The 115,343-nt window shown below is 68.0% G+C and carries 99 protein-coding genes (2 of these 99 running past the window's edge); 61 read left to right on the top strand and 38 right to left on the bottom strand.

The genetic code is table 11. The annotated features are described in order from the left end of the window. The 4 genes from FB473_RS12150 to FB473_RS17690 all read right to left on the bottom strand — a co-directional run. A protein-coding gene (locus FB473_RS12150; protein ID WP_167168051.1) for a class C sortase crosses the window boundary here: on the bottom strand, window positions 1-760 show its 5' portion. The gene continues 152 nt to the left of window position 1, outside the view; 760 of the gene's 912 nt are visible here — the first part of the coding sequence; it begins with the start codon at window positions 758-760; its stop codon lies off the left edge, out of view. Window positions 761-841: 81 nt separating this feature from the next. Continuing rightward, window positions 842-2,347, bottom strand: a complete 1,506-nt coding sequence (locus FB473_RS12145; RefSeq protein WP_167168048.1) for a SpaH/EbpB family LPXTG-anchored major pilin — start codon at window positions 2,345-2,347, stop codon at window positions 842-844. Between the two features lie 56 nt (window positions 2,348-2,403). Further along, on the bottom strand, window positions 2,404-5,484 hold the full coding sequence (locus FB473_RS12140) for a vWA domain-containing protein (protein WP_167168045.1): 3,081 nt from the start codon (window positions 5,482-5,484) through the stop codon (window positions 2,404-2,406). 780 nt (window positions 5,485-6,264) lie between these two features. Further along, the gene (locus tag FB473_RS17690) at window positions 6,265-6,441 is read right to left on the bottom strand and encodes a hypothetical protein (protein ID WP_208390547.1); all 177 of its coding nucleotides are present in this window, start codon (window positions 6,439-6,441) and stop codon (window positions 6,265-6,267) included. A 106-nt stretch (window positions 6,442-6,547) separates the two neighbouring features. Here FB473_RS17690 and FB473_RS17685 point away from each other — a divergent pair, with 106 nt between their 5' ends. Then, window positions 6,548-6,742 carry a hypothetical protein gene (locus tag FB473_RS17685; RefSeq protein ID WP_208390546.1) on the top strand — a complete coding sequence of 65 codons (195 nt, stop codon included), beginning with the start codon at window positions 6,548-6,550 and terminating at the stop codon, window positions 6,740-6,742. A gap of 394 nt (window positions 6,743-7,136) precedes the next feature. Here the strand turns inward: FB473_RS17685 and FB473_RS12130 are convergent, their stop codons facing one another. Then, a complete protein-coding gene (locus FB473_RS12130; RefSeq protein ID WP_167168040.1) occupies window positions 7,137-8,057 on the bottom strand; it encodes a LysR substrate-binding domain-containing protein in 921 nt (306 codons plus the stop codon). Between the two features lie 177 nt (window positions 8,058-8,234). Here FB473_RS12130 and FB473_RS12125 point away from each other — a divergent pair, with 177 nt between their 5' ends. From FB473_RS12125 to FB473_RS12075, 11 genes are all read left to right on the top strand, one after another. Then, on the top strand, window positions 8,235-9,017 hold the full coding sequence (locus tag FB473_RS12125) for a LamB/YcsF family protein (protein WP_341770114.1): 783 nt from the start codon (window positions 8,235-8,237) through the stop codon (window positions 9,015-9,017). Window positions 9,018-9,022: 5 nt separating this feature from the next. Continuing rightward, window positions 9,023-9,736, top strand: coding sequence for a 5-oxoprolinase subunit B family protein (locus FB473_RS12120; protein ID WP_167168034.1), 714 nt, complete (start codon window positions 9,023-9,025; stop codon window positions 9,734-9,736). Continuing rightward, entirely contained in the window at window positions 9,733-10,812 is a 1,080-nt protein-coding gene (locus FB473_RS12115; RefSeq protein ID WP_167168031.1) for a 5-oxoprolinase subunit C family protein, read from the top strand. Before FB473_RS12120 ends, FB473_RS12115 begins: the two co-directional genes overlap by 4 nt. Continuing rightward, the gene (locus tag FB473_RS12110; protein ID WP_167168028.1) at window positions 10,809-11,486 is read left to right on the top strand and encodes a 4-carboxy-4-hydroxy-2-oxoadipate aldolase/oxaloacetate decarboxylase; all 678 of its coding nucleotides are present in this window, start codon (window positions 10,809-10,811) and stop codon (window positions 11,484-11,486) included. Before FB473_RS12115 ends, FB473_RS12110 begins: the two co-directional genes overlap by 4 nt. Window positions 11,487-11,535: 49 nt before the next feature. Beyond that, window positions 11,536-12,690 (top strand): M24 family metallopeptidase, encoded by a 1,155-nt coding sequence (locus FB473_RS12105; RefSeq protein WP_167168025.1) that lies wholly within the window; start codon window positions 11,536-11,538, stop codon window positions 12,688-12,690. 34 nt (window positions 12,691-12,724) lie between these two features. Beyond that, window positions 12,725-13,519: an aldo/keto reductase gene (locus tag FB473_RS12100; protein ID WP_167168022.1), complete on the top strand. Its 795-nt coding sequence runs from the start codon at window positions 12,725-12,727 to the stop codon at window positions 13,517-13,519. Between the two features lie 128 nt (window positions 13,520-13,647). Next, entirely contained in the window at window positions 13,648-14,856 is a 1,209-nt protein-coding gene (locus FB473_RS12095) for an aspartate transaminase (protein ID WP_167168019.1), read from the top strand. A gap of 64 nt (window positions 14,857-14,920) precedes the next feature. Then, window positions 14,921-15,688 carry an SDR family NAD(P)-dependent oxidoreductase gene (locus tag FB473_RS12090; RefSeq protein WP_167168016.1) on the top strand — a complete coding sequence of 256 codons (768 nt, stop codon included), beginning with the start codon at window positions 14,921-14,923 and terminating at the stop codon, window positions 15,686-15,688. Further along, the gene (locus FB473_RS12085; protein WP_208390545.1) at window positions 15,681-16,445 is read left to right on the top strand and encodes an SDR family oxidoreductase; all 765 of its coding nucleotides are present in this window, start codon (window positions 15,681-15,683) and stop codon (window positions 16,443-16,445) included. The genes FB473_RS12090 and FB473_RS12085 overlap by 8 nt, the downstream gene beginning before the upstream one ends. 58 nt (window positions 16,446-16,503) lie before the next feature. Then, window positions 16,504-18,003, top strand: a complete 1,500-nt coding sequence (locus tag FB473_RS12080; RefSeq protein ID WP_243863563.1) for an aspartate ammonia-lyase — start codon at window positions 16,504-16,506, stop codon at window positions 18,001-18,003. Window positions 18,004-18,188: 185 nt separating this feature from the next. Beyond that, complete coding sequence (locus tag FB473_RS12075; RefSeq protein ID WP_167168013.1) at window positions 18,189-19,535, top strand: MFS transporter; 1,347 nt, start codon at window positions 18,189-18,191, stop codon at window positions 19,533-19,535. A gap of 30 nt (window positions 19,536-19,565) precedes the next feature. Here FB473_RS12075 and FB473_RS12070 read toward each other — a convergent pair whose 3' ends face one another. Both FB473_RS12070 and FB473_RS12065 read right to left on the bottom strand, forming a co-directional pair. Then, complete coding sequence (locus FB473_RS12070) at window positions 19,566-21,281, bottom strand: ABC transporter ATP-binding protein (protein ID WP_167168010.1); 1,716 nt, start codon at window positions 21,279-21,281, stop codon at window positions 19,566-19,568. After that, entirely contained in the window at window positions 21,278-23,035 is a 1,758-nt protein-coding gene (locus FB473_RS12065) for an ATP-binding cassette domain-containing protein (RefSeq protein ID WP_167168007.1), read from the bottom strand. Before FB473_RS12065 ends, FB473_RS12070 begins: the two co-directional genes overlap by 4 nt. 102 nt (window positions 23,036-23,137) lie before the next feature. Between FB473_RS12065 and FB473_RS12060 the strand changes: the two genes are divergently transcribed. Together FB473_RS12060 and FB473_RS12055 are read left to right on the top strand one after the other, a co-directional pair. Further along, window positions 23,138-23,947, top strand: coding sequence for a Cof-type HAD-IIB family hydrolase (locus FB473_RS12060; protein WP_167168004.1), 810 nt, complete (start codon window positions 23,138-23,140; stop codon window positions 23,945-23,947). 249 nt (window positions 23,948-24,196) lie between these two features. After that, window positions 24,197-24,754, top strand: a complete 558-nt coding sequence (locus tag FB473_RS12055; protein WP_167168001.1) for a hypothetical protein — start codon at window positions 24,197-24,199, stop codon at window positions 24,752-24,754. A 211-nt stretch (window positions 24,755-24,965) separates the two neighbouring features. Here FB473_RS12055 and msrA read toward each other — a convergent pair whose 3' ends face one another. From msrA to FB473_RS12030, 5 genes are all read right to left on the bottom strand, one after another. Continuing rightward, window positions 24,966-25,601 carry a peptide-methionine (S)-S-oxide reductase MsrA gene (msrA, locus tag FB473_RS12050; RefSeq protein ID WP_167167998.1) on the bottom strand — a complete coding sequence of 212 codons (636 nt, stop codon included), beginning with the start codon at window positions 25,599-25,601 and terminating at the stop codon, window positions 24,966-24,968. A gap of 167 nt (window positions 25,602-25,768) precedes the next feature. Next, window positions 25,769-26,683 carry a patatin-like phospholipase family protein gene (locus FB473_RS12045; protein WP_167167995.1) on the bottom strand — a complete coding sequence of 305 codons (915 nt, stop codon included), beginning with the start codon at window positions 26,681-26,683 and terminating at the stop codon, window positions 25,769-25,771. Window positions 26,684-26,729: 46 nt separating this feature from the next. Next, window positions 26,730-27,167: a hypothetical protein gene (locus FB473_RS12040; RefSeq protein WP_167167992.1), complete on the bottom strand. Its 438-nt coding sequence runs from the start codon at window positions 27,165-27,167 to the stop codon at window positions 26,730-26,732. Between the two features lie 3 nt (window positions 27,168-27,170). Then, the gene (locus tag FB473_RS12035; protein WP_167167990.1) at window positions 27,171-28,232 is read right to left on the bottom strand and encodes a hypothetical protein; all 1,062 of its coding nucleotides are present in this window, start codon (window positions 28,230-28,232) and stop codon (window positions 27,171-27,173) included. An 11-nt stretch (window positions 28,233-28,243) separates the two neighbouring features. Further along, on the bottom strand, window positions 28,244-28,591 hold the full coding sequence (locus tag FB473_RS12030; RefSeq protein WP_167167986.1) for a hypothetical protein: 348 nt from the start codon (window positions 28,589-28,591) through the stop codon (window positions 28,244-28,246). A gap of 138 nt (window positions 28,592-28,729) precedes the next feature. Between FB473_RS12030 and FB473_RS12025 the strand changes: the two genes are divergently transcribed. Further along, window positions 28,730-29,266 (top strand): hypothetical protein, encoded by a 537-nt coding sequence (locus tag FB473_RS12025; protein ID WP_167167984.1) that lies wholly within the window; start codon window positions 28,730-28,732, stop codon window positions 29,264-29,266. A 102-nt stretch (window positions 29,267-29,368) separates the two neighbouring features. Here FB473_RS12025 and FB473_RS12020 read toward each other — a convergent pair whose 3' ends face one another. Together FB473_RS12020 and FB473_RS12015 are read right to left on the bottom strand one after the other, a co-directional pair. Further along, entirely contained in the window at window positions 29,369-30,052 is a 684-nt protein-coding gene (locus FB473_RS12020) for a uracil-DNA glycosylase (RefSeq protein WP_167167981.1), read from the bottom strand. Next, window positions 30,049-31,239 carry an MFS transporter gene (locus FB473_RS12015; RefSeq protein WP_341770112.1) on the bottom strand — a complete coding sequence of 397 codons (1,191 nt, stop codon included), beginning with the start codon at window positions 31,237-31,239 and terminating at the stop codon, window positions 30,049-30,051. Before FB473_RS12015 ends, FB473_RS12020 begins: the two co-directional genes overlap by 4 nt. Before the next feature lie 132 nt (window positions 31,240-31,371). Here FB473_RS12015 and FB473_RS12010 point away from each other — a divergent pair, with 132 nt between their 5' ends. Both FB473_RS12010 and FB473_RS12005 read left to right on the top strand, forming a co-directional pair. After that, entirely contained in the window at window positions 31,372-32,556 is a 1,185-nt protein-coding gene (locus FB473_RS12010) for an AI-2E family transporter (protein WP_243863562.1), read from the top strand. A gap of 62 nt (window positions 32,557-32,618) precedes the next feature. Next, window positions 32,619-33,785 (top strand): hypothetical protein, encoded by a 1,167-nt coding sequence (locus FB473_RS12005; protein ID WP_208390544.1) that lies wholly within the window; start codon window positions 32,619-32,621, stop codon window positions 33,783-33,785. 55 nt (window positions 33,786-33,840) lie between these two features. Here FB473_RS12005 and greA read toward each other — a convergent pair whose 3' ends face one another. Then, complete coding sequence (greA, locus tag FB473_RS12000) at window positions 33,841-34,344, bottom strand: transcription elongation factor GreA (protein WP_167167975.1); 504 nt, start codon at window positions 34,342-34,344, stop codon at window positions 33,841-33,843. Window positions 34,345-34,412: 68 nt separating this feature from the next. Between greA and mca the strand changes: the two genes are divergently transcribed. After that, window positions 34,413-35,348 (top strand): mycothiol conjugate amidase Mca, encoded by a 936-nt coding sequence (gene mca, locus FB473_RS11995; protein WP_243863560.1) that lies wholly within the window; start codon window positions 34,413-34,415, stop codon window positions 35,346-35,348. Between the two features lie 6 nt (window positions 35,349-35,354). Here the strand turns inward: mca and FB473_RS11990 are convergent, their stop codons facing one another. Together FB473_RS11990 and FB473_RS11985 are read right to left on the bottom strand one after the other, a co-directional pair. Then, a complete protein-coding gene (locus FB473_RS11990; protein ID WP_243863558.1) occupies window positions 35,355-36,005 on the bottom strand; it encodes a cysteine hydrolase family protein in 651 nt (216 codons plus the stop codon). Between the two features lie 47 nt (window positions 36,006-36,052). Then, the gene (locus FB473_RS11985; RefSeq protein ID WP_167167966.1) at window positions 36,053-36,484 is read right to left on the bottom strand and encodes a GNAT family N-acetyltransferase; all 432 of its coding nucleotides are present in this window, start codon (window positions 36,482-36,484) and stop codon (window positions 36,053-36,055) included. On the opposite strand from FB473_RS11985, the gene FB473_RS11980 reads away from it, so the two are divergent. After that, window positions 36,483-38,372: a SulP family inorganic anion transporter gene (locus FB473_RS11980; protein ID WP_167167963.1), complete on the top strand. Its 1,890-nt coding sequence runs from the start codon at window positions 36,483-36,485 to the stop codon at window positions 38,370-38,372. The genes FB473_RS11985 and FB473_RS11980 overlap by 2 nt on opposite strands. A 116-nt stretch (window positions 38,373-38,488) precedes the next feature. After that, window positions 38,489-40,561, top strand: a complete 2,073-nt coding sequence (locus FB473_RS11975) for a thioredoxin domain-containing protein (RefSeq protein ID WP_167167960.1) — start codon at window positions 38,489-38,491, stop codon at window positions 40,559-40,561. Between the two features lie 172 nt (window positions 40,562-40,733). Here FB473_RS11975 and FB473_RS11970 read toward each other — a convergent pair whose 3' ends face one another. Continuing rightward, window positions 40,734-41,558, bottom strand: a complete 825-nt coding sequence (locus tag FB473_RS11970) for an isoprenyl transferase (protein ID WP_167167957.1) — start codon at window positions 41,556-41,558, stop codon at window positions 40,734-40,736. 126 nt (window positions 41,559-41,684) lie between these two features. Here FB473_RS11970 and trhA point away from each other — a divergent pair, with 126 nt between their 5' ends. Further along, window positions 41,685-42,395 carry a PAQR family membrane homeostasis protein TrhA gene (trhA, locus tag FB473_RS11965; RefSeq protein WP_167167954.1) on the top strand — a complete coding sequence of 237 codons (711 nt, stop codon included), beginning with the start codon at window positions 41,685-41,687 and terminating at the stop codon, window positions 42,393-42,395. Between the two features lie 321 nt (window positions 42,396-42,716). Next, window positions 42,717-44,063, top strand: coding sequence for an RNA 5'-3' helicase PhoH2 (locus tag FB473_RS11960; RefSeq protein ID WP_167169574.1), 1,347 nt, complete (start codon window positions 42,717-42,719; stop codon window positions 44,061-44,063). 47 nt (window positions 44,064-44,110) lie between these two features. Here FB473_RS11960 and FB473_RS11955 read toward each other — a convergent pair whose 3' ends face one another. The 4 genes from FB473_RS11955 to FB473_RS11940 all read right to left on the bottom strand — a co-directional run bounded on the left by FB473_RS11955 (window position 44,111) and on the right by FB473_RS11940 (window position 48,184). Then, entirely contained in the window at window positions 44,111-44,326 is a 216-nt protein-coding gene (locus tag FB473_RS11955) for an exodeoxyribonuclease VII small subunit (protein ID WP_167167952.1), read from the bottom strand. Continuing rightward, on the bottom strand, window positions 44,323-45,555 hold the full coding sequence (gene xseA / locus FB473_RS11950) for an exodeoxyribonuclease VII large subunit (protein WP_167167949.1): 1,233 nt from the start codon (window positions 45,553-45,555) through the stop codon (window positions 44,323-44,325). The genes FB473_RS11955 and xseA overlap by 4 nt, the downstream gene beginning before the upstream one ends. Further along, window positions 45,555-46,499 carry a 4-hydroxy-3-methylbut-2-enyl diphosphate reductase gene (locus FB473_RS11945; RefSeq protein WP_376837258.1) on the bottom strand — a complete coding sequence of 315 codons (945 nt, stop codon included), beginning with the start codon at window positions 46,497-46,499 and terminating at the stop codon, window positions 45,555-45,557. Before FB473_RS11945 ends, xseA begins: the two co-directional genes overlap by 1 nt. A gap of 92 nt (window positions 46,500-46,591) precedes the next feature. Beyond that, window positions 46,592-48,184, bottom strand: a complete 1,593-nt coding sequence (locus FB473_RS11940; protein WP_243863556.1) for a DNA recombination protein RmuC — start codon at window positions 48,182-48,184, stop codon at window positions 46,592-46,594. 115 nt (window positions 48,185-48,299) lie between these two features. Here FB473_RS11940 and FB473_RS11935 point away from each other — a divergent pair, with 115 nt between their 5' ends. Then, window positions 48,300-49,562 carry a M18 family aminopeptidase gene (locus FB473_RS11935; protein WP_167167945.1) on the top strand — a complete coding sequence of 421 codons (1,263 nt, stop codon included), beginning with the start codon at window positions 48,300-48,302 and terminating at the stop codon, window positions 49,560-49,562. On the opposite strand, the gene FB473_RS11930 is transcribed toward FB473_RS11935, so the two are convergent. From FB473_RS11930 to FB473_RS11910, 5 genes are all read right to left on the bottom strand, one after another. Continuing rightward, window positions 49,525-50,610 (bottom strand): ATP-binding cassette domain-containing protein, encoded by a 1,086-nt coding sequence (locus FB473_RS11930; RefSeq protein WP_167167943.1) that lies wholly within the window; start codon window positions 50,608-50,610, stop codon window positions 49,525-49,527. The genes FB473_RS11935 and FB473_RS11930 overlap by 38 nt on opposite strands. Further along, window positions 50,607-51,296, bottom strand: a complete 690-nt coding sequence (locus FB473_RS11925) for a GTP-binding protein (RefSeq protein WP_167167940.1) — start codon at window positions 51,294-51,296, stop codon at window positions 50,607-50,609. Before FB473_RS11925 ends, FB473_RS11930 begins: the two co-directional genes overlap by 4 nt. A gap of 7 nt (window positions 51,297-51,303) precedes the next feature. Beyond that, window positions 51,304-52,332, bottom strand: a complete 1,029-nt coding sequence (locus tag FB473_RS11920) for an ABC transporter substrate-binding protein (protein WP_167167935.1) — start codon at window positions 52,330-52,332, stop codon at window positions 51,304-51,306. A 115-nt stretch (window positions 52,333-52,447) separates the two neighbouring features. Then, window positions 52,448-53,491 (bottom strand): asparaginase, encoded by a 1,044-nt coding sequence (locus FB473_RS11915; RefSeq protein WP_167167932.1) that lies wholly within the window; start codon window positions 53,489-53,491, stop codon window positions 52,448-52,450. A gap of 17 nt (window positions 53,492-53,508) precedes the next feature. After that, window positions 53,509-54,060 carry a DUF4190 domain-containing protein gene (locus tag FB473_RS11910; RefSeq protein WP_167167929.1) on the bottom strand — a complete coding sequence of 184 codons (552 nt, stop codon included), beginning with the start codon at window positions 54,058-54,060 and terminating at the stop codon, window positions 53,509-53,511. Window positions 54,061-54,218: 158 nt separating this feature from the next. Between FB473_RS11910 and ychF the strand changes: the two genes are divergently transcribed. The 12 genes from ychF to FB473_RS11850 all read left to right on the top strand — a co-directional run bounded on the left by ychF (window position 54,219) and on the right by FB473_RS11850 (window position 64,716). Then, complete coding sequence (ychF, locus tag FB473_RS11905; RefSeq protein ID WP_167167927.1) at window positions 54,219-55,292, top strand: redox-regulated ATPase YchF; 1,074 nt, start codon at window positions 54,219-54,221, stop codon at window positions 55,290-55,292. A 76-nt stretch (window positions 55,293-55,368) separates the two neighbouring features. Beyond that, window positions 55,369-55,560: a hypothetical protein gene (locus tag FB473_RS11900; protein WP_208390543.1), complete on the top strand. Its 192-nt coding sequence runs from the start codon at window positions 55,369-55,371 to the stop codon at window positions 55,558-55,560. 215 nt (window positions 55,561-55,775) lie between these two features. Then, the gene (locus FB473_RS11895; protein ID WP_167167924.1) at window positions 55,776-56,027 is read left to right on the top strand and encodes a type II toxin-antitoxin system Phd/YefM family antitoxin; all 252 of its coding nucleotides are present in this window, start codon (window positions 55,776-55,778) and stop codon (window positions 56,025-56,027) included. After that, window positions 56,028-56,282, top strand: coding sequence for a Txe/YoeB family addiction module toxin (locus FB473_RS11890; RefSeq protein ID WP_167167920.1), 255 nt, complete (start codon window positions 56,028-56,030; stop codon window positions 56,280-56,282). Window positions 56,283-56,571: 289 nt separating this feature from the next. Then, window positions 56,572-57,390, top strand: a complete 819-nt coding sequence (locus FB473_RS11885; RefSeq protein ID WP_167167917.1) for an ornithine carbamoyltransferase — start codon at window positions 56,572-56,574, stop codon at window positions 57,388-57,390. Between the two features lie 133 nt (window positions 57,391-57,523). Continuing rightward, on the top strand, window positions 57,524-57,940 hold the full coding sequence (locus FB473_RS11880; RefSeq protein ID WP_341770111.1) for an ASCH domain-containing protein: 417 nt from the start codon (window positions 57,524-57,526) through the stop codon (window positions 57,938-57,940). A gap of 37 nt (window positions 57,941-57,977) precedes the next feature. Next, window positions 57,978-59,186, top strand: coding sequence for a cation:proton antiporter (locus FB473_RS11875; RefSeq protein ID WP_167167914.1), 1,209 nt, complete (start codon window positions 57,978-57,980; stop codon window positions 59,184-59,186). A gap of 34 nt (window positions 59,187-59,220) precedes the next feature. Beyond that, window positions 59,221-59,448 carry a hypothetical protein gene (locus FB473_RS11870; protein WP_167167911.1) on the top strand — a complete coding sequence of 76 codons (228 nt, stop codon included), beginning with the start codon at window positions 59,221-59,223 and terminating at the stop codon, window positions 59,446-59,448. Further along, entirely contained in the window at window positions 59,445-59,909 is a 465-nt protein-coding gene (locus tag FB473_RS11865) for a cytidine deaminase (protein ID WP_167167909.1), read from the top strand. Before FB473_RS11870 ends, FB473_RS11865 begins: the two co-directional genes overlap by 4 nt. A gap of 328 nt (window positions 59,910-60,237) precedes the next feature. Beyond that, a complete protein-coding gene (locus tag FB473_RS11860) occupies window positions 60,238-61,431 on the top strand; it encodes an MFS transporter (RefSeq protein WP_167167906.1) in 1,194 nt (397 codons plus the stop codon). A gap of 201 nt (window positions 61,432-61,632) precedes the next feature. Further along, window positions 61,633-64,224 carry an excinuclease ABC subunit UvrA gene (locus tag FB473_RS11855; protein WP_167167903.1) on the top strand — a complete coding sequence of 864 codons (2,592 nt, stop codon included), beginning with the start codon at window positions 61,633-61,635 and terminating at the stop codon, window positions 64,222-64,224. Window positions 64,225-64,317: 93 nt separating this feature from the next. Then, a complete protein-coding gene (locus FB473_RS11850) occupies window positions 64,318-64,716 on the top strand; it encodes a nuclear transport factor 2 family protein (protein WP_167167900.1) in 399 nt (132 codons plus the stop codon). On the opposite strand, the gene FB473_RS11845 is transcribed toward FB473_RS11850, so the two are convergent. Then, window positions 64,701-65,870, bottom strand: coding sequence for a mandelate racemase/muconate lactonizing enzyme family protein (locus tag FB473_RS11845; RefSeq protein WP_167167897.1), 1,170 nt, complete (start codon window positions 65,868-65,870; stop codon window positions 64,701-64,703). The genes FB473_RS11850 and FB473_RS11845 overlap by 16 nt on opposite strands. 370 nt (window positions 65,871-66,240) lie before the next feature. On the opposite strand from FB473_RS11845, the gene FB473_RS11840 reads away from it, so the two are divergent. Next, entirely contained in the window at window positions 66,241-67,581 is a 1,341-nt protein-coding gene (locus FB473_RS11840; protein WP_167167894.1) for a GntP family permease, read from the top strand. Here the strand turns inward: FB473_RS11840 and FB473_RS11835 are convergent. From FB473_RS11835 to FB473_RS11825, 3 genes are all read right to left on the bottom strand, one after another. Next, window positions 67,534-68,394, bottom strand: a complete 861-nt coding sequence (locus FB473_RS11835; RefSeq protein WP_167167891.1) for an FCD domain-containing protein — start codon at window positions 68,392-68,394, stop codon at window positions 67,534-67,536. The genes FB473_RS11840 and FB473_RS11835 overlap by 48 nt on opposite strands. Window positions 68,395-68,627: 233 nt before the next feature. Next, a complete protein-coding gene (locus FB473_RS11830; protein ID WP_167167888.1) occupies window positions 68,628-69,779 on the bottom strand; it encodes a YeiH family protein in 1,152 nt (383 codons plus the stop codon). Further along, window positions 69,776-69,949 (bottom strand): hypothetical protein, encoded by a 174-nt coding sequence (locus FB473_RS11825; protein WP_167163666.1) that lies wholly within the window; start codon window positions 69,947-69,949, stop codon window positions 69,776-69,778. The genes FB473_RS11830 and FB473_RS11825 overlap by 4 nt, the downstream gene beginning before the upstream one ends. A gap of 547 nt (window positions 69,950-70,496) precedes the next feature. On the opposite strand from FB473_RS11825, the gene FB473_RS11820 reads away from it, so the two are divergent. Further along, window positions 70,497-72,173 (top strand): nitrite/sulfite reductase, encoded by a 1,677-nt coding sequence (locus FB473_RS11820; protein ID WP_167167885.1) that lies wholly within the window; start codon window positions 70,497-70,499, stop codon window positions 72,171-72,173. Here the strand turns inward: FB473_RS11820 and FB473_RS11815 are convergent. Beyond that, the gene (locus tag FB473_RS11815; RefSeq protein ID WP_167167882.1) at window positions 72,170-72,358 is read right to left on the bottom strand and encodes a tetratricopeptide repeat protein; all 189 of its coding nucleotides are present in this window, start codon (window positions 72,356-72,358) and stop codon (window positions 72,170-72,172) included. The genes FB473_RS11820 and FB473_RS11815 overlap by 4 nt on opposite strands. Before the next feature lie 276 nt (window positions 72,359-72,634). Between FB473_RS11815 and FB473_RS11810 the strand changes: the two genes are divergently transcribed. Together FB473_RS11810 and FB473_RS11805 are read left to right on the top strand one after the other, a co-directional pair. After that, entirely contained in the window at window positions 72,635-73,489 is an 855-nt protein-coding gene (locus tag FB473_RS11810) for an alpha/beta hydrolase (protein ID WP_167167879.1), read from the top strand. Window positions 73,490-73,524: 35 nt separating this feature from the next. Further along, on the top strand, window positions 73,525-74,196 hold the full coding sequence (locus tag FB473_RS11805) for a hypothetical protein (protein ID WP_208390542.1): 672 nt from the start codon (window positions 73,525-73,527) through the stop codon (window positions 74,194-74,196). 14 nt (window positions 74,197-74,210) lie between these two features. Here FB473_RS11805 and FB473_RS11800 read toward each other — a convergent pair whose 3' ends face one another. Continuing rightward, entirely contained in the window at window positions 74,211-75,287 is a 1,077-nt protein-coding gene (locus tag FB473_RS11800; RefSeq protein WP_341770110.1) for a mannonate dehydratase, read from the bottom strand. A 121-nt stretch (window positions 75,288-75,408) separates the two neighbouring features. Further along, entirely contained in the window at window positions 75,409-76,488 is a 1,080-nt protein-coding gene (locus FB473_RS11795) for a TRAP transporter substrate-binding protein (protein ID WP_243863554.1), read from the bottom strand. A 196-nt stretch (window positions 76,489-76,684) separates the two neighbouring features. Here FB473_RS11795 and FB473_RS11790 point away from each other — a divergent pair, with 196 nt between their 5' ends. The 12 genes from FB473_RS11790 to FB473_RS11735 all read left to right on the top strand — a co-directional run bounded on the left by FB473_RS11790 (window position 76,685) and on the right by FB473_RS11735 (window position 92,053). Beyond that, a complete protein-coding gene (locus tag FB473_RS11790; RefSeq protein WP_167167874.1) occupies window positions 76,685-77,416 on the top strand; it encodes a GntR family transcriptional regulator in 732 nt (243 codons plus the stop codon). 118 nt (window positions 77,417-77,534) lie between these two features. Further along, complete coding sequence (locus tag FB473_RS11785) at window positions 77,535-78,257, top strand: LytTR family transcriptional regulator DNA-binding domain-containing protein (protein ID WP_208390541.1); 723 nt, start codon at window positions 77,535-77,537, stop codon at window positions 78,255-78,257. Window positions 78,258-78,297: 40 nt separating this feature from the next. Beyond that, entirely contained in the window at window positions 78,298-79,665 is a 1,368-nt protein-coding gene (locus FB473_RS18495) for a GHKL domain-containing protein (RefSeq protein WP_167167868.1), read from the top strand. Window positions 79,666-80,077: 412 nt separating this feature from the next. Further along, window positions 80,078-82,888, top strand: a complete 2,811-nt coding sequence (locus FB473_RS11775) for a glycoside hydrolase family 3 protein (RefSeq protein WP_167167865.1) — start codon at window positions 80,078-80,080, stop codon at window positions 82,886-82,888. Window positions 82,889-82,974: 86 nt separating this feature from the next. Further along, window positions 82,975-85,395 (top strand): glycoside hydrolase family 3 C-terminal domain-containing protein, encoded by a 2,421-nt coding sequence (locus FB473_RS11770; RefSeq protein ID WP_167167863.1) that lies wholly within the window; start codon window positions 82,975-82,977, stop codon window positions 85,393-85,395. Between the two features lie 24 nt (window positions 85,396-85,419). After that, window positions 85,420-86,055: a hypothetical protein gene (locus FB473_RS11765; RefSeq protein WP_167167860.1), complete on the top strand. Its 636-nt coding sequence runs from the start codon at window positions 85,420-85,422 to the stop codon at window positions 86,053-86,055. 17 nt (window positions 86,056-86,072) lie between these two features. Further along, entirely contained in the window at window positions 86,073-87,104 is a 1,032-nt protein-coding gene (locus FB473_RS11760) for a glycosyltransferase family 2 protein (RefSeq protein WP_208390540.1), read from the top strand. 97 nt (window positions 87,105-87,201) lie between these two features. Then, window positions 87,202-89,040, top strand: a complete 1,839-nt coding sequence (locus FB473_RS11755) for a glycoside hydrolase family 2 TIM barrel-domain containing protein (RefSeq protein WP_167167857.1) — start codon at window positions 87,202-87,204, stop codon at window positions 89,038-89,040. 31 nt (window positions 89,041-89,071) lie between these two features. After that, entirely contained in the window at window positions 89,072-89,695 is a 624-nt protein-coding gene (locus FB473_RS11750) for a TetR family transcriptional regulator (protein WP_167167854.1), read from the top strand. Next, window positions 89,692-90,564, top strand: coding sequence for a patatin-like phospholipase family protein (locus FB473_RS11745; protein WP_167167851.1), 873 nt, complete (start codon window positions 89,692-89,694; stop codon window positions 90,562-90,564). The genes FB473_RS11750 and FB473_RS11745 overlap by 4 nt, the downstream gene beginning before the upstream one ends. 16 nt (window positions 90,565-90,580) lie before the next feature. Beyond that, window positions 90,581-91,354, top strand: a complete 774-nt coding sequence (locus FB473_RS11740) for a putative ABC transporter permease (RefSeq protein WP_167167848.1) — start codon at window positions 90,581-90,583, stop codon at window positions 91,352-91,354. A 111-nt stretch (window positions 91,355-91,465) separates the two neighbouring features. Continuing rightward, window positions 91,466-92,053, top strand: a complete 588-nt coding sequence (locus tag FB473_RS11735) for a MarC family protein (protein ID WP_341770109.1) — start codon at window positions 91,466-91,468, stop codon at window positions 92,051-92,053. A 161-nt stretch (window positions 92,054-92,214) separates the two neighbouring features. On the opposite strand, the gene FB473_RS11730 is transcribed toward FB473_RS11735, so the two are convergent. Next, a complete protein-coding gene (locus tag FB473_RS11730) occupies window positions 92,215-93,123 on the bottom strand; it encodes a patatin-like phospholipase family protein (RefSeq protein WP_208390771.1) in 909 nt (302 codons plus the stop codon). Between the two features lie 150 nt (window positions 93,124-93,273). On the opposite strand from FB473_RS11730, the gene FB473_RS11725 reads away from it, so the two are divergent. From FB473_RS11725 to FB473_RS11690, 8 genes are all read left to right on the top strand, one after another. Beyond that, on the top strand, window positions 93,274-94,176 hold the full coding sequence (locus FB473_RS11725) for an NAD(P)-dependent oxidoreductase (RefSeq protein ID WP_341770108.1): 903 nt from the start codon (window positions 93,274-93,276) through the stop codon (window positions 94,174-94,176). A 169-nt stretch (window positions 94,177-94,345) separates the two neighbouring features. After that, window positions 94,346-96,250: a methylmalonyl-CoA mutase small subunit gene (gene mutA / locus FB473_RS11720; RefSeq protein WP_167167842.1), complete on the top strand. Its 1,905-nt coding sequence runs from the start codon at window positions 94,346-94,348 to the stop codon at window positions 96,248-96,250. 14 nt (window positions 96,251-96,264) lie between these two features. After that, entirely contained in the window at window positions 96,265-98,457 is a 2,193-nt protein-coding gene (gene scpA / locus FB473_RS11715; protein WP_167169547.1) for a methylmalonyl-CoA mutase, read from the top strand. After that, entirely contained in the window at window positions 98,450-99,469 is a 1,020-nt protein-coding gene (gene meaB, locus FB473_RS11710; protein WP_167167839.1) for a methylmalonyl Co-A mutase-associated GTPase MeaB, read from the top strand. Before scpA ends, meaB begins: the two co-directional genes overlap by 8 nt. 4 nt (window positions 99,470-99,473) lie before the next feature. Continuing rightward, entirely contained in the window at window positions 99,474-100,841 is a 1,368-nt protein-coding gene (gene guaD, locus FB473_RS11705; protein WP_167167836.1) for a guanine deaminase, read from the top strand. Between the two features lie 214 nt (window positions 100,842-101,055). Beyond that, on the top strand, window positions 101,056-102,771 hold the full coding sequence (locus tag FB473_RS11700; protein ID WP_208390539.1) for a dihydroxy-acid dehydratase: 1,716 nt from the start codon (window positions 101,056-101,058) through the stop codon (window positions 102,769-102,771). A 160-nt stretch (window positions 102,772-102,931) separates the two neighbouring features. Next, window positions 102,932-108,025 carry a 2-oxoacid:acceptor oxidoreductase family protein gene (locus FB473_RS11695; protein WP_208390538.1) on the top strand — a complete coding sequence of 1,698 codons (5,094 nt, stop codon included), beginning with the start codon at window positions 102,932-102,934 and terminating at the stop codon, window positions 108,023-108,025. Between the two features lie 10 nt (window positions 108,026-108,035). Then, window positions 108,036-110,864 carry a sulfide/dihydroorotate dehydrogenase-like FAD/NAD-binding protein gene (locus FB473_RS11690; protein WP_167167826.1) on the top strand — a complete coding sequence of 943 codons (2,829 nt, stop codon included), beginning with the start codon at window positions 108,036-108,038 and terminating at the stop codon, window positions 110,862-110,864. A 392-nt stretch (window positions 110,865-111,256) separates the two neighbouring features. Here FB473_RS11690 and FB473_RS11685 read toward each other — a convergent pair whose 3' ends face one another. Together FB473_RS11685 and FB473_RS11680 are read right to left on the bottom strand one after the other, a co-directional pair. After that, window positions 111,257-111,481: a type II toxin-antitoxin system antitoxin gene (locus FB473_RS11685; RefSeq protein WP_167167823.1), complete on the bottom strand. Its 225-nt coding sequence runs from the start codon at window positions 111,479-111,481 to the stop codon at window positions 111,257-111,259. Window positions 111,482-111,486: 5 nt separating this feature from the next. Then, entirely contained in the window at window positions 111,487-112,464 is a 978-nt protein-coding gene (locus FB473_RS11680) for an SPFH domain-containing protein (RefSeq protein WP_167167820.1), read from the bottom strand. A gap of 166 nt (window positions 112,465-112,630) precedes the next feature. Here FB473_RS11680 and FB473_RS11675 point away from each other — a divergent pair, with 166 nt between their 5' ends. Continuing rightward, window positions 112,631-113,608 (top strand): diacylglycerol kinase family protein, encoded by a 978-nt coding sequence (locus tag FB473_RS11675; RefSeq protein WP_167167817.1) that lies wholly within the window; start codon window positions 112,631-112,633, stop codon window positions 113,606-113,608. Continuing rightward, window positions 113,605-114,825 (top strand): phosphatase domain-containing protein, encoded by a 1,221-nt coding sequence (locus tag FB473_RS18290; RefSeq protein WP_167167814.1) that lies wholly within the window; start codon window positions 113,605-113,607, stop codon window positions 114,823-114,825. Before FB473_RS11675 ends, FB473_RS18290 begins: the two co-directional genes overlap by 4 nt. Before the next feature lie 3 nt (window positions 114,826-114,828). Here FB473_RS18290 and FB473_RS11665 read toward each other — a convergent pair whose 3' ends face one another. Further along, a protein-coding gene (locus FB473_RS11665) for an amidohydrolase (protein ID WP_208390537.1) crosses the window boundary here: on the bottom strand, window positions 114,829-115,343 show its end. 709 nt of this gene lie beyond the right edge of the window; only the last 515 of its 1,224 coding nucleotides appear in the window; its start codon lies off the right edge, out of view; it ends in the stop codon at window positions 114,829-114,831.

Below are 115,343 nucleotides of genomic sequence, written 5' to 3'. Positions count from 1 at the left end.
CGGTCACCAGGATGCGGTGGCTGTTGACGCCGAGAGGGGTGCAGGTGACCAGGGTGACGAGGTCTTTGCCCGCGACCGGGTACAGGGTCGTGGTGTCCTCCGGCTCGACCACCCTCGTCTCGGTGACGCGGTAGGTCAGCACCTCACCGAAGACCTCGATGGTGAACTCGTCGCCCACCTCGACCTGGTTGAGATGGGTGAACAGTGTGGACGAGGCCAGCCCCCGGTGGCCGGTCAGTACGGCGTGCGTGTTCTCACCGCCGACCGGCAGGGCGGTGCCTTCGAGGTGCCCGACGCCCTTCTCGAGGGTGGCGTCGCTGGTGCCGTGGTAGATGGGCAGATCGACGTCGATCGACGGGATCTTGATGCGGGCCATCTGACCCGTGGAATCGGCTTTGAGGAGTTCGCTGTAGTCGTAGGTGCTGCCGGAGGCGCCGTCGCTGGTGGGGATGCGTTCTCCCGCGCCGACCAGCGCCTGACCGCCGAGGAGGCTCGCGTTGTAATCGCGCGCCGCCTGGAGTGCGGCCAGCCGGGACGCGGGACCGATCTGCTGCACCTCGCTGCTGTAGGAGTCGATCTGCTGCGACTGCTGGTACTGGGACATCCAGGCGGCAGCGGTGGGGTAGAGGAGCACGAGTGTGCCGATCAGCCCGACGAGAGCGATCAGGACGGCCGATCGGCGGGGACGGCGCCGCGTTCGCCTGTCCGGGGAACCCGCGCCATGTGCGGGCGCGTTGTCGCGGACCTGGGTTGCAGACATCGGACTCCTCACAAAAAGATGTGGCGGGGAGACGGATCGTCCCCCCGCCACATCGGGGTTGGTGATGTGGATCGGAGCGGATCAGGCGGCCGTGGCAGCCTTGCGCCGTGAGACCAGAGCCGCGCCACCGGCGACCACCAGGAGGGCGACGCCCACCCAGGTGAAGGTCAGGGTGCCGTTGCCACCGGTGAGGGGCAGCTGCCACACGGGCACCTGCTCGTTCTCGACCTCGACGTAGTTGAGCGGCTCAGCGCTGTCGGTGCTCGTGAGACCGGGGTAGATGGTCACCGGGATCGGGTCGGTGATCAGCTGGTAGCCGGTCGGGGCCACGGTCTCGACCAGGTAGTAGGTGCCGGGCTTGAGCACCGGGATGGTGACCAGGCCGTTGTCGTCGGTGGTGCCCTCCCACTCGGCACCGTCGACGGTCACAGGCTGCGTCTTGGCCTCGTCGCGGTAGAGCTTGAAGGTCGCGCCCTCAAGACCCTTCTTCTCGTCATCGTTGGTGGCGTACTTGAAGACGGTCAGCTGGCCGAAAGCGGTCTCGGTGTCGGCCTCGTTGCTGCTGTCGTTGACGAACAGGACGGCCGTGTTGGGGATCTCACCGGTTTCGCCGAGCGAGGTCACCTGGGTGTTGAAGGTGAGGGTGACCTTGCCGCCCTGGACGGCCTCGAGCTTGGTGAGTCCAGCGGCCGTGAAGGTCAACTCAACGGGATCAGTGCCGTCGGTGGACGTCAGGGTGTAGTCGGTGCCGGAGATGAAGCCGGTGACCTCGGTGCCGCCCGCGTTCGTGATGGTGACGGTGGCGCCGGAGGCGATGTACGACAGACGCGAGTCGAGGTCGTCCGAGATCGCGAACTGGGTCAGGCCCTCTTCGGTCAGGTACGGGATGTTGGCATCGATGGTCCACTGAACCACGTCACCGACCTGGTAGTTCGGGGAGGTGGTGCTGGACAGGTCCTCGGCCGTCTTCGTGATACCGGTCACGGCATTCTTGGGGTAGACGTGCACGTCGTAGTTCCACGTGTTGTCCGGGGACGCGAAGGGAAGCGACACGAGGAACGGAGCTGCCTTGGTGACGATGCTCGCCGGGCCGTCGCCCTCGACCACGATGTAGACGCCGAAGTTGAGTGTGTCGAAGGTGATGGTTCCGGTCGAATCGGTTGTGTCGGTCGCCTCTTCGGTCAAGGTGAATGCGAGCGTGCCCACCGTCACGGTTGCCGGAGTGGCGGTCAGATCGACCACCGGTGTAGCGCCTGCCTCGATCGCGTCGTTGAGGTCGTTGACGATGTCCCAATCATCCGGGTCAGTGAGGTCAATGCCGTCCAACTGATAGAGGGTGAAGTCGACGCCCTCGATGGGGTCGGACGAGACAGTCTGCTCGGCACCGGAGGCTGGATCACCCACCTCGGACGGTTGTTCGTACTTGTGCACGATGATGCTCGACTGCCCGTCCTGTGCAGAGTCGATATCGACTGGCTCGATGGCCGATGCGGGGCTTGTCAGCGCGAAGAGGCTGAACATGGCCAGGGCCGTTGCCCCCAAGGCGCCAGTGATCCACCGGCTCAGCCCCCGACTGGTTGTGGACATCTTTTCCCTTTCTGATTGGTGCTGCTGAGGTTGAAGGTCGTTGTGGTTTGTGGTGTTCATTTCGCCGCCGCCTGTTCACGACGCCTGCGCCAGGCAGCCGCCCCCGCGGTGAGGATCAGGAGACCGGTTCCCGTGATGACGAACAGGTCCTGGGCCGTGCCGCCGGTGAGCGGCAGGACGATCGAGGGTGCGGGCACGTTGACGATGCGGTACACGGAGTGGGCGTTGTCGTCGTTGGGCACCTGGATCGCGCTCGGGTCGACGTCGGTCCACAGGCTGTCGTCGGTGTGATCGACCACACCATCGGACGGGATCTCACCCGTGTACTGCTGCACCTTGACCTGCCCGTAGGCGAGGTTGCCGGAGAGCGACTCCTCGGTGATCGAGTAGTCGTGCAGCGGGCGGACGTAGAAGGTGTTGTCGTCGGTGATCGTCTCGTCGCCGGTGACCGTGGTCGCGGACAGCCCGTCCACGCCGCTGGCCGGGGTAGCGGTGAGGTTCCAGTCGCTGGCCTCGCTGCTGCCGCCGTCGACGTACTTGAGTATCGTCATCTGTCCGGTCAGGTTGTAGGCGATGCACGCGACGTGGGTGCCCTGGGCGATCACGGCGCCTCCGTTGAGGCCGTCGTTCCACTCGTCAACACGGTTCAGGTCGTCGTCCACGTGGGTGCAGTCCCAAGATCCAGTGGATAGCGGACGCGTGGCCTGCTGGGTGTCCGGGTCACCACGGAACTGCTGGTAGTACTCGGCCGGCCCGTTCTGCTCGGCGAACTGATAAGTGCCGGGGTCGATCTCGTCGGTCACGCCCCACTGGTCGTTGGGCAGGGTGTCCGCGGGCGTCACGCCGTCGAACCCGCTGACCGCGGTTCCTTCGCTCGGGACCGTTGGCACCGTGTAGGCGGTGAAACTCCACTCGTCGGGTTCGGCGTCGCCGCCGATCACCTGCTTGATAAGGGTGAGTTTGGTGACACAGGTGACCACGTTGGTGACGACGTACTCGTTCTCGCCTGCCTGCAGGGTCGGCGAGTACGGCAGGCTCTCGGTCACGGTTTCGCCATTGGCCTCGGTGACCTGCTGTGAGTCGAGCGTGCAGCCCACCAGGATCGGGTCGATCGTGGTGGTCTCGTCGATCGACGGCTGGTCGCCCTCGGTGTAGCCGGTCCGGGTGGTCGCCCATGGTTGGGTCGTCGAAGTCGCGGTTCCTGGGCCACTGAGGGTGAGACCAGCCAGTAGTCCTTCGGGCTGGTCACCGTTGGCATAGTTCGTCCCGTTGACCACCCATTGTTTGTCAACGGCGACCGAGGCGCTCACCTCGTGCTCCCGGTTGTACACGGTGCAGGAGATGTTCGATCCTCCGTCGACCCCGGACAGGGTGAACCCGGCCTCACCGTTGTTCGTGACGGTTACGGGATCACCGGTGGTCAGGTTGGTGCAGACGGCGTTCTTGCCTCCCTGGGTCACCAACGTGTATCTCCCGGCCTGATCAGTGGTCGGTTGCTCGGTGATCGTCAGGTCGGTGGTCTCGGTTCCTGTGGGGAAGGTGAGGGGGAAGTTGACCGCGCCGGTTCCCGTGCTCGTGGTGCCGGAGGCCGGCAAGGTCACATCGGTGTTGGAAGAACTCGTGCCGAAGGTCCATCCACCCGCGGGTGTGGCGCCGGTGATGTCTTCGGGTGACTCGTCGGAGGTGGACGGCACGACCTGCTTGACCACGGTGACAGTGCCCGCGCAGCTCTCGGAGATCATTTGCTGCAGCACCTCGGCCGCCTGGCCGTAGTCATCGGTCTGGAAGTAGTCGCTACCTTCGGTCGGGCCAGAAATGGATGCCAGGTTGAGGCCGGACGCGGTGGAGTCGACACCTTCGCCGACGCCCAGGGCGATGACGCGGGTCCCGTCCTCCTTGATCGAGTTGGCGGAGAAGATGCCGTTCTCCAGCTCACGGAAGCGGGTGTAGCTGCCGTAGCCTTCGACCGGCGGCGCGGCGTAGAAGGTCGGGTTGCCGTCGGTGATCACGATGGCAACGTCGTAGTCGTTGCCGCTGGTGCTGGCCGCCCACAGCCCGCGGTCCCAGTTGGTGCCACCGCTGGCGGTGAAGGTCGCATCACCGGAGGAATTGCTGTACCACGACTTGACCGTGTTCGCCCCGGACCCAGTCGACACGCTCTGCTGATTGGTGTGGTTCGCGACGATGACCGGGCCGGTGTCGTTGTTGGAGCCGACCCAGGTGCGGGCCGGTGAGCTGGTGCTGAACGTGTAGAGCGACACGCTGGAGTCGGTCCCGGTCAGCGAATCCACCAGAGTGTTGGCCGCGCCGGCCAGATCATCCTCGTACCCGGCGATCGATCCGGACAGGTCGAGGACCAGGGCGACGTCGAGGCCACACTGCTGGATGACGGGATTGTCGCGGACGAACTGGAACACACCGCCCGAGGCGTTGCCGGTCTGGCCGGTGGAGATCATGAAGTCGGCACCCTGGCCACTGGAGGTGTAGGTGTTGTTGGCGCGCAACTGATTGCCTGATCCGACGCGGAAGCCGTACGTGCTGGTGGAGACATCGCTGCCGGTGCCGAGCTGACCTGCGACGTATTGGCTGTAGCCGCTGGGTGCCGCGTATGCCTTCACATAGAGAGCGCGGTCACGGTTGGTCCCGCCCTGGTTCGTGTTCGGGATGACGAAGTTGCAGTCGCCATCCGCGTCCGAGGTGCAGATGGCCCAGTCGCCTACGACGGGCGTCGACGAGTTCAAGCTGTCGTACAGCGCAAGCTGCGCGCCTGCCAGCGGTTCGATGGTGGTCGTGCCGGAGCGGTAGGAACCGACCTTGACGCTCACCACGGCGTGCGTGGCGTCGGCCGAGGCGGTCGGGATCGACATGGGCGCAATCCCGATGTCTGCCGCAGCAGTCTGATCGGTCGTCGACTTCTCGGTCGTCGGGTCATCGCTGGTCGACTTCTCGGTCGTCGAACTCTGGGTCTCGGTCGGCGTACCGGTGGTCTCCGGTGCGGCCTGTGTGTCGGTCGGCTCCGTCGTCGGCGACTCCTCCTGCGAGGAGGTGCTCGAGCTCGACGATGTCCCGGTGGTGTCCGAAGGCGTGGGGTCGGGAGTCGCGCTGGCCCCGCCAGCACCACCCACGGACAGAGCCATCGAAGCCACCAGGATTGAGATGCCCCATCGCAATGAAAGGCGACGTTGCGGCTCGCGGGCGCGTACGGGTGGTCGCTCGACCATTGCTTTCCCCCTATAGCAAGAGTCGAGTACCGAATTGGTGTTGCGTACACGGTAAACAACATGGTTGAGCACGCAACGTTCCGAACGATAGCGCATGATGCAACCGGAGCACAATGGCTTTTTTCGAGAAATGAGAATCGCCACTAATGTCCTGTTGACTAGGTATTTCTCAGTTTAAACCGGTGAATCCGGGCAAATAAATTTGCCTCACTTGGGTTGAGCCGAAAGCGAACGTAGCGGCCTGCTCTCAGCGGCTGCCTCAACTAAGAATGCCCGTAAATCGAGGTTTTGACTCAGGTTTATATGCCCGCGAGAGGGTCGACATGCCTCACTACGGTCGCCCGCTAAACCTATGAAAATGCCTCATCTGTAACGTACGCGAAATGCGCTGTAGTGAATCACGGAGATGTGTCCGTCAAACGTGGACTGTGCCTCACTAAACATGGTCCGCGAGTTCGTTCACGTGCTGTACCGTCGGGCAATCCAGGGCGCAACAGGCCTTATTGCGACCAAGAAAGCCCGGGTATTCCGGGCGCAACCCAAGCAAGTCGGGGCTATCCGCCCACCCGCCGCAACCGCGAAATCCAGCGATCCATTGGCCGGGCGCCAAGCGCACGCCCGAGGACCCGTTCCTGCCCGCGAAAACCCGTGCGGCGCGCTTCGTCGGTCACGCGCCGATTGCTCGGGGCAGACCTGTCAGCTGGCTCGGAGCTCACGCTCGCGGATACCCCCGACGCCGAGGCGTCTGTGGGGCCCGCCTTGTGAGGGGGCGAGTCTCGTAGTCGCCTTCGCGCGGGACGCTGCCTTGGCGCGCGTCGGCGCCAGGTAGCGATCGATCGTCGCGGGGCTCATGGCGAGGAGTTCCTCTCGCACTTCAGGGGAGTATCCTCCCTTGCCAAAGGCAAGTCTTCCCTTGCCCTCCAGCGATGCGAGCTGCGAGTCCATCGACGCGGCCAGAGCTTTACCGCATGATCCTCCGGTGGACGCCCAGACTCGCTGGAGCGATTTGAGCGCCTCGTTCGAGTATTTTCGGGAACGCCGCCGCTTTCTCGGAGTGGCCGGGCGCGGCAACATCGCCTCGCGCAACCTCCGTCGTGCGTTGTCCCTCGACCAGCCTGTGGCTTCGACGATCTCGTCGAGCAGCCTGGATTTATCCTTCTTCGTTGCCGTCTGATACGCCTTGGCGTACGCCTCCGCGATCTCGGCCCGAGCAGCAGTCGTCCCCCGAGCAGCCATCGGGCACTCTCCCCCCAAAAATTATCCGAGTGTCACAGCTACACGCATGCGTGCGAAATATTACACAACAGATACGCAATTAGCCATACCCCTAACGTACTTCCCCGATTCTTTGTTCCCGAGTGGTTCCTGAGCGCCCGATCAGCGCCCGAGCGGAGACGAGATATGCGGCCCGGATGCGAGAATGGGGGAGCGGTGCCAAAACACTGTGGCGGTGCTGACGGTCACGACAAGACCCGCACATTGGCTCGCAGCGTCGGCGAGGGTTCCGGGCTTGCGGGATCCGAGCGGTTCTGTCCGGGATGGGAGTGGGGGAGCCTTCCGGGTCCTGGTCAGGAGCCGAGGCACGACGCCGGTCTGGGCACCGTGAACTCGCGGAGGACCTCCACGACCGCCTCGGCCGCGGCCGACAGGGGCTGCTGGTCGGGTGTCGCCAGCGCGAAGGCGGCGACCAGGTGCGGATCCACGATCCTCCGCAACACGAACGGGTCGCCGGGGAAGAGCGCCTCGGCCGCGGGCTTGGGCAGGATGGTCACTCCGAGACCGAGGGCGACCGCATCGGCCAGGAGCCGGGTGCTCTCGATCTCGATGACGACCTCCAGTTCCCCGTCGGCCTGATGGACGGCCTGCTCGACCAGCTTGCGCAGGGTGTGCGTCCGGCTCGGGAGCAGGAACTGCAGGCCGCCGAGGGCCGCGACGGGCACATCGCCCTTCTCGTCCAGCGGGATCTCGAACCAATCGGGCGCCACGAGATAGAGCTCGTCCACGGAGACCCGTTCGAACCGCACTCCCCGCACGGGTCCGGGGTCGTAGATGAGCGCCGCGTCGATCTGCCCCATCCGGAGCGCCTGGCTGTGGATCACCGTGAGCGTCTCCACCAATCGCATGACGATCCGCGGATACCGCGACCTGATGGCCTGCAGCAGTGGGACGGTCATCGTGGAGGCCAGGCTGTAGGACGCCAGACCGATCGCTACAGTGCCCGACGGGCTGTCGTCGTCACTGCGGATCTCGCGCTGGACGGACTCCTCGAGCCTCAGGATCTCCTGCGCGTACCGGTAGAGTGAGCGTCCCGCGTTCGTCGGGGTGATTCCCTTGTGGCTGCGCACCAGCAACTGCTGGCCGAGTTCGGCCTCCAACGCCGAGACGTGCTGACTCAATGCGGGCTGGGCCAGGTACAGCATCTCGGCCGCGCGCGTGATCGTCCCGCAGTCGACGATCGTGACGAAATACCGCAATCGCCGAGTGTCCATGGCTCCACGCTATGCGCGAACCGAGGTGGTGGAGGACCGCCATCCATAAGCGGTGTGCGTGTCCCCATGCGAAAGGTGTATTGGACGGGCCCGGATCCGGATCGTAACTTGACTAGGGACATGGGTATCCGTCGGCCGCCGGCGGACGGGCGGGGTCACGGAAGAGGGAGACGAGTCGTGGGCGCAAGGATCGCGTTGATAGCCGATCTCGGGGAGAGCTTCGGCGCATATTCGATGGGCGACGACGAGGAGCTGCTGAAGATCGTCACCGGCGCGAACATCGCGTGCGGCTTCCATGCCGGAGACCCCCGGGTGATGGACCGTACCGTGCGGGCGTGCGTCGAGCGTGGCGTCGGGATCGGGGCGCACCCCAGCTTCCCCGACCTCATCGGCTTCGGACGCCGGGCGATGGACCTCGCAGCCGAAGAGGTTCGCACCGACATCCTCTACCAGATCGGTGCGCTGTCGGCGTTCGCCACCGCCCACGGCACGCGGGTCACCCACCTGACTCCGCACGGCAAGCTCGGCAATCTGGTGATCACGCGGCCCGACTACGCGCAGGCCATGGTCGAGGCGGCCCAGGCGTTCGATCCGTCGCTGGTGATCGTCACGCAGGACGGCGAGGTCGTCCGCGCCGCGCAGGAACGCGACGCACGGATCGCCATGGTCGGGGTCATCGACCGCAACTACGAGGACGACGGCACGCTCACTCCCCGGGGCACTCCTGAGGCCGTCCTGCACGATCCCGAGGTGATCCTCGCGCGCACACTCCGCATGGTCGTGGACGGGACCGTCGTGAGCAGGACCGGCGCGGTGTTGCCCGTCCGGACCGATGCCATCCTGTTACACGGCGATGGTGACGGGGCGCTCGAGCTGGCTCGGCGAGTGCGGACGGAACTGCTCGCAGCCGGTGTGGAACTGGCGCCCCTGGGCGAGCTGATCGCCGGGCGGGCTGCCTGAGCCCGATGCGAGTTCAACTCTTCGCCTGTGGGGACGCGGCGGTGCGTCTGGTCGTCGCCGACGCACGCGCGGAGGACGCCTGGGCCCTGGTGCACCGGGTCGCCGAGCGCATCAACGACGCTCCCCCGAACGGGATGTACGGCGCGGTTCCCACCTACGACTCCCTGCTGCTCGAATTCGACGCGATCGTCTGGTCCTTCGACTCGGTGGCGCCCCTGCTGAACCTCATGGCGCAGGAGGTGATGAACGGGGACGATCGCGGGCATCGCAGCCCGCGCCGCTTCACCCTGCCCGTCGTCTACGGCGGCAGGTTCGGGCCGGACCTCGGATTCGTCGCCGACTACCTGGGGCTGACGGAGACCGAGGTCATCGACCTGCACACCGGGTCGGAGTACGTCGTGCGTTGCCTGGGAGGCCCTGCCGCGTCCTGCATGATCGACGGACCCGGGTTCTCGCGTCCCATTCCCCGGCTCCCGGATCCCCGGCTGGAGGTGCCGCCCAACGCGGTCTCGGTCGCGGGGGTGCAGGGGGTGATCGGGCCGGTCCGTTCCCCGAGCGGTTGGCGGCTCATCGGCCAGTCGCCGGTGGAGATCATGGACAGGTCGGCGTCCGCGCTCGTGCCCTATCGTCCTGGCGACCTCATCCGGTTCGAGTCAATCGACGAGGCCCGGTGGGACTCCTACGCGGGAACCCACCTTCACGAACTGGCCGCGGTATGAGGGTGCACGACGCGGGATATGCCGTCGTCACCGACCTGGGCAGGTTCGCCGGCCCGGCCACCGGTCTGTCGGTCAACGGGGCTCTCGACCAGCACGCTGCCCGGACCGCGAATCACCTGGTCGGCAACCCGGCGGGCGCGCCACTCATCGAGTTGACCATCAGCACCCTGACGATCCAGCTGGACCGCGACGCGCTGATCGCGGTATCCGGTGCGCCGGCATCGGTCGAGGTGGACGGCGTGGCCGCCGGCATGCACACCCCCGTGGTGGTCGCGCGCGGCGGCACGGTGCGCATCACGGTGGGGGATCGCGGGCTGCGCAGCTACATCGCGATCCGGGGTTCCCTCGACGTCCCCCTGCTGTTGGGCAGCTGCGCTCCCGACACGATGATCGGCTTCGGGCTGCGGCTCACGCCAGGCACCGAGGTCCGCGAACTCGTCTCCACCCCGATGCCGGGAAACCCGTTCTTCGGCGTCCCGTTCTTCCCACCCGGTGACCGCCCGCGTCCGCTGGACGACGAGCCGTCCGTCCCCGTCACCGACGGGCCGGACGCCCACGAGTTCGGTGACAGTGCGCGCGAGCTGTTCGCGCAACCCTACGAGGTCAGTCCCCGCAGCAACCATGTGGGGCTGCGGTTGTCCGGCCCCACGCCACAGCGCATGTCGGCGGACGAGGTGCTGTCCCGCGGCGTCCCGGTGGGCGCCATCGAGGTGCCGTCACGCTCGGAACTGCTGGTTCTGCACCGCGGTCGCGGCGTGACCGCCGGCTACCCGGTGCTCGGGGTTGTCACCACGGTGGGGCTGGACGTGATGGCGCAGGTGCGTCCCGGGCAGCGGGTGCGGTTCCGCCGGATCACGTCGCGGGAGGCGTCCTTCCTGCGGCTGGAGCAGCACGTCGCCGAGGAGCGCTTCCGGCGCCGCTGCGCCGAGTTCCTGCGGCTCAACGGGGTGCCCGAACTCGATGCGCCCCCGCCACCCGCGTCCCCCACGCCCGGTCGCCCCGCCGAGGGCGTTGCCCGTTCACGTTCGTTGTCACCCACACGTCCGGCACCCATTCACGAAGGAGTCCTGTCATGATCCACGTCCGCACCAAGTTCACCCGTCCCGATCCCGGCATCGTCGCCCGGCTCGGGGAGTTCTCCTCGGCGACGATCCATGAGGCCCAGGGACGCAAGGGTGCGCTGTCGTACCGCATCAAGCCCATCGACCCGTCCATGAGCTTCTGCGGCCCGGCCGTGACCGTTCGCGCGCACCCCGGTGACAACATCATGGTGCAGGTCGCCATCGCCTATGCGCAGCCCGGGGACGTCGTCATCGCGGCCGCCGGCGAACTCGCGCAGGCCGGCTCCTTCGGCGACGTGATGGCCACCGCCTCGCAGTCCAAGGGGCTCGCCGCGTTCGTCACCGACTCCGGCATCCGCGACAGCGCCGACATCCGCGCTCTCGGTTTCCCCGTCTTCTCGGGTTCGATCTGCATCGAGGGCACCGTCAAGGAGACCCTCGGGCCGGTGAACTACCCGCTGGTGGTCGGTGGCCAGCTGGTCAACCCCGGCGACATCCTCAAGGGGGACGCGGACGGCATCGTCGTCGTCCGCCCCGACGAGGCCGAAGAGGTCATCCGCCTGTGCCAGGAGCGCGAGGACCACGAGTTGTACATTCGCGCCGAGCATCGCAAGCAGGAGCGCAGCATCCTCGAGATCCACGGCCTGACCGAGAAGCTCGCGGCCAAGGGCCTGCTCGTTGAGAGCTGACCGGCCGACCAGCACCATCACTTCAGCAGCCCGACAGGAGAGCATCCCGGTGACGAACACACAGGCACCACGCGCCCGGCAGGAGCGATTTGCCTCGGCGATGGAGGCACGGGAATACGACTTCTGCGTCGTATCGGCGCCGGCCGCCGTCGCCTACCTGACAGATGTCGACCCCCGCGGGTTCAGCGACCATGGCACGACCGTGCTCGTCGATCGGGACGCGAACACTGTCCTGGTCACGTCCGACGCCGACGGGGCCGCCGTGGCTGCTTCGGGGTATCAGGGCCGCGTCACCCACTGGTCACATGGGCCGTCGGCCCTCGCCGATCGTGAGGCCGTGATGCGCGGGCTGGCCGTCGGCCTCCCGTACGGCCAGGAGGCCCGGGGCGCGTTCGACTGGCGGTCGCGCGCGGTGTGGGAGCCGTTCGTGTCGCGGGCCCATCCCGGTTGGGTCATCGGCGAGGCCGAGCAGGTGCTCGCCGACGCGTCTCGCGTGAAGGACGAGGACGAACTGCGTCGCCTGCGGCAGGCCGCGAACCTCGCCGACATCGGCTACACCGCGGTCGTCGACCGGATGACTCCCGACCTGCGAGTGCACGAGATCGTCCGCAACGTCGACCGGTCGCTGCGTGCCGCCGGAGGCGGGGGATACTGGAGCCCCCTGGAGGAGCCGGCCGGGGTCACCGGTTGGAGCCACTACCCACACGGGTCGATCGTGACCCTGTTCGACCGCCTCCCGGAGACCGGGGTGCTGGACGTTGCGCAGCTGTTGCCGTTCGGCATTCACCCCCTCAGCGAGAACTACGCGGGTGCGATCGCCGCGACCATCGCGCTCAGCGAGCCCGGGCCAGCTCTGCGATCGCAGGCGAGTCAGCTGACCGACGCGATGCAGGCAGCGATCGCACGGATCGGGCCGGGCGTCACGACGGGGGAGGTGCACGCCGCGTTCGCCTCGGTCCTGGCCGATCATGGGACGACACCGGCGGAGGACGTGATCGGCTACGGTCTCGGGACCGGCCTGACGTACCCGCTCATCGCGGCGGGCACGTCCGACGTCCTCGAACCCGGGATGGTGTTCACGGTCCGTGCCTCCTCGGACGTCCCCGGCGTACCCGGGATCGTCTACCAGACCAGCCTCGTCGTGACGGGGACGGGGCATGAACTCCTGAACATCGTCCCCCTGCGTCTGATCCACCTGTACTAGCCCGGGGCGGGCACGCCTTTCGAGAGAGGGAGCCATGAGCTCACACACCATCACCACTCCCGCTGTCTGCCTGACCGCGGGCGCGACGATGCCGCTGATCGGGTTCGGCACGCATCCGCTGCGCGGCGAGGAGGCGACCAGGGCGATCCTGGAGGCGCTCGACGTCGGCTACCGCAGCGTGGACACCGCGACCCGGTACCGCAACCAGGACGCCGTGGGCCGCGCGTTGCAGGCCACCGACATCCCGCGTGACCAGATCTTCGTGACCACCAAGCTGCCGCCGGACGCCGTGGGTTACGAGCGCGAGACCCTTGAGAAGAGCCTCACCGATCTCGGCACCGACTACGTCGATCTCTGGCTGATGCACTGGCCGCCCGGTGGCAGTGCGGGTGTGTCGGCCTGGGAACAGATGGTCGGGGCACGCGAGGCGGGGCTCGTCCGGGCGATCGGGGTCAGCAACTACCGGGTCGCGCTCCTGGACGAACTGCACAGGGCGACCGGCGTCTATCCGGAAGTGGCGCAGCTGCAGTGGAGCCCGGTTCATTTCAGCCAGCGCTATCTGACGGCCTGCACCGGACGCGGCATCGTGGTCGGTGCGCACAGCCCCCTCCGCAGCGCCCGCCTGAGCGATCCGATCCTGGCACGCGTGGCCGCCGCACACCAGGCAAGCCCGACGCAGGTCATCGTTCGATGGGACGTGCAGCACGGCGTCGCCGTCGTCCCGAAGTCCAGTCACCGTGACCGCATGGTCGCCAACCTCGATGTCGGCTGGTTCCAACTCAGCGACGACGAGATGACCGCCATCGACGGTCTCACCGAGCTCGAGTAGCCGGCGTCCGGCCATCCCTATGACGGCATACGAATCACCGATGGCCGAAACGAGGCGGGGCCGCGCGGCACGCGAATAGCGTTGCAGTCGTCCTGCCAGCGAATCCAGCGAACACAGAAGGGCTTCCATTGTCCACTTCCCAGATCGCAGCCCGCGTCCAGCGCATCAAGGAATCCCCCAGCACCGCGGCTGCCGAGCGCGTCCGGCAGCTGCGGTCGCAGGGCAGGCACATCCTGTCGCTGACCGTCGGCGAGCCGGACTTCGACACTCCCGAGCACATCAAGCAGGCCGCCATCCGGGCCGCCGCGGACGGCGAGACGAAGTACACCTCCGTCAACGGCACCCCTGCGCTCCGCACAGCGATCCTCGACCGGGTGGAGCGGCACACCGGCGTCGCCTACGACGTGAATCAACTGACGGTCGGCGTCGGCGGCAAGCAGGTCATCTTCATGGCCCTCATGGCCACCCTCGACACCGGCGACGAGGTCGTCATCCCCGCCCCCTACTGGGTCTCCTACCCCGACATGGTCCTCGCCAACGACGGCACGCCGGTGATCGTGGACACCCGTGAGGACGACGGGTTCAAGCTCACCCCAGCCTCGCTGCGCGCGGCCCTGACCCCACGCACCCGCTGGATCATCCTGAACACCCCCAGCAATCCCACCGGTGCCGTCTACACCGCCGACGAGTTGCGCGCGCTGGCCGCGGTGCTGGACGACTTCCCGCGAGTCATGGTGCTGACCGACGAGATCTACGACGAGATCTACTACGGCGACGGGAAGGTGATCTCGCTCGTCGAGGCGGCGCCGGGCCTGCGCGAGCGCGTCTTCCTCGTCAACGGAGTGTCCAAGACCTACGCGATGACCGGATGGCGGATCGGGTACGGCCTGGGGCCGTCGTTCCTGGTCAAGGCGATCAACACGCTGATCTCGCAGATCACCTCGTGCCCGGCCTCCATCAGCCAGGCCGCCGCGGCCGCGGCGCTGAGCGGTGACCAGAGCTTCGTCCCGAAGACCGTCGCGGTCTACAAGGAGCGACGCGACCTCGTCGTGGCCGGTATCAACGCCGTACCGGGGCTCAGCGCTGTGAAGCCCGACGGGGCGTTCTACGCCTACGTCAACTGCTCGGGCCTGATCGGCAGGACCACCCCGAAGGGGGTGCGACTGGACGACGACGAGGCCGTCGCGCTGTTCCTCCTCGACGAGGCCGGTGTGGCCGTGGTGCACGGTGCCGCCTACGGGCTGTCGCCGTACTTCCGCATCTCGTTCGCGACCGACAAGGCGACCATCAGCCAGGCACTCGCGGCGATCGACGCCGCGGTGCGCACCCTCGTCTGACGCGTGGTCGGCAGCAGCGTCACCGATTCGATGGGCAATCCGCAATGATCCGAGGAAGGGACTCATGACTCAACACAACGCCGTGCAGACGGCCGTGATAACCGGTGCCGGTTCCACCAGAGGCATAGGCCGGACGCTGGCCACCCGGCTCGCGCGGGCCGGGTGGAACCTCGCCCTTCTCGACCTGGACGAGGGAGTGGTCGCCGAACTGGCGGCCTCGCTGGCCGCCGACCACGGTATTCAGGCGTTGGGGGTGGGGGTCGACATATCGGACGAGCAGAGCGTCGATTCCGCGGTCTCGCGCGTCGAGGCAGGGCTGCCCGCGGTGACCGCCCTGGTGAACATCGCCGGTGTGAGCTCGCCGGTGCCGTTCCTCGACCTCGACCTCGCCACGTGGGAGCGCGTGCTGCGCATCAACGCGACCGGGACGTTCCTGATGACCCGGCGTGTCATGCCCGGCCTGGTCGACCGTGGGTACGGACGAGTGGTCGGGCTCAGTTCCACCGCCGCGCAGAACGGCGGCGGCACCTACAGCAAGTCGTGCTACGCGGCGTCCAAGGGTGCCGTGGAGAGCTTCTGCCGTGCCATCGCGCTCGAGACGGCCCCCTACGGGGTGACCGTGAACGTGGTGTCGCCGGCCACGATCGACACCGACATCATGGGCGGACGCATCACCGACGATCGCAAGCCGGCCTTCCTGGCGCAGCTGCCGGTGGGCCGCCTCGGAACCACGAACGAGGTCGCGGCACTCATCGAGTTCCTCATCGGCGAGGACGCCGGCTACATCACCGGCGCCACCTACAACATCAACGGGGGCATCCGCATTGGCTGACATCGACGGCGGCCGTGTCGAACGGCCGGGCCTGGAGGTCGACCTCACCGGCCGCACGGCGGTGGTCACAGGCGCCCGGGCGGGTATCGGCAGGGCCATCGCCGATGCGTTCGTGGCGAGCGGGGCGACAGTGATCTCGGTGCAGCGCACCGAGCCCGACGGGCTGGGGGACAGGTTCCGGTTCGTTCCCGCAGACCTCACCGACTCCGATGCCGTCGCCGGGGTCGTCGAGCAGATCCTCGGGGAGCATCGCGTCGACATCCTGGTGAACAACGCAGGGGTCAACATCCGCCACCCCTTCCAGCAGTTCCCGCTGGACGAGTGGGACCAGGTGCTGCGGGTCAACCTCCGGGCCGTCGCGCAGCTGACCCAGGCCCTGGGACGGCCCATGCTCGCCCGCGGGTCGGGGACGGTGATCAACATCGCCTCGATGCTCTCCTTCACCGGCGGGTTCACCGCTGCGGCCTACGCGGCGTCCAAGGGCGCGGTCGGGCAGTTCACGAAATCGCTGGCCAACGAGTGGGCGTCCCAGGGAGTGAACGTGAACGCGATCGCGCCCGGATTCATCGACACGGAGCTCAACGCTCCCCTGAGGGCCGACGAGGTGCGGAACCGGCAGATCCTCGAACGTATCCCGGCGGGCCGGTGGGGCGATCCGGCCGACATCGCCGGGGCGGCACTGTTCCTCGCGTCCGGCGCTGCCCGCTACGTCCACGGGGTGATCCTTCCCGTGGACGGCGGCTACCTCGCCCGGTGACGGCGAGTCCGTCCCCTCTTGAGTCCGGTTCCATCCAACCCTGAATCAACTACGGAGGATGTCGCAGATGCATGCCGTCGTCACACACGGACCCGGAGAGGACACGGCCCCCGAGGGGGTGAACTCGTCCACGGTGGGGAACAGCGACACCGCGCGGAACGCTCCGGACGCGTCCACGCCGGAGGATGTGTTGGCGAGCATTCCGGCGTCCGCGTACTGGGGGCCGCAGACCGAGCGCGCGCGGCACAACTTCACCGTGACCGGGATCAGCGTCGCGTCCCACCCGGGGCTCGTCACCGCGCTCGCACAGGTCAAACAGGCCGCGGCCCGGGCGAACGCCTCCCTCGGGCTCATCGCCGGATGGAAGGCCGATGCGGTCGAGCGCGCCTGCCAGGAGATCATCGACGGGGGCCTGCGCGATCAGTTCCCCGTCGACGTGCTCCAGGGGGGTGCGGGCACGTCCACCAACATGAACGCGAACGAGGTCATCGCCAGCCGCGCGCTGGAGCTGGCCGGGCGCCACGGTGAGGGGGCCCGTATCCATCCGATCGACGACGTCAACCGCTCGCAGAGCACCAACGATGTGTATCCCACCGCGGTCAAGCTGGCGGTCGCGGCGCGTCTCGTGTCGGCCGTCGCTGAGCTCCGTGCGCTCAGCGACGCGTTCGACCGGAAGGGCGACCAGTTCGACTCGATCCCGAAGATGGGGCGCACGCAGCTGCAGGACGCCGTCCCCATGACGCTCGGGCAGGAGTTCCACGGGTTCGCCTCGACGCTCGCGGCCGATGCCGAGCGTCTCGACGAGGCGCTGCCCCTGCTCTACGAGGTGAATCTCGGGGGCACGGCCATCGGTACCGGCATCACCACGGATCCTCGCTACCGGCAGCGTGTGCTGACCGAACTCGCGCGCATCACCGGGCGCCCGATTCGTGGCGCGGACGACCTCGTCGCGGCGACGAGCGACCCCGGGGCCTTCCTGACCTGCTCGGCGGCGCTCAAACGGGCCGCCGTGAAGCTGTCCAAGATCAGCAACGACCTGCGGTTGCTCGCCTCTGGTCCCCAGGCCGGATTGCACGAGATCGACCTGCCCGCCAGGCAGGCCGGCTCCAGCATCATGCCCGGCAAGGTGAACCCGGTGATACCGGAGGCAGTGAACCAGATCGCCTTCACGATCGTCGGGGCCGACCTGACGGTGACGCTGGCCGCGGAGGCCGGCCAGCTGCAACTGAACGCCTTCGAGCCGGTCATCGCTCATTCGCTGCTGAGTGCGCTGGGCATCTTCGAACACGGGTGCCGCATGCTGCGCCTCGAATGCGTGGACGGCATCACGGCCAACACCGCGAGACTCACCCGGATGGTGTCGGACAACGTCGGGGCCGTCACCGCGCTCACGCCGCACATCGGTTACGGCGCGGCGGCGCGGATCGCCAGGACCGCACTCGCCAGCGGGCGTTCCCTGGCCGAACTCGTGGTGGCGGAGGGCCTCATGACGTTCGACGAGGTGTCGCGTGCCCTGTCGCAGGGCCAGGGCGCCACGCGGGCGTCGGCCGACGCATAACCGGTTGTTCTGTCCCCATACCGATCGGCTATGGGATATTCGGTTGCCGACGGGCACTGACGGCCAAGAATGTGGTGCAGCGGTGCCGCGCAGGGCCGATTTCTCTCACGCCGGACGTGCGCGGGCACCCATGACATGGTCCACGCATCTCTGGTGTACTTCGGCAATGATGACGAAGGAGAACGATGAGCAACAACCCTGTGACCGGCGTCGGTGACGTGAATGCCGATCCCATGATCGACAGCAGTCCGGAAGAACCGACACCGTTCGACAACAAGGCGATTCCCGCGGGACTGGCGGGCATTTTCGTCGAGTTGTACGAGAACGTCGTGTACGGGTTCCTGGCGGGAACCCTCGCGCTCGTCTTCTTCCCGGAAAGCAGCCCGTCCACCGGATTGTTGCTGACGTTCATCGCGTTCGGGATCCCGTTCTTCATGCGTCCGCTCGGTGCCGCGGTCGGAGGCCAGTTGGGAGACAGGATCGGACGGCGCACGGTGCTCATCCTGCTCATCACGCTGATGAGCGCGGCGACCGGCCTGATCGGGCTCCTGCCGCCCGCCACCTCGATCGGGCCGGCGGCGGCCGTCCTGTTGGTGCTCCTTCGTTTCGTGCAGGGGTTTTCGATGGGCGCGGAAACCGGCATCGGAAACTCCTATCTCGCCGAACACGCGCCCGCCGGGAAACGCGGCCGAGTGGTGAGCTACGCCAATTCCTCGACATTCGTGGCGATGCTCTTCGGGATCAGCCTGGCCGCCGCGCTCACCGCGGGCCTCGATACCGAGTCGATGGTCAGGTGGGGATGGCGTATTCCCTTCCTGCTCGCCTTTCCCATGGGAATAGCCGCCCTGTGGATCAGGCTCAGCGCCGGGGAATCCCCGGAGTTCACGAAGGTCAAGTCCTCCGGTCTGGTCTCCCGAAATCCGCTGGCCGAGGCATTCAGGAGCCGTCAGGCCCGCATCGGGATGTTCCTCACCATCGTGCTGCCGTTGTTCAACAGTTCCGGCTATTTCGTCCTGTTCACCTACATGCCGAGCTTCATGACCTCCTACCTCGACTTCAGCCAGGTGCAGGGCCTGGTCGTCACCGGTGCGGCCCTGCTCGTGAGCTGTTTCACGGCGCTGCTGGCCGGGCGTCTGTCCGACCGCGTGGGACGCAAACCCATGCTCGCGGGCTCGGCGGGATTGATGGTGGTCTTCGGGTTCCCCGGTTACTGGCTGCTCACACGGGGATCGATCGGCCTTGCCCTCGTCGGGACCATCGTCATGGCCGTCATCTTCACCGGGACGAACGGGGTGCTGCAGACCACGCTCCTCGAACTGTTCCCCACCCACATCCGCACCGTGGCCTACGGCTTCGGCTACAACATCGGCACGGCGATCTTCGGCGGTGCGGCGCCGGCGGTCATCACCGCCCTGATCGGCGCCACCGGGAGCATCTGGGTGCCTGCCGTCTACCTCGTCGTCACATCCGCCGGTGCGGCGATCGCGGCCCTGACCATCAAGGAGACCGCGTTCGACCCGCTGCCGGCATAGAAACCGGGCCCGACGGTGCCCTTCGCCCGGCTACTCCAGGCGGGTGAAGGGCCCTTCGGCCGCCCGCAGGTCGCCCGCACGTCCTGATTGCGCCAGACGGCCCGCGTCGAGCACGACCACGGGTGCTTCGTCCCCGATCAGGTCGGCCCTGTGCGTGATCTCCACGATCGTCAGCCCACCGGCCCGGGCGGCGAGCCGCGTCCGGACGAGCACGGCGGTGTCCGCGTCCAGCTGGCTGAGGGCTTCGTCGAGGATCAGGACACCGGGATCGGCGACGAGCGCCCTGGCCAGTGCGAGGCGTTGGAGCTGCCCGCCGGAGACCCCGAGCCCGCGTTCGGTGACAGGGGTCTCCAGGCCCTTCGGCAGGCTCGCCACCCAGTCGTCCAGGCCCACGGTCTCCAGTGCGGCATGGAGCCGGGCCTTGTCGGCATCCGGGTCGGCCAGGCGGAGATTGTCCGCCAGGGTGCCGCTCAGCAGGGTCGGACGCTGCGACACCAGTGCCACCCGGGAGCGCAACGCGTCGAGCGCAACGGTGCGGATATCGGTCCCGCCGACCCGGACGACACCCGAGCCCGGGTCCCAGCCGCGCAGCACGAGCCCCGCGAGCGTGGACTTCCCGCTGCCGGAGACGCCGACGACGTAGGTCCAGGCATGCTCGGCGATCTCCAGCGACACGTCGGCCAGCGCCGGCTCGCCGGAGTCCGGGTAGCTGAACGTCACATCGGACAGTGAGATCGCGGAGCCGGTGCCCAGGGGAACGGGGTCGGGTGGGTCGCCGACCACGGGCGCGGCGTCGACGATCTGCCGGACGCGAGCCGTGGCCGCGAACGCCGCGTCGAGGCCGGAGACGAAGTCGTCCACACCCCGGGCCGGGCCCCACAGGGCGACCCCCACCGCCAGCGCGGTGACGGTGTGCGAGACGGGCAGGCCGGAGGCGGCCGCCACCGCGAGCACCGCCACCAGCGAGACACCCTGCAGGACGACCGAGACGCCCCTGCGTGCTCCCTCGCCCACCCCGGCCCGCGAGCGCGTGTCCCGCAACGTCCGATCGAGCTGGTCGATCTCGGCCAGGCGGCGCGAGGACGCGTCGAAGGCGAGCACCTCACGGATGCCCTGGACGTCGTCGCCGAGGTGAGCCGCGATTTGTCCGCGGCGGGCGGCGACCCTGCGGGCGGCGCGCCAGGTCGCATGCCCCGCGGCGAACGGCGCGACGAGCACCCCGAGGATGAACGGTGCGAGGACGAGGGCGAGCCGGGCGTCGACACCCACGCCCAGCCAGACCAGGGCGACGGCGGGCACGACGACAGCCGCCACGGCGGGGGGAAGCGTGTGCGCGAAGAAGACCTCGATCCGATCGATGTCGCGGGTGCCGCGTTCGGTGAGCTCTGCACCCGCACGCCCCTGAGTCGCGGCCGGGGCCTGGGGGACGAGCCGGTCGACGAAGAGCTCCCGCAGGCGCTGGAGCGCGGTGAAGGCGACCCAGTGGCCGGCGTAGTGCTCCAGGTAGCGCAACAGGGCCTTGACGAGGGAAATGCCCGCGAGGCCGGCGACCAGCGGGAGGATCGGCACCGTCTGCCCCGTGGCCGCCCGGGTCAGGGCATCGGCCGCGACGACGAACAGCGCCACGCCGAGCAACTGGCCCAGCACCCGCGCGATCACCGAGCCCCACAGCGGCGGAAGGAGGTTGCGCGTGTGGCCGACCAGCCAGCGGGTCAGGGCGATTCTTCCGGATGCGCGGGAACTCATCGGTTGTCCTCCCCGGTGAGGTTGATGACCCGGTCGGCGGCGAGGATCGCGCCGGGCCGGTGGGCGATGACGAGCACCGTCCGCCCGGCCGCGAGCCTGTCGAGCGCGTCGACGATCGCGGTCTCGGACGTGAGGTCGACCTGGGAGGTCGGCTCGTCGAGGATCAGGACGGGTGCGTCGCGGAGCGCCGCCCGTGCGATCGCGAGGCGCTGGGCCTGCCCGCCCGACAGCAGCGCGCCGTGCTCACCGACCGGGGAGTCCAGCCGCCGGGGCATGGCCTCGACCTCCTGCCGGAGGCCCGCGAGGTCGAGCGCCCGCCACATCGCGGATTCGTCGGCGCCGGGCGCGGCGACGCGGAGGTTGTCGGCGATCGTGCCCACGAACAGGAACGTGCGCTGCTCGACCACGGCAAGGCGGGCACGGACGGCGGCCGGGTCGGATCGCACGGTGTCGAGGCCGTCGACGACGACATGCCCCGCGGTGGGAAGCAGATGGGCCTGGAACAGCGCGCTCACCGTGGACTTCCCGACCCCGCTCGGCCCGGCCAGGGCGACGCGCTCGCCGCGTCCCACCCGGAACGAGACGTTACGCAGCACGGGTGGCCCGCCCGGCCAGGAGGCGTCCACCCCGTCGAGGACGAGAGCGTCGCCGGCGTCCCCCGATGGTGCGGCGGAGGACGATTCGCCCGAGGCGGGCTCGCCGGTGGCCGTCAGGTGGGTGCTGATCTGCCGCTGGGCGGCACGCCCGCCGATGCCGATGTAGAAGAACTGGCCCACGACGTCGACCGGGCCGATGACGAGCACCGTCATCAGCAGGATTGCGACGGCGCCGCCGAGGCTGAGGCGGCCGTCGGCGACGCGTGCGGTGGCCAGGCCGGCCGCGGCGACGACGATCGAGAGCGAGAAGGCGGCGTCCACGACGAAGATGAGCAGTTGGTTGCCGGCGAGCAGGCGCATGAGGCTGCGCCGGTGCTCCTCGCCCCGCCTGGCGAGGTCGGCCGCCGTGCGGCCCGCCGCCCGGGCGTACACGAGCGTGTCGAGCGCCTGGATCGCTTCGAGGAAGCCGGCGGTCAGACGCGCCTGCGACCTGCGGTATGCGGCTCCGATCGGTCGGACGAGGCGTTGGAACCCGCCGATGGCCAAGGGCACCAGGAGAATCAGCAGGGCGAGCCGGCCTGCGATTCCCGGGGAGACCGTGAGCGCCATGATGGCCAGGACGAGCAGAGGTGTGGTCAGAGCGCCGATGATCGGGCCCAGGAATCCGGCACGATAGTGAGCGGCGCGCTCGACCGCGTGTGTCCCCAGCGAGAGCAGTTCCCCGGAGCGTCCCGTGGTGCGCGTGACCCCGTTGTGGAACACCCGCGCGACCACGAGCCGGCGCAGGTGACGTTCTGTGTCCGAGGCCGCCCACTGCGACAGCCAGGCGCCCGCGCCCGCGCAGACCGCGGCGAACCAGACGAGCCCGATCATTCCTGCGATCCGGCCGGTTCGTAGCGGTTCGTTCGCGGCGATGAGGTCGATGGCCTCCCCGGCGAGGACGAAGACGAGGGCGACCGCGACGGCCTCGGCCCACGCGAGCCCCATCGACAGCCACAGCACCCATCGCGGGGTCGCGTCCCGCACGCCGCGCGCGAGCGGCGCCTTGGGGGCGGGTCCGTGGTGGGGTGTTTCGCCGGGAGCCGACGAGCGCGAGGCCGGGCCATGGCGTCCGGGCTCATGCGGCGGACGTGTCACGATCGGATCGGCTTCGGCCACCTCGTAGATGATACCGGTTCTCGGTCAGGTTCTGGATGACATCCAGCGGTGGGGCACACTTGAGGGGGCCTGTGCCCACCCGCCCTCCCGACGAAGGACACCATGGACTACGCGCTGGTCGCCACCGACTTCGACGGCACTCTGCTCCCCATCGGTCACGACGAGATCCTTCCCCGCACGCGTGAGGCGATTCGCCGCGTGCGGCGTCAGGGGGTCCGGTTCGTGATCGTCTCGGGCAGGGCCACGACGGGGCTCCTGAACATCACCCGGAAGTTCGACATCGACACCGACGGCCTCTATCTCATCGGCTTCAACGGCGCCTCCGCGGTGCAGGCATGGGACGGCACGACGCTCTTCTCCCACCGCCTCGACCTCGCTCTGGCCAGGCAGGTCATCGCACGGGCGCTCGCCTTCGACGTCGTCGTGATGGTGCCCGAGGGCGCGGAGGTGTTCACGAACCGCCCCGACAGCTACGCGGTCGCCTTCGAGACGGGCGCGAACGGCACCACCTCGGTCGAACTCGCCGACCCGAGCATCATCGGCTTCGCTCCGTGCAAGGTGCTCCTCGGCGGCGACCACGCCGAACTGGTGCGGTTGGAGGCGGATCTGGTCTCCCGGTTCGGTGAGCAGACCGAGATACTGTTCTCGGCCGACTTCCTGCTGGAGGTCAACGCGCGTGGTGTCACCAAGGGCGAGGCACTGGCCGGCCTGTGCGAGGCACTGGGCATACCTGTCGAGCGATCCATCGCCTTCGGTGACAACCACAACGACATTCCGATGCTCAAGGCGGCCGGGCTGGGCGTCGCCATGGCCAACGGGGTGCCGGAGGCTCTCGCGGCGGCCGACCGTGTGACGCTCGCCGACACCGAGGACGGCGTCGCGGTCGTCCTCGACGAGCTGATCCCGGGCTGATCGAGGCCGTGGTGATCAACGTGGAAAGTTGTGGTGCGTACTCGAACCACAACTTTCCACGTTGATCCCGGCTGACCCAGGTGACGCCTTCGGCAGGCATATGCGGTGCTCGGCCGAGCACCTTGAAGGGCGGGCGAACGGGCGCTCCCGGTCGTCGGTCGCGCCTGTGCGAGGCAGTGCCCCGGTATCGGCCCGACGGTGTGAATCGTCTGGTCAACGCGCCAAGCGGGCGACTGTTAGCGTGTACGCATGTCGACCATGCTCGATCACCTCACGCCCAGTCTGCCAGCGGGTCTGCTCGTCCCCGAGCCACTGGAGCGGGCCTGGGAGTGGATGGAGGACCAGGGGTGGGGCCGTACGGACGAGAACGGCTATTTCCTCACCCCGTACGAGCCCGACAGCCAATTGGGCGTCGTCTTCGCGTCCGACGCCTCGTTGGACGGATGGTTCAACGACGACTCGCCCGCCCCTGAGCGCCTCGTGCCGCTGGGTGAGATCGCGCCGGACGGGAGCCTGGCCTGCCTGTGGCTGGACGAGGGCGACCGCGAGCGATTCGTGGGCCTGACATCGGAGGGTGATGCGTTCCTGATAGCCGACACCGGTGTCGACTTCCTGCGGGCGATCGCGATCGGCTACGTCGAACTCGTGCCGATGTTCCTGGACGAGCCCCCGGACGACGAGGAGGCCATCGCGGCCCTGGAGCCATTTCGTGAGTGGGTGGCCGACGAGTTCGACGCCGATGTGCCCACCCAGTGGAGCCTCGTCCCGGACGACGAGTTCACGGCCTGGGTCGAGCGTCAGGGCTGACCAGGGGCTTCGACAAGCTCAGCCGCCGTACACTCCCTGAGCTTGTCGAAGGGACAAGGCATAACTCGGCCGTTGTGCGGTCCCTGAGCTCGTCGAAGGGACGAGGGAGTCAACTCAACTGTCGTATGCTCCCTGAGCTTGTCGAAGGGACAAGGGACTCAACTCAACTGTCGTACGCTCCCTGAGCTTGTCGAAGGGACGAGGATCCAGCTCAACCGCACTTCACGCCGGTGGCGTGAACGGGGCAGTAGCCGTTCGGGTTGGCGTCCAGGTACTGCTGGTGATAGTCCTCGGCCCAGTACCAGTCGCCGGCATTGTCGACAGCGGTCGTGATCGTGCCGTAGCCGGCGTCCCCCAGCTTCTTCTGGAACGCGTCGCGGGCGCTGATCGCCTGTCCGCGCTGCTCGGGCGAGGTCGCGAAGATCGCGGAGCGGTACTGCGTCCCGACGTCATTGCCCTGGCGGAAACCCTGCGTCGGGTCGTGGTTCTCGAAGAACACGGTCAGCAGGTCGCCGTACGACACGCGCGCGGGATCGAACACGACGCGGACGGTCTCTGCGTGACCGGTGAACCCGGAGCACACCTCTTCATAGGTGGGGTTCGGGGTGTATCCGCCCATGTAGCCGACCCCGGTCGACACGACGCCGGGAACCTGCCAGAACAGTTTCTCGGCACCCCAGAAGCAGCCGAGAGCGAAGTACGCCACGTCGGTGCCGGGATGCTCGGCGTCGAGGGGCTCGCCGAAGATGCGGTGGACGAACGGCATGCGCAGCACGGGGGCGGTGCGTCCGGGCAGCGCATGCGCGGCATCCACCTGGATCGGGGTGGGACGAGCAAAGTTGTACATGTTTCAATCGTATGCGCGGGGTGAAGCACGCCAGGTGGAAGAAGTTCCGGAGCCCCAGGAAAACGCTGATCAATGCGAGCAACGCTGGCCGAGCCTGTCGAAGCCCGTTTCCGGACGACAGTTCCACGACCCTTCGACAGGCTCAGGGATCATTGATCAGCGTTTCCCTAGAGCCCCACGCGGTCGAACTCCGCGGCGGCGAGTTCGCGCCCGGTCTCGATGATGCGCTCCGCGTCGCCGAAATCGAAGGTCGACGCCAGGCTGACCGGCACCTCGATGTGCACGTCCGGCGGGTTGACCGCGATGCGGGACGCCTGGATGCGTGCCTGCATGACGTTGAGCGACATGACGACCATGTCCCCGATGTCGAGATCGGGGGGCAGCGGGTCGAACGGGTCGTCCTGCTCGGGGCCGGCATGGCTCAACGCGGGAATGGTGGGCAGCGCCCCGGCGATGCGCTCCGAGAGGCGGGTCAGCGGGTTGGTGGTGTCGTGCTTGTCGGACGACACCTCGATCGCCCCTGCGGCGCCCAGGCCGGGATCGGGGCCGAACAGCGAGACCGCGACGGTGACGTCGGCGTCGAGACGCAGCGAGGTCTCCATCGGCAGGGGGTTGACGAGCCCGCCGTCAGTGAGGAGGCGCCCCTGCAACATGACGGGGGTGAACACCGACGGGATCGAGATGGACGCCCGGATCGCCGCGAGCAGCGGGCCCTCGTGGAACCAGACCTCCCGCCGGGAGAGCAGGTCGGTGGCGACGGCGGTGTAGGGGACCGGCAGGTCCTCGATGCGGACGTCGCCGATGATGCGACGCAACGCGTTCATCACCCGGTCGGGTTTGATGAGCCCTGCCTGATTCAGCGAGGGGCGGAACATCATCCACACGTCGGTGCGCGACAGATGCAGTGCGGCGTCGGCGAGCTCGTCCAGCTTTCCGGCGGCCAGCGCGCCGCCGACCAGCGCGCCGATGGATGCCCCGGCCACCGCGACGATCTCGTGTCCCCTGGCCTCGAGCTCACGGATCGCGCCGACATGAGCGTAGCCGCGGGCGCCGCCGGAACCCAGCACGAGGGAGATGCGCATGGCCCCCAGCCTACGGGGAGGCACGCCGTGTGGGCGCCCGAAAGCGTCAGCGGTCGTGCCCCCAGTTGTTCGCACGGTCGGCGGCGAGCACCTCGCGGGCGCGCTGCTGCAACTCGAGGACGTCGGGCAGCAGCGCACGGGCCTCCTCGGCATCGGGTACAGGGATGCCGATCTCGGCGAGCTTCTCGCGCCACTGCTCGCGTACCTCTTCCGGCGTCCCCGCCGGCGGCCCGGCCTCGGCGATCGCCTCGTCGAGCCGCCGCTCGGCGTCCGGGCCGTCCATCTTCATGGACGCGAGGAAGGCGGGATCGTGCAGCAGGGTGCGCAGGGGCCGCTTGCCGTCGGCTGCCTCACGGAGGCGTTGTGCGAAGGCCGGGTCGTCGGTCTCGGCGGCCCGGGCGAGGATCTGGTCGCGCAACCGGCGGCGGAAATCGGTGCCGCCCATGAGCTTGGCGGCCAGCGGATTCATCTGGGGCAGTGACATGGTTCAGCCTTCCGGTATCGCGACCCATTCGATCTGGGTGGTCGCGGCGCCCACGAGGGCCCCGATGCCGACCACCCCGTACACCGCGGTCATCATGTAGCCCCACGCCGCCGACAGGGTCTCGACCGCGGCGATGATCGCGCTGGCCGCCGCAGGCACTGCTGTGGCACCCCCTGAGAACACTGCCGCGATCGCCTCGAGCACGCTCGTCCCGCCCATCAGCGTGGCGACGAGGGCGTCGATCGCCGCGTCGATGAGGCTGTAGATGGCTTGGAAGAACCCGTAGGACGACCAGGCGACGTCGTTGTAGAGCCGGAACAGGTCGTCCATCGGGCCTTCGGCGGCGGCGATGGCCTGGGTGGCCTGGGCGAAGTAGGATCCGGCGGCGGTGGCATCGGTGCTGTCGTACCAGCCGCCGAACATGATCTGCATGCGGACGCCGAGTTCGCCGGCCATGTCGTCGAACCAGTCGCCCAGTTCCTGCCATGCTCCGGCGGCCAGCCCGATGGCTTCGAAGTCTCCGCCCAGCCACTTCCACAGCATCTGCCAGGGATCGTCCCCTGCGACTGCCTGCCAGATCCAGCCGAATATCTTGCGTAGCCAAGAACCTATCGACAGGTAATCGGGCCAGCTCAGGACATCGAAGATCCAGTGCCCGATGTTGGTTTCGGGGGTGGCGAGGCCGGACGAGGGGAGGGGCCCGGCGGTGAGGCCGCCGTCGGGTGGCGGCCCGAGCGGAGGGATGTCGGGTGCGTTGTCGAGGGCCTCCCACAGCTTCTCGACCTCGTCGAGGTTGGCCTGCTCGGTCGACGAGTACGCGAGCATCGTCTCGTCGATACGGTCGGCCGAGTTCCCCAGGAGCTTGTGGATCGCGTCGAGCAGACCATCGAGCTTCGCCATCGCATCTTCGTGCCCGCCGAGGAAGTGGCGGTAGATCAGGCCGCCGTCGCTCGCGGACACCTTCGACAGGTGGGTCGTCGCGAACGCGCTGGCCTGCGAGACGTCCCCACGCAGGGCGAGCAGATCTGATGCGCCAGTGGCCAGGTAGGGCGCGCTGTAGTACATGTGCCGGAAGCCTAGGGCCGGCGGGTGTCACCCCTGGATGCAACCGTGGTGACGAGGGTCGCCACGTTCATGATGGCGGCTCCCGCGAACACCCACGGCGCCCAACCGGCCGAGGCAAGGTAGCCGACGACGCCGGTCACGGAGGCCAGCCCGCCGAGGCAACCGGCGATGCGGGACGGCCAGCGGCCGGCGAGCGACGTCACCGCGCCGGCGACCGGGAACATCGCCAGGAACGTGACGAGGTTCGAGCGGTCGACCGCCGAAGCGGGCGTGCGGACGATCAGTGCGGCCCACGCGGCCGACGCCATGGCCAGTGCCGCGACCGTGGCCCGAAAACGCCGGAGGTAGTCGTCCCGCATGCCCGCACTCTAGGGCGTGTCTGGTGGACACTGCCCGCACCGGTGGCCGTCGGCTACCGGGGGTCGTATGGGCAGGCGGTGTCGCCGGGTCCGGGCTGTGTCCCGCGGCATGGGCCAACAGCCCATTAGGCTGCCCGCGTGAGCCAGTCGAGGATCGTCATCGAGCTTTCGAAGTGGACGCAAGGTTCTTCTGCGCCCACTCGTCGCAGCGTGCGTCGCAATGCCGTCGCGAACTGCTGGCTCGGCGGTGTGCTGATCGTCGCGGCGCTGGCAGGCACAACGGTCCGCGTGCTTCTGGGCCCGACGTGGGAACTGCTGGGGATGGCGTTTCTCGCGGGTGCGGGCGCCGTGGCGGTCTGGAACGGTGTGCGTCACCTGCGCGGCCTGCGGGATCTTCCTCCAGGCTCGGTGGACGATCCGGTGCCGTTCGCGGCGCCTCACGCATTCGCGATCGAGGGGAACGAGGTCGTGTTCCCGTCGGCTTTCGGGCGTGCTGAGGAGCGCTGGCCCCTGGCTCGCGTGAGCGTGTCCGTGGTGCGTCGTTTCGGGCATGACTGGTTGCGGCTGTCGTGCCCCGGGTTCCGGACGCGGAAGTTCCCGGCACGCAGTTTCGACGTACCGCTCGCGATGATCGAGGGGATCATCGCGAAGGAGACGTCGTTTCGGGGCTCATGAGGATCGTTGTGACAGGGCCGTAGGAACAGTGTGGAAGATTGTGATGCGTAGTCGAACCACAATCTTCCACGCTCATCGCAACGGGCCGCATTCGGTACGGGATCAGCCGAGATTCCAGTCGATCGGGGCTGCCCCCTGCTGGGCGAGCGCCTCGTTCGCGCGGCTGAAAGGCCGCGATCCGAAGAAGCCCGCACTCGCCGACAGCGGCGAGGGATGCGGTGAAGCGATCACCGGGACACCCGCCGACTGGAGCAGGGGAGTCAGACCCTGCGCGTCGCGTCCCCACAGGATCGCGACGAGCGGGCCGCCGCGCGCGGCGAGTGCCTCGATGGCCGCCTGAGTGACGGGCTCCCAGCCCTTGCCCCGGTGCGACGCGGGCTTGCCGGGCTGGACGGTGAGACACCTGTTGAGCAGCAGGACGCCCTGCTCGAACCATCCGCTGAGGTCACCGTGCTCCGCCGGGGCGATGCCGAGGTCGGACTGGAGCTCGCGGTAGATGTTGATCAGGCTCTTCGGCAGGGGCCGGACGCCCCGGTCAACGGCGAAGCTCAGCCCGATCGGATGCCCCGGAGTCGGGTATGGATCCTGTCCCACCACGAGCACCCGGACATCGGACAAGGGGCGGGTGAAGGCGCGTAATACCTTGTCACCAGCCGGAAGGTAGGCCCGACCGGCTTGCAGCTCCGTGCGCAGGAACTCTCCCATGCGATGGATCTGGTCCTCCTGCGGCGCCAGTGCCGCGGCCCAGTCGGGTGCCATGAGTTCGTTGATCGGACGGGGAGTCATGCCTGCACGCTATCGCCTCGTCTACTCGACGGGAGCGCGGCCGCCCACAGCCCGACGCCCGCCATCAGGATCGCCCCCACAGCGAAGGCAACCGGCAGCGGGAAATGATCCGCCAGGAAACCGGCGGCGAGCGGGCCGATGATCGAGCCGACGTCGGACGACATCTGGAACACCGCGACCGGGGTGCCGCCCGCTCCGCCCGTCACGTCGCCCACCAGGGCGGTCGGTGCGGTCGACATCGCGGCGGACCCCAGGCCGAAGACGCACAGGGCGACGATCAGCCAGGCGATCGTGGGGGCGAACGGGATCGCGGCCGTCGACACGGCGCACGCCGTGAGCCCGCCGACGAGCACCTGCTTGCGTCCCCAGGTGTCGACGACGCGTCCCACCGGGGCCAGTGCCAGCCCCTGGACGACGGCCGCCACCGCGAAAGCGACACCTGTCCACGAGGTCGGGCGATCGAGCACCTCGACCACCAGCAGCGGGACGAGTGTCGAGCGGGCTCCCTGGGCCTGCCAGCCGGACGCGAAGTTCGCCAGGCACGCCGCCTGATAGCGCGGCTCGCGGACGACGGCTCGCAGCGCCGGGCCCGTCTCGCTGCCCGGAGCCTCGGCCGTTGCCGCGGCCCGCGTGCGCAACAGCAGCAGGCCCGCGGCTCCGGCCAGCACGAGGGTGCCTGCGTAGAAGAAGAAAGGCGCCCTGATCGAGATCGCGGCCAGCGCGCCGCCTACGGCGGGCCCGGCCATGCCGCCCAGCAGAAAGCCTCCCGAGTAGAGGGCCGACGCCCGGCCGCGCAGCGATGCGTCCGCGGACGCGAGGAGCAGCGTCATGGCGGCGACGCTGAACATCGCCGATCCGATGCCTCCCAGCCCGCGCAGGACGAGCAGTTGCGCGTACGTCCGGGCCAGCCCGGCCCCGGCGGTGCTCGCGGCGACGATCCCGATTCCGACGCCGAGCGCCACGCGTTCACCGATCGCGCGGTTGAGGCGTCCGCACCACGGGCTCATGATCAGCCGCGACAGCGCGAACGCACTGATGACCGCGCCGACCGCCAGTTGGCTCACGCCGAAACCGCGGGCGAACACGGGCAGTACTGGCACCATGACCCCGAACCCGACGGCCACGAGGAACGCGACGAGGGAGAGCACCCACACGTCGCGGGGGAGCCCGGTAGGCAGGCGAGTCACGGGCCTCAGGCTAGCCGACCGGTGAAAACCGGAACGCCGGACGACTGCGACTCGCGCATGGACCGCACTGCGAAGCGCCCGCACATGGCGGGTGCCCACCTATGCTGGGGCGCAGTCGACGAGGGGGTGCAGATGCCAGCCAGCACGAGTGGGGATTCCACGGATCCACGTGCGAGCACACGCGACGACCTCGCCTACGTCCCTCTGTGGCTGCGTGTGGGGGCGGGCTGGTCGTGGCGTCTCCTCGTGGTGGGTGCAGCGGTGGTCGGGCTGTGGACGTTCGGGTCGAAGCTGGGACAGATCGTCGTCCCCGTGCTGCTCGCGGTGCTGATCGCCTCGGGCATGTCGCCCATGACCGCCTGGCTGCAGCGCAAGGGGGCGCCGCGCTGGCTCGGTGCGCTCGCGTCGCTGCTGGTCCTGGTGCTGGTCGTCTCGGGGCTCCTGGCCCTGGTCGGGGCACAGATCGCCAGCCAGTGGCAGCAGCTGTCCACGACTGCCACCACGGGTTTCAGTGAGGTGCTGGAGTGGCTGGCCACCGGCCCGCTGAGGATCAGCGAGGCGCAGGTCAACGACTGGATCAGGCAGATGGTCTCGGCGGTCGAGGATTCGAGGGACCAGATCGCGACCTGGGCGGCCACCGCGGGCTCGGGCATCGGCAGCTTCTTCGCCGGGCTGGTGACGACGCTGTTCGTGGCCTTCTTCTTCCTCAAGGACGGACGGCGTATCACTGGCGCGTTCGCGAAAGTGCTACCCGGCTACGCATTGGCCACCATCTCGCCGGCGGTGTCGGGCGGCTGGACGGCGCTGACCCACTACGTGCGAGCTGCTGTCGCCGTGGCAGCGATCGACGGCGTGGGGGCCGGGCTGGGCGCCCTCATCCTGGGGAGCAACCTGTGGTTGGCGATCATGGCCCTCACCTTCGTGTGCTCGTTCGTCCCGATCCTCGGGGCGATGATCGCCGGCACTGTCGCCGTGGTCGTCGTCCTGGTCACGCTCGGGCCGATCAAGGCGGTGATCATGCTGGTGGTGTTCGTCGCGGTGATGGGGGTCGAGTCACACCTGCTGCAGCCGCTGCTGCTGGGGCGGGCCGTCGAGATCCATCCCCTGTTGGTGCTGCTGGGCATCACGGCCGGGGCCATCCTCGCGGGCATCGCGGGTGCGTTCTTCGCCATTCCGCTGATCGCGTTCGTCTCCGGGTGCATCCGCAGCGCGGACCCGGACCCGGGCCCGGAGACGCCCGGACGACGCCTGCCGAACCTGCACGATCTCCAACTGCCCACCAGGGGACGTCGTCCCGACGACGTGCAAGGTCCCTGACCAGCCCCTGAAAGCCGTCCCGTCGCTGCTGAAGCACCTGCCACGCGTCTAGATTTGAACGCATGAGCGATCCCAACGCGCTGAAACGCATCCTGGATGACCTCGCAGCCGGTGCCATCGACACCGCCCGGGCCGCCGACCTGATCGCCGGGTTGGAGCACCCGAACCCGGAACCGGTCGTCGACGCCGAATCCCTCTACGATGCGCCTCCCCAGCGCGTGCGTGCCGCCACCGCCACGCCTCAGGACGCCGAACCGGGGACGCCCGAATCCGATGAAGAAGACCGGACGGACGAGAACGAGCCCGCCGACGAGAACCGATCCGCCGACCAGGGCGCGCCCGCCGACGGGAACGAACCGGGCGACGAGGACGAGAACACTCTCCCCCCGCTGTTCACCATCGAGATGGACGACATCGCCGCCACCGCGGGAGGGTTCGTCCGGGACGCCGGCGACTTCGCCCGGCATGCCTTCGAACGTATCGGCAACCTCGCCTCGTCGGTGAGGCAGGCGGCCCCCGAGCCTCCGGCGGCCGGCGAGCCGGGCACCGAGGCCCCGGCCCCCGATCCCCAGGGTCCCCGGTGGACGCAGAACACTCGTGGGATCGAGCGTGTCGTCCTGCGGTCGGTGGGCCGGCGCGTCCGCCTCATCGGGGACGCGAGCGTCGCCACCATCACGGTCGAGGGCCCGCACACGCTGCGCCGTCGGGGCTCCGACCTGGAGGTCAGCACCGAAGGCGAGATCGGCGTCGACCTGTCCAGCTTCAGCGTGATCCGCCCGCCGCGCACTCTGGACGATCTGAGGGCGATCGGGCTGGGTCAAGAACTGGTCGTCCGGGTCAACCCGGCGATCGTCGTGGACGCGGAGGTCACGGGAAGCCGGCTCATCACGATCGGGGTGCCGCACCTGGGGAAGATCCGCGTCAGCGCGGGAAGCGCGAACCTCAACGGGGTCACCGAGGTGACCGACGCTCTCGTCCAGGCCGGCGGTGCGACGCTGACGGGGCCGATCAGCGAAGGACGCTCGCGCGTGCGCGTCGAGTCGGGAAACCTCACCGTGCGGCTCGCAGCGGGGGCCAACGTGACTATCCGCTCCGAGACGCAACTCGGGCGGGTGAGCTGGCCCGGTGAACCGCACGGCACCGTGGACGAGTACGTCGTCGGCACCGGTGCGGCTGCGCTGGAGATCGGTGTCGTGATGGGACGCGCCGTCGTCCGTATCGAGGACTGACTCCGACGATGCGTGACGGTCGGCCCGGCAGGCGTCGTCCGGCCGGATCCCGGTGTCAGCCCTTGAAGGGCGACACCTCGACGATCGTCACGTGGATGGTCCGGCCGTTGGGGGCCTCGTAGCTGACCTCGTCACCCTTGGTGGCGTTGAGCACGGCTCGGCCGAGGGGCGACTGGGGGCTGAAGACCTGCGTGCTGATGTCGTCGTCCAACCCGAGCATCTCGCGCGATCCCAGGAGGAACGTGTCGAGGTCGTCCGGGTCTCCGTCGTAGGCGATCGTCACGAGCGTCCCGACGCTCACCGTGTCCGGATTCTCGGGCACATCGCCGACCCTGGCCTCGCGCAGCATGGCCTCGAGCTGCAGGATGCGCCCCTCCATCTGCCCCTGCTCCTCGCGGGCGGCGTGATATCCGCCGTTCTCCGAGAGGTCGCCCTCGGAGCGCGCGGCCGCGATCTTCGCGGTGACGGCAGGTCGTCCCTCGCTCTTGAGGTACTCGAGCTCCCTGGCAAGCTTGTCATAAGCCTCCCGGGTGAGCCATACAGTCCGGTCATCAGCCATCCCCACATCGTAGCCCGATGCGGGGACGTCGCCACCCGGGTGTGGTGCGGCTGTGCAGAATGGAAACCATGTCCATTCCACCCGCTGCCCTGTCCGCTGACGGGGAACGACTCCGTCTTCTGCACGTGCACGCCCACCCCGATGACGAGTCGAGCAAGGGCGCGGCGACGAGCGCCATGTACATCGCGCAGGGCGTGCGGGTCATGGTCGCCACCTGCACGGGTGGCGAGCGGGGGTCGGTGCTCAACCCGAGGCTGGACCGCCCCGACGTCTGGGCGAACATCACCGAGATCCGCCGCAGGGAGATGGAGCGCGCGCGGGAGATCCTCGGGGTCGAGCACGTCTCGCTCGGCTTCGTCGACTCGGGTCTGCCCGAGGGCGATCCGCTGCCTGCTCTGCCCGAGGGCAGCTTCGGGCTCATGAGCCCGGCGGAGGCGGCCGTGCCGCTGGTGCGGGTGATCCGTGAGTTCCGGCCGCACGTGCTCACCACCTACGACGAGCAGGGAGGCTACCCGCACCCTGACCACATCCAGTGCCACAAGGCGAGCATCGTCGCCCTGCGGCTGGCCGCCGACGAGGACTACCGTCCCGACCTCGGTGCGACATGGATGGTGCCCAAGGTCTACTACCAGATGGGTTTCCACCGGCGGCGCTACGCGGCACTCGACAAGGCGATGCACGAGCAGGGGCTCGAGTCGCCCTACAGCGAGCGCCTGGCCGGCTGGGGCGACCGTCAGCACGAGCACCGCATCACCACGCGGGTGCCCTGCTCGGACTTCTTCGAGGTGCGCGACGAGGCTCTGCGCGCCCACGAGTCCCAGATCGACCCCGACGGGCCGTGGTTCCAGGTGCCGATCGAGATCCAGAAGCGCGTGTGGCCCACCGAGGACTGGCAACTCGTGTACAGCTCGGCGCGGACGGTGATGCCCGAGGACGACCTTTTCGCAGGGCTTCGTCCCGAGCCTCCCCGTCCGCCCGATCCCTCCGACCTGTGGACGAGGTGACCCGGCTCAGGCCGGTGCCGGCTCGTAACCGCGGCTGGTGTCCGCCACCGCCTCGACGCCGCTGAGTTCGGCGAGGAACTCGGTGCCGGTCATCGGACGCGAGAACATCGGGTAGTCGTAGGTGATCGCGTTCTGGTGTTCCTGCGAGCTCGTCGCCGCGACGCAGTCTGTCAGCGTCACGACGTCGTAGCCGCGTTCGTAGGCGGTGCGCATCGTCGACTCGACGCAACAGTTGGTGAGGAAACCGCCGATGGCGACCTTCTGAATGCCCTTGCTGCGCAGGATGAAGTCGAGATTCGTGCTGCCGAACGCGTCCAGGCCGCGCTTGCCCTCGACGACGATGTCGGCCGGTGCGGGGGTCATCTCGTCGGTGATCGCCGCACCCCAGCCGCCGGCGACGAACGCCTGCGAGCCGACCACACCGGCGAGGATGCCGTACGGGTGGCTGGTGATCTCGGAATAGCCAGGCTTGAACGAGATCGGGATGTGGATGATGGTCGCGCCCGCCTCGCGCGCGGCGTCCATCAGTTTGGCGGAGTTGGCGAGCATGCCGGTCTCGGCCATCGAGCCGGCGACCGCGTCATGGAGGGCGCCACCCGGCGTCGTGAAGTCGTTCTGAAATTCGATCAGGAGAACAGCGGTGTTCGTGGTGTCCATGTCCCCAGTGTCCGACATTCCCGGCGCCGACACGCCCTTGCGGCACATCAGGCGTCGAGCAATCGGACGAACCGCAACCCGGTGCTCAGGTAGCCGCGATGCTCGTAGAACCGGTGCGCGCCGGTGCGGTAGTGGGACGAGACGAGCATCGCGCGGCCCGCACCGTTGTCGCGTGCCCATTGCTCGAAGGTGCCGAGCAGGAGCGTCCCGATGCCGTGGCCGCGCTCGCCCGCGGTGGAGACCAGCCCGATGAGCTGTGCCACATGCCCGTCGTACTCGATCGACCGGATCAGGTGGGCGGCGGCGAAACCGACAGGGTGCTCCTCGGTCGTCGCCACCCAGGACGCGTACGCCGGGTCGCCGGCGATGCGGTCCAGGCGCGCCCGGAGTTGGTCGGCGGTCGAGGGATGGTCGAAGTCGGTGAACAGGTCGACGAGCGCGGGCGCATCGTCCGGGGTGGTGGATCGAACCACGGGCATGGCACAAGACAAGCATATCGCGCCGCTCGCGGGCCGTGCCGGGACGGCGTCGTACCGTTGGGTGGTGAGAAGTTCACGGACGGGCAACCGCGGGTTCACGTGGGCTTCCGTTCTGCCCGGAGTGAACGCGCTCGTCCACTACGACCGGTCGTGGCTGCGCGGCGATCTGCTGGCGGGCATCACCGTCGCGGCCTACCTCGTCCCCCAGGTGATGGCCTACGCCGAGGTCGCCGGGCTACCCGCCGTGGCGGGGCTCTCGACGGTCGTCGCGCCGTTGCTCGTGTACGCGATCTTCGGGTCGTCGCGGCAGCTGTCGCTGGGGCCGGAGGCGACGACCTCGCTGATGACCGGGGTGGCCGTCGCCTCGATGCTCGGCATCCCCGCCGGGCAGACCGCACCCGACCCCGCGAGGTACGCCCAGGTGGCGGCCGTGGTCGCGGTGTCCACCGGCCTGATCTGCGTCCTCGGATACCTGGCCAGGCTGGGCTTCCTCGCAGACCTGCTGTCGCGGCCCGTGCTCGTCGGCTACATGATCGGTGTGGCCGTGCTCATGATCGTGAGCCAGCTGGGCAAGGTGACCGGCGTCGACGTCTCCGGCGAACAGCCCTGGGACGAGATCGTCTCGCTGGCCCTGCAGCTGGCGCAGGTCAACACACCGACACTCGTGCTGGCGGTCGCGGTCGTCGCCGCGCTCTTCGTCTTCCGGCGCTGGTTTCCCGGCTGGCCCGGGCCACTGATCGTCATGGTGGGTGCTGCGGCGATCGTGCACCTCGCGGGGCTCGATGCGCTGGGGGTGGAACTGGTGGGCCGGGTGAGTGCCGCGTTGCCGGGGGTTCGGATACCGAGCCTGACCGGCGTCGATTGGATGCAGGTGCTGCCGGCCGCCGTCGGCATCGCGATCGTCGGCTACTCCGACACCGTGCTCACAGGACGCGCCTTCGCCTCCAAGCGGCAGGAGGAGACCGACGCGAACCAGGAGTGGCTGGCGCTCGGGCTCGCGAACCTCGCTGCCGGCCTGACGCACGGTTTCCCCGTGTCGTCCAGCGCGTCCCGTACCGCGCTCGGGGAGTCGATGGGGTCTCGCACCCAGCTGCACTCGCTGGTCGCGCTCGCCGTCGTGCTGGCGGCGACGTTCTTCCTGGGTCCGGTGCTGGCGGGGTTTCCGCGGGCCGCCCTGGGCGGCGTCGTGATCTATGCCGCGTTGCGGCTCATCGACCTCCCCGATCTCCGGCGCCTTCGGCGTTTCCGCATGTCGGAGCTCATTCTTGCGTTGGCCACGGCCGCCTGCGTGGTGGGCTTCGGTGTGCTCATCGGGATCGGTGTCGCCGTCGTGTGCTCCATGCTCGACGTGCTTCGCCGCATCGCCAAGCCCCACGCCGGCGTGCTGGGTTTCGTGCCCGGGTTGGCCGGCATGCACGACGTCCACGACTACCCCCACGTGGCGCAGGTGCCAGGCCTGGTCGTGTTCCGCTACGACTCGCCCATCTTCTTCGCCAACGCGGACGACTTCCGTCATCGGGCCGTGAGCGCGGTGGACTCCGCACCGGGACCGGTGAAGTGGTTCGTCCTCAACTGCGAGGCCAACACCAGCCTCGACCTCACCGCGATCGACGCGCTGGCCGACCTGCGGCGCGAGCTGTCGTCCCGGGGCATCGTGCTCGCACTGGCGCGCCTCAAGCGGTCGACGAGGGCCGACCTCGATCGGGCCGGGTTCGGTCGCGAGGTCGCGGGACGTATCTATCCGACCCTTCCGACCGCCGTGGACGCCTATGTCGACTGGGTGGAGGAGACGACGGGTGAGCGTCCACCGTGGGCCGACGCGGTGCCGCAGCCTCCGCCGTTGCCCGGTGGGCTCGACGAGTGGCGGTACGACCAGCCCGACGACTGAGGTGCCGGGCCGGGAGACCGTGGCCAGGTGGCCATGCCGTGTCGATCGGCGTCGCACCGGGGCCGGCGGCACGGCCGTGTGGACGCTGGCGCGGCGGGCATGGTTCAGTGGGACCCATGCCCAATCGCCTCGCCGCCGCGACCAGCCCGTACCTGCGCCAGCACGCCGACAATCCCGTCGACTGGTGGCCGTGGGGGGCCGAGGCGTTCGAGGAGGCCCGGCGCCGCGACGTGCCCGTGCTGGTGAGCATCGGCTACTCGTCGTGCCACTGGTGCCACGTGATGGCCCGCGAGTCGTTCAGCGACCCCGCGGTCGGTGCGCTCATGAACGACGGTTTCGTCGCGATCAAGGTCGACCGTGAGGAGCGTCCGGACGTCGACCAGGTGTTCATGCGGGCCACCCAGGCCCTCACCGGGCAGGGGGGATGGCCCAACACCGTCTTCTGCACACCCGATGGTCGGCCGTTCTTCGCCGGCACCTACTTCCCTCCGCAGCCCACCGGAGGTCTGCCGTCGTTCCGCCAGCTGCTGGAGGTCCTGGCCGAGGCATGGCGTGACCGCCGGGACGAGGTGGTGTCGTCCGCCCGGACGATCGTCGAACGGATGGCCGAGGCCGGGCGTCCCGCGAGTGTTCCCGTCCCCGAGGCGGATCTGGTTCCCCACCGGTTGCTCACGGTGGTGCACACCCAGTTCGATCCCGGGCACGGTGGCTTCGGGCACGCGCCCAGGTTCCCGCAGGCCACGCTGCTGGACGCGCTGCTGGTACGCACCGATCCGCTCGCCAACGACCGCGCGCTGTTCACCCTGGAGTCGATGGCGCGCGGGGGCATCCACGACCAGGTCGGTGGCGGCTTCCACCGCTATGCGGTGGACGACGGCTGGGAGGTGCCGCACTTCGAGAAGATGCTCTACGACAACGCCCTTCTGCTCGGTACCTACACCCGCGGCTGGCTGCACGCGGTTCCCGGTGACGGCACCGAGCAGCGCGAGCTGTTCGAACGGGTGGTGCGCGGCATCGTCGGCTGGCTGGAGGCCGACATGCTCCTGCCCCGGGGCGGGTTCGCGGCCGGCCTGGACGCCGATTCCGCCGACGACCAGGGACGCCACGAGGAGGGCGCCTACTACCTGTGGACGCCGGCCCAGTTCGACGAGTACCTGGGCAGGGACTCGCGATTCGCGCAAGGGGTGTTCCACGTCACCTACGGCGGCAACCTGCCCATGGGTGCGCACGCGCCCACCGACGGCACCGGACGGTCCACCCTCCAGTTCCACGGCGCTCCCCACCCCGGGCGTGTCGCCAACGTGCTGGCCGTACTACGAGCGATCCGGGGGCGCCGGCCTCGTCCGGCCCGGGACGAGAAGGTCGTCGCCGGCTGGAACGGGCTGCTCGTCGACTCGCTGGCCGTCGCCGCCCTCGTGTTCGGTGAGCGTGCATGGCTCGACCTGGCGACGCGGGCCGGTGAGTATCTCTGGGATGCGCACTGGGACGAGGAACACCGCGTGCTGGCCCGCACGACCCTCGACGGTGTGCGCGGGCCCGACGGGGTGACCGCGGACTACGCGGCGGCGGCGCTGGGCTTCGTCCGTCTCGCCGGCGCCTGGGGTGACCCGGTGTGGCTTCGCCGGGCCGAGACCGTGGTGGACCGCGCGGTCGAGCTGTTCGCCGACGCCGGCGGCGGGTTCTTCGATGCCGGCGCCTCGCGGGAACTCTTCGATCGTCCGCGGCAGTTGGACGACGAGTCGACCCCGAGCGCGACCAGTCTGATGGTCATGGCGTTGCGGGCGGTCTCGCGGCTGGCCGATCGTCCCGACCTCGCCGAGCGGGCGGACGCCGCCGCCGCGACCCTGCGGCCCGTACTCGCCGCCGAACCGCGGTTCGCGGGCTGGGCACTCGCCGACCTGCTCTCCGAGTGGGAGGCGGGACGAGGGGCGGGACCCGCGGAGGTGGTGGTCGTCGCCGACGAGCCCGATCCGCTGTCGGAGCTGACCCGGGCCGCGTGGCGGCTTGCCCCGTGGGGGAGCGTGGTGGTCACGGGCCGCCCTGGCACCGACGGTTTCGGCGAACTCTTCGCCGGACGCGAGCCGCTCGAGGGGAGTGCGACCGCCTTCGTGTGCCATGGGCACACGTGCGAGGCGCCGATCACCGACTGGGGTGAGCTTCGCTCGGCTCTGCGGGGGACGACGGTCTGATCCCGGCGGACGAGGGCGGTTTGCTGCCGCGGGGGCCGTGCGTGACAGTGCTTACCGAGACTTCGCCGTGGTTCGCGTCAGGCGAGTACGTGCCCTGGTCGTACGGTCTGGTGCGGGACGGCGAGGGTGAGTTGGGGAAGATCTGTCACGCCGGTGGCGGTCGTCCGGCTGCTCACCGGCCGTAGCGGCGCTCACGCTGGGCGTACGAGCGCAGCGCGCGGTAGAAGTCGAGCTTGCGGAAGTCGGGCCACAGCGCCTCGCAGAAATAGAACTCGCTGTGCGCCGACTGCCACATGAGGAACCCCGACAGCCGCTGTTCTCCCGAGGTGCGGATGATGAGGTCGGGGTCGGGCTGCCCCTTCGTGTAGAGGTGCTCGGCGATCTGGTCGATCTCCAGCGTCTCGGCCAGCGACTCCAGCGTCGATCCCCGTGCTGCCTCCTCCGCCAGCAGCGAGCGGACGGCATCGCGGAGCTCATGGCGTCCTCCGTAGCTGACGGCCACGTTGACGTGCATGCCGCCGAGGCCCGCCGTGTCGTCGGCCGTCCGGCGGAGGCGCGCGGCGGCGTCCTCCGGGAGCAGACCGAGGTCGCCGACGGTCATCACCCGGTACTCACCCGTGGCGGCGAGGTCGGCCACGAGTTGCACGATCACCTCCAGCAGCGGCCGCAGTTCGTCGTCCCGCGATCGTCGCAGGTTGTCGGTGGACAACACCCAGAGCGTGACGACGTCGATGCCGATCTCGTCGCACCAGACGACGAACTCCTTGAGCTTGTCGGCACCGGCCTGATAGCCGACGGCCAGCGGCATGCCCGGAGCGTTCGCGCGAGCCCAGCGCCGGTTGCCGTCAGCCAGCACGGCGACGTGCTGGGGGAGGGCGTCGGGGGTGATCTGGCGGCGCAGCCGCTGTTCGTAGGCGCGGTAGATCAACTGCTTCACCCCGCGGGGTAAGAGGTCGAGGGCTTTTAGCCATTGGGCGCCCGAACCGGCGATCGCCATGGGGATCAATCTAGCCAAGACGCGCGGGACGAGTCGGGCGCCCGGGCTCGGAATGGACCCAGGTCGTAGCGTTCGTGGCCCGTGATAGCAGTTGCAAACCGTCTAACCTACGGTACCGTAGGTTTCATGGATGCTGACGTGCGCGAGGCCGCCTCCCGGGCCACTCATCGCGATGCCGTCGTGGACGCGGTCGTCTCCGGACCTCACGACGCCGCCAAGCCCCGCCTGCGGGGCATGCTGCACCTGATCAATACCCCCGTCGTCCTCGTCGGTGGCCTGGTCATCACGGTCGTGGCCGGGTCGGCCGGCGTCCGGGTGGCGTGTGCCGTGTGGACGCTGACCGGCATTCTGCTGTTCGGTCACTCCGCGCTGTACCACCGTGGCACCTGGTCGGACCGTGTCCTCCAGCGCATGCGCCGGATCGACCACTCGAACATCCCGATCTTCATCGCCGGCACCTACACACCCCTGGCCATGGCACTGCTGGACGGCTCGTCCCGTGTCGTGCTGCTCTCGCTGGTGTGGGGATGCGCCGTGGCCGAGGTGCTCTTCCGGACGCTCTGGCTCGGTGCGCCTCGATGGCTCTACGTCGCCCTCTACATCGTGATGGGCTGGGTGGCGGTGTTCTGGCTGGGCGATTTCTGGAGCGCCGGCGGCCCCGCGGTCGTCGTCCTGCTGCTCGTCGGCGGGGTGGCCTACTCGGCCGGCGCCGTGGTGTACGCGCTCAAACGCCCCAACCCGAGCCCCGCATGGTTCGGGTTCCACGAACTCTTCCACGCCGGGACGATCCTGGGAGCCGTGTGCCACTGGGTCGCGATTCTCATCGCGGTGCTCTAGGAACGCGGCGGACGCTGCCCGGCGGCCCGTCGAGGGGGTCCTCCCGGGCGACCGACCGAGCCTCAGGCGGCCCGCGTGAGCGGCCCCCCGCGACGGCTCGATGCGGACCCGGGCGTCGGCGTCCCGATTGTGAACTTTGCTTTAACGTCCGGCGTGTGGTGTCGTCCGCCTTGGGTACGGGCACTTACCGTCGGACCATGGAGCGAGGGGAAGCGTTCCACCCGCAGGCGGGGCATCCCGCCTCGGCCGATTGCGCAGAGGCCGTGTGGCTGCCCCTGGTCGCCACACGGCGGCGCAGAAGGAGTCGATGTGCTAACCACGATTGATGACCGGAACAACACGTTCGAAGTTCCGGGAACCGGCGTTCAGCCCACCAGCCCCGTCAGCACGAAGACCTATGTGGTCGACACCTCCGTGCTGTTGAGCGACCCGAAGGCGCTCCTGCGGTTCGCCGAGCACGACGTGATCCTGCCGATCGTCGTCATCACCGAGTTGGAGGCCAAACGCCACCATCCCGAACTGGGGCTGTTCGCCCGCACCGCGTTGCGGCTGCTGGACGATCTGCGCCAGGCCCACGGAAGGCTGGACGAGCCGATCCGCGTGAATCCGGAGGGCGGTCACCTGCACGTCGAGCTCAACCACACGAGCCCCGATCGGCTTCCGGCGGGCTTCCGCCTGGGTGACAACGACTCCCGCATCCTGGCGGTCGCCCTCAACTACGCCGCGGAGGGACGCGAGGTCGTCCTCGTCAGCAAGGACCTGCCGATGCGCGTCAAGGCGGCGTCCATGGGGCTGGAGGCACAGGAGTACCGCAACGAGCAGGTGAGGGATTCCGGGTATTCCGGCATGGTCACCCTCGAGGTGACGGCCGACGTCGTGAAGGGTCTCTACGACCAGGGCCGGGTGACGATCGAGGAGGCCGGCGAGATCGTGGTGAACTCCGGCGTCGTCCTCAAGTCGCCCAACGGCACCGCACTCGGGCGCCGGATGCCTGACGGCAGCATCAAGGCCATCCGCACCGACCTGGAGGCTTTCGGCGTCCACGGGCGCAGCGCCGAACAGCGAGTGGCGCTCGACCTGCTGCTCGATCCCGAGGTCGGCATCGTCAGCCTGGGTGGGCGCGCCGGCACGGGCAAGTCGGCGATGGCGCTGTGCGCGGGCCTGGAGCTGGTCATGGAGCGGCACCAGTTCGAGAAGGTCATGGTGTTCCGGCCGCTGTACGCGGTCGGGGGACAGGAACTCGGCTACCTGCCCGGCGATCAGGCCGAGAAGATGAACCCGTGGGGGCAGGCGGTCTACGACACCCTCAGCTCGGTGACCAGCAAGTATGTCATCGACGAACTCGCCGATCGCGAGATGCTCGAGGTGCTGCCGCTGACCCACATCCGTGGGCGTTCGCTGCACGACGCGTTCGTGATCGTGGACGAGGCGCAGTCGTTGGAGCGCAACGTGCTGCTGACCGTGCTCAGCCGAATCGGGCAGAACTCACGCGTCGTCCTCACCCATGACGTCGCGCAGCGCGACAACCTGAGGGTCGGACGCCACGACGGCATCGCGGCGGTGGTCGAGCGCCTCAAGGGCAACCCGTTGTTCGCCCACGTGACACTCACGCGGTCGGAGCGCTCGCCCATAGCGGCGCTCGTCACCGAGATGCTCGAGGAGTTCTGACGTCTGAGGGGCTCAGGACGCCGGTGGCGCCGGTCGGACGCGAGGTGTCAGCTCGCGTCCGGCTGTGAGGCCTGCCGAGCGGCCTGGATCTTCTCCTTGGCTCCGTCGAGCCAACGCTGACAGATCTGGGCGAGCTTCTCGCCCCGTTCCCACAGCTGCATCGACTCGGCGAGGGGCACCCCGCCCGACTCCAGCTGCTGCACCACCTCGGCCAGCTGCCGTCGGGCTTCCTCGTAGGTGAGTTCGGGCTTGGCGTCGCTCATTTGGCCTCCTGATAGTCGACTTCGACGAAGACCTGGCCATCGGACAGGTACACCATGAGCTGGTCTCCCGGTTCCACGTCGTTCACGGAGGTCACCGAGGTGCCCTCGGCGTCGGCGACGATGGCGTAACCGCGATCGAGGGTCGCCTTGGGTGACATCGCGCGGATGGAGCGCACGGCGTGGTCGAGGGCGGTCTGGTCGTCGGCGAGCCTGCGGTCTATCGCACGCTCCAGACGGAGCCGCCGGTTCTGCAGCCACTCGTCGTGGGCGGCGAATCCACCGGTCGGGTCGCGCAGCACCGGCCGCGACCGCATCTGGTCGAGGGACTGTTGCTCGGTGCGCAGCCGGGTGACGATCGCCTGGCGCAACCGGGCGAGCACGTCGCGCACCTGCTGGGCCTGCTCGGCCGCGTCCGGGACGACGAGCTTGGCGGCATCGGTCGGAGTGGATGCCCGCTTGTCGGCAACGAGGTCGAGGATCGGGCTGTCGGGCTCGTGACCGATGGCGCTGACGACGGGTGTGCGAGCCGCGAACACCGCTCGGACGAGCCCCTCGTCGCTGAAGGGCAGCAGATCTTCCAGCGAGCCCCCACCGCGCGCGATCACGATGACCTCGATCTCGGGGACGGCGTCGAGTTCAGCGAGAGCGGTCATCACGTCCGCGGCCGCATCGGGACCCTGCACCAGGCTGTGCCTCACGCGGATGTCGGCGGCGGGCCACCGGCGGGTGATGTTCGACAGCACATCCCGTTCCGCGGCACTGTCGGCCCCGGTGACCAGGCCGATCGCTCGCGGAAGGAAGGGCAGGGGCTTCTTGCGGACCGGATCGAACAGCCCCTCCGCCTGCAGCTTGCGTTTCAGCTGCTCGAGTTGAGCCAGCAGCCGTCCCTCGCCGACGATGCGGATCTCGGCGCACTCGAAGCTCAGGGACGCGTCCTTGGCCCACACCCGAGGGCTCACGCACGCCACGACCGTCGTCCCCTGCGTGAGCGGGCCTGCGGCGTCCAGCACCATCGCCGTGCAGGTCACCCGCACGGACTGTTCGGCTCGCTTGTCGCGCATGACTAGGAACTGGGTCGGGGCGGCCCTGCGGTTGATCTCGATCACCTGGGCCTCCACCCACACCCAGCCGCAGCGTTCCACCCAGCCCTTCACCTGCTGGACGACGACTCCGAGCGGTTGCGGCGTCTCCGCGGTGTTGCGGGCCGAGCTCGGCGGGCTGGAGGGCATCAGCGGCGCCGGCCCCGCTGATCGTGCGGCCGCAGCTGCGGTGGCAGTGAGAAGCTCAGGGACTCGTCCACGAGACGCTCCTCCTCGGCCACGGGGTAGCCGAGTTCGACCAGGCGGTCGAGGACGCCCTGGACGAGGCGCTCGGGAACCGATGCGCCGGAGGTGACCCCGATGTTGCGGGCCTCGGTCAACCAGGCGGGGTCGAGCTCGGACGCATCGTCCACCCGCCGGGCGGCTTTCGCGCCGGCCTCCAGCGCGACCTCGACCAGCCGGACCGAGTTGGACGAGTTCCGCGAACCGACCACGATCATGAGGTCGCAGTGGGCCGCGATCTGCTTGACGGCGTCCTGCCGGTTCTGTGTGGCGTAGCAGATGTCGTCGGACGGCGGATCGACGAGCTGCGGGAACCGATCGCGCAGCCGGCCGACCGTCTGGGCCGTCTCGTCGACGCTCAGCGTGGTCTGCGACAGCCAGGCCACCGGTTGCCCGGTGGGCAACTCGACGTCGTCGACGTCGTCGGGGGTCTCGACGAGGACGATGCTGTCGGGCGCCTCACCGGTCGTCCCCTCGACCTCCTCGTGCCCGCCGTGGCCGATCAGCAGGATGGGCAGGCCCTGGCCCGCGAAGCGCTTGGCCTCGTGGTGCACCTTTGTGACCAGCGGGCAGGTGGCGTCGATGGTGCGCAGCCCCCGTGCCTGCGCCTCGGCGCGAACCTGGGGCGAGACTCCGTGGGCCGAAAAGATGACGAGTTCGCCGCTGGGCACCTCGTCGAGCTCGTCGACGAAGATCGCGCCCTTGGCCTCCAGGGTCTGGACGACGTGCTTGTTGTGGACGATCTGTTTGCGCACGTAGACGGGCCGGCCGAACTGTTCCAGCGCCTTCTCCACGGTCACCACCGCACGGTCGACGCCGGCGCAGTACCCGCGGGGTGCGGCGACGACCACACGCCTGTCGGTGTCCGTGGCAGGCGGGGCGGGGGCCCTGAGATCAGGTTCGGTCACGGGGGCAAGTCTAGATGGGGCCACCACTGGACGGCTCAGCCGAGCTGACGCCAGGGGGCGGGGTCGCTCGGCTGCTGCTCGTCCACGAGCTCGGCCACCGAGGGCTGAACCGGGGCGATCTCACGCAACTCGTCGGCCGGGCCGACGCCGGTGGGCGTGTGATCATCGTCCCGCGCCGCATCGGCCAGCAACTCGGGTGCCGACAACAGGCGGGTCGTCTGCTCCAGCCCCTTGACCTCGGCGAAGTCCTTGTCGGTGACCTGCAGGTCGCGGAACCGGCGCGCGCTCACGAACACGCGCGTCTCCAGCGAGCCGAGGGTGCTGTTGTAGGCGTTGACCGACGACTGCAGCGAGCGTCCCAGCTTGTTGAAGTTGGTGCCCATGGTCGCCAGGCGGTCGTACAGCTCACGTCCCAGCGCGAAGACTTCCGCGGCGGAATCGGCCAGGGCAGCCTGCTTCCACCCGTAGGCGACCGATCGCAGCAACCCGATCAGGGTGGTCGGGGATGCCAGGACGATGTTCTTGCCCGTCGCGTACTCGAGCAGTGTCGGACGCTGGGCGAGCGCCTCGGATGCCAGCGACTCACTCGGGATGAACAGCACGACGAACTCCGGCGAATGGGTGTCGGACTTCCAGTACTCCTTGGCCGACAACTGGTCGATGTGGCTCTTGACGTTGTCGGCGAACTGCTGCAACCGGGCGGCCCGGATGTCGTCGTCCGTGGTCTCCATCGCATCCAGGAAGGCGCTGAGCGGCACCTTCGAGTCGACGTAGATGAACTTGTCGTCGCCGAGCATCACCTTCATGTCGGGCCGGATGCGGGCGTCCGAGGTGGTCTGGTCGCTCGCCTGCTCGTAGAAGTCGCAGTGGTCGAGCATCCCCGAGATCTCAACGACGCGCTTGAGCTGCAACTCGCCCCAGGCGCCGCGCACCTGCGGCTTGCGCAGAGCGGTCGTCAGCGCGTTGGTCTCGCGGCGCAGGTTCTCGCTGGTGGTCACGACGGTCTTGACCTGCTCGCGCAGGCCGGCGGCCAGCTCGGAGCGGTCCTTCTCCACCTGGGTGAGACGCTCGTTGAGCGCGGCGAGGTTCTTCTCCACCGGGGCCATCGCGTCGCGGGTCGCCTGCAATCGCTGCTGGGCGACCGCGTCGGCCTGCCTGCCCTGCTCCTTGAGGGTCTCGGACGACAGCACCTTGAACTGGTTGACCTGCGTCTCGCGGTCGGCGCGGAGCTCCTCGGCGAGCTTGCGCGCCGTGTCGCGCTCGGCCACCGCCGCCGCGAGGCGCGCCTCCACTCCCGCCTGGTCGGCGCGGGCCTGTTCCGCAGCCGCCCTGGCCTCGGCCACCTGCTGGCGAGCCAACGCCTTCTCGGTCTCGGTGCGGGCGATGTCGGCCCGGGCCTGCGACAGCTCGGAACGCGCCGCGGAGGCATCGGCCTGCGCCTGCGACTGCAGCGCCTGGGCCTGGGCCACCTGCGTCCGCAGGCCGGCGAGCTCCTCGGTGCGCCGGGCCTCGCCACGGACGTCGGCGACCTGCTGCCCGCTGCGTCCCACCGCGCGCATGACGACGGCCCCGGCCCCGGCGCCGATCAGTAGGGCCATCACCAACAGAAGCAGGCTCATCGCATCCATGGCCTCTACTGTGCCGCAGGCCTCTGACAATTCCGCGCACCCCTGCCGGAAACCGTGCGCCCGGGTGCGAACCCACGGGTTGGGCGCCCGCCCACCGTCGTCTACCGTGAGGACCATGCCGTATCCGGACGAATATCTCGCCAGCCTCGTCGACTTCCTGGGCGCCTCGCCGACCTCGTACCATGCCGCCGAGGCGATGGCCGCAGCGCTGCGGGCCGCCGGGTTCACCCAGCTCGACGAACGCCTGCCCTGGGACGAGCAGGAGACGCGCGCCTTCGTCGTCCGGGACGGGGCGGTGGCGGCCTGGGTGGCTCCGCGCATCTGGGACGAGACCACCGGCCTGCGCGTCTTCGCCTGTCACACGGACTCTCCCGGGCTGAAGCTGAAACCGTCCGGACCGTTCGAGCGCGCCGGGTACCCGCTGGCGAACGTGGAGGTCTACGGCGGCCCGATCCTGCACACCTGGTTCGATCGTGAGCTGGCGGTCGCCGGACGCGTCGTGGGCCTCGACGGGGTCGAGCGACTCGTGCGCACCGAGGCGATCGCGATCGTGCCCGACCTCGCGGTCCACCTCGACCGTAGTCAGCGCGACGGGCTGGCGATAGATGCCCAGCGCGACCTGATGCCGGTGTTCACCCTGGAGAACGGGCGGACCATCGAGGAGCACGTGTGGCGCCGGGTCGGCCTGGACGCGGACGCGGTCGGCGGGTACGACCTGTTCCTCGTCCCGGCCCAGGGGCCCGCGGTGTTCGGCACGGACGGGGATTTTCTGGCCTCGGCCCGTCTCGACAACCTCGCGTCGGTGCACTCCGGGCTGACGGCGATCCTGCGCGCGGAGCGCACGAACGACCTCCAGTTCCTCGTGGCGTTCGACCACGAGGAGATCGGATCACAAACGCTCACGGGGGCGTCGGGTTCGCTGCTGGACGACGTGCTCGTCCGCCTGTCGGATGCCCGGTCGTGGTCGCCCGACCGGCACACGGCCTGGTTGCGCCGCGGATGGTGCCTGTCGGCCGATGTCACCCATGCCGTCCACCCCAACCGCCCCGACCGGCACGACCCGGTCGCCTGGCCGAGGCTCAACGGGGGGCCCGTGCTGAAGTGGAGCGCGGCCATGCGCTACGCCACCGACGCAGCCTCGACCGCGGTGTGGCGGCGGGCATGCCGTGCGGCCGGCGTGCCGTCTCAGGTGTTCGTGAACAACAACGACGTGCCCGGGGGGTCGAGCCTGGGCCCCCTGTCGTCGACGCGGTCGGGGCTTCGCACGGTGGACGCGGGCATCGCGGTCTGGGCGATGCATTCCATCCGCGAGACGTGCGGGGTTCACGACCCCGCGATGCTCAGCCAGGTGGCGTCGGAGTTCCTCGCCGGAGCCTGAGCGGCCCGGTCATGAAGGCGGCGGCGAGATCCTCCTCGATGCGCTCGCCCGCCCTGATCCGCTCCCGGAGTGCTCCGAGGTGCTCGTCCAGGTCGGTGAGGAAGGCGAGGTTGGCGAGCTCGGCGTCCGAGGCGTCCAGGACGTCGCGTATCGCGCCGTTCTCGATCACCGCGCGACGGTCGCCCAACAGGGCCAGGATCGGGTCGTGGGTCGACATCAGGACGATCTTGTCGGCACCCACCAGCAGGTCGAGTGCCTTGCGGCGGTCGATTCCGGCGTTCTCGATCTCGTCGACCAGGACGATCGGCGAGGCGGACAGCAGCGCGGTGTCGGCGATCATGAGGGCCCGAGACTGCCCGCCCGACAGCTGGGTCACGGGCGTGGCGGGGTTGATGGGTTCCCCGGCCAGGGTGTTGGCGCACTCGATCACCCGCGTGGCGACCTCATCGGGCATCGGCACGTCGCGGCTCTCAGCGTGCAGGACGATGAACTCGCCGACCGGCAGATCGATGACGAAGTTCATGTTCTGGGTCAGCTGAGCGACCAACCGGTGACCGAGGTCGTATCGCTGCTCGTCGGAGGGTTCCGCACCGTTCACCAGCACCCGGCGTCCGGTCGGGGTGTCGCCCTGGGCGAGACATTCGATGTCTTCGAGCAGCCGTGACTTGCCCGAGCCTGTCGGCCCGACGATGCAGGTCACCTCTCCGGCACGGACGACCAGCCCGCACGCCTCTGGGCGTCCTGCCTTGTCGTGGCCGGGAAGCAGGGTGAGCGAGGTGATCGTCCCCAGTTCGTCGGGGCCTTGCGACAGTACCTGCTCGACGAACGCGACGATGCTGGTGGCGAAGTCGGCCTTGCTGAGCCCGTAGTCGGCGAAATACTCCTCGGGATGGTCGCCCAGAACCTCGACCACCGACCGGCTGGGGTCCATGACGTCCAGCCGGATCGCCGCGAAGTAGTTCTCGACGTAGGGGTACTCGGCGATCAACTCGGCGATCGAGCGGCGGACGAGGAGATCGGTGGCGAGATCGGGCGGGATGAGTGTCATTCGTCGAACCTGATCCGGCGCAGGTTGCCCGCCTGGAAGGCCGGGTCGATGCGGGTCTGCCCGATGCAGTAGGAGCACAGCGCCGATGGCAGGGAGAACCGCAGGAAGTTGCCGATCAGGGAATCGGTCGTGGCTGCCTCAGCGATGCACCGGCTGAGCGCGAACGACCCCTGCCCGGTGATCCCGTTCACCGTGAGGATGCGGGCCAGCCGGTTCACCTGACGGATGCGCGCGGTGAAGACCTCCCGTTCGGCCTGGGAGACGATGTCGCCCTTGGTGACCACGATGACGTCGGCGAACCGCAGCATGGGACCGATCTTGTCGGGGGTCGAGATGCCCGAGAGATTGTCGATCACGCACACTGCGAGCACGTCCCTCACGTGCGGCGAGCACCGGTTGCACAGGCCCGCGCTCTCACTGACCAGCACGTCGAAACCCTGGCGTTGCCCCCACTGGAGCGCCTGGTCGACGTTGGTGATGAAGAAGTGGTCGGGGCACAGGCTTCCGGCCAGGCCGACCTTGGCGGTCACCCCGTGACGACGATAGGTGCCGGCGTCCGACGAGCTCAGGCAGTCGAACTTGATCACCCCCGTGTCCAGCCCGCGCTCGCGCAGGTGGTCGATGGTCCTGAGGATGACCGAGGTCTTGCCCGAACTCGGCGGGCCCGCGACAGTGACGAACTTCACCGAGCCCCTAGCAGGAGTTCGAGCGATGGTACTTGCCGAAGCGTGCCATCAGCGTCGCGTCGAGTGACGCCTGGTCGCCGTCCAAGAGGTGCCCCCAACCGGGCCACTGCACGCGGGCGCCGCGGGGGAGCACGTTCGGGGCGCCGGGCACGGTGGACGGCAGGTTGCTCGTGGCGAACACCTCGCCGAGTTCGGGTGACAGCGCGAAGTCGACGAGCGCCTGGTTCTCCGGGCTCAGGTCGGCGCGCACCATCAGCAGCGTCGGATTGCACAGGGCACCCTCGGACGGCCAGACGATCTCCAGGCGTCCCGGCTTGACCGCGCCCTGTGCGAAGACCCACGGCGCCATGTAGATGGCGGCGGGTGCCGGACTGGTGTGGCCGGCGGTGCGGGCCACTGTCGGGCCGTTGAGCGCTGTGCCGATCGTGCGGTCGATCGCGTCCAGGCCCTCTTCGCCGTAGGTGAGGTAGATGTAGGTGAGGAACCGGGTGCCGATGGCCCGGTGGCTGTCGGCGATGCAGATGCTGTCGGTGTAGATCGGGTCGAGGAGGTCCTCGATCGAGCGGGGCACGGGACGATCGCCCAATGCCTTGCGGTCGACCAGGAGCACCTCGGGATTCACCGCGATCACGTTGTAGGCGCCGTACGGGTCGGTGAACTCGGCACCGTTGAGGAACGGCACCCCCGACAGGTCGTGGATGCGCTGGAAGGCTCCGGTGCGCACGAACCGGTCGACGACAGCGGGGCAGGTGAACGCGCCGGACGCGCTGTCGATGGCGACCTCCGGCAGATCGTCGGCCGAGGTGACGGCCGCGATGTCGCGCAGGGTGCCGGGCACGTCGGCATGCTCGCCGCACATGGAGGGGACGAAGCTGTAGAACCGTCGCCCGGTGGTCTCGTACTGCTTGCGCAGGAATGCCTCGTAGGCGGCCTGAAACCGGTTCTTGACCGGACAGGGGACCTCGACCTTGAAGTCGAGGTGGCGGCTGGGCGCGTGTTGCGAGAGAAGGGATTCGATCCCGATCGTCTGGACCATGGGAGTACCTGTCTTGGGGGGACTGGAGTACAACTACCTTTCGAGTGTGACTGACGCGGTTCGAGGCGCCCAACCTTTCTCATGACGATTTACAGGGGCGTAACGCGAGTGTGCCTCACTGCCACACGGGTGGGCGCCCGGGGGAGGGGTGCGTGTAGCCGCGCAGTGCCTCGGCAATGGCGGCGGGGTCGAGCCCCTGGGACGCCAGCAGGGCGAGCAGGACGCGCGCCTGCGTCGGGGGCAGCCCGTGCAGCATGACCGCCCCGGCGTCCACGAGGTCCTGGCCTCCCCCGTCCCCGTACATGGCGACCGTGGGGCCGAAGGGGGCGCGGCTGCCGACCGCCACGACGATGCCCTGCCGGGTCAGCCGGCGCACGCCGCTGACGATCTCGTCGTTGGCGTTGCCGTTGCCCACACCCAGGAGCACCACCGCGGACGCTCCGGCGTCGGCGCAGGCACGCAACACGACGTCGTCCGCGCCCGGGAAGACCATCACCATGTCGACGCGCACCCGGTCGAAGGCCTCGCCGGCCGGCGGAAGCGGGGGGTGCCGGAATCGCCGCAGCGGGATCGTGACGTCCCCGTCCGTCACACCACCGAGCGGACCGGGCAGTTCGACGGAGCCGAACGTGTCGAGGCGAAGAGTGTGCAGCTTGCGCGTCCCCTCGGCCGCCAGCACCGAACCCGCGAGACACACGAGAACTCCCGCTCCCCGGGCCTGGTCGGAGGCAGCCACCGCGATCGCGTCCGCGAGGTTCGTCTGCCCGTCGCTGCGGCGGGAGTCCGCGGCTCGCATGGCGCCGGTCACCACGACGGGTCGTTCGTCGTCGTGGACGAGGTCGAGTAGGAAGGCCGTCTCCTCCAGGGTGTCGGTGCCGTGCGTGACGACCACACCGTCGATCGCGTCCTCTCCGGTGAGCGCCAGCATCTGGCGGACGGCGTCCTGGATGTGGCGCAGGTCGGCCATCGTGAGCTGCTGTGACGCCTTGCGCATGATCTCGCGTGCGACGACGGTCACCTCGTCGGGCACGGGAACGTCACTGATCACCTCGGTGACCGACAGGGTGGGGACGATCCCCGACGGCGTGGAGCGTGAGGCGATCGTCCCGCCGGTCGCGAGCACCGCGATACGGCGCGCAGGACGCTGCCGGTCGGTCATCGTGTCGTCCCGGCTCGTCAGGCGATGACCACGAGCGCGACGAAGAACACCAGGACGAACATCGCGTAGATGGACAGCAGGGCGGTGCCGATGATCCCCATCACCCAACCGGCCGTGAGGTTGCCGGAGTCGCGATAAGCGTCGGGGCGTTCGCGCACGTCGCGGCGCGCCCGGTTGCCCATCACGAGCGCCGCGACGGCCATCGGCGGGAACAGGAACAAGCCGATGATCCCGAAGACCAGCACCGGCGTCGACTGGGGATGATCAGGCACCACGGCATAGCCCGGGTTGGGCGGATAGCCGTAGTCGAGGGGACCGGAATCGCGGGGCGCGACCTGCTGACCGTAGGGGCTGCCCGGTTGCGCCCAGAGGTCCCGGGCATCCGGGGCGTTGCCGGGCTGGGCGTAGCCGGGGAGCGAGGCGCCTGGTGCCAGGTAGTCGGGCTGGGGTGCGGCGTATCCCGTCTGGCCGTAGTACTCGGCGGGGGAGAAGCCCGGGCTGGACGCGCTCGCCTGCTGCCCGGGAACCGGGGGCTGGGTCTGGTCGAAGCCAGGGTTGGGCTCGGTCACGTGTGTCACTCCCGCTCGGTCGTGTGCGTCCTCCCATGGTTGCACGCACGAGGAGCAGGGGCATCCATCCACGGTGGCGCTTGGCGTAGTCGGCCAGCCCACCGCGGGGCGGAGTTCGGACCCGACGCATCCGCCGACAGGCGGTAGGGTGGTGCGCCGTGGCACTCACCATCGGTATCGTCGGGCTCCCCAACGCGGGCAAGTCCACCTTGTTCAATGCCCTTACCCGCAACGACGTGCTCGCGGCGAACTACCCGTTCGCGACGATCGAGCCGAATGTGGGGGTCGTCGGCGTCCCCGACTCGCGGCTCGCGGTGCTCGGCGCGATGTTCGACTCGCAGCGGCTGGTGCCGGCCACGGTCAGTTTCGTCGACATCGCCGGGATCGTCAAGGGTGCCTCGCAGGGCGAGGGCATGGGCAACGCCTTCCTCGCCAACATTCGCGAGGCCGATGCCATCTGCCAGGTGACCAGGGTGTTCACCGACGACGACGTCACCCACGTGGACGGGCGGGTCAACCCCGCGTCCGACATCGAGACGATCCGCACAGAGCTGATCCTCGCCGACCTCCAGACCCTGGAGAAGGCCCTTCCCCGGCTGGAGAAGGAGGCGAAGATCAAGAAGGAGTCCCGGCCGAGGTACGAGGCCTGGGTCAAGGCCCAGGAAGTGCTGGCCGAGGGCCAGGGCGTTTTCCAGGCCGGGCTCGACCCCGAACCGCTGCACGAGCTCTTCCTGCTCACCGCCAAGCCCTATATCTACGTGTTCAACCTCGACCAGGACCAGTTGGCGGACGATGCCCTGCGCGCCCGGCTGGCCGAGGTCGTCGCTCCCGCAGAGGCGATCTTCCTCGACGCGAAGTTCGAGTCGGAGCTGGTCGAGATGGACGAGGACGAGGCCCGCGAGTTCCTGGCCGAGGCCGGTGTCGCCGAACCCGGACTCGACAAGCTCGCCCGTGTCGGCTACCACACCCTGGGGCTGCAGAGCTTCCTGACCGCGGGCCCCAAGGAGTCCCGGGCGTGGACGATCCACCAGGGCTGGACCGCCCCGCAGGCGGCGGGCGTCATCCACACCGACTTCCAGAAGGGCTTCATCAAGGCCGAGATCGTCAGCTACGACGACCTGGTCGAGTTCGGCGGCATGAAGGAGTGCCGTGAGGCCGGCAAGGTGCGGCTCGAGGGCAAGGACTACGTCATGCGAGACGGGGACGTCGTGGAGTTCAGGTTCAACGTGTAGCGAGGTAGCTCAGCGTATGCTGCTACTTGATTGATTCGAAGCCTGCTAACTGACGGCTAGATCCTCTGCTGATCGTATGATTCGTGTGCTCGCTGTGGAGGTGAAACTGGCCTCGTCGATCGACGATCGGGACGTGAAGCATCTGCGCTGGCTGGGTGAGGAGCTTGGCGCCGGTCTTCTTGATGCGATTGTTGTCACGACCGGGCCGTTCGCCTATCGGCGCCCGGATGGCATCGGGGTCGTCCCGCTTGCACTACTCGGTCCGTGACTCCAGGACGGGCGTGGCGGCGGCCTTACGAATCGCGTCGCTCGCGTCCGCTCATAGTGCTCATCGAGGGGTTCGGCATCACGCAGAACAAGCTCGCGGTGTCGATCGGCGTGCCGCCGCGGCGGCTTCGTCGCACCGATGCCCCTGACGCCGGCCCGGCTCTTTGTAGTGTCGTACCATAAAGTGGTACGTGCCGCGATCGAGGAGGTACTCAGATGTCGATCAGTGCGAGTGAAGCCCGCAAGACGCTCTTCCCTCTCATCGAGCGTGTGAACGACGACCGGGAGGCGGTCGAGATCGTCTCCCGTAAGGGCAATGCCGTGCTCATGGCTGCCGACGAGTACGCGGCGTGGAAGGAAACCGCGTATCTCTTCCGCTCACCGGCCAACGCCCGCCGGCTTCTCGACGCGTATGAGCGCGCGCAGTCGGGCGCGACCGAGGCGCACGAGCTGGACCGAGGCGAATGAGTGCGCCTGGTCTGGAGTCGCGAAGGCTGGGAGGACTACGTTCACTGGCAGACGGCGGACCGGCGCATACTCAAGCGCGTCAACACACTGATCGATGCCTGCCTGCGTGACCCTTTCGAGGGCATCGGCAAACCGGAACAGCTCAAATTCGGCGCGCCAGGCGCCTGGTCGCGGCGTATCACTGACGAGCATCGATTGGTCTACCTCGTCGTCGGCGAGGATCTGGTGATTCTTCAGGCCCGCTACCACTACTGATGACCAGTTGCCGAATGAGCACGTCGTTTGTCAAGCTTCTCCCGGGAAGTGAGCGTTCAGCGTTGTCGATGGCGATGTGCGATCAGTTCGTATTGGTCCCGCAAGGATGGTGCGTGTTCCCGCAGGCGATATACGGCCCGCTGCTGGAGACGGAGCCCGCGTGAGCTGAAGGCAAGTCCGGATCCAAGTGCTATCGATTGTGATATCAGTAGCGTTATCGGCGGAACTAGGACGGGGGCGGTCCCACTGGCATCGATCGTCGTCCGTGGGCTCGATGAATCGGTGAAACATGAGGCACCTGTTGTCGCTGCGCGACTGGACGCGAGACGATCTGCACGAACTGTTCGAGAACGCGAGCCGTTATGCGATCGGCGCGGGGAAGCGGTTCGACGGTGCTGTCGCGATGTTCTTCCCCGCATCGAGTCTGCGCACCCGGTTCTCGTTCGAGCGTGGCGCTGCCCAGATGGGGCTTCAGCCGATCGTCTCTCCGCCGGAGACCCTCGACAAGCAGGAAGAACTCACCGATACCGTCGGTTACCTCGCACAGTGGGCGGATCTCGCCGTCGTGCGCCATCCTGACATCGCCGTGCTGGAACGTATGGCAGCCGCGAATGCTCTACCCGTGGTGAACGCGATGACCGATGTGAATCACCCGTGCGAGGTGCTCTCCGATCTGTACGCCCTGTCGCGGGATTCCGATGTATTGAGCCTGCGCTATGTGTTCGTCGGCGCGGACGGGAACATTGCGCGGGCGTGGTGGGAAGCAGGTCAGGCATTCGGCCTCGACATTCGGCAGAGCTGTCCCGACGCTCTCCGCGTTCCCGGCATGCCCTGGGAGGAAGACCTGCGCCGGGCGGTCGTGACGGCAGACGTGGTCATCACGGATCGGCCCGGTAGCCATGCGGAAGAGCTTTCTGCTTACCAGGTGACGGCTGCGCTCCTGGACAGCGGGCCCGCCGGTATCCGATTCGCTCCTTGCCCTCCGTTCGTCAGGGGCCGGGAAGTCAGCGTGGACGCGATTGACCATCCGGCCTTCGTGGGACACCGCTTCAAGCGGTGTCTGAAGCCGGTGCAACAGGCCGTGATGTCCTCGGTGCTCAAGTCATAGGCGCCTTTGTGTGTGCCAAGCGGGGGACGAATCGCTCTCTGGCAGGCACGTGACCTTCCCGATGCTGTGGGTGAGCCCGGTCCCTCGCGGACCGGTCGTGTGGCCTGCGGTCAGCGCCTGGCAGACTCGTACCGTGAGCATCGACGACCTCCCGCCGGCCGAGTTCGCCTACCCCGGCCCTCTGCGTGACAAGCTGGTTGCCGCCATCCTTGCCGGTGACAAGACGGCCACCACCTCGCTGAAGGTGCAGTACGACACAGTCGGTGACCCGTTGCCGGCAGCGGGCGAGCGAACAGCACTGGTCGACTCCGCGGGTAACCGCGTCGCGGTCGTCGAGACCATCGACGTACGCGTTGTTCGCCTCGGAGACGTCGACCTCGCGTTTGCACGTGCCGAGGGAGAGGGGTTCGCGTCGGTTGCCGAGTGGCGCGCCGCCCACGAACGCTTCTGGACGACGTCCGAGGCGCGCGAGGAGATCCCTGACGACTTCGTGGTGGACGACGACGCGCTTGTCGTGCAGGAGTTCTTCCGCGTGGACCGCTCCGCGTGACGTCCAGCGGCCTAGCATGAGGCCCATACACAGCACCATGTTGAACGTCGCGTTCCTCCCCCTGATAGCCGTCGTGGCCACGTTGGTGACCCGGCAGCTGAATCGCTTTGCCCCGGTGCCTCTGCCTGCGGTCGAGATCATGCTCGGTCTGCTCGCCGGTCCTGCTGTGATCGGCCTGGTGCAGGCGGACGCGCTGCTGGATGTGCTGTCCAACCTGGGTGGTGCGGTGCTGTTCCTCATCGCCGGCACCGAGGTGGACGTGCGCGCGATCGCCGGTCGTCCGGGGACGCGGGCATTGGGCGCTTGGGGGCTCACCTTCGTCGTCCTGCTGGTCGCCGGGACGGTGCTGACCGGCGCGGACACCGGGGTGGTGCTCGCCATTGCCTTGTCCTCGACGGCGGTGGGGATGCTGCTGCCGATCCTCAAGGACGCCGGCGACCTGGACACCCCGTTCGGGACGGCGGTTGTCGCCAACGGGGCGGTCGGGGAGTTCCTGCCACTGGTCGGGCTCTCCCTGCTGGTGTCGGAGCGGCCGATCGGGGCCTCGGCTGCCGTGCTCGTGGTGTTCGCGGCGGTTGCCGCCCTCATGCTGTGGGTGGCTGTCCGGTCTCGTCACGACCGGCTGCACGCGTTCATCCATCAGACCCAGCACACGAGCAGCCAGTTCGCGATCCGGCTCGTGTTCCTGATCCTCGGTGCACTGGTCGCCATCGACCTGTTCCTGGGCCTCGACATGCTGCTGGGTTCGTTCGTCACGGGGCTGATCCTGCGTGCTCTGCTCGCCGGGGCCCCTGCGCAGGACGCGGCGCTGATCGAGTCGAAGCTGCAAGGTCTCGGGTTCGGGCTCCTGGTGCCGGTGTTCTTCATCTCCGCGGGCCTCCGGTTCGATCTGGGGGCGATGCTCGCCGACCCGATCCTGTTCGCCGTGGCCAGTGCAGCCGCAGTGGTGCTGTTCGTTCTGCGCGGTCTACCTGGGATGGTGACCGCGCCCTCGGGGGCGAGTCGGCGTACCCGCCTCGCACTCGGTGCCTACACGGGCACGGCGCTGCCGATCATCGTCGCGACGACGAGCCAGGCTCTCGACCAGAGCCGGATCACGAGCGGCCTGGCCGCAGCGCTGGTGGGCGGTGGGCTGCTCTCGGTGATCATCGGCCCCGTCGCGGGTGCGATGCTGCGCCGTTCCGAGTCCGCCGGTGGCCGTCCCACGACGCCACAGCGGGACGCGTTCGTCACCGACCTGGGGTAGGAAAGAAATGGGATCTCGTTGATAGCGTGATTCGGTGCTGACCCGATTGCCGGGTGACGCGCGCGTCGCGTGGGCGCTGTTCCTACCGGACGACGATCCCGGCTACGGGCCGGAGAGCCAGGTCGGCGGGCACGAGATGAGCTTAGCCGTCGACCACGGCTACATTGATGTCGGCGCGAGAGCGCGTATGCGGCACATGACCTTCGTCCTCTGCCCGTGTGGTCAATTCTGCTTCGACGCCTGGTACGGAAGGAAGAGATGATCATCGACGAGGTAAGCGCCGGGGAACCCTCGGCTGCGGCGCTCCGGGGCACCGTCGCCGCGTGCCGCGCTCTGATCGAATCACGGTTCCCCGACGAATCGGAGCAGGGCGCCGCGGCGGCATTGCTCGCCGACGGCACGATTCTGACCGGCACGAGCCCGGACTACGCCAATGCGGCCGTCACCGTCTGTCATGAGACCGAGCCCTGCTGTGCGGCACACCGGCTGAACAAGCGCATCGTGGCGTCCGTGTGCCTGCATCGCACCGGCGGCGGCGAGTTCGTGGTGTTGAGCCCTTGTGGGGTGTGCCGCGAGCGACTGGCCATGTACGGCCCGCGGGTGCGCGTGGCGGTGCCGGGTAAGGAGGACGCGACCTCGATCCGATGGGTGTCGTTACGCGACGTGTTGCCGCACTACTGGGCGACCGTGTTCCCGGGTGAGGCACCCGGTTGGGAGGAATGAAGCTCCCTCGGTGAGCGGCGGCCGTCCGCGAAGCCGAATTCCGGGCCGACCACGCGGTTCAGGCGGGCCGCGTGTTCTTCGCGCGGGTGCTATGTACTCGCGCGGGTGATATGTGGCCCGCGTGAGTACACAGCACCCGCGGGAGCCGCTACAAGGCTGGCGTGCGCGAGCACACGGCGCTCGCGGGAGCACACAGCACTAGCGACGGGTGCTGCCGGCCGGGGTCGTCCCTCGGGCAGGCCGCCGTCGCGCGTGTGCCGCGGGCTTATCATTGAGGACCGATGTCAACCGCATGTAGCGACCTATCGATCCCGACACCGGTGAACGCATGAGGCGGGCGGCTTCCGGCAGGCCCGCGTGGTTCGTGTTCGTGGGACTCATGGTGGTCGGTCTCAACCTCCGAGGCCCCATCACCTCGCCCGCGCCGGTCATCGGCGAGATTCGCTCCGACCTCGGTCTGGGCACTGCTGCGGCCGGGATGCTGACCACGATCCCCGTGTTGTGCTTCGGCGTCCTGGCGTTTCCCGCCTCGCGGCTCATCCGTCGCGTCGGCATCGACCGTGCGGTACTGGTCTCGATGGTCGGCACCGCTCTCGGCATCGTGGTGCGATCCGCCGGCGGCGTGCCGTGCCTCATGATCGGCTCCGCGGTGCTCGGAGCCGCCCTCGCCGTCGGCAACGTGGTGGCGCTCCTGGTGATCAGGCGCGACTTCCTGACGAGGGTGGCGTCCACCACGGCCGCGTACACGGCGTCGCTCAACGTCGGTTCGATGCTGACGTCCGCGCTCACAGCTCCGTTGTCGTCCGTCGCCGGCTGGCAGCTCGCGCTGGGCGCCGGGGCCGTCCTCGCGATCCTCGGCGCCGTCCTGTGGTGGAGGGTGACGGCAGGCGGCGACGTGAAGGAACCCGCCCCGGAAGCCCCCTCCAGTGTGTCCACGCCGACGGGGTCGCTGTGGAGATACCCCCTGGTGTGGGTGCTCACCATCACGATGGTGATCCACCTGTTCATCTACTACGCGTTGACGGCCTGGCTGCCGGAGTTCCTGGGCGACGCCCTGGGGATGGCGCCCACCTCGGCGGGGTTCGCGTCCTCGCTGATGCAGGTGCTCGCGCTCATCGGTGCCTTCGCGGCCCCTGCCTTCGTCCGCCGGATCGGTGCCGGCGGGGCGTTGGCCGGCCTGGCCATGTGCTGGGCACTGACCCCCGCGGGGCTGCTGATCGCGCCGTCCTGGTGGCTGGTGTGGTCGTTCATCGGGGCGCTGGCTCAGGGCGGATTGTTCACGGCACTGTTCATGCTCATCGTGGAGCGTGCCCGCTCGCCACGGGAGAGCGGTGCCATGTCGGCTGTCGTCCAGGGGTTCGGCTATGCCCTGGCGTCCGTCGGCCCGGTCTTCATGGGGCATGTGCACGATGCGACCGGTGGCTGGGCAACCGGGATGCTGTCGCTCAGCGGGATGGCGCTGGTCGTGGTGGCCATAGGTCTCGGTTTCGCCTTGAGGGAGCGAGACGGACAGGCGTCGTAAGGGGGCGTCCTGATGGAAACCTGCCGCCACGACGAACCCGCGGGCAATGTCGCCGTCCGGTAGCTCTTCCGGGTCGCATACGAGAACCGAGCTGATGAAGCGAAGTCTTGTCAGTGCCGACGGTTAGGTTTGGGGCATGGACTTCGATGACCTCCCGCCCGCCGGGCCCGCCCGTCCGGGGCGGCCGCCGGAGGGTCTCCGATGACCGACGGCAGGGCGATCGGACGCAGTGAGCCGGATTCGCCGACGGCGATCCAGGTGCGCGGCGCCCGGGTGCGCAATCTGCGCGGCATCGACGTGGACGTGCCGTTGCGGCAGATGGTCGCGATCGCAGGGGTGTCGGGGTCGGGCAAGTCGTCGTTGGCCATGGGTGTGTTGTACGCCGAGGGCTCACGCCGCTACATCGAGGCACTGTCGACCTACACCAGGCGCCGAATGACTCACGCGGCGCGGGCGGCGGTGGACAGCGTCCGGTATGTGCCGGCGGCCCTCGCGTTGCGGCAGCGACCCGGCGTCCCGGGGGTGCGCAGCACCTTCGGCACCTCCACCGAGCTTCTGAACGTGCTCCGGGTGATGTTCTCCCGGCTGGGCGCGCATCTGTGTCCCAACGGCCACCGCCTGGCGCCGACCATCGACGTCGCCGCGGGCCTGGAGTTGACCTGCCCGGAGTGTGGGGAGACGTTCATGCCTCCGGGGGCGGAGTCGCTGGCCTTCAACTCCGAGGGCGCCTGCCCGACGTGCTCCGGCATCGGGTCGGTTCGCCGGATCGACGACTCCACGTTGATCCCCGATCCGTCGAAGACCATCGCGGACGGCGCCGTCGTCCCCTGGAACGTGCTGGGTCTGTCGGTGATGCCCCAGGTGGTGGCCGAGTTCGGGGTGCGCCTCGACGTCCCGTACACCCGGCTCACCGACGCAGAGAAGGACATCGTCCTCAACGGGCCGGAGGAGAAGCGCCACATCAGGGTGCCGACGAGGAGCGGCCGCGTCTTCGATCTCGACTTCACCTACCGCAACGCGCGCCGTGCGGTCGACGAGGCCATGCGCAACTCGGACAGCGAGCGCACCCTCGCCCGGGTGAACCGGTTCATCACGGAGCAGGTGTGCCCGTCCTGCCACGGCACCCGTGTGAGCGACCGCGTGCGCGGCACCCAGGTGTCCGGCATCGACATCGCCGAGGCGACGGCGATGGCACTGGACGAGGTGGTCGCCTGGGCTCCGACCGTCGTCGACCCCCTGCCCGCTGAGATGTGGGCGATGGCGCGCATGATCGTCTCGCAGCTGCTCGGGATGGCCGAGCGTCTCGTCCAGCTCGGTCTCGGCTACCTGGGCCTCGACCGGGCGAGTTCCACTCTGTCGACGGGCGAACGACAGCGGGTTCAGCTCGCCCGGGCCGTCCGCAATCAGACCAATGGCGTGTTGTACGTGCTGGACGAGCCCTCCATCGGTCTGCATCCGGCCAACGTCGAGGGGCTCGTCGGGGTCGTCCGTGATCTGCTGCGCGACGGGAACTCCGTGGTGCTGGTCGATCACGATGTGCAGGTGCTGCGCGAGGCCGACTGGCTGATCGAGATCGGGCCCGGCTCCGGCACCGACGGCGGCACGGTGCTGGAGACCGGTACCGTCACCGACCTCGCGAGCAGCCCCACGTCGCTGATCGGGGGTTTTCTCGCCGGACGCGAACCCATCGTCGTCCGCGAACAGGCCGCCCCCGCCGAGGTGTTCGCACGGGGCCGGATCCGGCTCACCACACGCCCGATCCACACCGTGCATGCCCTGGACGTCGAGATACCCAAGGGCCGGCTGACCGCGATCACGGGGATGTCGGGGTCGGGTAAGACCACCCTCGTCCTCGACAGCCTGGTTCCCGCGCTACGGGCGAGAAACGGCTCCGGCCGGCTGCCCGGCCACGTCGCGGTGCTGGATGCCGCAGACATCACCCGGGTCAACGTCGTCGACGCCACCCCGATCGGCATCAACGTGCGGTCGACCGTGGCCACCTATACAGGCATCCTGGACGATCTGCGCCGCGCATATGCGCAGACCGATGAAGCTGTGCGACGCGGCCTGGGCGCGGCCGACTTCTCCTACAACACCGGCTCGTTGCGCTGCCCACGCTGCGAGGGCACCGGGCAGGTCTCTCTCGACGTACAGTTCCTGCCCGATGTCGACATCGCCTGCCCCGAGTGCGAGGGTGCCCGTTACGATCCCGCCGCCCGCGACATCCTCCTACCTGCCCCCGGGCTGGCCAACGGCATCGCGCTGCCCGACCTGCTGGAGCTCACCGTCGCCCAGGTCGTCGACCTCCGGCTCGATCTGCCCCGCGTCCGCAGGAAGCTGCGGACGCTGATCGACCTGGGGCTCGGCTATCTCACTCTCGGCGAGGACACCCCCGCGCTGTCGGGTGGAGAGGCGCAGCGCCTCAAGCTCGCGACCGAGTTGCATCGCAACCAGTCCGACACCCTGTTCGTCCTGGACGAGCCGAGCGTTGGTCTCCATCCGCTCGACACCCGCGTCCTGCTGGGCGTGATCGATCGGCTCGGCGCCAAGGGTGCCACGGTCGTTGTGATCGAGCATGACCTGGACATGATCGCCAACGCCGACCATGTCATCGATCTCGGGCCGGGCGGGGGACAGGCAGGCGGACGAATCGTCGCCGTCGGCACGCCGCGCGAGATCTCGGAGACGCCCGGAAGCGTGACCGGGTCGTACCTGGGACGCGTCCTGGATGCCGATGCGTCTGTGCGCGGGCGCCTGCCGCAGCAGGCCATTGCGCCGCGTCCGGGTGTGTGACACACGTCATGGCCCTTGCTCCTGACATGGTTCGTGCACGCCGGCGCCCGACCTGAGATCGTTGAGATCGTCGACCACTACCAGGAGGGAACCATGACGGACGAGCCGTCGCCTGCCCACGTGCCGGGACCGTGCCGCGCGGTCGAAGCCCTGCAGGAGTTCTTCGCCGCCGAGAACGCACGGGACTGGGACGCATACGCAGGCTTCCTGGCACCCGACGTCGAGTGGTCGGTCATCTCGCCGGGCATCGTGACCGTCGTTCGCGGCATCGAGGACTACCTCGCGGCCATGAAGCGCGCCTATCTCGGCAGCGACGGCACCTTTGTCGTCCGGCAGGTGTCGCCCGATGCATCCGGGCGGATCGTCAGCACCGTGCTCGAGGACGACGAGGGCAACCGTTCGCTGGACGTGTTCGAGTTCCGGGACGGGCTCATCGCCCGGGAGTGGGAGTTCCTCCTCGGCGTGGACCCCTTCTCTCAGCCGACCCGGTAGCGCTCCAGCGTGTCGGGGTTCACCTCGACGCCCAGGCCGGGGCCGCCCGGGACGAGGACGCGACCGTCCTGCAGCGTGAAGGGCGTCGTGAGCAGTTCGTCGCGGAGCGGATTGCGCGTCCTGTCGAATTCGATCACGGGTTCGTTCTGGAGCGGGACGGGCTCATAGGCGAACGGTGCCAGCGGGAGCGCGCTGCACACCTGGAGGCCGGCGCTGAGCGCGATCCCGGAGCCCCACACATGCGGGACGACCCGTAGGTTGCGCGCCGACGCGAGCGCCGAGATCTTCATGACCTCGGATATACCGCCGCACACACAGATGTCGGGCTGGACGATGTCGACGCAGCCGCCGCCGATGAAGTCGCGGAAACCGAACCGTGTGTACTCGGCCTCCCCGCCCGCGATGGGCACATCCAGTGCGGCCCGCACCCGCGCGTAGCCCTCGCGATCCTCCGGGGGAACAGGCTCCTCGAACAGTTCGAACCCTTCGCGTTCCAGCGTCCGGCCCATCAACACCGCCGTGCTCGCGTTGTATGCGTGGTTGGCGTCGGCGAGCAGGCTGAAATCGTCGCCCAGGGCCTTGCGCACCGCCGTGATACGGGCCGCGTCCTGGCGCACCGGCAGGAGGCCGATCTTCACCTTGAGCATCGTGAACCCGGTGGACGCGTACCGCTCCATCTCGGTCTGGAGCGCCGCGACGTCCGCGACCGGGTCGAACGTGGTGCTGGTGTAGTAGCCGCCGGTGCCGTAGGCGCGGACGCTGTCGCGGAACCGCCCGCCCATCAGGGTGGACACCGGCACGCCGAGTGACTTTCCGGTGAGGTCCCACAGGGCGATGTCGAGCGCGCTCATGGCTTCGATGTAGGTGCCCTTCTGGCCGAAGTCACGTGTGTGGGCGTAGAGCGTCTCCCATACCAGGCCGGGCGCCGCGTCCGGCATCGCCAGCAGCTTCGGGCCCAGGACCTCGTCCACGCAGGTCTTCACCGGCTCAGCCGGGCCGTACTGGCCACCCTCCCCCCAGCCGACGAGTCCGTCGGTGCTGGTCAGCTTCACGAGGAAGCTGTTGCGTTCCGGGAACTCGGCCTGCGACGAGAAGAACCGTTCGCTGCCGAGCGGAACCTTGAGAATATAGGTCTCGATCCGGTCGATCTTCATGTTTCCTCCGCTCGTCTCGGCTGCTCTGACGCGTCAAACGCTGACGGTCACGATAGCAGGAGATCAGACAAGTTGATTCTAATGTGGAAGAGCGGCACGAACCGACTCCCACGGCGTCCCCAGCATACGACTCGTCAGGATCACATGCCGCTGGTAGGCACAGATTGTCGAAACGCGGCCCGGGTATGCCGCGTGACCACATCGTGGACGCTCCACGTTTGACTGAACCAGAGTCGGCGGTTATGTTCAGGTCATCTGAAGAGTGGTGAACGCTTGAGAACCCGGTTCCGAGGACCTCGCCGCTCGCGGCTGTCGTGTGCCGCACGAAACGCCCCGCAGACGGGGCCAACCACGAAAGCAGGTGACGGTGATGTCGGCAACCTGGCTCATCATCGATTTCGTACTCGTCTTCATCGGTATCGCACTGCTGATCGTGCGCCTGAAACTCAATCCGGCACTGGCGCTCCTCATCGGGACGATCGTGCTCGGCCTGACCACGGGCGTCCCGATGAGCGACGTCGTCGACGGGGTGAACCAAGGCTTCGGCGACCTGATGGCCGAGGTCGGGTTGCTGATCAGCCTGGGCATCATCATGGGCCTGCTCATGTCGAGCTACGGGGCGGTGCAGCGCATCGTCGAGGGCATCCTCAAGCTGTTCGGGAAGAAGGGTTCGCCGTTCGCCTTCAGCCTGACCCTGTCGACCATCACCCCCGCGATCTACTTCGACGTCCTGCTGGTACTCGTGGCACCCATCGCCCGCCGTGTGGCAAAGAGCACCGGACGCCCGGTCGCGTCCCTGGCCGGGCCGGTGTCGATGGGCCTGGCAGCGGGTAACGCCCTGGTCATCCCCGGCGCGGCCATGCTCGCCTACCTGGGGACGATCGGGATGTCCGCTGGCGACATGCTGATCCCCGGCTTCGCAGTCGCGATCCCGACCGTCGCCCTGACGACGTTCCTCTACATCTTCGCCATGGAGAAGCTGCGCTGGTGGAAGGCGCCCCTGGACGAGGACATCCCCGCCGACGACTCCGAGGCCTCGGTCGAGACTCCGGCGGAAGACGTCCAGCTGCCGTCGATGGGAGCTGCCCTGGCACCTGTCCTCGTGGTTCTCGTCCTGATCATCGCCGCGATCGTCGCACCGCTCGCCGGTGCGGACCTCGCCTTCGTCGAGTTCCTGGGCAGCCCGGTCATCGCGCTCCTCATGGGGGTGCTCACCGCTCTGGTCATCACGGTGCGCCGCAGCGGGCTGCGTGGGCAGGAAGAGGTCGTCGGAAAGGCCCTCGAGACCGCCGGGACGATCCTGGTGGTGACCGCGGTGGCCGGCTCCCTGGGGCAGATCATCGCCAGCACCGGGATGAAGGATGTTCTTGCCGGCCTGTTCGAGGCGAACGCGGCGCTTCCGCTGGTGGCAGTGTGGTTCATCGCGGCCGTGCTGCGCATGGCGATCGGTGGGCAGACCGTGTCGGGGATCACCGCGATCAGCATCATCAGCCCGTTGGTCGGCACCCTCGGCCTGCCGCCCGCGCTGGTCGTCCTCGCGGCGGGTGCCGGTGGCTGCTTCGGCGGGCAGTTCAGCGACAACGCCTTCTGGATGGTGCGCTCGCTGTTCGGTCTGACGACGCGCGGGACGCTCAAGACCTACACGTTGTCGCAGTCCATGCTCTCAGTGGTCGTCCTCGCCGTGGTTCTCATCGTGGACATCTTCGTCTGAGTCCCCGGCGCCGGTCGCCGCGGCCGAGGCGACCGCGCGATCGTGGTAGGTGCGTAGCGCGCTCGACGGATCGGCCGTCACGCCACTGAGCTCGCGTTGCACCGTCTGCACGTGCTCCCGTGCCAGGCGGGCAGCGCGAGCCGTGTCTCGTGCGCTGATCGCCTCGAGCATTCCCAGGTGGTCGGCGTGGGCATGCTCGAGGCGTCCCGGGAGCCCGATGACGCGCAACGAGTACTCCTCGAACTGCGGGGCGATCGACTCCCACATGTAGAGGAGCAGGGGATTCCCACTGGCCTCGGCGATCTGCCGGTGGAACGAGCCGTCGAGGCGGACGAACTCGGCCTCGCTGATACCGGGGTCGGACGCCGCCGCGAGGAACGAGACCATCTTCTCCCGGTGATGATCGGTGAGCCTGCTCGCGGCCAGTTCGGCGGACTTGCCCTCGAGCGCGATCCGCACCTCGAAAAGGTCGCTCATGGTGTAGCCACCGCCGAGCGTCAGCTCAAGACTGATGGTCGTGGGGCGATTGTTGATGACGAAGACGCCCACTCCGTGTGTGGTCTGGACGTATCCGGCCGCCTCCAGGACGCGGATGGCCTCACGCATGGAACTGCGTCCCACCCCGAACTGCTGCGCCAGGTCTTTTTCGGCGGGAAGTCTGGTGCCCACCGGGAACTCACCCGAGGTGATCAGCTCGGACAGCTTGTCCGCAACGGAGTCCGACAGCTTCCGCCGGGGAACGTGCCGATCGCTGGTCAAACCTCTGCCTCCGGTGCCGGGAATGGGGGTGCCGTCGAGAATGCGATGCGGCACCCGATGATTACGACGATGGCTCATCGTATCGTCTGCCGGGTCGCGGCGTGCGGCTCGATGGTGACAGGCGTTGTGAACGGCGACTGCGCAAAGGCAAGAGTCGTCGTTGCGCAGTCGTCCGCGTCGACAGGATCGGGTCTGCACGGGTCGGGGCCCCAGGAGACTCCCGGGGCCCCGACCTGCGGTCGTGACCGCACACCGAGCCAGTCACACCGTCGGTCGGATGCCGTCGGTCACACCGTGAAGTTGTGCCACAGCAACAGGGCGAGCCCGAGACCGACGACGAGGTTCACCACTGTCGCGATGACGAACACGACGATCGGACGCCATCCGGCCTCCCGTATCGCCTTGATGTTGAACTCCAGGCCGATGCTGACGAACGCGAAGGTGAGGAACCACGTCCGCAGGTTGTTGGCGACACCGATCGCGGCCTTGGACACGTCGGAGGGAACAGCGCTGGAGTAGATGGTCGCGACGATCGAGGCGACCAGGAAGCCCAGGACGAACTTCGGGAAGCGGTCCCAGAAGGCCCTGGCAGTCGGACGAGGCGCTCCCTCGGTGCGTTCCACCTTGTAGGCGAAATAGACCGTCAGCAGGATCGCGGCAACTCCCAGAAGGGCATTCTGCGTCGACTTGACGATCGCGGCGATCTGGAGTGGCTGCTCGCCGGCCAGAGTGCCCGCGGCGGTCACGGCGGCGGTCGTGTCGATGTTGCCGCCGATCCACGCGCCGGTGACGGCGGGGCTCAGGCCGAGCACTCCCGCGAGCCAGGGGAGGACGAAGATCGCCGGCAGCGCGAACAGGATCACCAGGCTCGCTGTGTAGGCGAGATGCTCCCGCTTCGCCTTGACGGCTCCGGCGGCCGCGATGGCCGCGCTCACCCCGCAGATGGAGACCGCTGTCGACAGGAGCGCGCGGAGCCTGTCGTCCAGACCGAGTTTGCCCGACACCCACCAGGTCGAGAAGAACACGATGCTGATCAGGAGGATCGCCTGAAGGATCGCGGGGCCGGCGGCACGGACGATGATGGCGAAGTTGATGGACGCGCCCAGCAGCACCAGGCCGGTCTTGATGAGGAACTCGGTACGGAAGCCGGGGGAGAGCTTCTCCCGTAGTTTCGTGGCGCTGAGGATCGCGTTGCCGAGCAGCCCGAGGATGATCGCGTACACGGGGAACTCGATCGAGTCGGCGATCGTCCCGAAGCCGGTCCCCTCGGTCCACCGGGGCACGCCGTCGGTCAGGACGAAGGTGAGGATGCCCAGGACGAGCACGACTGCCAAGCCCCCGACGACCCAGGGCCAGTTCTCCTTGAAGCTGGGAACCGGACTGGTGTCGTCCGGCTGCTCGTCGACCGCCGAGGTTGCGGCGATATCTGTTCCGCTCATGGGACGAGTCCTTCCGGAATGACGCCGGTCAGGGCGAGAGCGAGCAGGACGAGGCCCACGATCACGGCCAGCCAGTCCTCATTGATCGAGAATTTTCCAGCCGCGTCCGGCTGATCCGTCGATGGCGATGAATTGCCCGTGTCAGCGGGCACGGAATCGGAAATTGACATAGGAATACCTCTAGGGGTGAGACTCGCGCAAGAGCGGCGAGAAATACGATGGTGGAACGCCAATGGCACGAGTCGGCATTGGCGGGCGACGACCCCGCGATGGCTGCGCTCAGACGAACGGGCGAGGCTCAGGGGGAGGCCGGGAGCGGATGCGCTGGGCTGCTCGCGTAGTCAGACGCGCAGCATGGCGCTGCGACAACAACAGCGCGTCCCGGGCGCCACTCGACAGGTGAGGTCGCGGGTTGGGACGTCGGCGGAACTCATGGCCCAGAGTATAAGCAGGAGTCCGAGTTGCCGGCCATGGTGATTCCCAATTCTGGGAAATGAGAATCGGGGAAGAAGTATCGATGGCGCGAGCTGCGGAATCTGTTATCGTCCTGCCCATGGCTGCGCAGGGGTGTGACATTTTGTTCTGCAGCCGTGCCGCGTGTCCGCGCGCGTGTCGCGCGTCCTGATCGGCGACCGCATCCAACTTTTGAGTTTTCGTTCATCGGGCCCGTGCGGCTTTTCCCGCGCGTGGGCGCATCCGGAATCATTGCGAGGAATCATGACAACCATTCACCGGCCGGAACGCGCTGAGGGGCAGTGGGCGGTCGACGGCCGTGCGCCCCTCAATCCGAACGAGGTGTTCAAGGCCGCCGACAACCCGCTGCATGTGCGCGAACGGATCGAGAAGACCTACGCACGCCTCGGCTTCGACTCGATTCCGCCGGACGACCTGCACGGGCGCATGCGCTGGTGGGGGATCTACACCCAGCGCAGGCAGGGCATCGATGGGGGACGCACGGCCACGGCGACCCCCGAGGAACTGTCGGACCGGTACTTCATGATGCGCGTCCGGCTCGACGGCGGCGCGATCACCGTCCGACAGCTACGGGTGCTGGCGGACATCTCGGACGATTTCGCCCGCGGCACCGCCGACATCACCGATCGGCAGAACCTCCAGTTCCACTGGGTCGAGATCGAGAACGTGCCTGAGATCTGGCGTCGCCTGGAGGCGGCGGGCATGCGGACGACCGAGGCGTGTGGCGACACTCCGCGCGTCATCCTCGGGTCTCCGGTGGCAGGGATCAGCGCCGAGGAGATCATCGACCCCACCCCGGTCATCCAGGAGATCGTCGCGAGATTCATCGGGGACGAGGACCTCGCGAACCTGCCGCGCAAGTTCAAGTCGGCGATCACGGGGCATCCGAGCCTCGACGTGCTGCACGAGATCAACGACATCTCGCTCGTCGGGGTCGTGCACCCGGAACTTGGCCCCGGCTACGACCTCTGGGTCGGCGGCGGCCTGTCGGTGGCCCCGCGGCTCGCCGAACGCCTCGGGGCATTCGTGCGTCCGGACCAGGCCGCGGACGTGTGGCTCGGCACGATCCGGCTGTTCCAGGACTACGGCTACAGGCGGTTGCGGACGAAAGCCCGTCTCAAGTTCCTGCTCGCGGCCTGGGGCGCGCAGAGGTTCCGCGAGGTGCTGGAGACCGAGTACCTCGGCTACGCGCTGGCCGATGGCCCCGCTCCGGCATCGTCGACACTGCCCGCGGACCACATCGGCGTCCACAGCCAGAAGGACGGACGCCACTACGTGGGCCTGGCACCGACGGTGGGACGGGTCTCCGGAGGCATCCTGCGCGGGTTGGCGGACGCGGCCGAGATGTCCGGTGCCAGGCGTATCCGGTTCACCCCGCATCAGAAGGTACTCGTGCTGGACGTACCCGCGGAGGGAGTCGACACGCTGATCGAGCAGGCCGGAAGGCTCGGCCTGACGGCGAGCCCGAGCCCGTACCGCCGTGCGACGCTGGCGTGCACCGGCATCGAATACTGCAAGTTCGCGTTCGTCGAGACCAAGTCGACCGCCGCAAACCTCATCGGCGAGCTCGAACGCAGGCTGGCCGGCGTCACGCTCGACCGGCCGATCACCGTGCACGTGAACGGGTGCCCGAACTCCTGCGCGCGCATCCAGATCGCCGACATCGGGCTCAAGGGGCAGCTGCAGAAGAATCCCGGTGGTGCCGACGAGTTCGCGTTCCAGGTGTTCCTCGGCGGCGGCCTGGCATCGGCGGCCAGGGACGATGCGGGGCTCGGCCGCACTGTCCGGGGGCTGAAGGTCACTGCGGATGAGCTTCCTGACTACGTCGAACGGGTTACTCGTCGGTTCTTGGCCGAGCGCGGTGGCGACGAGTCCTTCGCCGACTGGGCGCATCGTGCCGACGAGGGCTCGCTACGTTAGCGGAGGGCGGCCGCGTAGGTGCGCACAGCTCGTGCGTACTGGGGAAGGTGACCGGCCAACACCGTGAGCGCGCGTCGGTACAGGGGAATCGCCTCCGCTTCTCGGCCGACGAAATCGTTGGCCGAGGCCAGTTCGTACAGGGCTGCCGCATCCCCGTCGTCTCGTTCCGCTGCCAGCGCGGTCATCGTAGCCAGGACCGCTTCCGGATCGTCCGGGTCGGCGTCCTGCCAGAACGATTCGATGCGAGCCTGCCACGCTGTGCCGTCGGCGTGTGCGTCCGTGTGAGCAGGATAGGGCCTGTCCGAGGTGCGCGGGCATGTGGCGCGTGGGGGTCGTACCAGGTCCGGGGCGGGGCCGCACCGCGGCTCCCCGGCAGGCTGGACGACAGACAGACATCGTCGTGCAGCCGCACAGGGGCGCGAAGCGCTGCGGGATGAGGACCCGGGTGGCAGAGTCGAACCATGGAGGAGACAACGGTCGTCGTCCCCACGAGGGACGGCCTCGAATTGCAGGTCTATCGCTGGGCGCCCGAAGGTGCACCGAAGGCGGTCATCCAGGTGCAGCACGGGTTGGCGGAGCACGCCGCTCGCTACCGGCGCTTCGGCGAAGCGCTCACAGGTGCCGGTTACCTCGTCTACGCCCCCGACGGACGCGGATCCGGGCGCACGGCACACGGGGACTACGGGAATTGGGGGCCGGACGGATGGCCCGGATGGGTCGACGACCTCGTCCAGCTCAATGCGCGGATTCGGCATGACAACCCCGGCCTGCCCGTGGGGTTGTTCGGCCACAGCATGGGCTCGTTCGCCACCCAGAACTACCTGCTCGACCACTCGTCCGATGTGGACGCCGTGGTGCTGAGTGGCACAGGTGAGGTCAGCGGTCTGGCCGATGCGCTGGGTGGGGACGGCCCCGCCGATCTGTCGGCGTTCAACGCCCCCTTCGAGAATCGGACGGGGTTCGAGTGGCTGAGCCGCGACGATGCAGAGGTCGACAAGTACGTCGCCGATCCGGCTTGTGGGTGGGTGGCGCCAGCACCCGGCGATTTCGCGTCCATCAAACGAGCCGCCGACCCGGCTGCTCTGGCCGGCATCCGCGAGGATCTACCGATCCTCATCGTGAGCGGCGACCACGATCCGGTCGCGGGGCCCGAGGCCGCAGGGCCGCAGATCGTCGGCGAGCGATACCGGAACGCCGGCGTCCAGGCGGTGACGGTCAAGCTGTATCCCGGGGCCCGCCACGAGCTGTTGAACGAGACGAATCGGGACGAGGTCACCGCCGACATCATCGCGTTCTTCGACGCGTCGCTGGCCTGAGGGCCGTCACTCGTCCACCTCCTTCGAGTTGTCCCGTGAACATGCGGGACAACTCGAAGGAGAACGGCCGCCGATCGGCGATGGCGGCGGGCACTGGCACAATGGCGCCCATGGACGTGCGCAGGCTCACCCCCGCCGAACACCTCAGCGATCACTGGGAGAAACGACGGGGGAGAACGCGTCCCAGACCCGAGTACACCTGGTATCTCACGTACGGCCACAGCCCCGAGTTGCACGACCTGGCGTCCGCTTTTCAGGCCACCATCAAGGGGGAGAGGCACGTCGTTCCCGTCGCGACACCTTGGCTGCACTCGACGCTCGTGCGCCCCGGTGCAGCCGACGGTATGTTCGGCCCCGAGGGCTTCGATCGGCTGCCGCCGGCGCCACCCGAGCCGTTTCTACTCACCGAGGCGATCATCTTCGACGAGGGCGCCGCGATCATCGGAGTCAGTGACACCTGGCAGGCCTGGCTGAACGCCGCCCGAGCGGCGCTGGTCCTCGACAACCCGAATCCGCACGTCTGGCTGCACGTCAGCCTCTGCTATACGACGGGCCCCTACCCGACCGACAACCTGGACGACCGGCTGAGTCCCCTCGTCAGCCCACTGGCATCGGTGGACGCCGGACGGCCGGTGCTCACCTTCTGTGAGTTGCACCGGCGTGAGACCGCCTACGAGTGGACGCCGATCGCCGAGCGGGCGTTGTAAGGGGGCTGACGGTTCTACACCTGCGACGACTTGGTGATGGCCTCCCAGAGCCCGCTGAGGTAGGTGGTGCCGAGCGCCCGATCGTACAACCCGTAGCCAGGGCGCCCCTGTTCGCCCCAGATGTCGCGTCCGTGATCGGAGCGGGCATAGCCGTCGAACCCCGCGTCGTGGAACGCCCGCATGATCTCGTACATGTCGAGCGACCCCTCGGACGACAGGTGCGCCGACTCGTGGAAGTCGACCTCCGAGGTGAACTTGATGTTGCGAATCTGTGCGAAGGGGATCTTGTCGCGTCCGGCGAACTCGCGGATCAGGGCCGGGACGTCGTTGGCCGGATTCTCACCCAGCGAGCCCGTACACAAAGTGAATCCGTTGTACGGGGAGTCGTGGAACGACTCGATGCGGCGCAGGTCGTCGGCGTCCTTCGCGATGCGGGGGAGCCCGAACAGTGACTTGGGCGGATCGTCCGGGTGCATCGCCATCTTCACGTCGTAGCGCTCGCAGGCGGGCATGATCGCTTGGATGAAGTACCGGAAATTCTCGGCCAGACCGTCGGAGCCGAGCGGGGCATAGGCCTCGAGGAGTTGCTGCAGGTGGGCGAGGCGCTCCGGCTCCCAACCCGGCAGCTTGTGCCCACCGGTGTTGTTGGCGTTCATACGGTCCATGGTCTCCTGCGCCGTGCCCTGGACCAGGGCATCCTCGTAGGCCATGGTGTGCGATCCGTCGGACAGTTCCTTGTGCAGGTCGGTGCGCACCCAGTCGAAGACCGGCATGAAGTTGTAGCAGATCACCTTGACCCCGACAGTCGCAAGGTTCTTGATCGTGGCGATGTAGTTCTCGATCGCACGGTCGCGCTCCGGCCCGCCGATCTTGATGTCGTCGTGGATGTTGACGCTTTCGACCACCTCGAAGGCGAGCCCCGCGGATTCGATCTGATCGCGAAGCGCCTCGATCTCCTCCAACGGCCACACCTCGCCGACCGGCACATCGAACAAGGCCCCGACCACATGCGTCACGTTCGGCACCTGCCGGATGTACTGCAGGGGGATGGGGTCGTCCTGTGCGCCGAACCAGCGCATTCCGAACTTCACAGTGGGTCTCCTTCATGGTGTTCGTGATGAGTGATCGGTCTGTGGGGCCCGTTCCGACGGACGGGCCCCACAGAGGTGGTCGTGTGTATCAGCCGAGCAGGACGCGTACGAAACGTAAGCCCTACGCAGCCGGATTTTCTTCGTTGGCCTGCTTGATGGCCGTGTACATGTCGGTGCGGAGGGCGTTGGCGCTCATGTACTCGTCGACCATGGGAGCGACCAATTCCTTGAACGCTTCGGTGTCGACATCGTCGTTGAACTGTACGCCCAGTTCCTCGGCATTCTCGATGGATTCCTCCACGTAGGGGACGAAGTCGGCGCTCGCTTTGGCGCTGATCTCCGGAATGAGATCCAGCAGCGCCTGACGATCCGCCTCGTTCATGTCGTCGAGAACAGTTGTGCTCATGAGCAGGAAATCGGGAATCATCAGGTGGCGAGTGTACGAGTAATACTTGGCGACCTCGTCGTGCTTCATGGAGTCGAACGAGGGCTCGTTGTTCTCAGCGCCATCGAGAACGCCGGTCTGCAAGGCAGAATAGACTTCGCCAAAGCTCATCGGCGAGGGGACGCCGCCAAGCATTTCGAGCATGCGAACCTGCGAGTCCGACTGCTGAACGCGGATCTTGAGCCCCTGCAGGTCTGCGGGCGTTCGGATCGGCCGCTTGCTGTTGTACATGCTGCGCTGGCCTGCGTGGACGCCGGACAGAACGGTTATCGACTTGCTTTCTTCGAGGGAAGTGAAGAGCTCGTGGTTGAGTTCCTCGTCGTTGAGGACCGCGAGTTGCGCCTCCATGGAATCGAAGACGAACGGCAAGTTGTAGACGACGAAATCTTCGTTCAGACTCTCCACGTTCGCGCCACCGCACCACATGAACGCAACGGTGCCGTCGGAGACATTCTGAATCACCTCGGTGCTGGTGCCGAGAGTCTCGTTCCCGAACACCTGGACGCTGTAGCGACCGTCCGTCACTTCCTCAAGTCTCTTGCCCAACTCGATACCGGCCTGATATTGCGGATGCTCTTCTGTCTGGCTGACGGCCAATTTGAAGACGGTCTTATGCCCTCCTCCTTCGCCGCCACCGCTGCCACAAGCGGCGAGACCTAGTGAGAGCAGGCCGATGGTTGCGGCCGTAACAAGTTTGGGTACTCCGGTCCGGGATGGTCTTTCCTGAAGGGGGCGCATCTCGCACTGCGTTTTCATGAATGCTCCTTCTCAACGTTTGGAAGGCGATGCTCGCGATGCGCCGCCGCTTCACAACGACGTCGATGTGGTAGATGGGCGCACTCGCGAGAAGCAGGACCACTCGGTCCGGCTCATGCCTCTGGTTGGTGGGTCTGGAAAAATGCTAGGACTTGTATATCAGCTCTGTCAAACGCTCGTTCGCTACACTCGTGACATGGGAGAAGTCAGGGGCTCGGTCCGGCAACGGGTCTATGAGGAAGTGCGCCGTCGCATCGTGTCGCTGGAGTTGCCTCCCAAGTCACCCATCTCGGAGAACGACCTGGCGCGAGAGCTCGGGGTCTCCCGCACGCCGGTGCGCGAGAGCCTGTTGCTGTTGCGCGAGGAGGGATTCGTGCAGGTGTTCCCGCAGATGGGCACATTCGTCTCCCACGTCGATATCGAGCGCGTGCTCCAGGCGCAGTTCATCCGGGAATCCATCGAGTGCACCGCCCTGGCCGAGGTCGACTGCGGAGTCGCTTCGTCCCACCTGGACGCGTTGCACGCGAACCTGCGGGCTCAGCGCGAGGCCGAGAAACACGCGGACACCTCGGAGTTCTTCGTCCTGGACGAGGAGTTCCATCTGTGTCTTCTCCGGCTCTCGGGGAGGGAATCGGCCTGGCCGGTCGTCCAGTCGGCGAAGTCGCACCTCGATCGCGCGCGGCGTGTCGGATTGGTCATCCACTCCCTGCCGGCCCTCATCGATCAGCATCAGCGAGTCGTCGACGGGGTGAAGACCGGCGATCTCGACTCCGCTGTCAGGGTGCTGCGCGAGCATCTGCGCGAGATTCTCACCGACCTGGAACTCATCCGCCAGCAGACGCCGGACCTGTTCTCGTCGGGGGAGATGCGCCCTGTTCGCCGGCTCGTCACGACGCTCGAGCCGACCCCTTCCCCGGTGCCGGAGTAACAACCCCCCCGGTCGCGGGACCACAGGGAGACGCCCGCACCAGGACCGTCGGCACTGGGCTGGCGAGCGGACGGCATGTACGATGCAGCGCGTCCGTACGTGGAGATCAACGGGGTGCGTGGTTGGTGTGATCAGAGTCGGCATTGTCGAGGACGATGCGGCCAGCGCTCATCTGCTGGTCGACTACCTGCATCGGTACGAGAACGAGCATGGCGAGTCGTTCACGGTCTCGACGTTCACCGACGGTGCCCAGCTCGTCTCAAAATATCGCCCTGACTACGACATCCTCCTGCTCGATGTGCTGATGCCGGAGTTGGACGGCTTCGAGGCCGCCGAACGTATCCGGCTCGTCGACAGCGACGTCGTCATCGTGTTCATCACGAACATGGCACAGTACGCCATCCGCGGTTACGAGGTCGAGGCGTTGAGCTACCTGCTCAAACCGGTGCCGTACTTCGCGTTCTCGCAGCAGATGAGGCGGTCGATCGCACGCGTGCGCAGTCGGCAGCCCGACTACCTGACCATCTCGACCAACGGTGAGCTCGTCCGGCTCGACACTGCGCAGATCGTGTACATCGAGAGCACTAGGCACCGAATCATCGTGCACGGCACCGACCGCACCTACTCGTTCTTCGGCGCGCTGAAAGACCTGGACGAGGAACTGGCCGGGCGAGGATTCTTCCGCAGCAACAACTGCTACCTGGTCAACCTTCGTCACGTCACGTCGATTCGCCAGAACGCGTGTGTGCTGACGGGCGGGCATGACCTCGTCGTGAGCAGATCGCGGAAGAAGGCGTTTCTCGATGCGCTGACCGACTACATCGGTGTGAGCCGGTCGTGACCGCGCTCGGCTCCATCAGTCGCCCGGTGGGAGAAACGACGTGATCCCCGACAGTCTTCCGGACATCCCGCGTGTGCTGACCGGGTTGGCGCAATGGTGTGCCTGCCTGGTGTACCTGTTCGTGCTGGTGCCACGGCGCGGATCGCGCCGCCGGATGGTCGTCGCAGGTGCGCTCGCGTTGCCCGCCCTCGTCGGAATGCAGTTGCTTGCGGGCGAGATGCCGCTCGTCCTGTGGCCCCTGGGCATGGCGGCGTCGGTGGTGCTCATGTTCGCCTTCGTGTGGCTGTCCACGGGAGCGTCCGCGTCCGACGCCGGATACGTCACCGCGCGAACCCTGGTGCTCGCCGAGTTCGTGGCGTCCCTGCACTGGCAGCTTCACTGCTTCTTCTTCGCTGCGGCCCCCGCGCCGACGACGCCGCTGCAGGTGTCGTTCGTCGTGCTGGCGTACGGCGTGTCCTTCGGTGGCGTCCACCTCGTCGAGCGGCGTGACTTCCCGCAGAACGCACCGCTGAACGTTCGTGCGCGAGAACTGCTGCTGTCGCTGGCGATCGCGGTGGCCACGTTCGTCATGAGCAACCTGTCGTTCGTCTCGACGACGACCCCGTTCAGCGGTCGCCTCGGGCCGGAGATCTTCTACATCCGCACACTGGTCGATCTCGCGGGCTTCGTGGCCCTGTACTCGCAGCAGAGCGTCCGCATGGAGACGCGTGCGCTGGCCGAGTTGTCCGCGATCGATCAGGTGTTGCGCAGCCAGCACGAGCAGTACCTGCAGTCCAAACGCAGCATCGACGCGGTGAACCGCACCTATCACGACCTCAAGCACCAGATCGCGGTGATCCGCGCGGAGGGCGACCCCCTGCGCAAACGCGCCTACCTGGACGAGCTCGAGACCAGCATCAGGGACCACGAGTCGCACTACCACACGGGTAACGGCGTACTCGATGTCATTCTGACTTCGAAGGATTCGCTGTGCGCCGAACGGGGGATCGAGCTGACCGCCGTCGCTGACGGTGCGGCGCTGGGATTCATGTCCGTCATGGACATCACAGCACTTTTCGGTAACGCCCTCGACAACGCGATCGAGGCGACCGACGCGGTGGAGGATCCCGACAAGCGCTTGATCCGGCTGGCGCTGTTCGTGCAGAGCGACCTCGTCATGATCGTCGTGGAGAACTACTTCCCCGGGACGCTGCACGTGGAGCACGGCGAACTGACGACCACGAAACCCGACCGTCAGCGCCATGGGTACGGGCTCAAGAGCATCCGCCACACGGCGGAGAAGTACGGCGGCTCGATGACGTTCGGAGTGGAGGACGGGTGGTTCCGGCTACGGATCCTGGTGCCGATGCTAGAGGGCCATAGTCAGGCGGCGAGCACCGCATCGGCCGGCGGTGCTGACCGGACGTAGATCCGAGCGCGTTCGCAGGTAGTCGTATCGGTGCACTCGGCGCGGCACCGGATGTGTGCGCCGCGTGGGACCTCGTTGAGCGACAGTTTGTGTGTTGCGAACGACAGGTTGAGTGAAGCCGTCGAATTTGGCTCCCGCGTTGGGCTTGACTCTGTGAAGCGCCGCCGACGGGAACGTTGAGGTCCTGTCCGGTAGCGCTGTGGCGCGGATGCTCTCCGGCCCCGCGTAACGGCGGGATCTCACCCGGGTGCGATGGACGTCAGTGGGAAACGACTCATCAGGAGGAACTGTGAGTAGGCACAGACGAATCACAAAGAAGCGGTTTGTCATCAGGTGGAGCGCGATTGTCGGGGCGATCCTCGTTGTCGTCCTAGGCGTCAACATTGCGGCTTTCGGCACGTTCAGTACAGTCTTGGACAACTATTTCCAGCCAGCCGTGCACCGTAGTGACGCCGTGACTGCGGCGAGCGCCGATCTGACGGAGGAGATCGAGGGCGAGGGCATCGTTCTACTGAAGAATGACAACGACGTCTTGCCGCTTGCTGCAAACAATCGCCGGGTCAACGTCTTCGGATGGTCGTCCACGAGCCCCGTTTACGGGGGGACAGGGTCGGGGGCCGTCGATGCAGACGCGGCGGTCGACTTGTTGGCTGGCTTGGAAGCGGCCGGGATCGAATACAACACGCAGATCACCGATTTTTACACCGAGTTCCGGACCGGACGGCCGACAATCGCCATTAGGGCTCAGGACTGGACAGTACCCGAGCCGACAATCGCGGAGTACGACGCTGCGGGGATCTTCGAAAGCGCCACGGAGTTCTCCGACACCGCAGTTGTCATGCTGTCTCGATCCGGTGGCGAGGGCGCCGACTTGGCGCGCAGCCTAGGGGGCAGCGCGGACGATATCTCCAGCCAAGAGCTGCCAGATGGTCGAGTTGTCGACGTTGGATCGATTGGCTCCGCCTACGAGGATGACATCGACGCAACCAAGCACTATCTCGAACTGAGCAACCGCGAGCATGCGATGCTCGAGCGCGTTGCTGAGGAGTTCGAAAACGTCGTTGTCTTGCTCAACACCGGCAATGTCTTTGAACTTGGGTGGGTCGATGAACTTGATGTCGATGCTGTGGCGTGGATCGGTGGCCCGGGTGAGACAGGTTTCGTGGCAGTCGGTGACATGCTGACTGGGCAGATTAACCCGTCGGGGCGCACCGTCGACACATGGCTCTACGACCTTTTCGACAGCCCCAGTTCGGCGAATTTCGGTCGTTTCAGCTTTACCGGTTCCGAGGATGCCGACTCCGGCGACGTGCCGATCGCTTACAGTGGTGACCCCGCGACCAGCCCCGGCTACCAGTTCGTGGACTACGCCGAAGGAATATATGTCGGGTATCGGTTCTTCGAGACCTACTTCATGGACAACGAGGTGGGGTACCGAGACGTTGTGCAGTATCCGTTCGGTTATGGCTTGAGCTATACAGAGTTCGAACAGACCCTCGATGGCTTGTCGGTTTCGGGTGACAGCGTCGTGGCCGAGGTCACAGTGACCAACGTTGGCGACACCGCTGGTAAAGATGTGGTGCAACTCTATGACACCCCTCCGTACACCAATGGCGGCATCGAGAAGTCGTATGTGAACCTGCTTGCGTTCGATAAGACCGACATGCTGGAGCCGGGCGCGTCGCAGACCATGACCTTGAGCGTCCCTGTCGAGGATCTTGCGTCCTTTGACTACGAGACCGAGGGAGCATACGTGCTTGAAGCGGGCCGCTACGAGTTCAAGCTGATGGCCGACTCCCACGATGTCATCGACTCTCGTGACTACATTGTGAGCGACGCCATCGTCTACGGCGCGGACAACCCGCGCGCCACCGACGAGGTTGCGGCCACGACACAGTTTGCTGATGCCGAGGGTGAAGTGGTGTCGCTGTCCCGTGCCGACAGCTTCGCTAATCTGGACGAGGCACTCGAGCCCGCCTCAGACCGCGAGATGACCGCGGCCGAGGAAACCGCTGTCCGAGTTGAGCTTCCTACCGACCCGGGTGCCGAGATGCCAGTCACCGGCGCGGACAATGGGCTGTCACTCGAGGACGTGGTCGGGCTGGACTACGATGATCCGGCTTGGGACCAGTTGCTGGACCAGTTGACCATTGACGAGATGACAAACCTCATCGCCTTCGGCGGCTACCAGACCGAGCCGGTCGACAGTGTCGGGAAGCCCAGCACGATCGACATCGATGGCCCGCAGGGCCTGAGCAGCTTCATGGGAGCCTCGGTTCGCGCCGGCGCCTACCCGACGGCCATGGTCATCGCGTCGACGTGGAACGCCGATCTGGCGCGCGAACGCGGTCAGATGGTGGGTTACGAGGCGCTCGAGATGGGCGTCAACGGTTGGTACGCGCCGGGTATGAACATCCATCGCAGCCCGTTCGGGGGGCGGGACTTCGAGTACTACTCGGAAGATCCCGTCTTGTCAGGCAGCATCGCCTCCGCCGAGGTGGCTGGCGCCCAGGGCGAAGGTCTGTACGTTTACATCAAGCATTTCGTCCTTAATGAACAGGAGACCTTCCGTAACTCTCGGCTGACCACGTGGATCAACGAGCAGGCGCTGCGCGAGATCTACCTCAAACCGTTCGAGGACAGCGTGAAGGACGGTGGTGCCACCGCGCTGATGAGTTCGTTCAACTACATCGGCGGTGTGTGGGCGGGGGGCAGCGACGCGCTGCTGAACACGGTGCTGCGCGATGAGTGGGGCTTCAACGGTGTGGTCGTCACCGATTACTTCGGCAACTACGGCTACATGAGCGCTAACCAAGCGATCGCGAACGGCGGAGACCTCATGCTCTCCACCTTGGGCATGTATGGCGCGACGCCCGAAGTCGCGGAGAGCGACGCTCTTGGGGTACTCCAGTTGCGCACGGCGAGCAAGAACATCATGTACACAGTCGCGAATAGCAACGCCATGTACACCGCGGCCGAACGGAACGAACGTTTGGCCGACATCGGTGGTCACGTCTCGGAGCTGTCCGGTTTCCACAGGGCCGCCTACAACATGGGTGTCGAATCCTGGGAACTGGCGGCCTACCTCATCAACGGTGCCGTCGCGGTGCTCCTCCTGCTGCTAGTCGGATTCAAGATCCGGAAGTATCGGCAGTTGTTCGCGCATTCTCCTGCGACGGTGACGCAAGACCGTGAGGAGCCGATGCCACCCGCCGTTCCCTGACCGAGAGCGGCTCTTGAGTGCGGCCCGGCCGGCAATACCGATCAGCTGGTCGGGCCGCAGACACCACGACAGAAATGATCGTCACCATGGATGAACCGTTGACCTTGCTGGAGAAGGCCGCCCTGCTCAGCGGCGGCACCGTGTGGCAGACCCGCGCCGTGCCACGGGCCGGCATCCGTGCGTTGTGGTTCGCCGACGGGCCCCACGGCATCCGCAAGCAGACCGGCTCGGCCGATCACCTGGGCCTGGGCGCGTCCCAGAAAGCGACCTGCTTCCCGACGGCGGCCACCGTGGCCAACAGCTGGGATCCGGAGTTGGCCGAGAAGGTCGGCGAGGCGCTCGGGGCCGAGGCCGCTGCTCAAGGGGTCGACGTACTGCTCGGCCCTGGCCTGAACATCAAGCGCAGCCCGTTGTGCGGGCGCGACTTCGAGTACTTCTCCGAGGATCCCTACTTGGCGGGCAAACTCGCCGCCGGCTATGTGCGTGGTATCCAGTCACAGGGCGTGTCCGCCTGCCCCAAGCACTTCGCGGCGAACAGCCAGGAGTTGCGGCGGATGGCGAGCGATTCCGTGGTCGACGAGCGCACGCTCCGCGAGATCTACCTGACCGGGTTCGAGATCGCGGTACGCGAAGGGCATCCCCACACGGTCATGTCGAGCTACAACAAGCTCAACGGCACCTACGCCCACGAGAACCATTGGCTGCTGAGCCGGGTGCTGCGCGACGAGTGGGGCTTCGACGGAGCCGTCGTGTCCGACTGGGGCGGTGGCAACGATCCGGTGGCGGCGGTGCGCGCCGGCGGGACGCTCGAGATGCCGTCGTCCGGGTTCGACTCGGTCGAACGGATCCTGCGAGCCGTCGAACGCGGTGAGTTGAGTGAGGCCGACCTGGATGCTCGCGTCGCGGAGGTCGTGGCGCTCGGTGGGCGCGTCGAAAGGCCGTCGGCGACGCAGAGGGTGGACGAGGCCGCGCACCACGAGCTCGCTCGCGACGTCGTCGCGCAGAGTGCCGTGCTGCTGAAGAACGAGGACGGTCTGCTGCCCTTGGCGCCCGGCACGCGGGTGGCGGTCGTCGGCGACTTCGCGGCGACGCCGCGCTACCAGGGTGCGGGTTCCTCGCTGGTCAACCCGTTCCGTCTGGTCACGACGCTGGACGCGCTGCCCGCCTCGGGCCTGGAACTCGTGGAGTACGCCCAGGGGTTCACCCGGGGCGGAGCGGGCGACGCGACGCTCGTCGCGCAGGCCGTGCGGGCCGCGCAGCAGGCGGACGTGGTGCTCGCCTACCTGGGCCTTGACGAGATCAGCGAGGTCGAGGGACGCGACCGCGCACACCTGCGGCTGCCGAGTGCGCAGGTGGAGTTGCTCGCGGCGCTCGCGGAGGTCAACGAGCACGTCGTCGTCGTGCTCAGCGGCGGGGGCGTCGTCGAGACGGAGTGGCTGGGCCGCTGTCAGGCGCTGCTGCACGGCTACCTGGGCGGGCAGGCGGGGGCCGAGGCGGTGCTCGACATCCTGGTGGGGAAAGTGAATCCGTCGGGGCGTCTGGCCGAGACGTATCCCGTGCGGCTGGAGGACACCCCCGCGCATCGCTACCACCCGAGTGGCGGGGTCACCGCCGAATACAGGGAGGGTCCGTACGTCGGCTACCGCTACTACGCGACCGCCGAGGTACCCGTGGCGTTCCCGTTCGGCTTCGGGCTGTCGTACACCGCGTTCGCGTACTCCGATCTCGAGATCGGCGCTACCGGGGCAGCATTCACGCTGACCAACACCGGATCGGTGGCCGGTGCCGAGGTCGCTCAGCTCTACGTCGGACGCGATCCTTCCAGCACGGCGGGGGTCGTCCGGCCGATACGTGAACTCAAGGGGTTCGCGAAGGTCGCTCTCGCGCCCGGGGAATCGACACGCGTGGTGATCCCCTTCGACGAGTACACGTTCCGCCACTTCAGCACCGCAACGGGCCGCTGGGAGGTCGAGTCCGGCCGGTACTCGATCCAGGTCGGGGCCAGCGTGGAGGACATCCGCCTGTCGGCGACGCACGAGGTCACGGGCACCGTCGAGCCGACCGCCGGTCGCCGGGAGGATCTTCCTCACTACGCCTCGGGCGAGATCACGAACGTGCCGGACGAGGAGTTCGCGGCCCTGCTGGGGCACCCCGCTCCGCCCACGTCCCGCGTCCGCGGCCCGCTGCGCCTGGACGATCCGCTGGCCGCGATGACGGAGGCCGCCAGCCCGCTGGCCCGCCTGGCCCACCGCGTCCTCGTCCGGCTGATCGCGAGGGCGGATGCCAAGGGCAGGCCCGATCTCAATCTGCTGTTCATCTACTGGGAGCCGTTCCGTGCCATCGCCAAGATGACGAACGGGCTCGTCAGCACGGCGATGGTCGAGGCGCTCCTGGTCGTCGTCAACGGGCACGCCTTCCGCGGCATCGGTGCGCTGGTGCGTGCCGCGGTCGCGAACAACCGGATGAACCGCCGCCTGCGGCGCGAACTCGCCGCCGTCAGCCACTAGACCCCGAGAGGAAGAGAGCCCCCCGTGCTCCACCGCATCCGCGAGGCCTGGGCCTCGTACTACGAGCGACACACCGCCGTCGCGCAGTTCATCATGTTCTTCCTGCTGTCCAACGGGGTCACCGTGCTCCAACTGTTCCTCATGCCGGCGTTCCGGGCGGTCTTCGACGCCACCTCACTGGTGGACGCCAACTTCCAGGTGCTGCCGGTCGGCTCCAACGTGGACGGCTCGCAGTTCTATGTGTTCGACTACCCGGCGGGCGCTCTGCCGGAAGGTGGCGGCGGGCTCGCGTACTTCCTGGCGGTGGAGATCACGCTGGGGATCGCGCAGGTCATCAACTTCTTCCTCCAGCGCAACGTCACCTTCCGTTCGAATTCCTCGATCGGCAAGGCTGCCTTGTGGTACGTCATCGCGTACATCGTCATCACCGTCGTCGCGGCGGCGGCCCAGGGGTTCTACAAGGCCCCGATCTATCGCCTGCTGATCACGACGTGGAACTGGGGCGGCACAGGTGAGACGATTGCAGACGTCGTGACCATGATCATCAACAGTGCGATTTCGTTCTGGGTGTTCTTCCCGATCTTCCGGGTGATTTTCAAGCGGACGCCGGAGTCCGCGCCGACGCCTGTGGAGGGAGCGGGCACGCCGGCGAGCGAATAGGCCGACCGAGGGGAAACATGCTTGTGAAGACCTTGACCATCGTGGTGCCCTGCTACAACTCCGAGGGCTACCTCCGCCGCTGCCTGGACTCGCTGATGACGCGGGCGAGCGACGTCGAGATCCTTGTCGTGGACGACGGCTCGACGGACGGCACCGGCGCGATCGCGGAGTCCTATGCGGAGCGCTTTCCCGCGTTGCTACGCGTGATCCATCAGCCGAACCGGGGCCACGGCGGTGCGGTCAACACCGGGATCCGGGAGGCGAGCGGCCGGTACCTGAAGATCGTCGACAGCGACGACTGGCTGGACGCCCAGGCTTTCGACCAGGTTCTGCGCGCGCTACGCGGCTTCGGCTCTGCTGACGAGGACATCGACGCCGTGGTGAGCAACTTCGTCTACGAGAAGGTCGGCAAGCGGCGCAAGAAGACGGTCCGCTACCGGGGCGTCCTGCCTGTGGGCAGAGCCGTCACGTGGGACGAGGTCGGCGACTTCGGCGCGGCGCAGTACATCCTCATGCATGCCCTGATCTACCGCACCGAGATGTTGCGCGCCTGCGGGCTGCAGCTGCCCGAGCACACCTTCTATGTCGACAACCTGTACTCCTACGTACCGCTGCGTCATGTGCGACGGCTGTATTACGTGGACGTCGATCTATACCGATACTTCATCGGGCGACCCGACCAGTCCGTCAACGAGTCGGTGCTGCTGGGGCGGATGGATCAGTACCTGCGCATCAACCGGGCGATGGTGGCGCATCTGTCCGAGGTCTGGCCCGATCCGACGGTCTCTCCGGTTCTGAAGCGCTACTTGCTGCACTTCGCCGAGATCGTCTGCTCCACCTCGTCGGTGCTGCTCACGCGGGCGGGGACGCCCGATGCCTCCGCGCGGCGCGACGAGTTCTGGGCGGACCTGCGGCGAGAACACCCCTGGCTCCATCAACGTCTCCGGCACAGTGCCATGGCGCGGCTCTCGAACCTGCCCGGCCGTTCCGGGAAGGGCATCTCGAGGCTCGCCTACCGGGCGGCCAGGGGCGTCGTCGGGTTCAACTGACCGCGCGTGGCGCGGGCTCATCCGCGTCCCGGGTCGGCCGCACGGTCGGAGTGCGGCGGCTTGTGGGCGTGCCCGCATCGCTGGGAGCATGGCTGGTGTGAGATCTCCGTGGTCCGACGCCACCTCCATCGACGTTCCACGGCCCGAGTACCCGCGGCCGATGATGGCACGCCCGCGATGGCAGAGCCTGAACGGGAGCTGCGAGTACGCGGTGAGGCCGGCTCGCGGCGCCATCGAGGACGAGCGCCCACCCGGGGAGTTCGACGGGGCGATCGTCGTCCCGTTCGCGATCGAGACGCCTGCCTCCGGGGTCGAGCGGGCCCTGCGTCCCGACGAGACGCTCTTCTACCGTCGGCATCTCGACCTGCCCGGCGCGTGGGCCGGCGAACGGGTCGCGCTCAACTTCGAGGCCGTCGACCACGAGGCCGTCGTGTTCGTCGACGGGGAGCCCGTGGGACGGCACCGGGGTGGGTACCTGCCGTTCACCGTGGAGGTGCCTGCGGGGGCGAGCGAATTGGTCGTGGTGGTGCGCGACCCCACGGACAAGGGCACTCAGCAACACGGCAAGCAGGCGCTTGCGCCCGGGGGCATCTGGTACACAGCGACGAGCGGCATCTGGCAGGACGTCTGGGCAGAGCCGCTGCCCGGCAACGCGATCACGCGGGTGACGACCTCGACCTGGCGGGGGCTGGACGGTATCGACGTGCTCGTCTCGTGCGAACATGCTTGTGAGGTGACGATCGAGGTCGGCCTGCCGGGTGGGGGACAGGCGCTCGTCCGGGGCGTGGCGGGCGAGCCGATCGGTGTGCCGATACCCGATGCGCGGCCGTGGTCACCGGATGATCCCTGGCTCTACCCCCTCACGGTGACGACCGCCGACGACGAGATAACCGCCTGGGCGGCGATCCGGACCGTGGGCCTTCGCCCCATCCCCGGGGCCGGACCGCTGGAACGTCCCGCGGTCGTGTTGAACGGCCGACCGATCCTGTTGAACACACCGCTCGACCAGGGCTACTGGCCCGAGTCGGGGCTCACGGCTCCCAGTGACGAGGCGCTGGTCTTCGACCTGCGGCGCATGCGCGACCTGGGCTTCAACGGGGTGCGCAAGCACGTCAAGGTCGAATCGCGGCGCTTCTACCATCACGCCGACCGTCTGGGCATGCTCGTCGTCCAGGATGTGGTGAACGGCGGACGCCCGCGTGTCGGCACCAGGGGATCGCAGTTGGCGATGGCCCTCAACCTGCATGTGGAGGACAGGTCGCGGCGTGCCCACAAGGCTGCCGGACGCGGTTCGGCCGCCGACCGGGAGGAGTTCGCGGCCGATCTCGTGGGCATGATCGACCACCTGTCGCCGCACCCGAGCGTGGTCTGCTGGGTGATCTTCAACGAGGCGTGGGGGCAGTTCGACACTCGCCGTCTGGAAAAGCTCGTGCGCCGGAGCGACCCCACGCGTCTCGTGGACGCGGCCTCCGGTTGGTACGACCAGGGAGGCGGCGACTTCCGGAGTCGTCATCGCTATGTGCTGCGGCTCCACAAACCGCCGTCGCACGACCGGCGTCCGTTCCTGCTGTCGGAGTTCGGCGGCTACAACCTCTCGGTTCCCGGGCACACGGGTAACGAGCACCCGGCGTTCGGCTACAAGTTCTTCGCTTCTGGGAAGGAACTGGACGAGGCGCTCGCCTCCTTGTACCGCGAGCAGCTGATTCCCCTTGTGGAGCAGGGCCTGCGCGGGTGCGTGTACACGCAGGTGAGTGACGTCGAGGGGGAGACCAACGGGTTGCTCACGTACGACCGCGCGGTGCTGAAGCCGAACGAGGAACTGCTGCGGCAGCTGAATCGGGAGCTGAACGAGGCGTTCGCGCGGCTCGGCGCGGCCGATGTGAGCGAGACAGCCGACTCACGCAGATCGAACGTACGGGATGACAAGGTGATTTGAATAAACGATAGGCAGCTATCAAAATGAGAGTGTGCTATCGGAATCAAGTGTGGGTCAGTCGGTGGGCCACGTGCGATCCGTCCGGGTCGACGCGCTCGCGAGTATCGGACGCATCGTCGAGGCCGCGCGTGAGGCTCTGCGGCGGTCGTCCTCGGCAACGCTGAACCGCATCGCCGAGGACGCCGGCGTCGGCATAGCGACGCTCTACCGACACTTCCCCAACCGCGAATCGTTGGCCGCCGCGGTGATGGATCGGGTATGGGCCGAGGACGTGCGTCCCCTGCTCCAGGAGTTCGGCTCCTCGAACGCGTCGCGGGACGATCTGCTGTCGGTTGCCGAGCGGGTCGTCGGGGTGTTCGAAGCGGAGCGTGGCGTGGTCCAGGCGCTGAGGAACCTGCCGGCCCTGGTGGTCGACCACCTCGCACAGGACGCCTCGCTCCGCGACACGGTCGCGCGTGCCCAGGCCGTCGGCAACCTGCGCCCCGACCTCGAATCCGACGACGTGCCCAGCCTGCTGGCCATGGTGACGACGTTGCCGTTCATCCTCGATGCCGCTCCCGAGGAGCGCCGACGCTATCTCAGCCTCTTCCTGGACGGGCTGAACCCTGCTCGCGCCGTTCCCCTGCCTGCCCGCTCCGCCGGGGAGGAGCGATGACCGGGGGCGCGCCCACGGGGCTTCGACAGGATCAGCCGTCCTCGGCGACCGCCGACCGGGTTCGACCGCCGTTCCCGGCCGGCACGACTCCGGGACTCGGGCTGGCGCTGGGGGGCGGGGCGGTCCTCGGCGCGGCCCATGTCGGGGTGCTCAAGGCGATGGCCGAGCGCGGGCTGCGTCCTCAGGTCGTGGTCGGGACGAGCATCGGTGCCCTCGTGGGGGCCGCGTACGCCTCCGGGATGGACGTGGACGACATGGAATCGCTCGTGCTCGCCAGCGGCTGGTCGCAGGTGGGACGGCTGAGTCTCACGCCCAGATTCGGGGTGCTGGACTCGACCGCGTTGGCCGACACCCTCTCGGTCCGGGGGGTGGCCGAACTGATCGAGGACCTTCCCCTGCGGTTCGGCGCGATGGTGACCGACATGCGCGCCCGGCAGGGTGTCGTCCTGAGCTCGGGGCCGCTCGCCGACGCATTGCGCGCCAGCATCGCCATCCCCGGGCTCTTCCCGCCGGTGGCGCGCGACGGGATGCTCCTCTTCGACGGGGGGCTTGCGGCGAACCTCCCGATCGGGGCGGCTCGCGAACTCGGCGCCGACTGGACCATCGCGGTCCGGCTGCGTCCCGAGTGGGGACTGGTACCCGTTGCGGGCGCCACGGAGCAGGCCGAGGCGTGGGAGCATGACCCGGCGACGCTCGTGATCCGTCCCGACCACAGGGGGTTGTCCATGTGGTCGACGAGCGACGTCCCCAGGCTGATCGACGCGGGTCGGACCGCGGCGGAGATCGCTCTGGACGAGGCGGAACGGCGCGGAATGCCCGAGATGGGGCTGCTCGCCTCGCCCTGTGGGCTCCAAGAGGGGGGACGCTGACATGATCGCCGTCAGCATGACTGTGTTGATGTTCGTCGCCTACGCGTTCGGCGGTTGGGTGCTCGAGGGGGTCGTCCGGTTGGTCCGCTGGCATCGGGTCGGAAATCACGGCTTCCTGACGGGTCCCGTGCTACCGATCTACGCGTTCGGTGCCGTCGGCATCCTGGCCTTCACACGGCCGATCCGCGATGATCCCGCGCTCGTCTTCCTGACGGGCATGCTGATCGCCTCCGTCGTCGAGTTCATCGGGCATGTGCTGCTGGAGAAGATGATGGGCCTGGTCCTGTGGGACTACAGCGGCCGGCTCGGCAACATTCAGGGCCGGGTATGTCTCGGCAACTCCCTGGGCTTCGGCGTCGCTGGGCTCGTCGTCGTCGAGGTGATCGATCCTCCCCTGGAGGCGTTTCTGAGTGGTCTGGACCCCTTGGTGGTCGTGTCGCTGGCGTCCGGCCTCGGCGCGGTCATGGTCGTCGACTGGGTGCATGCGGTCGTCGCCGTCGTACGGGTGCGCCCCGAGATCGAATCCATCCGCGGAAGCCTCGACGAGGTGCGGGCACAGCTGGAAAGGCAGCTGGACGAACTGGGTGCGGACTTCCAGAACGGTGTGACCCGGCGGCGGATCCGCATGCTACGGGGCTCGCGCGCCGTGCTGACCAGGTTGAACGCAGCCTTCCCCGGGGCGCGCGGCGCGAATGCCGTGCGTGGCTCCCACGCGTCCGTGCCGCCGCATGAAGCGATCGCGGACGATGCCGGTGTCGGCGGCACACGTCACGTCGCCCCCATCCGGTGAGGTGCCTCCGGCGAATTGCGCGGTGGGCGCGGCATAGACGATTGTTCTTCCGTAGTAGTGTCGATCGGTCGGTGTTATCTATCGTTTCGTGACTGATCTTCGGGAGGATCTGTGTCCCAGGTTGCAGGCGTCGCGTTGACGCTCTTCCTGGTGATGGATCCCCTGGGCAACGTGCCGCTGTTCCTCGCCGCGCTGAGGAACGTCGCTCCCGCTCGTCGCCGCTTCGTGCTGACGCGAGAACTGCTGATCGCGCTCGGCGTGATGGCGATCATATTGTTCCTCGGCCGCGGGCTGATGGAACTCCTGCATGTCACTCAGCCCGCACTGGCCACTGCAGGGGGAGTGATCCTGCTCCTCATCGCCATCCGCATGGTCTTCCCCAGCCCCGACCGTCCACTGGCCGAGCGTGTCGTGGACGAGCCGTTCATCGTCCCACTCGCCGTGCCGTACGTCGCCGGGCCGTCGGTGCTGGCGATCGAGATCGTCCTCATGCAGCAGATGCCCGGGCAGTGGCCGCTGATCCTGCTCGCCCTGGTGATCGCGTGGGCGGTCTCGTCGGCGATCCTGCTGGCGTCCAGCTGCCTGCACCGGTTCCTGGGGGAACGCACGCTGCTGGCGACCGAGCGCCTGATGGGGATGATCCTGGTGATCATCGCCGTCCAGATGATGCTGGGCGGAATCCGCGACTTCTTCGCCTGAGGACGACGGCCCGGCCCGGTCCCAGTTTCCCGCCCGCCGGAACCCGCGGATGAAATCATCAGTTGCGGATGGGATCTCGCCCGCAACTGACAATTCCGTCCGCGGGTTCGTGATGGCCCAGCCGCGAAGCGGGGGGCGGGGCGAGTGTGGGGGGCGGGGCGCTAGGTTGCCAGGGGGCGGGAGCTCGCAGGGGGGAGGCCGAGCCACTCACGCCATCGGGGCAACTCGCGGGCGGCCTGGGCGCGTCCGTCCTCGTAGCTACGGGTCAGTTTCGCCACGTTCTTCTCGCTGTTGGCGACCGTGTACCCGTCAGGGTAGAAGATGATCGCCTGCCCACTGCGCTCGAGTTCCGTGAGTTCCTCGCGCGTCCGGTTGTAGTTCGCCGCCCGCCGGGCGAGCGCGTCGACGACGGCAGGGAACCTCCTGAAGTACGACCGCATCGCCCGGGTGATCCGCATCGGCCGTTTGACGTAGTCGCGGGGCCGGGTGAGGACGACGAAGAAACGCTGGAAGCCATCGGCGCGCGCCACATCCAGGGGGATCCCCCCGCTGGGGCCGAGTGCCCCGTCCACGTAGGTGTGCTCGCCGATCGTCACCGTCGGCATGAAGAACGGCAGGCTGGACGAGGCCTGCACCCGCACCATGAGATCGTCCAGCGTCGGGGTGTCGGATCGTCCCCAGAACAAGGTGCGTCCGGTGTCCGCTTCGAAGCTGCCCAGGCGCATACGGGCGGGGTTGGCCTGGAACGTGGCGAAGTCGAACGGCAGGGCGCCACCCGTGAGCCCGGTCTCGCGGTAGATGTAGTTCGCGTTGAACATGCCCTGCCCGCGCAGGAAGGTGCCCAGGTTACCGAAACAGGGGTCGGCGGCGAACTCGACGAACGAGCGTCGTGCGCGTCCCGCGTCACGGGAAAGATAGTTGGCGGTGTTGGACGAGCCGGCGGAGATCCCGGCCACCCAGTCGAGGTGTATGCCGGCCCGCAGCAGTGCCACGACGACGGCCGAGGTGTAACTGGCGCGCATGGCTCCCCCCTCGAAGAGGAGGGCGACATCGGTGACATTGCTCGTCAGCGGGGCGGCGGACGAATCGAACGGCATACCCCGCATTGTGTCACGCGTGCGGCGGCCCGGCCGTCGAGCGGGAGCAGATCTCGCGGGGGCCCGGCGGGTGGCAGGATTGGGGGCAACCACCAGACAAGCAATGAAGCGAGGGGAACAACTGTGACCGACGCCACCACCAAGCAGATCGGTTTCGTAGGAGCGACCGGCCTCATGGGCCACGGTCTTGCCAAGAACATCCTGCTCAAGGGATACCCCTTGGCCTACACCATGCGCAGCCGGGCACCCGAGGGGCTGGACGAACTCGGAGCCACCCGCGCGGCCGACAACGCCGAGCTCGGCCACATCAGTGACATCGTCGTGATCTGCGTCACCACGGCGTCCGACGTCGAGCAGGTCGTCACCGCGCTGCTGACCGACCCGAAGGAAGGCCTCATCATCATGGATGCCTCCACCTCGGAGCCGTCCATGACCTACCACCTCGCCGAACTGGCGAGCGCCAAGGGAGCGCGTTTCGCCGACATCCCGCTCACCCGCAGTGCCAAGGAGGCCGAGGCGGGTACCGTCAACGTGCTCGCGGGCGCCGACGACGAACTGTTCGCCGAGATCGAGCCGATCCTCACGTGCTTCGCCGAGAACATCTACCGTTGCGGCGGGCTCGGCGCGGGGCATGTCATCAAGCTCGTGAACAACACCGCGTTCCAGGCGGCCCTGACGATCCTCGCCGAGGGTTTCGCGGTCTGCGTGAAGTCGGGGGTCGACCCGGCGAAGCTGATCGAGGTGCTCGGCGGGGGCGGCTTCGCCAACGGCGGCACCCTCAACATCATGGGGGAGTCCCTCAAGGGCAACTTCGACGCCCTGCCGTTCCAGCTCGACAACGCCCGCAAGGACGTCCGGTACTACAACCGGCTCGCCGGCGACCTGAGCATTCCGACCATGGTGGGCGGTGGGGTGTACGAGGCACTGAGCGCCGCCAGCGCCCTCGGCTTCGGCGGGGAGTTCTGCGCGTCCCTCACGAAGGCGCAGGCCAAGCTCAACGGCATCGAGATCAAGGCCGCCGAATGACCGGGAACCGCCCCTGATATCCTGAGCGGGCTGTGTGGCAAGCCCATCCAGCCCGCTTTCGGGCCCCGGGCGCAAGCCGCCACCAACGCCCCCGAGCGACCGAGTCGGGTCGGACGGGAGCCCGCAAGGAAGGCTTCACGAGAGCCGATCACATGGGAGGAGTGAACCGATGACGACACCGACTCCGCCAGCGGGCGCGTCAACGGCCGTCGCGGACACAGTACCCGACGACCTCGTTCTCGCCGGCGATTTCGAAGCACCCAGCTATGACAAGTGGGCGGCAGACGTCGCAAAGGTGTTGAACAAGGGGCGTCCGGAGAACAAGCTGCTGAGCCCGGAGCAGGCGGTCGACCGCCTGCGCATCAGGACCGTGGATGGCCTGGTGATCGAGCCTGTCTACACAGTGGACGATGCGGTCGGCGAGTTGGGAGCACCCGCCGCGGCGCCGTTCACTCGGGGCACCACGGTGCGCACCGGGCAGATGGACGCCTGGGACGTGCGCACGTTGCACGAGGACCCCGACGCGAGCGTCAACCGCAAGGCGATCCTGACCGACCTGGAGCGCGGCGCGACGAGCGTCTGGCTGCGGGTCGACCCGGACGCGGTGTCCGCGTCCGACCTGGCTTCCGCGCTCGGTGACGTGCTGCTGGATCTGGCCAAGGTCGACGTCTCCAGCCGCACCGACCAGGTGGCTGCCGCCGAGGCCCTGCTGGGTATCTTCGAGGCTTCCGACAAGGACAAGGCCGAGCTCTCGCTCAACCTGGGCCTCGACCCGATCGGGCTCGCGGCGCTCACCGGCGCTCCCGCCGACCTGTCGGGCCTGTCCGGGTGGGTCAAGCGCCTCGCCGGCTACAAGAAGTCGCGGGCGCTCGTCGTCGACGGCACGATCTACCACAACGCCGGCGCAGGCGACGTGCACGAAGCCGCCTGGCTGCTGGCCACGGCGGTCGAGTACGTCCGGGCTCTCATCGAGCAGGGTGTCTCGGCGTCCGATGCCTTCGACGCCATCAACTTCCGTGTCACCGCCACGTGCGACGAGGTGGCGACCATCGCCCGCCTGCGCGCGCTGCGTCTGGCCTGGAACCGGGTGGGAGAGGTCTTCGAGGTACCCGCCGACAAGCGCGGTGCCCGTCAGCAAGCAGTCACCTCGCTGCGCGAGATCACCCGCGACGATCCTTACGTCAACATCCTGCGCGGCACGATCAGCACCTTCTCCGCCGCCATCGGCGGGGCGGAGGCCATCACGGTGCTGCCGTTCGACGCCGTCTGGGGCCTGTCCAACGACTTCAGCCGGCGCGTCGCCCGCAACACGCAGGTGGTGCTGGCCGAGGAATCGAACATCGGGCGTGTCAACGATCCCGCGGGTGGTGCCTGGTACATCGAGTCGCTGACCCGGCAGATCGCCGAGGCCGCCTGGGCCGAGTTCCAGAAGGTCGAGGCCGCCGGCGGCATGGCCGCGGCACTGGCCGGTGGCTATGTGGCCGAAGCCCTTGCGGGGCTGAACGCGGAGCGGGCCAAGCGTCTCGCGACGCGCAAGCAGCCGATCACCGGCGTCTCGGAGTTCCCGAACCCGAGCGAGGCCCCGATCGAGGGCCGGACTCCTCGTCCCGAGGTGCCCGCTCGCGCGGGCCTGTCCTGGGTACGTGACGCGGAGCCGTTCGAGAAGCTGCGCGACGCCACGAGCGGCAAGGATGCCAAGGTCTTCCTGGCCTGCATCGGCACACGCCGTGATTTCGGTGGCCGCGAGGGATTCGCGTCCAACTACTTCCACATCGCGGGCCTTACGACCCCGTTGGTCGAAGGCGGAACCACCGATGAGATCGTGGCAGCCTGGAAGGCGTCCGGCACTCCTGTCGCGTGCGTCTGTTCGTCCCCGAAGGTCTACGCGACCAGCGGGTTCGAGGTCGCGAAGGCACTGAAGGACGCCGGAGCGAGCAAGGTGCTCCTCGCCGGGAACATCAAGGAATTGGGAGACGTGAACATCGAGGGAGTCATCGACGGCGCCATCGCCATGGGCATGGATGTCGTCGCCGGGCTCACCGGTGTTCTGGAGACCCTGGGGGTGACAAAGTGACCGCCGTCGATCAAGTGGGGACGCTGCCTCGCTTCGACCAGATCGAGCTGGGGGACGCAACCCCTGCCCCGGACGCCCAGAAGGCGTTCGAGCAGGCCCTCGCGTCCCAGCAGACCGAGGAGTGGGTGACCCCCGAGCAGTTGCCCGTGGGCCACCTCTACGGGAACGAGGCCTACGAGGGCATCGACTTCCTGCACACGATGCCCGGCATCGCGCCGTACCTGCGCGGGCCGTACTCGACGATGTACACCTCGCGTCCGTGGACGATCCGCCAGTACGCGGGCTTCTCCACCGCCGCGGAGTCGAATGCCTTCTACCGCCGCAACCTGGCCGCCGGCCAGAAGGGCCTGTCGATCGCGTTCGACCTCGCCACGCACCGTGGCTACGACTCCGACCACCCGCGCGTGGCCGGTGACGTCGGCATGGCGGGTGTGGCCGTCGATTCGATCCTCGACATGCGTCAACTGTTCGCGGGCATCCCGCTCGACCAGATGAGCGTCTCGATGACGATGAACGGCGCGGTGCTGCCGATCCTGGCGCTGTACGTGGTGGCCGCCGAGGAGCAGGGCGTCAAGCCCGAGCAACTCGCGGGGACGATCCAGAACGACATCCTCAAGGAGTTCATGGTTCGTAACACCTACATCTACCCGCCGGCTCCATCGATGCGGATCGTCTCGGAGATCTTCGCGTTCACCAGCGCGAACATGCCGAAGTTCAACTCGATCTCCATCTCGGGCTACCACATGCAGGAGGCCGGGGCGACCGCCGACATCGAGATGGCCTACACGCTGGCCGACGGTGTCGAGTACATCCGCGCCGGTGAGTCGGTCGGCCTGCAGGTCGACCAGTTCGCTCCGCGGCTGTCGTTCTTCTGGGCCATCGGCATGAACTTCTTCATGGAAGTGGCGAAGATGCGCGCGGCTCGCATGCTGTGGGCACGTCTCGTCCGCCAGTTCGACCCGAAGAACCCGAAGTCGATGAGCCTGCGCACGCACTCGCAGACCTCCGGGTGGTCGCTGACCGCCCAGGACGTCTACAACAACGTCGTGCGCACCTGTGTCGAGGCCATGGCCGCCACGCAGGGCCACACCCAGTCGTTGCACACCAACGCACTGGACGAGGCCATCGCGCTGCCGACCGACTTCAGCGCCCGTATCGCCCGTAACACGCAGCTGTTCCTGCAGCAGCAGTCGGGCACCACGCGCAGCATCGATCTGTGGGCCGGATCGGCCTATGTCGAGTCGCTGACCAAGCAGTTGGCGCGCAAGGGCTGGGATCTTATCCAGGAGGTCGAGCAGGCCGGTGGCATGACCAAGGCCATCGAGGCGGGCATCCCCAAGATGCGCATCGAGGAGGCCGCGGCCCGTACCCAGGCCCGTATCGATTCCGGTCGTCAGCCGGTGATCGGCGTCAACAAGTACGTGCTGGATCAGGACGACCCGGTCGAGGCTCTCAAGATCGACAACCGGGCGGTGCGCGAGGAGCAGATCGCCAAGCTGAACAAGCTGCGCGCCGAGCGGGACGCCGAGGCCTGCGCCAAGGCCCTCGAGAAGATCACGTGGGCTGCGGGCAACCCGGATTCGTCGGATCCCGAGCGCAATCTGCTGAAGCTGTGCATCGACGCGGGCCGCGCGGGGGCAACCGTGGGCGAGATGTCCGATGCCCTGGAGAAGGTCTTCGGACGCTACACGGCGCAGATCCGCACGATCAGCGGCGTGTACTCCAAGGAGGCCGGAAAGTCGGAGCTCATGGACGAAACCCGGGCCCTGGTCGACGAGTTCGCCGAGATCGAGGGACGCCGTCCGCGCATCCTGATCGCCAAGATGGGTCAGGACGGTCACGACCGTGGTCAGAAGGTGATCGCGACCGCCTTCGCCGATCTCGGGTTCGATGTCGATGTCGGCCCGCTGTTCCAGACCCCCGAGGAAGCCGCCAGGCAGGCCATCGAGGGTGACGTCCACGTTGTCGGCGTCTCGTCGCTGGCGGCCGGTCATCTCACGCTGGTCCCTGCCTTGCGTGAAGAGCTCGACAAGCAGGGACGTCAGGACATCGAGATCGTCGTGGGTGGCGTGATCCCCGAGCAGGACTTCGATGAGTTGCGCCGTGACGGGGCAGCTGCGATCTACCCGCCGGGCACCAACATCCAGGCTGCGGCCAAGGAACTGCTGCAGGGGCTGATCAAGGCCGCACGCGAGGGCAATGCCTAGGCCTGTCGATGTTCCCGCCCTCGTCGAGGGCGTCAAGGGTGGGGACCGGGCCGCACTGGCCCGGTCCATCACCCTCGTGGAGTCCCGGTTGCCGGCGCATCACGCGCTGGCCCGGGAACTCCTGCGAGAGCTTGCGCCGTTGTCCGGGAACTCGATCAGGGTCGGCCTGTCGGGGGTTCCGGGCGCGGGGAAGTCGACGTTCATCGATGCCCTGGGCTGCCAGCTGATCGAGGAGGGGCACCGGATCGCGGTGCTCGCTGTCGACCCGTCCAGTTCCGTGTCCGGCGGTTCGGTGCTGGGGGATCGCACCCGTATGGGGGAGCTCGCCCAGTCGGACGACGCGTTCATCCGCCCCTCGCCCACCGGCCTGCATCTGGGCGGCGTCGCCCGGGCGACCCGGGAGGCGATGCTGCTGGTGGAGGCCGCGGGCTACGACGTCGTCATCGTCGAGACGGTCGGCGTCGGCCAGTCGGAGGTCGCAGTCGCCGGCATGGTCGACACGTATCTCGTGTTGATGCTGGCGCGATCGGGTGACCAGTTGCAGGGCATCAAGAAGGGCATTCTCGAACTCGCCGACGTCATCGCGGTCAACAAGGCCGACGGTGACAACGCGGGCGAGGCCAGGGTCACGGCACGGGAGCTGTCGATCGCGATGAGGCTGATCTCGTCGCAGTCGGCCGAGCGCCGCGTCCCCGTACTGACGTGTTCCGCGCTGCACAAGGTGGGGTTGGCCGACGTCTGGAAGGCCGTGCTCGATCATCGCGAATTCCTGGAGAAGTCGGTCGGGCTCGACAGCTATCGCGCCAAGCAGCAGGTGGAATGGATGTGGTCGCAGGTCGAGGCATCCGTGCTCGACTCGCTGCACGGCACCCATGCGATGCGCAGGCTCGCCGACGAGCTGGAGGAGAAGGTCGGCAACGGCCAGGTCAACGCCCTGGACGCGGCGACCACCGTTCTGAGAGAGTTCGCCGCCGAAGTGCCGACCCTGGATTGGGCTCGTCCGGCAAACTGAGCACATGGACGAAGCACCCCGCGCGGGGTTCGCGCGCATCTTCCGTGGCCCCGCGTTCACCCCGGTGTCGCCGACCGAGGTCGCGGTGCTGGACGACCACCTGTTCTGCGTCGACCCCGCGGGCACGGTCGCCCGCGTGCTGGCGGCCGACGACCCGGAGGCCGTGGAACTGCTGGCGCACCACCGGGCGGCCGGGACGCTGACCGAGGCGGCGCCGGGGCAGTATTTCCTGCCGGGGTTCGTCGACCTCCACGTTCACGCGCCGCAGTGGCCGCAACTGGGGCGGGCGCTGGATCGTCCGCTCGGTGACTGGCTGATGAACTACACGTTCCCGCTGGAGGCGCGTTATGCAGACCCCGTCTTCGCCCGCCAGGTGTACACACAACTCGTCGAGAACCTCCTGCGGCAAGGGACGACGACCGCGATGTACTTCGCGACGGTTCACACGCAGGCCAGCGTCGTACTCGCCGAGATATGCGCCGACCGCGGACAGCGGGCGCTGGTGGGCAAGGTCACGATGGACGACCGGTCGTCCAACCCCGACTTCTACTGGGACGCGGACACGGCCTCGGCGCTCGACGGGGTCGTCGAGTTCATCGAGCGTGTGCACGGGCTGGGTTCCGGCGGGCTCGTGCTTCCCGTCGTGACGCCGAGATTCATACCGAGTTGCACCGACCGCGCGCTGGCAGGGCTGGGAGAGATCGCCGCCCGCTACGGCGTTCACGTCCAATCGCACTGCTCCGAGAGCGATTGGGAGCACCAGTGCGCCTTCGACCGCTACGGACGTTCGGACGCCGAGTCCCTCGACGGGTTCGGGCTGCTCACCGGCAGGTCGGTGATGGCACACTGCGTCCACCTTTCCGATCGGGACGCCGAGTTGTTCGCGCGGTCGGGCACGGCGATCGCGCACTGCCCGGTGTCGAACGCGTTCTTCGCCGACGCGGTGCTGCCGCTGCGCCGCCGCCTGGACGAGGGGCTCGAGATCGGCCTGGGCACCGACATATCGGGTGGTTTCGCACCGTCGGTTCGCACGGCCCTGCGGGAGGCCCTGGTGCAGTCGCGGACGTTGGATCACGGCGCCGATCCGGGCAGACCGGCACCCGAGCGGGGCACCCACGACGGCCACATCGTGCTGGAAGAAGCGTTCTGGCTCGCCACCGCGGGAGGAGGCGAGGCGCTGTCGCTGCCGATCGGGCGTCTGGCCCAGGGATACGCATGGGACGCGCAACTCGTCGACACCACCGCTGCCGGGGGCCTGCCGCTGTTCGACGTCCGGGATTCGCGTGATGTCCTGGATGCCATCCTGCTGGTCTCGGGCGCCGAGCACATCGCCGGGGTGTGGGTGGCGGGCCGCAGGGTGATCGGAGACTGAGGCGCCTCGTCCCGGCGTGACACAGTTCCTTCAATTCGGCCCGCCTGGGCAATCGCCACGCTCAGCGCGCCGTTCCGGTGCACCAGCGGCGGCATTTTCAAGGAACTGTGTCACGGGGCCCCGACGTGACACAACCGCCCGCGACCCCGGAGGGCCGCCGATGGTCGGGCTGGTGGTTGAATTCGTCGTAGGGCGCGCCAAAGGAGGACGACCAATGCCGGGACTGACCTCAGGGCTGCCGAACTATGGGGACGCCGGGTTCTCCGAATACCTGCGCAGGGCTTTCATCAAAGGCGCCGGCTATTCGGACGAAGCTCTTGAGCGACCATTGATCGGCGTTGTCAACACGTATTCTGCATACAACCCGTGTCACGGGAACGTGCCGCAGCTGATCGACGCGGTGCGGCGGGGCGTCGAGCTGGCGGGCGGGCTCGCGCTCGACTTCCCGACCATCTCGTTGCACGAGTCGTTCACCGCGCCGACCACGATGTATCTGCGCAACCTCATGTCGATGGACACCGAGGAGATGATCCGCGCGCAGCCGATGGACGCCGTCGTCCTGATCGGGGGCTGCGACAAGACCGTGCCGGCCCAGTTGATGGGCGCGGTCTCGACTGGAGTCCCGGCGATTCAGCTCGTCACCGGCTCCATGCTCACCGGGTCGTTCCGGGGACGCACGGTCGGCGCGTGCACGGACTGCCGATCGCTGTGGGCGCAGTACCGCGCCGGTGAGCTGGACGAGGCAGGGGTCTGGGAGGCCAACAACGAACTCGTCGGCTCGGTGGGCACGTGCTCGGTGATGGGCACCGCCTCCACCATGGCCTGCCTCACCGAGGCCCTCGGAGTGGCGCTTCCGGGGAGCGCGTCCGCCCCGGCCACGACCGCCGCGCGCAGGCGCATCGCCGAGGCGACGGGGCGGACGGCGGTGGCGCTGGCGTCGTCGGGGACGACGCTCGACTCGATCCTGACGCCCGCCGCCTTCCACAATGCGGTACGGCTGCTGGGCGCGATCGGCGGTTCGACGAACGCGGCCGTGCATCTCGCGGCCCTCGCGGGAAGGCTGGGGTTCGGCTTCGACCTCGATGCGCTGGACGCCATCCTGCGCGACACCCCGGTGCTGGTCGACCTGCGCCCGGCCGGCGTCCACTACATGTCCGACCTGCACCGGGCCGGGGGAGTGCCCGAGGTGATGCGCCGCATCGCCGACCTGCTCGATCTGTCGGCAGCGGTCGTCACGGGGCAGACGCTGGGCGCCGAACTCGATGCCATCGCGCCCGTCCCGGGGGACGACGTCATACGCTCGCGTGAGCGTCCGGTGCACACGGGCGGCAGCCTGGTCGTCCTGCGGGGGAACCTGGCTCCCGACGGTGCGGTGCTGAAACAGTCCGCGGCGAGCCCCGAACTGCTGGAACACACGGGACGGGCCGTCGTCTTCGCCGACAGCGCCGACCTCGCGTCCCGGATCGACGACCCGGATCTCGACGTGCGACCCGACGACGTGCTGGTGCTGCGCAACATCGGCCCTGTGGGGGCGCCCGGCATGCCCGAGGCCGGCTACATCCCGATCCCGCGCAAGCTCGCCGCGCAGGGGGTGCACGACATGGTGCGCATCTCCGACGGCCGCATGTCGGGCACGGCCTTCGGGACGATCGTCCTCCACTGTGCCCCGGAGGCCGCCCGCGGCGGGACGATCGGGCTGGTGCACGACGGCGACACCATCCGGTTGAGTGCCGCCGAGCGCCGGCTCGAACTGCTCGTGGACGCCGGGGAGCTCGCTCGGCGCCGCTCGGAGTACTCGTTCGACCCCGATCTCGCCAGTCGCGGCTATCGCCGCCTGTACGAGCAGCACGTGACACAGGCCGACCAGGGGGCCGATTTCGACTTCCTCCGCCGCAGGCCCGGGGGGATCCAGGTTCCGCCTCGGCTCTGACAGCGGGCGATCCTGAATTCCGGCCCCCCGCGATTGGTGGCCAATGCTCGTGTATAGGCTGTCGCCACGACCTGCGTGATCGGACAGGAGCGGTTCGGATCGCGGGCTGATCGACACGACAGTTGCGATATCTATGGAAGACAACGCGACGGAGGATTCCGTGACCACAACACGTTTGGATGGCGCTACTCAGTTGGACGCCTCCGGGCTCGACGTATCCGGGTTGCTGCACGACGCGCCCGCGTCACGTGAGCAGAACGAGGGGCCGGGCGCACAGCCGCAATTCCCCGGCACCCCGACCGTCATCAACGGCAACGGTGCCGTTGCGCACGTCATGAAGCACGTCTGCGGCGGCGTCATCGGTTACCCGATTACCCCGTCCACCGAGATCAGCGAGATCTACGAGGCCGCCCGGGCCGAGGGCCAGCTCAACGTCTGGGGCAAGCACCCGTTCTTCTTCGAGCCCGAGGGCGAGCACTCGGCCCAGTCGGGCGCGCTCGGCGCAGCGCTGACCGGTGGCCAGTTCGTGTCGAACGCGTCGTCGAGCCAGGGCATCCTCTACGCGATGGAGTCGCATTTCGTCACCGTCGGCAAGAAGGTCGGCGGCTTCGTCCTGCAGGTGGCGGCCCGCGTGGTCAGCAAGCACTCGCTCAACGTGATGGCCGGCCATGACGACGTCTACGCGCTGCTGCCGTCCGGTTACACCGTGTTCTTCGGCTCCAACCCGCAGGAGGCCGCAGACCTGGCGGCCATCAGCTACCGCACCTCGGCGCTCACGCTGATCCCGGTGGCCAACGCGATGGACGGGTTCGCGACGAGCCACATGCTGTCGGAGGCCAGGCTGCCCGAGCCCGCGCTGCTGAAGGAGTACCTCGGCGATCCGGCCGGACGCATCGAGTGTCCCAGCGTCGCGCAGGAGATCGTCTACGGCGCCAAGGGCCGGGTCTGGCAGCTGGGCCGCTGGATCGACCGCAGGGCCGCCGAGTTCGGCGTGCGTGAACTGGTCGAGGTGCGTGACTGGCTGGCCCGGCACGCGGAAGCCGTCGAGGCCGACAATCAGGGGCAGTTGGTCGACGAGACCCTCCGCTTCGTCCCGGACGACCTGGCCGCCCAGTGGCGTCGCCAGTGGCTCGGTGCCTGGCAGAAGGGCACCCGCCAGCTTGTGCCCGCCCTTGTCGACCCGAGCAACCCCGGTCTCACGGGTCCGGTGCAGAACCAGCCCGACTTCCAGGCCGGCATCGTCGACCATCGCACCCACTTCGTCGCCGAGGTTCCCCGGCTCGCCCGCCAGGCGATGGACGAGTACTCGAAGCTCACCGGCCGCACGTATTCGCCGGTGCAGACCTACGACGTCGAGGACGCCGACTACGTGTTCGTCGGGCTCGGCTCGGTCTGCGACGACATCCGCGCGGTGCTCCCGTACCTGCGCAGCCAGGGCATCAAGGCGGGACTGGTGGCGATCAAGCTCCTCCAGCCGTTCCCCGAGGCCGAGGTCGTCGCGGCGCTGCGCGGCAAGAAGGCCGTCACCGTGATGGAGCGCTCCGACCAGATGGCCCTGACCCAGTTCGTCACCCAGGCCATGTTCAAGGGGGCGGCGAACGCCTCGCACCCGGGCCGGTTCATCGACGTGGAACCCGTGGAGGAACTTCCCGCGCTGACCAGCGCCATCTTCGGCCTGGGCGGCCACGACCTGCAGCCGCGCGACCTGATCGCCGCCGCGCGCAACATGGCCGGCGACAACGCGTCCCCGCTGGTCTACCTGGGTTCGACCTTCTTCAGTGACGAGGCCGAGGGGTCGTTCAGCGAGCTGGAGTCCCGGTTGGCTGCCGCGTACCCCGAGACGACGCTGATGTCGCTGCCCACGGGTGCCAATCCCGACCTGCTGCCCGACGGGGCGCTGCGCATCCGCTTCCACTCCGTGGGCGGGTACGGCACGATCGCCACCGGCAAGCTGATGACCGACATCCTGGCCGGTGCCCTGGGCCTGTACTCGAAGTCGGCGCCCAAGTACGGCTCCGAGAAGTCGGGCGCGCCGACCAACTACTACATCACGCTGAGCCCCGAGCCGGTGCTGGTCACCAACGCCGAGCTGGAGGACGTCGAGGTCGTCCTGTCGCCCGACCACAAGGTGTTCCAGCACACCGATCCGCTGAAGGGCCTGGTCCCCGGTGGCACGCTGATCCTGCAGTCGAGCCTGACCCCCGAGCAGACCTGGCGCGCCCTGCCCGCCAAGGCACGGCGCACGATCCGCGAGAAGGGCATCCGGTTCTCGATCATCGACGCGTTCTCCGTCGCGGCCGAGCACGCCCCGACCCCGGAGCTGCAGACGCGCATGATGGGCATCGCGTTCATCGGCGCCGTCGTCGGCGGTGTGGATCGTGTGGCCCGCGGCACCTCGGTGGACGCCCTCCGCGAGAAGGTGTACCAGCAGATCAGCAAGAAGTTCGGCACCAAGGGTGCCGCCATCGTCTCGTCGAACATGGCGGTGATCGAGGACGGGCTCACGGCGCTCGTCCCCGTCCCCTACGAAGAAGACGCCTACCTGGCCGTCGAGGACGAGCCCGCGCACGTGGCTTCCCGGGGGCTGGCGCTGTCGTCGGCAATGTGCCCGAGTGCCTGTGGTGCGTCCAACTTGTTCGACGCGGAGTACTACGACCGCATCATGGGTCGGCCGTTCCGCGAGGGCACGGTCGACCGGGCCCCGGTGTTCCCGGGATCCGGGCTGTTCGTGCCGTCGGGCACGGCAGCAGGCAAGGACAAGGGCATGTTCCGGCGCACCGTGCCGCAGTTCGACGCGTCCCTGTGCACAGGCTGCATGGAGTGCACGCTGGCCTGCCCCGACGCCGCGATCCCGAACGCGGTTCACGAGATCCACACGCTGGTGGCCACCGCGGTCGAGATGATCGAGGTGAACGATCCGCAGCGCGCGGCCATGCGCGACCACATCTACGGCATCGCCGCGCGGGTGCGCGAACGCTACCGTGCCGACAAGGACGCGGGGCCGCTGGCCGACCTCGTGGCGATGGCGGTGGACGAACTCGTCCCGGCGACCTCCGGCTCGTACCTGCGCCGCAACTTCGGCGCGGTGGTCGAGGTGCTGCGCACGTTCCCGGTGGCCCGGACCCGCCCGTTCTTCGACGCGATCGAGCGCGAGACCCCGGGCAACGGTGGCCTGTACTCGGTGACCATCGACCCCTGGAAGTGCACAGGCTGTCTCGAGTGCGTCGACGTCTGCGGCCCGCACGCCCTCACCGCCTTCGACCAGACCGAGGTGATCGAGGAGAAGCTGGAGAGCGGGTTCGAGTTCTTGTCGAAGACGCCGAACACCCCGTCGCGGTTCACGGCCGGGGCGGTGGAGCCCGGCGGCGACACGAAGCGGCTCTTCCTCGACCGGGCGAACTACTACTCGGTCACCGGTGGCCACGGCGGGTGCCGGGGCTGTGGTGAGGTGACGAGCACCCGCATGGTGGTGGCCACGAGCCACGCCCTGGGCGCCAAGCGCCAGGCGGAGCAGCGGACGCTGCTCTCCGAACTGGTCGACGACCTGACCGCCAAGCTCGCCGTCGTGGACGAGGGGTCGTCCGCACGCCGCGCACGCATCGAGACCGCGCTCGGTGAGCTGGAGAAGGGCCTCTACCTGTTGGAGGGCGGCCCCACCGGCAAGGCCCCGGCCACCACGGTCGTGGCGAACTCCACGGGCTGCTCCAGCGTGTACGCGTCCACGATGCCGTACAACGCCTTCACCGATCCCTGGGTGAACAGCCTGTTCCAGGACGCGCAAGCGCTCGCGAAGGGCATCTACGAGGGGCTCGCGGCCAAGGCGGCCGACCTGGTGAAGGCCGTGCGCGTCGCCCGTCTCGAACTGGACGACGCCTACGAGCCCGGGCTGCACGATCGCGAACTCGCCACCCTGGCCTGGTCCGACTTCACCGACGAGGAGCTGGGCTACCTGCCGGCCGTGCTGACGATCGGCGGTGACGGGGCCAACTACGACATCGGCTTCGGAGCGATGTCGCGCATCCTGGCGTCCAACACCCCGCTCAAGATGATGGTGCTCAACACCGGCGCCTACTCGAACACCGGGGGCCAGGCGTCCACCGCGAGCTACACCGGCCAGGACGCCGACCTCGCTCGTGTCGGATCGGCGCACACCGGTAAGGTCGAGGACCGCAAAGAGCTGGGCATCCTGGCGGCGTTCCATCCGAACACCTATGTGGTGGCGACGGCCACGGCGATGCAGGGGCACTTCCTGCGCGCGACGATGGACATGCTCGACTACCCCGACGGGCCGGCCGTGATGGACGTCTACACGCCTTGCCAGGGCGAGAACGGCATCGGCGACAACATGGCCAACCGCCGTGGTCGGCTCGCCGTCGAGTCGCGGATCGCCCCCGTGTTCGTCCATGATCCGCGTCGTGGCGACAGCCTGCACGACTGGTTCGACCTCGAGGGCAACCCCGACCCGGACAAGGTCTGGACGACTCAGACGATCGAGTACGTGGACGAGCAGGGCAGGCTCCAGCTGAAGGAGTTCCCGCTGACCCCGGCCCACTTCGCGATGGGTGAGGCGCGCTTCAAGAAGCAGTTCGGCAAGCTGCCGATCGACCAGGACGCGGTCGCCGTCCCGGTGGACGAGTACATCGACCTGCCGGAGGCCGAGCGCGCCACGCACGTGCCGTTCATCTGGTCGACCGACAACGCCGACCGGCTCGTGAAGATCAAGGTGAGCCGGACGATCGTCGCGATGGTGGAGCACCGCCGCCGCAACTGGCAGCTGCTGCAGTATCTCGCGGGCATCGATATCGACCAGCTCCGTGCTCTGCACGAGGAGGATCTCGCCGATCTTCAGACCCGCTACGACCAGGCGATGGTGGCGCGTGAGACGTCGATGGACGAGATCGCGCGGGCGATGAGCGAACTGGCGGCCTCGACCGCCGCCCAGCCGGTCACCTCGTTCGGTGGAGGGTTCGGAGGATTCGGCGCGCCGGCCCCGTCGGCCGCACCCGAACAGACCGAGCAGGGGCAGCCCATCGTCCGGCTCGACGCCGACGACATCGTCAAGTGCACCGACTGCAAGAACTGCTGGCAGGAGCTGCCGGAGCTGTTCGAGCGGACGAAGGTGATCGTCGACGGTCAGGCCCGCAATGCCGCCCGTCTGATCCCCGGGGCGCTCGATCGAGTGCAACCCACCGACGAGTTGCGTCGGCGGATCGCCAAAGTCGTGGCCAACTGTGACGCCGAGATCATCCACTGAGGAAACGACGATGAGCACTGGAACCCAGGACGACCTGACGCGCTACCTTTCGGCGTCGCAGGCGCTGACCGAGACCGCGAACGCGGTCGAGGAGTTGGCACGCTCGGAGGCGGTGGAGACCTACCGGCGTCAGATGGATCTGCTCGGGCGCCGGCTGCAGACCAACCCCCGAGCCTTCCGTGAGATGTTCATCTCCGACGGCATGGGGGCTGTCGCCGCCGAGTTCCGGCAGCCCGAGCTGTCGGAGGAGTTCATCCAGGCGCTGTGGGACAAGCTGCTGGCCGGCAACGACGCGTCCATGGTGCTCATGCGGTTCGTGTGGAACCTGCCGTTGGGCGCCAAGCGCAAGTTCATCAAGGCGCTGGACGTCCACCTGTCCGACCGTTACCCGGTGTTGCGCGGGCTGTCGGTGAACTGGCCGGCCGGTTCCTCGATCCCGCCCTTCATCCGCACCCCCGAGGAGCGCAGCGAGGACTTCGAGCTGGTCAACCAGGGGTACCTCGGCTACATGTCGGTCGGTTACAGCCAGCGGGAGGTCGATCTCCTGGTGTGGCTGGAGGCGCTGCGCGACAAGCAGTGCGCTGATCGTCCTTGTCAGCTCGGCGAGTTGCTGAGCGGACGCAAGGAGCCGCGCGGTGGCTGCCCGGTTCAGGTGCACATTCCCGACATGATGCGCCTGTTGGGCACCGGCCACTTCCGGGAGGCGCTCGATCTGATCGAGTCGATCAACCCGCTGCCCAACGTCACCGGCCGCGTCTGCCCCCAGGAACTGCAGTGCCAGTCGGTGTGCGCGCATTCGGGCAGGCCGATCGAGATCGGCCAACTCGAGTGGTTCCTGCCGCAGCGCGAGCGGGTCGTCGATCCCGAGGGGAACACCACGCGCTACGCGGGCGTCCCCGACCCCTGGCAGGTGGCGACCAAGCCGCCGGTCGCGGTCGTGGGATCGGGCCCGTCCGGCCTGATCAACGCCTTCCTGCTCGCGGCCGAGGGACATCCGGTGACGGTGTTCGAGGCGTTCCACCGCCTCGGGGGCGTGCTGCGCTACGGCATTCCGGAGTTCCGTCTGCCGAACTCTCTGATCGACGACGTCGTGGAGAAGATCCGCGCGCTGGGTGGCCGGTTCGTCACCAACTTCGTCGTCGGCAAGACGGCCACGCTCGCCGAGCTGAAGGCGGCCGGGTTCTCGCACATCTTCGTCGGATCGGGTGCGGGTCTGCCCCGGTTCATGAACGTGCCGGGCGAGCATCTGCTCAATGTGATGAGCGCCAACGAGTTCCTCACCCGCGTCAACCTCATGCAGGGGCATCGCGGCGACTACGAGACGCCGTTGCCGATCTGCCGGGGCAGGCGCGTCATCATCGTCGGCGGTGGCAACACCGCGATGGACGCGGCTCGCACCGCCCGCCGCTTGGGCGGCAAGGTGACGATCGTCTACCGGCGCACCCGTCAGGAGATGCCTGCCCGAGTCGAGGAGTTGGCCCACGCGCTCGAGGAGGGCATCGAACTGGCCACCCTGCGCTCGCCGAGCGAGTTCATCGGGGACGACAAGACCGGCTTCGTCCGGGCCGCGGTGTTGGACGTCATGGAGTTGGGTGCACCCGACGCGTCCGGCCGTCGTCGGCCGTCATCGACCGGGCGCAGCGAGACCGTGGACGTCGACCTGGTGATCATGGCGCTGGGCAACTCGGCCAACCCGATCATCCGGGACTCCGAGCCGGCGCTGACCGTGACGACCGCGGGTGCGCTGGAGCTCACCGAGGGCAGCCAGGCGACCTCGATCGACGGCGTCTACTCGGGTGGCGACGCGGCGCGCGGTGGATCGACGGCGGTCAAGGCCGCCGGTGACGGCCAGGCGGCGGCTCGCGAGATCAGGGACGCATCCCTGCTGCCTGCGGCCAAGATCCGCGAGATGGTGCTCGGCGCCAAGCGGTACACCGACATGGCGGGTGCGCCGAACACGATCGTGGCGCGCCGCGAACTCGGGCCCGGCATCGTCGAACTCACCGTCAACGCGCCGGTGATCGCCAAGGCCGCCAGGGCGGGACAGTTCGTCCGCGTCCTCGCCGAGCCGACCGGCGAGCTGATCCCGCTCACCCTGGCCGACTGGGATGCCGAGGCCGGCACGATCGTGCTGGTCGTCCAGGGCATGGGGACCACGTCGAAGAAGATCAACGCGATGGCCGTCGGCGATCGGCTGGAGGGCATCGCGGGGCCGCTGGGGCAGCCGAGTGAGCTGCACCGGCTGCGCGACGACGAGACGATCGTGTTCACCGCCGGCGGCGTCGGGCTTCCACCGGTCTACCCGATCGCGCGTGAGAACCTGCGGCTGGGCAACCACGTGACCCTGATAGCCGGGTTCCGCAGCGCCGATCTGCTGTTCTGGGTGGGTGAGGGTGAGCGGGTCGACGCCCTGCAGGCCGAGTTCGGCGATCAGCTGGAGATGATCTACACCAGCAACGACGGCTCGTTCGGCATCAAGGGTTTCGTCACGGTGCCGCTCAAGGATCTGCTGGACGCCAACCAGCGGGGCGAGGGCCGTCCGGTCGCCGAGGTGACCACGATCGGGCCGCCGTTGATGATGCGCTCGGTGTCCGATCTGACGAAGGGCTACGGCACGAAGACCGTGGCTTCGCTGAACTCGATCATGGTGGACGCGACCGGCATGTGCGGGGCCTGCATGGTGCCGGTCGTCGAGGGAGACAGGCTCGTGCGCAAGCATGCGTGCGTGGACGGTCCCGAGCTGGATTCACATGCGATCGACTGGGACAAGTTCCTACCGAGGTTCAACCTGTTCAAGGCCCAGGAACAGGAGAGCAAGGTCAAGCACGGCTTGGCCTGACCAATGGAGTTGCCCGGGTCGGTCACCGTCACCCCGGCTCGGGCAGCGCCCTGCGGACGAGCAGTCGGCAGCCATCGCGGTTGCCGACTGCTTTGCGTCTGCGGCCTCTGTGCTCGTCGAGCGGTCGTTGGGTCCTTTCGACAGGCACCGTTACGCTCGTTGAGCCTGTCGAAACGAGGTTCCCTTCGACAGGCTCAGGGAGCGTTTGCTCGGATGGTCGTTGAGCTTGTCGAAGCGAGGTTCCTTTCGGCGGGCACTGTTACGCTCGTTGAGCTTGTCGAAACGAGGAGGGCAAACGGTCCTTTCGACAGGCTCAAGGACCGTTTGTTCGGATGCTCGTTGAGCCTGTCGAAACGACGACCTCTCCCTCCACAAGCTCCGAGACCTTACGGTCAGAGGGTCTCGTCGGCTTCCTGTGTGGCGCCCTCCTTGCGGGGACGCCCGGGGCGCGCCAGCGGGCCGGCCTGGCTGGGGAACCGGCCCGCTGCCTTGAGCTCCTTCCGCAGCAGCACCTCGATCTGGGCGTTGACCGATCGCAGGTCGTCCGCCGCCCATCGCTGGAGGGCATCGTGCACGGCCGGGTCGAGCCGGAGGAGTATCTGCTTGCGCGTGGCCACGGCGATCAGTTGTAGAGGCTGCCCGTGTTGACGACGGGGGTCGCACGGGAATCGGAGCACAGGACGACCAGCAGGTTGCTGACCATGGACGCTTTGCGCTCGTCGTCCAGGGTGACGACGTCGTCGGCCTCCAGCCGTTCCAGCGCGTTCTGCACCATCGACACCGCGCCCTCGACGATCTTCTCGCGTGCGGCGATGACCGCCGAGGCCTGCTGACGCTGCAGCATGGCCTGGGCGATCTCGGGGGCATAGGCCAGGGACGAGATGCGTGCCTCGACCACCTCGAGCCCGGCGATCGCGATACGGTCGGCCACCTCGTGCGCCAGCTCGTCGGCGACGAGCTCGGTGGATCCGCGCAGGGTCTCCTCGCCGGGGGCGGCGTTGTCGTACGGATGACTGGTGGCGACGTGGCGCAGGGCGGCCTCGGACTGGACGGCGACGAACGCTTGGTAGTCCTCCACCGCGAACACGCTCTTGGCGGTGTCGGCCACCTGCCAGACGATGATCGCGGCGATGTTGACGGGGTTGCCCTCCGCGTCGTTGACCTTCAACTCGTTGGTCTCGAAGTTGTTGACGCGCACGGAGACCTTGCGCCTGCTGCTCAGCGGTACGGTCTGCAGCAGCCCGGCGCGTCGCACGGTGCCGATGTAGTTGCCGAAGAACTGGACGACGCTGGTCTCGCCGGGCTGGACGATGACCAGGCCCGACATCAGCACGAACCCGATGATCACGACGAGCACGCCGCCGACGATGAGCGCGCCGATGCTGCCGGTCTCGGAGGTGGTGATGGCTCTGACGATCAGGAGGATCCCGACGATCAGGAGGACCAGGCTGGCCAGGAGGCCGAGAGCGCCGCTGGTATGCCAGGCGCTGTGCTCGCGGACGTTGACGCGGGTGCCGCTGAAGCCGACGGGGTGGCCTGCGGGTTCGGTGGCGGGGGACTCGGTGCCGGTGCCGGCTGCGATGTCGGTCGAGGGGTCCATCGGGGTTCCTTCCTCACGGAGATGAGATATCAAAATGCTATCACTTTTATGTGTGGGGCGGGAAAGGGACGATCGATACGCCGGACTCCTGGCCGACCGGGCGCGAACAGGCGCGCCACGGCCGTCAAGACCGGCGTCGGAGCCCCGCGGTGGGCAGAATGGGGATGTGAGCACGACGGGACACAGCGGGACGCGAGAGGCGTCCGCTCCGCGCCCGAAGCCGCCGAGGAACGTGGCGATCATCGGCAACCCGATCGCCAGGGACTCCGGTCGCTGCGTGACAGCCGTCGTCCGTGAATGTTGCAGGCTCGGATTGCCGGTCCTGTCCAACCTGACGACCTCGGTGTCCGACCCCGGCTACGGACAGGCGAGACGAGCGGTCGCCGCGGGCGCCGACCTCGTGGTCGTCGTCGGGGGTGACGGGACGATCCGCCAGGTCGTGCGCGCGCTGGCAGGCACGCAGGTCGCCCTGGGGGTCATCGCCTGCGGCACCGGCAACCTTCTGGCCCACAACCTCGGACTGCCACGACGAGGTGCCCACGATCAGGCAGCGGCGGTGATCGGCGGATCGGTCGTCCGCATCGACGTGGGGTGGGCGTCCGGAGAATCGACGCATGGCCCGTGGGGTGAGGAACCATTCGTCACGATGGCGGGAATCGGCCGCGACGCGCGAACCGTCGCCTGCACGGGGCTCAGTGACAAACGAAGACTCGGCTGGTGGGCCTACGGCGTCTCCGGGCTCGCCGAGGCCAGGCGCCGCGCCCTGCCGATGCGCGTCCAGATCGACGACGAGGAGCCACGCGACGTGCTGACCTGGACCGTGCTCGTCGGGAACACCCCCGCCGGCCCCGGTCGCATCCGGATCTGGCCGCATGCCCGGCCCGACGACGGCGTCCTCGATGTGCTGGAGGTACCGATCCGGCACATGGGGGAGTGGCTGGCCGTGGCCGACAAGGGGCTCGTCCACTACGACCGTGAGGCGCGGGCGTTGAGGTACGCCCAGGGGCGCCGCATCGCCGTCCACCCCAGCTGGCCGCTGCCGGTGCAACTCGACGGCGACGTCGTCCAGGGTGTCACGGAGCTGCGAGTCCGGGTAGAGCATCGTGGCTTGGCCGTCTGTGTTCCACGAAGTGGCCCGGCGTGAGCGGGACGACGGCGCAGTTGGTTCGCCGGCTGGTCTCGTCATCCACCGATGCCGGGGACGAGGCCATGATCCTGCGCCTGCTGGAGGGCGCATCTCCCGGTGACCTCAACGAGGTGCTCGCCGATCAGGACCTGGCCCGTTCGCTCGTGTCCAGCCTGAACGACCGCCCCTTCGGCGGGCCCGACAACCGCGCCGCCCTGTTCGAGTTGCTGGGGTCCGGGCGCCGTGGTGAGCTCGGCATTCCCGCGCGGGCCGGGCTCATCCGGGCCATCCAGGAGCGGCGCCTCGGGCCTCGCGAGGAGCGGCTGGTCCGCGACCTGATCACCGAACTGCACGGGGGCGACCTCACCGCACTGAAGAACCTTGTCGACGCCGGGGCCGACCACGACGACCTGGAGAAGTTGGTCTTCCGCGACGTCGGTTCCGCCGTCCTCAGGCAGGAGATCCTCGCCCACATCGCGGTGGAGGCGAAGGCCGTCCGGGTGGACGCGGAGCGAGCCGGCGCCGCCGGCACCGAGGCCAAAGTGCTCTCGGACATCGACGACACCGCGATCTGCACCCTCAAAGACACCCGGTTTCCCAAGGGGACGCTCTACCCCGGCGTCCTGGCCCTGTGGAAGGCGTTGGACGAGGGGCCCACCGGCACAGGGCGGACCATCGGTGATCTCACGTTCGTCACCGCCCGGCCGACCGACGTCATGGGGATCATCGAGGACTTGACCCGTTCACGGCTGCGCGCGGCGGGCATCGGTCACGGCGCGATCCTGACCGGTTCGTTCGTCAGCCTGCTGAGCCATGGCGGCATGGCCGATCGCAAGTTGCGCAACATCGCCCACTACCACCAGCTGTTCCCCGAGTACCGGATCGTCTTCATCGGCGACTCCGGGCAGGGGGACGTGCGGGTGGCCACACGGCTGCGGACGCAGCTGGGTGGTGCGGTCGACGCCGCGCTCATCCACGACGTGGTGGGCACCCCGCCGGAGCAACGCCTCCGGCATGCGGCCGACGGCGTCGAGTTCTTCGACACGTACGCACAGGCCGCGGTCGTCGTCCGGCGGCTCGGGTTGATCAGTGACAACGCGCTGGACGCTGTCGTGGACGAGACCGTCGCCGGGTTCGACAGGGTGCCGTGGACCAGTCGTGAGCAGGAGAGCCGGGCGCGCGCCCTGCTGTCGGCCGATCTCGAACTGGTGTCGGCCGCCCGTGCGAACCGGTGAGCCTCAGCGTCCCAGGCGCGACATCAGCGCGGTGAGGGCCGCGGACGTTCCCGTGCGGATCGAGCTGTCGGGGTCGGGCAGGAAGTGGGGGGAGTGGTTGGTGGGCACCGCGTCGCCCGGATGCATGCCGCGGTAGCCGCCGAACACCCAGAACACCGAGGGTGCGCCGATCGCGGCCCCCAGGTAGCCGAAGTCCTCCGAGGCCGTCATCGGGTTCTCGGGGACGAGCACCGCATCCTCGCCGAGCTCGTCCCCGAGGAGCCCGAGCAGGGTGGCGGTCTCGTCCGCGTCGTTGACCACGCACGAGGCGTTGTACATCGGGACGATGTTCGGCTCCGGTGCGCCACTGGCCGCAGCCTCGGCGCGTGCGATGCGGGCGATGGCCTCGGCCATGCGCCGCTGCACGTCGGGCGAGTAGGTGCGGGTGGAGACGAGGAGTTCGCCGGACGACGGAATCACGTTCTCCTTGCTTCCCGCGTGGATGGAGCCCACGGTGAGCACGGCCCGCTCGTGCAGCC

The sequence above is a fragment of the Brooklawnia cerclae genome (genome assembly GCF_011758645.1).
GTDB lineage: Bacteria > Actinomycetota > Actinomycetes > Propionibacteriales > Propionibacteriaceae > Brooklawnia > Brooklawnia cerclae.
This window is presented reverse-complemented; position numbering and strand designations above follow the sequence as displayed.

Excerpts from the sequence above, each read along its gene's own strand:
- FB473_RS12145 (WP_167168048.1), bottom strand. The coding sequence starts at position 2,347 with ATGTCCACAACCAGTCGGGGGCTGAGCCGGTGGATCACTGGCGCCTTG.
- FB473_RS12140 (WP_167168045.1), bottom strand. The coding sequence starts at position 5,484 with ATGGCTCTGTCCGTGGGTGGTGCTGGCGGGGCCAGCGCGACTCCCGAC.
- FB473_RS12130 (WP_167168040.1), bottom strand. The coding sequence starts at position 8,057 with ATGGACACTCGGCGATTGCGGTATTTCGTCACGATCGTCGACTGCGGG.
- FB473_RS12120 (WP_167168034.1), top strand. The coding sequence starts at position 9,023 with ATGCGAGTTCAACTCTTCGCCTGTGGGGACGCGGCGGTGCGTCTGGTC.
- FB473_RS12115 (WP_167168031.1), top strand. The coding sequence starts at position 9,733 with ATGAGGGTGCACGACGCGGGATATGCCGTCGTCACCGACCTGGGCAGG.
- FB473_RS12110 (WP_167168028.1), top strand. The coding sequence starts at position 10,809 with ATGATCCACGTCCGCACCAAGTTCACCCGTCCCGATCCCGGCATCGTC.
- FB473_RS12100 (WP_167168022.1), top strand. The coding sequence starts at position 12,725 with ATGAGCTCACACACCATCACCACTCCCGCTGTCTGCCTGACCGCGGGC.
- FB473_RS12090 (WP_167168016.1), top strand. The coding sequence starts at position 14,921 with ATGACTCAACACAACGCCGTGCAGACGGCCGTGATAACCGGTGCCGGT.
- FB473_RS12080 (WP_243863563.1), top strand. The coding sequence starts at position 16,504 with ATGTCGCAGATGCATGCCGTCGTCACACACGGACCCGGAGAGGACACG.
- FB473_RS12075 (WP_167168013.1), top strand. The coding sequence starts at position 18,189 with ATGAGCAACAACCCTGTGACCGGCGTCGGTGACGTGAATGCCGATCCC.
- FB473_RS12070 (WP_167168010.1), bottom strand. The coding sequence starts at position 21,281 with ATGAGTTCCCGCGCATCCGGAAGAATCGCCCTGACCCGCTGGCTGGTC.
- FB473_RS12060 (WP_167168004.1), top strand. The coding sequence starts at position 23,138 with ATGGACTACGCGCTGGTCGCCACCGACTTCGACGGCACTCTGCTCCCC.
- FB473_RS12055 (WP_167168001.1), top strand. The coding sequence starts at position 24,197 with ATGTCGACCATGCTCGATCACCTCACGCCCAGTCTGCCAGCGGGTCTG.
- msrA (WP_167167998.1), bottom strand. The coding sequence starts at position 25,601 with ATGTACAACTTTGCTCGTCCCACCCCGATCCAGGTGGATGCCGCGCAT.
- FB473_RS12045 (WP_167167995.1), bottom strand. The coding sequence starts at position 26,683 with ATGCGCATCTCCCTCGTGCTGGGTTCCGGCGGCGCCCGCGGCTACGCT.
- FB473_RS12040 (WP_167167992.1), bottom strand. The coding sequence starts at position 27,167 with ATGTCACTGCCCCAGATGAATCCGCTGGCCGCCAAGCTCATGGGCGGC.
- FB473_RS12035 (WP_167167990.1), bottom strand. The coding sequence starts at position 28,232 with ATGTACTACAGCGCGCCCTACCTGGCCACTGGCGCATCAGATCTGCTC.
- FB473_RS12030 (WP_167167986.1), bottom strand. The coding sequence starts at position 28,591 with ATGCGGGACGACTACCTCCGGCGTTTTCGGGCCACGGTCGCGGCACTG.
- FB473_RS12020 (WP_167167981.1), bottom strand. The coding sequence starts at position 30,052 with ATGACTCCCCGTCCGATCAACGAACTCATGGCACCCGACTGGGCCGCG.
- FB473_RS12010 (WP_243863562.1), top strand. The coding sequence starts at position 31,372 with ATGCCAGCCAGCACGAGTGGGGATTCCACGGATCCACGTGCGAGCACA.
- FB473_RS12005 (WP_208390544.1), top strand. The coding sequence starts at position 32,619 with ATGAGCGATCCCAACGCGCTGAAACGCATCCTGGATGACCTCGCAGCC.
- greA (WP_167167975.1), bottom strand. The coding sequence starts at position 34,344 with ATGGCTGATGACCGGACTGTATGGCTCACCCGGGAGGCTTATGACAAG.
- mca (WP_243863560.1), top strand. The coding sequence starts at position 34,413 with ATGTCCATTCCACCCGCTGCCCTGTCCGCTGACGGGGAACGACTCCGT.
- FB473_RS11990 (WP_243863558.1), bottom strand. The coding sequence starts at position 36,005 with ATGGACACCACGAACACCGCTGTTCTCCTGATCGAATTTCAGAACGAC.
- FB473_RS11980 (WP_167167963.1), top strand. The coding sequence starts at position 36,483 with ATGGCACAAGACAAGCATATCGCGCCGCTCGCGGGCCGTGCCGGGACG.
- FB473_RS11985 (WP_167167966.1), bottom strand. The coding sequence starts at position 36,484 with ATGCCCGTGGTTCGATCCACCACCCCGGACGATGCGCCCGCGCTCGTC.
- FB473_RS11975 (WP_167167960.1), top strand. The coding sequence starts at position 38,489 with ATGCCCAATCGCCTCGCCGCCGCGACCAGCCCGTACCTGCGCCAGCAC.
- FB473_RS11970 (WP_167167957.1), bottom strand. The coding sequence starts at position 41,558 with ATGGCGATCGCCGGTTCGGGCGCCCAATGGCTAAAAGCCCTCGACCTC.
- trhA (WP_167167954.1), top strand. The coding sequence starts at position 41,685 with ATGGATGCTGACGTGCGCGAGGCCGCCTCCCGGGCCACTCATCGCGAT.
- FB473_RS11955 (WP_167167952.1), bottom strand. The coding sequence starts at position 44,326 with ATGAGCGACGCCAAGCCCGAACTCACCTACGAGGAAGCCCGACGGCAG.
- xseA (WP_167167949.1), bottom strand. The coding sequence starts at position 45,555 with ATGCCCTCCAGCCCGCCGAGCTCGGCCCGCAACACCGCGGAGACGCCG.
- FB473_RS11940 (WP_243863556.1), bottom strand. The coding sequence starts at position 48,184 with ATGGATGCGATGAGCCTGCTTCTGTTGGTGATGGCCCTACTGATCGGC.
- FB473_RS11935 (WP_167167945.1), top strand. The coding sequence starts at position 48,300 with ATGCCGTATCCGGACGAATATCTCGCCAGCCTCGTCGACTTCCTGGGC.
- FB473_RS11930 (WP_167167943.1), bottom strand. The coding sequence starts at position 50,610 with ATGACACTCATCCCGCCCGATCTCGCCACCGATCTCCTCGTCCGCCGC.
- FB473_RS11920 (WP_167167935.1), bottom strand. The coding sequence starts at position 52,332 with ATGGTCCAGACGATCGGGATCGAATCCCTTCTCTCGCAACACGCGCCC.
- FB473_RS11915 (WP_167167932.1), bottom strand. The coding sequence starts at position 53,491 with ATGACCGACCGGCAGCGTCCTGCGCGCCGTATCGCGGTGCTCGCGACC.
- FB473_RS11900 (WP_208390543.1), top strand. The coding sequence starts at position 55,369 with ATGATTCGTGTGCTCGCTGTGGAGGTGAAACTGGCCTCGTCGATCGAC.
- FB473_RS11895 (WP_167167924.1), top strand. The coding sequence starts at position 55,776 with ATGTCGATCAGTGCGAGTGAAGCCCGCAAGACGCTCTTCCCTCTCATC.
- FB473_RS11885 (WP_167167917.1), top strand. The coding sequence starts at position 56,572 with ATGAGGCACCTGTTGTCGCTGCGCGACTGGACGCGAGACGATCTGCAC.
- FB473_RS11875 (WP_167167914.1), top strand. The coding sequence starts at position 57,978 with ATGTTGAACGTCGCGTTCCTCCCCCTGATAGCCGTCGTGGCCACGTTG.
- FB473_RS11865 (WP_167167909.1), top strand. The coding sequence starts at position 59,445 with ATGATCATCGACGAGGTAAGCGCCGGGGAACCCTCGGCTGCGGCGCTC.
- FB473_RS11860 (WP_167167906.1), top strand. The coding sequence starts at position 60,238 with ATGAGGCGGGCGGCTTCCGGCAGGCCCGCGTGGTTCGTGTTCGTGGGA.
- FB473_RS11855 (WP_167167903.1), top strand. The coding sequence starts at position 61,633 with ATGACCGACGGCAGGGCGATCGGACGCAGTGAGCCGGATTCGCCGACG.
- FB473_RS11850 (WP_167167900.1), top strand. The coding sequence starts at position 64,318 with ATGACGGACGAGCCGTCGCCTGCCCACGTGCCGGGACCGTGCCGCGCG.
- FB473_RS11845 (WP_167167897.1), bottom strand. The coding sequence starts at position 65,870 with ATGAAGATCGACCGGATCGAGACCTATATTCTCAAGGTTCCGCTCGGC.
- FB473_RS11840 (WP_167167894.1), top strand. The coding sequence starts at position 66,241 with ATGTCGGCAACCTGGCTCATCATCGATTTCGTACTCGTCTTCATCGGT.
- FB473_RS11830 (WP_167167888.1), bottom strand. The coding sequence starts at position 69,779 with ATGAGCGGAACAGATATCGCCGCAACCTCGGCGGTCGACGAGCAGCCG.
- FB473_RS11825 (WP_167163666.1), bottom strand. The coding sequence starts at position 69,949 with ATGTCAATTTCCGATTCCGTGCCCGCTGACACGGGCAATTCATCGCCA.
- FB473_RS11820 (WP_167167885.1), top strand. The coding sequence starts at position 70,497 with ATGACAACCATTCACCGGCCGGAACGCGCTGAGGGGCAGTGGGCGGTC.
- FB473_RS11815 (WP_167167882.1), bottom strand. The coding sequence starts at position 72,358 with ATGACCGCGCTGGCAGCGGAACGAGACGACGGGGATGCGGCAGCCCTG.
- FB473_RS11810 (WP_167167879.1), top strand. The coding sequence starts at position 72,635 with ATGGAGGAGACAACGGTCGTCGTCCCCACGAGGGACGGCCTCGAATTG.
- FB473_RS11795 (WP_243863554.1), bottom strand. The coding sequence starts at position 76,488 with ATGAAAACGCAGTGCGAGATGCGCCCCCTTCAGGAAAGACCATCCCGG.
- FB473_RS11790 (WP_167167874.1), top strand. The coding sequence starts at position 76,685 with ATGGGAGAAGTCAGGGGCTCGGTCCGGCAACGGGTCTATGAGGAAGTG.
- FB473_RS11770 (WP_167167863.1), top strand. The coding sequence starts at position 82,975 with ATGGATGAACCGTTGACCTTGCTGGAGAAGGCCGCCCTGCTCAGCGGC.
- FB473_RS11760 (WP_208390540.1), top strand. The coding sequence starts at position 86,073 with ATGCTTGTGAAGACCTTGACCATCGTGGTGCCCTGCTACAACTCCGAG.
- FB473_RS11745 (WP_167167851.1), top strand. The coding sequence starts at position 89,692 with ATGACCGGGGGCGCGCCCACGGGGCTTCGACAGGATCAGCCGTCCTCG.
- FB473_RS11740 (WP_167167848.1), top strand. The coding sequence starts at position 90,581 with ATGACTGTGTTGATGTTCGTCGCCTACGCGTTCGGCGGTTGGGTGCTC.
- mutA (WP_167167842.1), top strand. The coding sequence starts at position 94,346 with ATGACGACACCGACTCCGCCAGCGGGCGCGTCAACGGCCGTCGCGGAC.
- meaB (WP_167167839.1), top strand. The coding sequence starts at position 98,450 with ATGCCTAGGCCTGTCGATGTTCCCGCCCTCGTCGAGGGCGTCAAGGGT.
- guaD (WP_167167836.1), top strand. The coding sequence starts at position 99,474 with ATGGACGAAGCACCCCGCGCGGGGTTCGCGCGCATCTTCCGTGGCCCC.
- FB473_RS11700 (WP_208390539.1), top strand. The coding sequence starts at position 101,056 with ATGCCGGGACTGACCTCAGGGCTGCCGAACTATGGGGACGCCGGGTTC.
- FB473_RS11690 (WP_167167826.1), top strand. The coding sequence starts at position 108,036 with ATGAGCACTGGAACCCAGGACGACCTGACGCGCTACCTTTCGGCGTCG.
- FB473_RS11680 (WP_167167820.1), bottom strand. The coding sequence starts at position 112,464 with ATGGACCCCTCGACCGACATCGCAGCCGGCACCGGCACCGAGTCCCCC.